The following is a 114,333-nucleotide window of genomic DNA, read 5'->3' on the forward strand; positions in this document are numbered from 1 at the left end:
CTAAGCCATATCCGAGCCTTTGGTAACGGATCGTCCATGCTCATGGTGCCATGTCGACGTGGCGGTATCCCCTTATACCCCGATCAATCGGGCCAGCGGGCCGTCGGCATCGTCTTGAGATACAGATAGTGCGGATCGAAATGGCCCCGCCGTGCAAGCGCCGCTGGGTTGATCAGCGTGACGCTGCCCGATCTGAACTGGCATAGCCCGCCCTCTCGCAACTGGCGCAGCACGCGGTTGACGTGCACTGCGGTCAATCCGCAGATTTCGGCGATGTCCGCCTGGGTCAGCGGCAGTTCGAATGTGTTGCCGTCGCTCAACCCGGCGCTTTCCAGCCGGGCGTTCATCTCGCAGAACAGATGGGCGACCCGGCCAAGGGCGTCGAGCCGGCCAACCCGGAACAGCCATGCCCGATGCAGCGCAGCATCGAGCAGCGTGGAAAACCATAATTTGCGCGACAGGGATTCGTGCCCGTCCAGCACCCGTTTCAGCGCATCATGCGGGATGATCGCGACCTCGCACTGGGTCAGCGTGCCGACGCTGTGGTCCAGTTCCCGCATCGGATAGGCATGAAGGTCGACAAACTCGCCGGAGACATGAACCGCAACCAGTTGCCGCAGCCCGGCCGGATCGTCGATGTAACGGGACATGAACCCGCGGACCAGCATGGTGCTGGTCGTCACGCGCTCCCCGGCCTTGATCAGGGTCGTGCGGGCATCGACGATGCGCCGCGTGCTGACCGCCCCGTCAAGCAGACGCATTTCTTCGGCCGTCAGCTCGAACTCGCGTCGATTGGTCAGAAATCGCTCGAATACCATGCATCGCTCCGGTCAGTGCATCGAACCGGATAACGACCGACGGGCGACGATGGGCCATAATCGGATTGATAATAATCAAGTTCCGGTTCGGTAGCGCAACTTTCGCGTCTGCGCGGGATTGAATCACTCCGGTCGTCCCTGCGCCGTGCAGCGCCCGACCCTTCTGCAGAAAGGACGCGGATGTTCGTCCCCTACCACCTATCCGGGGCCAGCTTGCCGTCCGCTGCGCCGATGAAGATCGCCGTCATCGCCCATCTGAAATATCCGATCGCCGAACCGTTCGCCGGCGGGCTGGAAATGCATACCAATCTGCTGGTGCGCCAGCTTCGGGCAAATGGTCATGCGGTGACCCTGTTCGCGGCCGACGGCTCCGATCATCGGCTGAATGTCGAGCCCATCTGCCGCCGCACCGCGATTGACGGCGTCGGCACGGCAGAGGCCAATGACATCGCCTTTTTCCGGGAACATCACGCCTATCTTCAGCTGATGACGATGTTGCGCGGACGCGATTTCGACGTCGTCCACAACAATGCGCTCCACTATCTGCCGGTCGCGATGGCGGACACGCTGCCGATGCCGATGGTCAGCGTCCTGCACACGCCTCCTTTTTGCTGGCTGGAAAGCGGAATCCGATCGTCGCGCACCGAAAACCTCAGTTTTGTTGGCGTATCCAACGCTGTTGCACAGATGTGGGGCGATGTCGTCGCGGTCGACCGCGTCATCCACAATGGCATCGATTTGAACAGTTTCCGCTTTGCCCCTGACGCAGACCCGGACCCCTATCTGATCTGGTACGGCCGGATCGTTCCCGAAAAGGGGGCCCATCTGGCGATCCAGGCGGCACGCGCCACACCGTATCCGCTTCGCATCTGTGGCCCGATCTCGGATCTGGCCTATTTCGATGCAGAGGTTGCCCCGCTGCTTGGGGATCGTGCGGTGTATGAAGGGCATTTGAGCCATGATCGGCTGGCGGGGTTGATCGGCGGGGCGCGCGCGGCGTTGGTGACGCCGCGATGGGACGAGCCCTATGGCCTTGTCGTTGCCGAGGCACTGGCCTGCGGTGTACCCATCGCTGCATTCGACCGGGGTGCGATTTCGGAAATTATCACGGGCCAGACGGGGGTGCTGGCACCGCCGGACGACCCGGATGCCCTTGCCGGGGCGGCGATGCAGGCGGTGACGCTGGATCGCGCGGCCTGCCGGATGCGCGCCGAACGCTTTTGCGACGCCGCCGTGATGACGGCGGCTTACGAGGCGCTGTATCGCGACCGGATCCACGCGGCGGCGCAATCCGCGCAACTGGCGAACCATGCCCCCGCGCATCAGCGGGAACCGGCCAGTAGGGCATGGGCATGATCCGCCCGGTCTGTGTCTGCGTCCCCGCCCGGAACGAGGCGCAGCGGCTGCCGACCCTGATCGAGGCGCTGGCCGATCAGACGGGGCAGGAGCCGTTTTTCGTCAGCATCGCGCTCAACAATTGCGATGACGGATCGGCGGCGCTGCTGGAGTGGCTGGCCCGCCGCCATGCCGACCGGTTGACGATCCGGGCAATCGATGTCCGCATCGACGACCCGAAGCCGAATGCTGGCGCCGCGCGGGCGCTGGCCATGGATGCCGGTGCAATGCTGTTGAACGATCATCCCAATGCGATCCTGATTTCCACCGATGCCGATTCCAGGCCGCCGCCCGGCTGGGTTGCCGCCAATTGCGCGGCTATCCATGGCGGGCTTGATCTGGTCGGCGGCCGGTTGGTGATTGACGATCGCGAACCCATGCTGCCGCTTCTGATTGAGCGTCGGCGGCACTGGGATGCCTATTGGGCCGATGTGCGCGCGATCGAGGATGCAATCGATCCCGTCGCCTGGGATATGCCGCCGCGTCATGGCGATCACAGCGGTGCCAGCCTGGCGATGACGATCGACTGGTATCGACGTTGCGGCGGCGTGCCGCAGGTCCGCACGGGCGAAGATCGCGCACTGGTTGCACGCGCGCTCAGCCTTGGCGCGCGCCTTGGCCATCCGCCGACGGTATGGACACGGGTGTCGCCGCGATCCGTGGGCCGTGCAGAGGCGGGGATGGCAGCGGCGATGCAGATGCTTGGCACCGAAGCGGGCCTTGCCGCACCGGCGCTCGACCATTGGCGCGATCGCGTACGGTGGCGGCGCGCACAGCGCGACAATGGCCAGGCGTCGGCCATTCCCGCACTGGAAGCCGCTCTGCCGCCTATGCCGCAGGACCTGCTTTTGGCACCGGTTGCGGCATGACGCGACCCATCGGTTATTATGTCCATCATCACGGGGCCGGACATTCCAGTCGTGCCCGGGCAATCGCGGCGGCAATGCAGCGTCCGGTGACGCTGATCGGGACGGGGCTGGCGTCCATTGGTGGGTTCGACACGATCGACCTGCCCGACGACCGCTTGCCTGGTGGTTCAGCCTTTGACGGACAGGATGCTGCCGACACCCGGCCCGACGCGCTGCATTACGCGCCCACCGATCATTGCGGCATCCGCGGGCGCGTTGCCGCAATCGCCGAATGGATCCGCGATGCCCGCCCCGCGATGATCGTGGTTGATGTTTCGGTCGAAGTCGCGATGCTTGCCCGGCTCTGTTCGGTCCCGACACTCTATGTCCGGTTGAACGGCGATCGCAGCGATCCAGCGCATCTGGACGCGTTTCGCGGAGCCGCCGCGCTGCTGGCTCCATTTGATCGCCGTCTTGATCATCCGGGCGTGCCGGACTGGGTGGTGGCCAAGACGCATTATTTTTCCGGGCTGGGTCAGGACGCTCCTGTCACCCCGCCGGATCGAAAGGGGCTGTTGTTCGTCCTGGGTCGCGGGGGTGGTGTCGTGGACGGCAGCCGTTTTGTCGCCATCGCCCGCGCCAACCCCGATCTGGAGATTAGTGTCGCAGGGGACCTGACCGATCGGCCGGCCTGTCCCCCAAACCTGAGGCTGCTTGGCTGGACCGATCAGGTGGCGGACGTGATCGCCAGCGCGCGCTGTATCGTCGGCGCGGCGGGCGACGGACTGGTCGGACAGGTGTTCGCCGCCGCATCGCCGTTCATCTGCATTCCCGAACCACGGCCCTATGGCGAACAGGACGCCAAGGCATCGGCGCTCCGCAGCCTGGATGCCGCGCTGGTCCTGAACGCCTGGCCGCCGCCGGAGCGGTGGAGCGCCCTTGTCGAGGAGGCGGTGGTGCAAGCTGCCCGCCGCCCCGCCGATCTCCACGATCCCAGGGGGGCGGCCAAGGCAGCGGCATGGATCGAAACCCTGGCCGATCGCTGCGCGGCATGACCTTGCCCATGCCCCACCAGTTAAAGCCATGCGATCCGTTGGCCGGGCTGATCGCCCGCACCGATGCGATGCTGCCTGCGCTGGCCGATCTGGGCATGCGATATGATGCCGCGCCGGCCTATCCGGCCGACAGCATGGCGATGCTTCACCGGTCGGGTCTGCTGACCGCCTTTGCTCCTGCTGAATCGGGTGGACACCCATGGGCGGGAGAGGGGCCGCGTCACCGCGCGATGTTCGAGATCCTGCGCCGGATCGGCCGGGCCGACCTCAGCATCGGCCGCCTGTATGAAGGGCATGTCAACGCCGTGCTGCTGTACGACTGGTTCGGCGATGCAGAGCAGCGCACATGGCTGGGGCAACGATTGTCGGAAGGCTGTGTGTTCGGCGTCTGGGCAAGCGAGCAAAGCCCCGGTGTCCGCCTGATCGGCGATCCGCAGGCGCCGACACTTGCCGGTTCAAAGCATTTCGCCAGCGGCGCAGGGGGCAATACCTATGCCATCGTCACCGCGCAGTGTGCGGAGGCATCCCGCCGTCTGGTCACGGTGCGCGCCGATGACGCCGCCCGCACGGACAACAGCCGGTGGCGCGTCCGGGGGATGCGCGCGACGATGAGCGGCAGCTATGCCCTTGACGATATCGTGCCCGGGGCTGGGGCGATACTTGGACAACCGGGCGATTATGACCTGGAACCGCGATTTACCGCTGGTGCCTGGCGGTTCTGCGCCGTTCAGCTGGGCGGCATCGAGGCGCTGGTCCAGACACTGAAGGCCGAGCTTTCCGAAGCCGCAATCGACAGTGCAGTCGCGCGCGCGACATTCGCCAATGCCGTCGTTGCCGCGCGCACCGCGTATCTGTGGGTCCGCGAAGCGATGCTGCGTGCTGCCCAGGAAGATGACGACGCCGTCCCCTTTGCCCTGATGACGCGCGGCGTGGTTGAGCGGGCGGCGCTCGACGGGATGGAGATTGCCAGCCGCCTGCTGGGCACGCGCAGCGCCATGGACGGCAACCGCGCCGACAAGATCATCCGCGACTTGAGCCTGTACCTCCGGCAGGCCGGGCCGGATTATGCGCGGGATCGTGCCGCAGCCGCCTGGCTCGATCACGACGCATGGGGCGAGGATCCGTGGTGGTGATGCGCGCAGCACGCCTGCTGACGCCGCCCGCCGGACGGTGCAGGCGGTTGCTCGTCCTTGCGCCGCATCCCGATGACGAGACGCTGGGGGCAGGCGCGCTGATCCGTCAGGCGGTGACCGAGCGATGGTATGGCGGGACCGTCTATCTGACCGATGGCGGGGCGTCGCATCCCGCGGCTGACCCGGCGGCGCGTGCGCGGCTGGTCCGGGCGCGGCAGCGCGAGGCGCGGGTTGCGCTGCGCCGGCTTGGCGATCCGGCGGCGCGATTGCCGGCAACGCTCAACTGGCCGGATGCAGCGCCCCTCGCTCCTGATTCAAAGGGGTACCGGTGCGCGGTCCGCCGCCTTTCCGCCTATTGCCGGCGGCTGGGGATCGGCATGATCGCAGTCACATCGCCGCGTGACCCACATTGCGACCATGTCGCCGCCGCCGCTTTGGCCCATGCCGTTGGCACGGCAACGCGATCGGCGATCCGTATCGTCGAATATGGCGTCTGGTCCGATGGCGGCGGCGTCGCTGGTCGCCTCTGGCGCACCCGGCCGCTTGCCCCCGGTATCCGCCGATCCGCGCTTGCGGCGCATCGCAGCCAGCGTTCCGCCGCCTATGGCCCCGGCTTTCGCGTGCCGTTGCAGGCGGGCTGGTCGCCATCCCGCGACATTCTGTACGAGCGCGGCCGATGACCCGCCACAGCCTTGGTCCCGATTATTTCGAAGGCATCTTTCAAGGCGACCCCGATCCCTGGGGCCTCGATTCCAGCGATTATGAACGCGCGAAGTTCGACGCGACGATCTCCGCGCTGAACGGGCGACGGTATCGGTCGGCGCTTGAGATCGGGTGTGCCAACGGCGCGTTGACCGAACGGCTGGCGCCGTGGTGCGACCGTCTGCTGGCGATCGATATCAGCGGCGCCGCAGTGGCGAACGCACGTCGCCGACTGGCGCTCGTCCCGACGGTCAGCATTGGCCGGATGCAGTTTCCGGAGGATCAGCCGGACGCGCGCTTTGACCTGATCCTGTTGTCGGAGGTCGCCTATTACTGGAGCGATGCGGACCTTGAGGCCGCAGGCGGCTTCATCGCTCGCGCGCTGGATCGGGGCGGGGATATCCTGCTGGTCCATTACACCGGCCAGACCGATTATCCGCAGACCGCCGATAACGCCGTTCAAAAGCTATGGTCCGCAATCGCGCGCGAATTGACGGTCGGCGTTCACCATCGCGCCGATCGATACCGGATCGACCTGTGGCGCGCCGGATGAGCACCGTCAGCGTCCTGACCTTGGTCAAGAACCGGGCGGCGCATCTGAAGCGGCTGGTCGAGGGGCTGGCGCGCAGCACGTGCCTGCCGGCCGAACTGATCGTCGTGGACATGGCCAGCGATCCGCCAGTCGTGATCCCGCCGCAGTCCTTTCCGGTCACGACCGTGCTGCTGGATCGGCCGGGCCTGCCGCTTGCCGAGGCGCGAAACCTTGCCGCCAGCACGGCAAGGTCGCCGATCCTCCTGTTTCTTGACGTGGATTGCATCCCGGCTGCCGGACTTGTCGCAGCGATTGCAGCGGCGCAGGGGACCAACGATGCTCTGTTGAGTGCAGAGGTCCGCTATCTTCCGCCCGGTGCGGTCGCCGATGACTGGTCGGAACGTCAGTTGCTCGCCCACGCCATTCGACATCCTGCACGGCTCTTTCCCGGTGCGGGCCAATCCGTTGCCGCGGACCATGCGCTGTTCTGGTCACTTGCCTTCGGGGTTTCTGCCAAACGCTTTGCCGCGGTTGGCGGTTTTGATCCCGCCTTTACCGGCTATGGCGCCGAAGACACCGATTTCGCCTTTCGCCTGCGCGATGCAGGTGTCCCGCATCAGTTGATCGGAGGGGCAGGGGCGTTTCATCAGCATCACGCGGCCCATGATCCCCCGCTGCAGCATTTCACCGATATCGTCGCCAATGCCCGCAGGTTCCACGATCGCTGGCAGCGATGGCCCATGGAAGGGTGGCTCGACGCCTTTCAGGCGCTGGGTCTGATCACCCGCAATGGGGACGCGATCAGGGTGTTGCGCCATCCCACCGCCGAAGAAGTGAGCGCCAGCAAGGTGGACCGGGCATTTGCCTGACCGGACAACATCATCATCGCCGGATATCGGTCGCATCAATCAACCGGAATAATGGATACACCGATTTAATGCGAGGAATGGTGTGCGGATCGCAGAAATATGATGAACAGAATACTGATGGTCAAAATCTTATCTAAAAGATTAGCGCTTGCTTACATGGGGATGGGTGCGATCAATCGACGGCTAGTACGGCAAGGCGGTATGTATCCGCGATCAACGGATCATGGGTATTGATTTGCATCAATTGTTTGCCAGTTGATCCAGGTCTAAATTTGTTTCGAAGACGCAATCGGGCGCCCGGAGACGATCATATGCGGTCCGATGACAAGAACTATTTCCTCAAACGGGCGAAGGAGGAGCGCGAACGCGCTGCTGCCTGCGAGGATAATTGCGTTGCCCTGGCGCATCGGAAAATGGCCGACGCCTATGAAAAGCGGCTGTCGGGCGCCCCTGTGGCCAAGCCTGCCGGCACGGCCGCGCAGCTTGTCAAACCGGCCTGAACCGCGCCCCGATGATCCGCAGCGGACCCGTTCCGGGACGTGCTGATCGCTGAAGATTGCAATCGGGATCCACGCCGTTGCCCTTGACCGGAGCGTCCCACTTTGGGACAAATGGTCATGGGCGTAATGATCTCGGCTGCCTTTGCGATCAGCGTTGCAGCGCCGCTTGGTTCTGCCGCCGCCGTCGACGCCAATCCCGCCTCACATGGCACGGACAGCGATGGCCGCACCCTCGAAGCTGCGCCGCCACCCGCCTATCTGATCGTGGACATTCCGGCGTTCAATCGGGAGCTGCCGCAGCGCCCATTGGCTGATCGTTCGATCGATGCATTTCATCTCGAGGATACCCTGCCTGCGCCGCGTCCCGCGGTGGCTGGGCTGGACGATGCGGCTGCCATCGCGCCCGCTGATAAGGGCGTGGCGGTCAACGATCACGACATGTTCAACGCGGCGGTAGTGCAGGCGCATGACGAGCGGATTGCGCTGATCGAACGCCGGATTGACCAGCTGAGCGACGAGCAGACTGCGCCGTCCGATGCGACGCTGGCTGATCTGGCAAAACGGCTGCAGCGGGCCAGGGACGCGCGCACGGTCGCGGTCAGCCGGGCCGGATCACCGGTCATGGCGGAACCGGTGCTCGCCTCCCCTACAACAGACGAGCATGACGACCCACGACGCGGCAACACGCTGCCAGCGTCGCGGCACGTCGCGGCTGTCGCCGTTGAGCCGCTGGTCCCGGATGCGGTTCGCAGGAAAAAGCAATTCGCCAAAGGCATCGCCCCGCAAGGGCCGGGGCCCTCGGTACGGAGCGATGCCGAGCCATCGACCGCGACGCCGATCCCTGTTCTGGCGAGTTTTATTCCATCCGAACAGCCAGCCGGTCGCGATTATCCGGCCGCCAAATTGCGCCGTGCCCGCGAAAAGCTGACCGAAGCGCGCCAGATGCTGGACGATCGCGCGTCGGTCCAGGCTGGGGATGCCTATCCGCTGGACATAAGCTGGTCTTCGCCGGCCGGACAGCTTGCATTGGCCCTCAGTGCGCTCCTGTTGGTATGCGCGGTTGCCCAGACCAGACGGAACGCGCTGCCCGTCGCTGCCTGATGCGAATATGCGCGGTTCGCCGCCGCGCGCTGACCAAATGCTTGATCGATTGTCGCGGGTTCCGGCGCTGGCCCGGCCCGACATGGCGGCTGTTGCGATCGGATCGGCGGACGATTGCGCGAAACGATCATGACGGATGCGTTTCTATCAATTGACATTGGTGTGACGGGGCCGCCTCCTCACCCCGGGAGGGAAAAATGGCTCCGGCATTCCGCCGGACAAAGGGGGCATTGCATGGTCAATAGAAATCGGTCGAAGACATTCGCACTATGTTCGCTGGCGGCACTCGCCGCCGCATTGGCCGCAGCACCCGCCGCTGCCGAGCATCGGGACCCCAAACCCGCTGATCCTGCGGCCGTTTCCGACGGGCAGGCCGCCGTCGACGCGGACGCGCAGGAACAGGCCGTTAGCAAGGCCGAACAGGAAAAAGCGGCCGCTGAGGAAATCGTCGTGACGGGATCGCGCATCGTGCGCAACGGCAATGACGCCCCCGTGCCAACGACGGTGGTGACATCGGAGGAAATTGCGCAGCGCAATCCCATCAATATCGCCGATTACGTCAATCAGTTGCCGGCGATCGGACAGGGTCAGTCGCCGCGTGCCACCACCCTGTTCGTCAACGCCAATGGCGGTGCCAATCAGATCAACGCACGCGGCCTTGGCATCAATCGCACCCTCGTGCTGCTCGACGGCCGCCGCGTCGTCGGTTCCGGCCTGCAGCCGGCGGTCGATATCAATCTGTTGCCCCAGAATCTGGTCAAGCGGGTGGATGTGGTCACCGGCGGCGCATCGGCCGCCTATGGTTCCGATGCAGTGGCGGGTGTCGTCAATTTCATCCTCGACACCCAGTTCACCGGCTTGAAAGGCCAGATCAACTATGGCCAGACCGATCGCAACGATGGCCGCGTGATCAGCGGCGATCTGGCCTATGGAACATCGTTCAACCAGGGGCGGGGCAGCCTTTTGCTGAGCGGCAATTATGCCAAGAGCGATAGCATCCAGATGTCCGATTCCCCGCGGGACTGGTTTCAGCCGGGCCTGGGCATCCTGCAAAACCCGAACTGGACGGCCACCAATGGTGAACCGGGCCGGATCGTGCGCACGGATATCGGTTTTACCAGCACCCCCGGCGGCGTGATTGTCGGCGGCCCGCTGGCCGGCATCAACTTCCAGCCCGGCGGCGGCATCGGCCAGTTCGTTTTTGGCCCGCCGTCGCTGACCCAGGGTTCGATCCAGGGCGGCGGCACCGTTCAGGGGCAGAATATCCGGGGCGCGCTGTTGCCCGACCTTGAATATTGGAGCGTCTATGGCCGGTTGAGCTACGAGATCACCGACAATGTTTCCGCGATTGTTGAGGCCACCTATGCCGGCAATGACACGGTCAACTGGTCGGCGATCTACAACCGCCAGGGGACGGGTGCGACGGGCGCGCTGCTGATCCAGCGCGACAATCCGTTCATTCCGGTGACCGTGCGTCAGGCGATGGATACTGCCGGGATCACCAGTTTCCGCATGAACCGGCTGTTCTACGACATGGTCAACCGGCCGGATGAGGAAATCGGCCTCGCCGGATACAGCCGTCGCCAGAGCCGCATCCTGCTGGCCCTGGAGGGCAGTTTTGCCGACAGCGGCAAATGGCGTGCCTATTATCAGCGCGGCCGCAGCCAGGTGACCTATACCCGCGACAACAATGTCATCATCGACCGGTTCAACCAGGCGGTCGATGTGACGGGCAATCCGGCGGTGGGCGGGATTGCGGGGATCGCCGTCGGCGCGCCTGTCTGCCGTTCGACGCTGGCCAATCCGACCAATGGCTGCATCCCGATGAACGTGTTCGGCGAAGGATCGCTGGGGGCCGCGTCGATCGCGTGGGTCACTGGGGAAAGCGACGGGCTGCGCACGCGACAGGATCTGGACATTGCGCTCGACGTCTATGCGATCGATGCTCAGTACAGCCCGTTTTCCACCTGGGCCGGTCCGGTGTCGTTTGCGGCCGGGTTCGAATATCGCGAGGAAAGCTTTGTCGCGGTGTCCGACCCCACATCGATCGCGCGTCGATGGAATGTCGGCAATTTCCAGCCGGGCGGCGCAGGGTACAATGTGTCGGAATTTTTCGGCGAGGCGCTGGTCCCACTGCTGAAGGATTCGGCGGTCGGCGATTTCGAGCTGAACGGCGCGGTCCGGCGCACCGATTATTCGACCAGCGGCACCGTTACGACGTGGAAGGTCGGGGGCACGTACAGCCTTGGCGACCTGCGGTTGCGGGCCACCCGTTCGCGCGACATTCGCGCGCCCAACCTGAACGATCTGTTCGCCCCGCAAAGCCAGTTCGTTAATCAGTTCCTGGACCGCAGCCTGCCCAACAGCCCGCAGGTGCAGTTCATCACGCTGCAGGGTGGCAACCCGCTGCTGACCCCGGAAATCGCCGATACCTGGACGGCCGGCGGCGTCTATCAACCCGGCTGGGCGCAGGGCCTCAGCGTGACGGTCGACTGGTACAAGATCGGGATCAAGGACGCGATCTTTGGCGTTGGCGGGCAGTTGCTGCTGGATCTGTGCTATGGCTTCAACCGTCCGGCCAGCCCGTCGGCGTGCCAGTCCATCATCCCGGTGTCCGGCAGCACCGGCCTTACCGGTGCAACGCTGCTGACCGGCGGGATCAATGCCCAGAATGTCGAGGTGGAGGGGATTGATTACGAACTGGGCTATCGCACCAGCCTCAGCGCGATTTCGGACAGCCTGCCGGGCACATTCAGCCTGCGGCTGCTCGCCTCTCAGCGGTTGAAGGACCAGACCCGGCTGCCGGGGGACACCACACCGCCTGATCTTGGCACGCCGGGCAGCCTGAAATGGCGCGGTCTTGGCTCGGCGACCTATGCCGTCGGCCCCAGCCGGACCACGGTGATCGCGCGCTACCTGGGCCCCGGCGTCGTCAGCAATCTGGGGGCAACTCAGCGCAATGGGCTGTCAGAGGCGGACAATCGCATCCCGGCCATATGGTATTGGGAATTGTCGCAAAGTGTCGATGTGAAGGTCGCGGGTCAGACGACCACGCTGTTTGCCGTGGTCGAAAATCTGTTCGACCGTGATCCGCCGCCCGTGCCGGGGGTGGGGTTCGGCAGCTCGCCGGTCTATGACCTCCTTGGGCGCAGCTATCGCCTGGGTCTGCGCTTCAAGCTGTAAGGGCGGGCTGGCCGGACCGCGCTGTTGGTCCGGCCAGCGTGCCTTTTGCTCCTGTTCTGCCGGACACCGGAACCCCTGTGCCGGTCGCCCATCCAAGGAACGACGGCCCGTGCATCGCAGCGGATGCACGGGCCTCGTTCAACACCGGAAGCGGCGCCGGTTTCCTTTGATCAAGCCAAAGTGCGCACCGATGGTTCGCGGGCATAGAACCGCTTGGCTGCCGCCTTAACGAAGTCCGAACCCAGGCCGGTGACGCCGTCGTCCGGGGCAACGCCGGCCTTGTCCAGCAGCGGCTTGGCCGCATCACTGGCGCCGATCGCCTTCAGATGGCCATAGGCGTTCATCACATATTCGGTCGCCGCGCTTTCGGTCATCAGCGCCGCACAGCCTTCTTCGGACAGGATCACCGCAACCGCGTCGAACAACTGGCTGGGTGTTCCGGCCAGCTGACCGTCTGCCTTTGCCTGCGATCCGTCGGACAGCCTGGCCCCCTGAATCTTTGGCGCGACGAGGACGGGCTTGCCCTTCGCCTTCTTGATCGCCTCGACCAGCGCGCCGAGTGCGTCGGCATCGGTTCCGTCCGCGATCAGGATGCCGACCGCGCGCCCTTCCAGCGTGTCCTTCATGTTCTTCTGAATGGAAAGCGCGTCCGATGGCGGCATGTCGAACGGCGGTCTGGCTGGCTCTGCCTTGTCCGGCAGTGCGATGCCAAGACCATCGGCGACCCGCTGCGCCAGCGTCTCGTCGACATTGCGCAGATTGGCGACCATGCGGCCGGGCACTTCGTCCAGCAGCCCGACCTTGGACAGTTCGAACACGAACGACGATGCGATGTGCGCCTGTTCGTTTTCGGTCTGCGACCGATAGAACAGCCTTGCCTGACTGTAGTGATCGGCAAAGCTGTCCGACCGCACGCGCTGCTTTTCGCCGCTTTCGTCCGGGCCGGTCGCCGCGTCGACGGTCACGAAGCCGCGATCCATGCTCTCGCGCGGGCCGCCATCCTCGCCATGGGCGGCGAGGCTGTTCGGTTCGTAATTGGCGCGGCCCTTGGGCACGGCGGTCTGCATCTTGCCGTCCCGCTGGAAATTGCCGAACGGACAGCGAGGCGCGTTGACCGGGATCTGATGAAAATTCGTCGTGCCGAGCCGGGAATTTTGCGTGTCGAGATAGGAGAACAGCCGCCCTTGCAGCAGCGGGTCGTTCGAAAAATCGATGCCGGGCGGGATGTTCGACGGCAGGAACGCCACCTGTTCCGTCTCCGCAAAGAAATTGTCGACGTTTCGATTGAGCGTCAGCGTGCCGATGATCCGGACGGGCACATCCTCTTCCGGGATCAGCTTGGTTGAATCCAGCACATCATAGGGCTGTGCATCGGCAAACGCCTGATCGAATACCTGGATGCCCAGATCCCATTGCGGGAAATCGCCGGCGTCGATCGCTTCAAACAGGTCGCGGCGCTGATAATCATTGTCCGCGGCCTGCAGCTTCAGCGCCTCGTCCCACACGGTCGATTGCAGGCCCAGCCGCGGCTTCCAGTGAAACTTGACGAAACTTGCCTTGCCCTCGGCATTGACCAATTTGAAGGTATGGACGCCGAACCCTTCCATCATGCGGAACGATCGCGGCAGCGTCCGATCGGACATCGCCCATAACAGCATGTGCGTGGTTTCCGGCATCAGCGATGCCCAGTCCCAGAAGGTGTCATGCGCACTGCCCGCCTGCGGGTAACCGCGATCCGCCTCCATTTTTACGGCGTGGGCCAGGTCGGGAAACTTGAGTGCGTCCTGGATGAAGAACACCGGGATGTTGTTGCCTACCAGATCCCAGTTCCCCTCGCGGGTATAAAATTTCACCGCAAATCCGCGCACGTCGCGCGGCGTGTCGACAGAGCCGGCACCACCCGCGACGGTCGAGAAGCGGACAAACACTTCGGTCTGTTCGCCCTTGGTGAAGACTGCGGCTCTGGACAGGTCGGAGATATCGGCCGTCGCCTCGAACACCCCATGGGCGCCCGATCCGCGGGCATGGACGATCCGTTCGGGAATCCGTTCGTGATCGAAGTGGAAGATTTTTTCGCGCAGTACGAAATCTTCCAGCAGGGTGGGGCCGCGCGAGCCGCTTTTGAGCGAATTCTGATTGTCGGATACCGGAACGCCGTGATTGGTGGTCAATACGGGCGTGTCCAGTGCCTCTGCGCTCTGATGGGTTTCGCCGCCGGATTGCGGGTTGCCGGATTTCGATTTGCTGGCCACGTGCCCTCTCCCTGTATCTGTTCGTTCGCAGGAGCCCAGGGCGCGAGAATGGCCGTACCCGGAATGGCGCATCGGCCACGGGTATCCTGTTTCCCGGCAATGGTTCGCGGACGTGGGCCAGCCTGTCCGGCCCGTAGTACTTGAACGACGCAGATGCGATTTGGTTACCGGCCGATGCGCCCTTATTCCCGTAATTCTTCAACTTTTCCGGCGTGCTGCACGGATGGCCCTAATCCCTGGCGCGGCGGACAGGCATCCTTGCGCACATGCCCATGCGGTGACATCGAATGGACATGACCAACCGGGTTGCAATCATTGGGGGCGGGTTTTCCGGCACCCTGGCTGCCATCAACCTCGCCCGGCACGATGGGCCGCGGGCGCTGTTGATCGAACGGGCCGACAGCATCGGGCAGGGGCTAGCCTATGGCGCGGCGGCGCCCGGTCACGTGCTGAACGTGCGTGCGTCGAACATGAGCGCGCTGCCGGACGAGCCGGATCATTTCATCCGCTGGCTGGCGGATCAGGGGATTGCCGATCCTGCCGCACAGTTCGCGCCCCGTCGCCTGTACGGACGATACCTGGCCGACCTGCTGCACGGGACCGCAGCCAGTGCCGGCGACCGTATCGAGCGCCGCATGGGCGAGGTTGTGGCGGTGGAGCGCGAACGGGATGGCGCGCTGGTGCGGCTGGCGGACGGCAGCGTGGAACGGGTGTGCAAGGTGATCCTGGCGGTCGGCAACCTACCGCCGCATGATCCGCCGGGGTTCGATGCCCGCGTCCTGCCCGCCGATCTGTATGCCGCCAATCCCTGGGCCGACGGGGTGGCAGACGGCCTGTCGGACAGCGACGATGTGCTGTTGCTGGGCACCGGGCTGACCATGATCGACATGGCGCTGCTACTCGATGCGAGCGGCTTTCGCGGGCGGATCGTTGCCCTGTCGCGGCGCGGGCTGTTGCCGCACGCTCATGCGCCCGCCACGCCGTTCGATCGCATCCGTGACAAGCCGGTGCCGCTTGGATCCCCGCTGGTCCGGGCAGTGCGGACCCGTTCGGCGGCGATCGGCTGGCGCAACGCCGTGGACGAGTTGCGACCCTTTACCCAGGCGATCTGGGCCGGGGCGGATATTGCCACGCGCCGCCGCTTCATCCGCCATCTGCGGCCATGGTGGGATGTGCATCGCCACCGCCTGGCCCCGCAGGTGGCGGAACGGATCGCCGCGATGCAGGCCGAAGGGCGATTGATCGTCAGGTCCGGCTATAGCCGCAGCGCCCGGGCGGAGGCGGGGCGGCTGGTCGTGTGCTGGCGACCGCGCGGCGATGCGCAGGTGCATGAGGCGCGTTTCAGGCGGGCGGTCAATTGCACGGGCCCCGCGGGCGACCTTTCCCGCTGCACCGAACCGCTGCTGCGCCAGTTGTTGCAGGCCGGATGGATCCGGCCCGATCCGCTGCACCTGGGCGTCGATGTCGATCAGGGGGCGCGGACGCTGGACGCTCAGGGTCGGGCCAATGACTGGCTGCTCGCCATCGGCCCGATGACGCGCGGCGCGCATTGGGAAATTGTCGCCGTGCCCGATATCCGGGTTCAGGCATGGACCATCGCCCGCCGCCTCGCCAATGGGCATTGGGTGGGCGGGGAGGGGCTGTGACAACCGCAGCCGGACGGCTCGGAGGTCTGCCTGCTCCGGCTAGAGCACCTGACGCAGATAGGGCTTTTTGGTCAGCCATCCCTCCGGGAACAGCGCCTTGGCCGCATCATTGCCGATGGACGGCAGGATGATCACGTCATTCCCCTGTCGCCAGTCGGCCGGGGTGGCCACCTTGTGCCGATCCGTCAGTTGCAGGCTGTCGACCGGATCGACCGACAGGCCGATCACCTTGACCCCGCCTTCAGCGAATTCCGGTTTCAGCCGCGCGACGGAACCCAGTTCGGTCGTGCAGACCGGCGTGAAATTCTTGGGACGCGAAAACAGGACCATCCAGCTATCGCCCGCCCAGCCATAACAATCGATCAATCCAAACGTCGAATCCTGCTGAAAATTGGGCACGGTATCAAAGACTTTGAGGGTGGACGTGCTTCCCTGAAACGTGACCGCTTTTTGGTAGCGTCTGACCCCGGGAGCCGGACGATATGAAGCGAAGGAGGTTCACCGAAGAGCAGATCATTGCGATCTAAAAGGAACAGGAAGCCAGGATGGCGACGGCGGAACTCTGCCGCTGTCACGGGATCAGCTGGGCGACGTTCTATCAGTCTGGACAATGCCGTGCTGAAGGATCCGGGATCAAAAAATGGTAACGCTCGGCGCCAAGCAGGACGCCGTCGCCCATGCCCGGTCCGTGCTGGCCGCTTGGCGCCGCGACTACAAAACGGTCAGGCCGCACTCGAAACTGGGCGGGAAGACCCCCGCAGAGATCGCCAGCCGATGTGTCTGGGGGCATGCCCCCCGACATGTTGGCATCCCACCAAACAACCATCATCAAGGAGCGAGACCCTACCTCTGACTGGTAACAATCAGGGGAGCACGTCACGCGCCTCAACCCAGCCTGTGTCGTCGCCAGAGACGGGGTAATCGGTATGCCTGATCAGTCTAGGCGAGCCTCTTGAAGGGCAGCTTGAAGGGCTCGGCTGTTGCATCGATTAGCGCAACAATGAGATGTTGGTCAGGTGCCGTGCGTCAAGTGACGGTAACGATGAAACAGCAAGGGCGTGAAACGAGCTCGCATCAGAAAGGTGATCACGATGGCCAGCAGATTCCTGTCGATGAATAGAGCGATCACGCAATTCTGCGCGGCCCTTTGTTCGGCATTGTTTGTCGTCTTTGGCGGTTCGGCTTCAGTCGCGCAGTCGATGCCTTGGATCAGTCCGCAGGTTCTCTCGACGACAACGGGAACGGACGTCATGAGCACTGTGTTGCAAGACAAGGCAGCATCGGCAGACAAGTCCGACGAAGAAGCAGCTTCACGCTCCACCAATGGGCTGACAGCCAAGGGCAGGCGCAACGTTGCACAAGCTGCGGCCGTCGATTTCCGTTATCGCTACAACCCGGCCCGCACCGCGCAGAATATGCGCAGCTTTCTGGCGCGCGCACCGAGCAGAGCCGCCCGCGCCGAACTTGAGCAGATGCTCGCTGCGCAGCCGACACTGATGGGTGATATCGCCGCAGGCGTGCGTGCTTATGGCTTCGATCCGCACAATGTCGCCGATGCTTATGCGGTGTGGTGGGTCAATGTCTGGGGCGCCTCGGAAAAGCGCAATGTCGAACCCGATGCCGAGACTGTCTCGGCAGTCAAGAAGCAGGTCTATGCCGCGTTCGCAGCAATGCCGGGGTTCGCTGCAACCAGCGATGCCGAGCGGCAAGAATATGCCGAGGCGCTTTTGCTGCAAGCCACCATGCTGGGTTCGGCCTTTGAGCAATGGAAGAATGATCCCAAGATGCTCGACCAGCTTGCCGCGGCCGCCCGCGAAGGGGCAAAGGCTAGTGGCATTGACCTGTCGCTGATGACCCTCACGCAAAACGGCTTTGTGCCGCGCAGCTGAACGCGGTCGAATGACGGAAGTGTCGGGTATGGAGCGGATCTGCCGTGCCAGCCACGACGGATATCGCATCGGCGCCCAGATCGTGCAGCATCTCAGGGGAGCAATCTGGCGCCGTTGCAGGGCGACGGGGCGGCCGGGCATGGCCTGATCGATCTTGCTGCCATCGAGCAGGCGGGGCGCTGTGGGTTGTGGCTCGAGCACGCCTGCCCGCTCGCGCAGGTCACGTCGGAAGCATGGCTTGAGCATTCGTAAGGCCGGATGAAGGCGGCCCAGTCCATGCTGGTGACGGGAGAGGGCACGGTCGCTGCGATCGAACTGCAAGTTGTCGTTCTGGGAGCACCATCCATGCCAGCCATGCGGTCCGTTGAATGCCGCACATAATGACGCTATATTGCGTCATAATTCATGGAGCTTTGCAGTGGCGATCCAGAACTATGCTGACAACGGCGCGTTTGCTCCGCGCAAGATTGTCGATGCCCTTCGCACCACCAGCGACGAACTCGCACGCTCGCTGGGCCTCGGCAAGGATGCGATCCAGCGCAAGGACCGCATTGCGTCGACACGCACCCAGCGCCGCCTTCGCCAGATGATCGAGGTGCTCAACAAGGTCGAACCGCGCTTCGGGTCAGCGTTGCTGGCCTATGCCTGGTACCGCTCAGAACCGCTGCCGGGCTTTTCGGGACAGACCGCCATGGAGCTCGTGCAGAACAACCGGGTCGATGACGTGCTGACCTATATCGACGCTGTCGACGCCGGCATTCACGCCTAAGCTGATGCACTTCACCGGGCTGCTCTACCGCGCCCACAATCCGGTCTGGTCCCGCGAACCGCTGTCGGGCGAGGGCGCAGCCCGGTTTGGCGGACGCTTCAATCGCATCGGGCGCCCCGCGCTTTACACGTCACTTGCGCCAGAGACTGCGCTGCGCGAGGCCAATCAGGTCGGCACGCTGCAGCCGACCACCCTGGTGGCCTATCGGGCGGACATCGGGCCCTTGCTAGATGGCCGCGACACAGCCGCGCTCCAACCGTTCGACATGGCACCAGCCGCGCTTGCCGATCCATCCTGGCGAGACCGGATGCTCTCCGGAAAGCCTGTTCCGACGCAGGATTTGGCCGAGGCCGCGATTGCGCAAGGCTATGTCGGCATTGTCGTGCCAAGCTATGCCCGCGGCGCACCCGCAGATGCGCTCAATCTCGTCCTGTGGGACTGGGAAGGAGGCATCACGCTCGTTGATGACGACGACCGGCTTGGTCTTCGCAATCCCTGAGGTCTGCCAACGAGTTCGGCAGGCCCGAGCTTGCCCGGCGTGCTGCCATCGGTCGAGGCGATCGGAGATAGCTGCGTCTGCCACCTGATGTCGCTATCACGCATGCCGGCCAGCCGGATTTGGGTACAGACAGGCTGAGGTTCATACTGTCTCATCGAGATCGTGAGGCCATGATCGGGCTGCATTGCTGATCGATCGAATGCCACGCGGCCTAGAAGCTCAATCCGGTCCTCACGAAAAGGGATGTTCCGTTGAAGCCGAAGGGAGCGATCGCGTTATAGGGTTGCGTCCCGGCATTGTCCGCGCCGTTCGTCCCTGCCGCAACGCTTGCGACCGTCGATGCGATGTTCTCGTCAGGATAGACGTCGAACAGGTTTTGAGCGCCGGCACTTACCCGAAGGTTCCGGGTGACCTGCCAGCTGACTTCAACATCCGTTTGGGCGTCAACTCTGCTAACTGCACTACACGCATTCTTGCTTGCTCGAAGCAGTCAGGAACCCCGGCCGGTACGGGGGAACAGTCCTGAGCGGGAATCAAGTGCGGGACAGCCCAGATCGCTGGTCATGGTGCTGGTATCCAGCAAGACGCTGTTCGACGGGTTCGCAATCAAGCGCCTGTGGTAACGTTCAGCCGCACGACGCCGAAGGTCCCCTGTTCTCCACAATCCGCATCACGCATGAAGACCTTCACATTGTTGGTTTGCTAGGCGATTCGATCTGACGGCTAATCATGGCTTGGATGCCCGCGTCGGGCTATTGCGGCGCACCCGGTGTAAGGTGGATGAAGCTCACCGGACAGGCGGGGCAGGCCTTGCCCGAGGAGCGCGGCTTCGAGGTCCTCGATGGCGGCCTCTCAAATCTGATAGGAAGGCCGTGCGTTGCAGTCCGTTGCGATCTCGATCGCAAGCGGCTTTGACCGGGCATTTGGCATTTCATCCCGTACGGCAATGGCAAGCCGCATTGCTTCACGGCCCAATGCCAATGCAGGCTGAACCAGACAAACACATGGTTGCGGCATCAACCGCAATTGTTCGTGCAGGCCAAAAAACAAGATGAGGATACGCCCCAAAGTTTCTGGAGCATGCAGCCGCATCGCATCGATGACACCAAGCGCAATAGGATAGGATGCGCAAAGAATCGCATCCGGCTTGTTGCTGCCGGACCACAAGGACAGGAACCCGTCATAGCCGGATCGCTCGTCAAACCGTCGTTCGACGATCCATCCGTCCGCAATCTCCAGCTGGTGTTGCGCCATCCCTTCACAATATCCGCGCAATCGCTCAGTACCGATATTCGTGGCGAGCGGACCGCCGATCAGTGCAATCCGCCGGTAGCCGCGCGCAACTGCCGCGTCGATCGCAGTACGAGCCCCGCCCGCATCGTTCATGGTCACCGTCGGCCATCCTGGTTCCAGGGTAGTGGGCAGGCGGTCGAAAAAGATCAGCGGCGTTCCGCGCGTGCGTGCATCCTGATAAAATTGCTGTTGCTCGGGCGGATTATGTTCGGTCGTGGAAACCAGTAACGCGTCAGCTCGCATCGACAGAAACGTCTCGATATGGCGCCTCTCCACAACCGGGTCCTCATTCGACACGCCGAGGAGCAACTCAATCCGCTGTTCTGAGGCAGCCTCTTCGACGCCCGCAACCAGTTCGGCGAAAAAGGCGTGCCGGATTTTCGGGACCACAAGACCGACGAGGTTTGACCGGCTCGATCGCAAGGATCGCGCCAGTCTGTTGGGCAAATAGCCCATCTCCATTGCCGTTCTTTTGATCAAAGCGCTGGTTGCAGGCGCCATGTCAGGATGATCGCGCAGACCTTTCGATACGCTGACCTTGGTCAGGTTCAGCCGGTTCGCAATATCGATCAGCCGTGGTGACTTGGCGGATTTGCGAGCTTCTTCGGTCATCTGAGAAAACTTCGCGCAAAAGCCATGCGCGGTCAATTGCTGATCGCACGGGCAGGTGACTGTCCAATAGGCTCAAGCCATTGATCTCGTGCCGCTTTTGCGAATCTGTAGGCAGCCGTGCGGATCAGAGCGCGCGCGCATGTTCAACCCATCTGAATGCCCGATCACCCGCGACGATCGCAGGTTTGCAGCCACTACCGTGTCGTGCCTCGCTCTATATCGACGAGCACGATCGTTCCCGGTGAGTTGCCCAAGAACGCCGACTTCTTGTGGTTCATGCTTGCGATCGCCGTTCATCAGAATGACCGGGGCGGGCTGTTCCACGCCTGTGATTTTTGCGCGGCGAACCGACAAAGAAAACGCATATCCACGTCCCACTGGAGAGCAGGCTTGACATCAAAAAGCTCTCAAGTTAACGGTAACTTCCACATGTTGGGAATACCGACCAATAATGGTCAGAGCCCGCATTCGGCCCGGGATGCCATCATCCCAACATGACAGGGGAGGACCTTTCGATGATCCGTTTAGCAGCTGTTCGTCCTGGCCAGTTGTCGGCTGGCACCGCCGTTCTCGCAATCATGATGGCATGCGGGGGCACTGCTAGCGCGCAAGATGCGCCTCCTGCTGCAACCGGCATCGAAGAAGAGGGGGCTGACCAGGCGCCCGATATTGTCGTTACAGGCTCGCGCATCGCAAGGACGGGGTTCGAGGCATCCACGCCGGTCAGCATCGTCGGCCAGGAAGACATCAAGCTGACGGGCAATGTGAACATTGAAAAGACACTGGCCCAGCTGCCTCAGGCGGTTGGCTCCCAGTTCGGCAGCGCTACGTCAAACACTGTACCGGGCGGTTTTGCCGACGTGAACTTGCGAGGGTTCGGTTCCACCCGAAATCTCGTGCTGGTCAATGGACGTCGCTTTGCGATCTTCGGTCCCGAACAGGTAACCGATCTGAATACGATTCCGTCATCCCTGGTCGAAAGGGTGGAAATTGTGACGGGCGGGTCGTCGGCGGTTTACGGGTCGGACGCCATTACCGGCGTCGTGAATTTCATCATGCGCGAGGACTTTGAAGGCGTCGAGGCCCGCGCGCAGCTCAATCTCGATCGTCCGACAGGAACGCCAGTCTACAATGTCGATCTGACGATGGGGACCAATTTCGCTGATGGGCGCGGCAACCTTGTCGTCGCTGCAAACTATCTCAATCGCGGCGCGATCACCCGGGGCGAGCGCGGCAGCTTTGCCTTTCTCTCCCTGAACGACGGGTGTGTCCGACCCGGTACGGGCGGTCCCGATAAGGCTGGCGAGCCGTTCCCTGCCGGCGGCGGCCAGGCCTGTTTGAACGCGGGCGGCGAGCTTGGCTTTGTCGCTGGCGGATCAGGCGATATCCCCAATGGCCGCTTCTCCGGCATCCCGGCCTTTGGCGGCGCCAACGCTGCACTTAACGCTGCCTATACCGCAGCTGGCCTCGGGGCGCTTGGATCCCGCGGGTTCACGTTTGATGATGCCGGCCGTGCCGCACGGCCCCAGATCACGCCTCAGGACGATTTCAACCTTGGTCCCGACAATTACCTGATCCAGCCGCAAGAGCGCTGGATGATCAACACCTTTGGACATTATGATTTCACGGACAGCATCACTGGTTACATGGAGCTGCACTTTTCCAACAACCAGGTGAATGCGCGGCTGGCCCCGACCAATGTCGGTGCACCGACCCTGTTCAACGTCAACAATCCCTACCTGACGCCCCAGCTGCAGGAGGTATTCCGTCAGCTTGACCTTGCTGAAACCGGCACGACGACCGTGGTCAGCGGCACTGCTTCGCGCACCAACACGCCGGGTGACGGCCTGGCTCTGGTCACGGCCGGCAAGCGCTACTCCCAGGTCGGCCCTCGCCTCGCCAGCGAGCGGCGCAACACCTTCCGCGGGACCTGGGGACTTCGCGGCGATATCGGAAGCCTGTCGGACACGGCATTTACCAACCTGAAATTCGACGCATATTATACCTATGCGCGCAGCGAGAATACGCTGCTGCTTCAGAACGCCATCTCGCGCAGCCGCTTGCAGGCGGCGGTGCTGTCCAACGGCACCGCAGCGCCGGTCTGCAACATCTTCGGACAGAACATCACGGACGCATGTGCCAGCGCAATCCGGATCAGCGCGACCAACTCCACGGTTGCCGAGCTTCAGGTGGCGCAGGCGAGTGTCACCGGCACGGCATTCGAACTGTCAGCCGGGCCGCTCGGCTTTTCCACCGGCTATGAATGGCGGTCGACCAATGCGCGGTTCCAGCCCGACAGCTTCCTCGCCTCCGGCGATGTCGCGGGCTTCAACCCCGGCCTGCCTACATCCGGCTCAGTCTCGGTCAACGAGGTGTTCGGTGAAGTGCGCGTGCCGCTGATCCACAACACGCCGTTTATCGATAACCTGACTGCGAATGCTGCCTTCCGCTATTCGGATTACAGCCTCGAAGGCATCGGCGGCGTCTGGACCTATCTTGGTGGTCTTGATTGGCGCGTGGACCGCAACATCACGTTCCGCGCGCAATATCAGCGGGCAATCCGCGCGCCGAATGTCGGCGAATTGTTCGGCGGCCTGACGCGTTCCGTTCAGGTTGCGACCGATCCGTGTTCAAGCCGTGCACCAACAGCCCAGCAAACCGATGCCGTGCGCCAGCTCTGCATTGCAACCGGTGTGCCCGCCGGGCAGGTCTTTGGCGCAGGCGTTCAGCCAAACAACATCTTTGGCGCCGATTTCGGCGGCAATCCCAACCTCGGCGCTGAAAAATCGGATACCTATACGGTCGGCGTGGTGCTGACCCCGCAATTTGCGCCGGGCCTGCTGGTCAGCGTCGATTATTTCGACATTGCTCTGGAAGGCGCGGTTGCCGCGCTGGGCGGCGGTCTGCAGAACACGCTGAACCTGTGCTATAATGTGATTCAGGACGTGAATTCCGAATTTTGCCAGGCAGTAAACCGCAACCCGGCAACGGGCGAAATCAACGATCCGTTCGTGGTCCAGGTGCTGAACGCCAATACCGGTCTGCTGCGTACTTCGGGCATTGATTTTGCACTGCGTTACCGGTTCGATCTGGGCTTTGGCCTGCCCGGTATTGGCGAGACGAGCCGGGTGGACATCGCCACCAACTGGACGTGGCTGAACGACTTCACCTCGACGCCGGTCGCTGCTTTTCCGGACATCCAGAATTTCTGCGCCGGTTCATTCGGACCGACTTGTGGTCAGCCGCTTCCCGTATGGCGGGGGCAGACCCGCGTGACCTGGACGATAGAGGACCTCGGCCTGTCGTTGCGTCATCGGTATCTGGGGCCGGTCACCACGGATCGGTATATCGTTCCGCTGCGCCGGGAAGGTACTACGCCGCCGGCACTGAACACCATTCCCTATCCGCGGCTTGGCGCGGAGAATTATATCGACCTCTCGTTCACCTATGACATCACGAATGGCGTGCAGGTGTTTGGCGGTGCCAACAATGTGTTCAACAACAATCCGCCGATCACCACCCAGGGGCCGAACGCCAACACCTGGTCTGCGACCTATGACGTGCTTGGAACGGAGTTCTTTATGGGCGCCAGCTTCCGCTTTTGATCTAACCCCCCTCCGGGGGTCGCGCCTATGGTCGCGACCCCCGTCTTTTTTGCAGGGTCGGGCACGAAACAAAAAGGATGAACGCGATGCTGATCGATCGGCGTACCATGGTTCTGGGCAGCCTTGGGCTGCTAGGCGCTGGAATGGTCGGTTTTCACCCCGCCCGGGCGATGGCGCGGCCGGGGCCAACGGGACCGGTAGCCAATATCCGCGATTTCGGGGCCAAGGGCGACGGCAAGACGATCGATACCCCTGCAGTTCAACGGGCGATCGATCACGCGGCGGCGCGCGGCGGTGGCACGGTCTATTTTCCCGCAGGCCTCTATCCCTGCTACACGATCCGTCTGCGCAGCCGGATTACCCTCTGGCTCGATCAGGGTGCAACAATCCTGGCAGCCGATCCGGTCGGTGAAACCGGCTATGATCTGGCGGAGCCCAATCCGTGGGACAAATACCAGGATTTCGGCCACAGCCACTGGAAGAACAGCCTGATCTGGGGCGAGAATCTGAATGACATCTCGATCGAAGGGCAGGGCCTTATTTGGGGCAAGGGACTTGGCCGGGGGGATGGCAAGGACGACTGGCTAAAGGATCCGAACGGGCCGGGGACCGGCAACAAGGCGATTGCCCTTAAAAATTGCCGCGGCGTGCTGCTGCGCGACTTCAAGATGCTGGAGGGTGGCTGGTTTGCCTTGCTGGCAACGGGTGTCGACAATCTCACGATCGACAATGTGCTGTGCGACACCAACCGCGACGGGTTCGACATTGATTGTTGCCGCAATGTCCGGGTGACCAACTGTACGGTCAATTCGCCCTATGACGATGCCATCTGCCCAAAGAGCAGCTATGCACTTGGAGAGCCGCGGATCACTGAAAACGTGACGATTTCAAACTGTCTCGTCGCCGGCAATTACAAGATCGGCACGGTGTTGGGGGGGACGTGGGAGAGGATGCCCCCCGATTTCGCGCCACTGATCCATGGCCGGATCAAATTCGGAACCGAAACCAATGGCGGGTTCCGCAACATCACCATCACGAACTGCCTGTTCGATGACAGCCGGGGTCTGGCATTCCAGACGGTCGATGGCGGCGTGGTGGAAGATATCACGGTCACCAATGTCACCATGCGGGGCACCGTCAACGCGCCGATCTTCATGCGATTGGGGCGTCGCATGCGTGGACCGGAAGGCCGGCCCATCGGCACAATGAAGCGCATTCTGATCCAGAACGTGACGAGCTCGAACGCCAATCCGTTGCCGTCGGTCATTGCCGGGCTTGCCGGACATCCGATTGAAGACCTGAAGATCAGCGACTGCTACCTGCATCATGTCGGGGGCGCTCCTGCTGCATGGACGAATTTGAACCCGCCAGAGAATGAACTCGGCTATCCCGAAGCGCCAATGTTCGGAGACCTGCCTGCGACAGGCTTTTACGTGCGTCACGCGCGCAATGTGGAGATCAGCAATGTCGAGGTTGCAGTCGCCAAGCCGGATCCCCGTGCTGCAATCTGGCTCGACGATGTAGCTGGGGCTGATCTGTTCCGCTTGCGCGTGCCCGCCGGATCATCCGGGCTGGTCACCCGCAAGGTGACTGACCTGTCCAGCCTTGCCAATCGGTTCATGCCGGATGGCCGGATGCAGGGTCCGCTGAATCGCAGCTTTTAACAAAGCCTGCAGGCGCGCTGATCCCATCTGCCCTGCCGCAGCTGCTTGAAGGAAGCATATCGCCGCGGTCCATCGGGCAGGCATTTGGCTTGCCGAACCCGCCACTGCGTCACGGGCGGATTGAGGGAGCCGGCCTCGCTGGGGGGCAGGACAGGCGCCTTTGACGCCGCGGCTGCCTGTGTCGTCGCTTCGAAGAACAGGATCAGGGCAGGGGGGTGATCCCCTCGGCCCGAACGGTCCAGCCCTTGCTCGGAAACCCGGGCGCAGGGCCGTTGCTGCCTTCCCACCCAGCGGCCATCATGCCCACCGCCAGTAACAGCGTGCCGTTCGACGGGAAATAGGTTTCAGCTGCCCGGCGATAACCGGGTCCGTCCGGGCCAGTCGCTGCCTGCGCAGCAGCCGGTCCGATCAGCTGCGTCTCGCCCTCCAGATGAACCCGCGGTGTCATGCCATTGGCTTGCCACTGGTTGTTCTTCTGGTCGAGAAACAGCCAGTCAACCGCCGCATCTGGCTGACCGAGCCGGGCGGCGGTCATTGCGATGATCGGAAAGTCCCATCCCCAGAGCTGACGAAGATCCCAGTGGTGTTCGACTGCATCGAGGGTCCGGGCCATGGTATCAGGGTCGACGCGGCCCGGGATCGGTCCCAAGGACATCAAAAAGCTTGCGTGATCGCGGTTGAGGCATTTCGGCGGATGGGCGTTGCGGCTGCACGCAGCTGACCGCGTGATGTCCCAGAAGTCGTCAGCACCCGGTGCGACCGGGACGTAAAGACCATCCCCTGTTGGCGGCGACGGAAGATCGGCGATCACCCTGTCCCAGTCCGCGCTGCGGGGCTGCCCCAGCCGTTCCCGCCAGCGCTGCGCAAGGATCAGCCCGAACCGGAACTGTTCGAGTTCGAAGCCCGGATTGGTCGTCGTCAGCGGCGGATGGTTTTCCTGTGCCGGCACGACAGGCGGACCAAGCACGAGGGCGCCGCTGGCGTCGCGGTGGGGCAGGGTCGCAAGCAGTTTGGCTGTTTCCTCGACAAGGCCGGCATAGCGCAGGAGAATGGCGCGGTCCGGCCGTGCCCGATAGGCAAGCTCAGCCATCCAGATGGGGTGCGGTTGCTGCCACAAGATGAACGGGTTGATCGTCGACGGGCTATTCCAGCCATTCGGCCCCGACATCTTGGTCCACCATGCACCCTCCACCCCGCGCAGCCGGGCGATTGCCTTCGCCTCGTCAAGCGTATCGAGATACCAGCGAAGCGTTCGCTCGAGCCGATCCGGCCGACCCCATGTTGCCCAATGCGCCGTGTGAAGCGGTGTGACCTCTAGGTGAAACTTGCCGTTCCAGCTGTTCGAGAACAATCCTTCCTCCTGCGGAGGATAGGCGCCGCTGGCATTAATGCGCGCCAGATACTGGGAGAGCACGATCCGACGTTCCAGTTCACTGGCCCGGGGATCGGTACTGCCCGAAAAGTCGATGGCCCCGCCTGATTGCCAGAAGGAGCGCCAGCCTCGGTCGGCCATATCCGCCGCCTGGTCAAACTTCGCAATGTCGATGGCCGCTCGTTCCGGGGCAAAACCCATCTGCACCTTGACGGTATCGCCGCTGCCGCTGACGACAAAGCGGTGCGGGCCGCCATCATTGATTCGGCCGCCCTCCGCAGAAATGCCGGCCCAGATCGAGGTGCCATCCAGTCGCCGTTCCGCGATGATGTGGCCGGCGCTGCGTTCGACCGCCATCGTGCGATGGGCATCATTGTTGTCCCAGTCCTGAGGGTCCGGGTTGATGCGGGGGTGAACGCCGGGATACCGGACCGAGATCCTGACGCGCCCGGTGGCCAACAACGGCGAGCTGACTTTGAGAAGAACCGTGTCCGCATCGGCGCGGACCCGCGTTTCCACCCTGACAAGAACACCCTCAAGGCGGAAGCTGGAGTGAAGCACGCCGGTCCAGAGGTCGAGCTTCTGCCGTGTCTCGGTCAGATCGTTCAGCGTTGCATCGGTGCCGTCGCTGCGCTTCAGGATCAGCGATAACCGGCCCATTCCAAACCGGTGGGGATTTTCGCGCAGCCATTTGAGCGCCGGGCGGCTATCCAGCTCCTTCCAGTCGCGGATCCACGGAAACGGCGCTGTCCGCCCCCCGGGCATGGGGACATCGACCCAGCCGTCGCGCTCTGCATATCCAGCAGGATTTGGAAAGCTATGCCAGCTCCATTGGGCCATGGTCAGCATCGGGACCAAGGGCGAATACGCGTCGGCAAACGTCTGTGTGCCGGTAATGTCTGCGGTGAAGCCCAGATTGTCATTGCCGACCATCATTGGCGCATGAGGATCGATGCGGGTCAGTTCGACGGTGTGACGGCTGACCAGTGCCTTGCGATCAATCCGGCTAGTCTTGTTTGTCGTCCGGGCGACTGCTGCCTCGGCAATGACGAGCTGAACCATGATGGCCAGCACCAGCGCGATCAACCGGATCACAGCGTGACGCCCCGCTTCCAGATGGCTATTTCGCGTTCATCGTTGCGTTCTGCCGCTGTCTGTTCGCCGCTTGCGATGGCAACGATCTTGTCCAGGAAATCGTTGGCTACCGCCTCCATCCCGCAGTCAAGCACACGCCCGGCATCGAAGTCGATCCAGCCAGGTTTGCGCTCGGCCAGCGCGGTGTTGGATGCCACCTTGACCGTCGGCGCCGGAAAGCCGAGCGGCGTGCCGCGACCCGTGGTGAACAAAATGATCGTTGCGCCCGACGCTGTCAGCGCAGTGGACGAGACCGCATCGTTGCCGGGTGCCTCCAGCAAGGTCAGCCCCGGCCGCGAGACCCTGGCACCATAGGGGATGACGTCGGTCACGATGGCCCGGCCGGCCTTTTGCACTGCGCCAAGCGACTTTTCCTCCAAGGTGGTAATGCCGCCCGCCACATTGCCGGGTGACGGATTTTCAGAAACTGGCTCGCCATGCGCGGTGAAATAGGCTTTGAACCTGTTCACGACGTCGACAATCGCATCGAAAACAGCGTCATTGTCCGCGCGTTGCATCAACAGATGCTCGGCGCCAAAAATTTCCGGGATCTCGGTCAGGATGACGCTGCCTCCCGCGCCAGCGACCTGGTCGCTCATCCGCCCGACAAGCGGATTGGCGGTCAGTCCTGACAACCCATCCGATCCCCCGCATTTGACGCCCAAGGACAAGGCAGAGAGCGGCTGAGGGCTTCGCCTTGCATGTGCAGCGATTGCCACAAGTTCGTCGACCAGCGCCTCACCCTCGGCAAGTTCGTTGCATGCACTTTGTGCGCGCAAGGTCCGGATGCGCGGATAGGTGGCAGGATCGATGCGGCCCATCAGGCCATCAAGCTGATTGTTTTCGCAGCCAAGCCCGATCAGCAGCACGCCGCCGGCGTTCGGATGCTGCGCAAGCGCGGCGAGGATGGCAGCTGTACCGTCAAGATCATCGCCAAGTTGGGAACAGCCGAAGGGGTGGGTGAGGGCATGAACGCCGTCTACGCCCTTGCCGCAATGCCGTGCATTGGCGCGCTCGGCAATCTTGCTTGCCGTGCGTGCTACACAGCCGACGGTTGGTATCACCCAGATTTCGTTCCGTGTCCCGACCCCGCCACCCGGCCAGCCATCGCCTCGCGCATAGCCCAGAAAGCTGCGATTTTCGCGGATCGCCGACGCTGCCTCGGCCTGCCGACTATAGGCATAACTGCCGGTCCCTGTCAGCGCCGTCGACAGATTGTGGGTGTGGACATGATCGCCCGCCGCAATGTCGCTGGTCGCCGTGCCGATCGGGAATCCGTATTTCAGCACCGCAGACCCGGCCAGGACAGGGCGAACCGCCACCTTGTGCCCGCTGGCCACTGGCTGCCCGATTAGAATATCATCGATCCGGTCGCCCGGCGCCAGATCGCGCAGGGCAGTTCCGACATGGTCGCGCGGATCGACATGGAACAGGGCGGGCATCTGGGTCATGATCTCACCAATGGATGCGGTCTGATCGGTTCATATTCTGAAACGCTGGCCATCTGGATTGCGATCGGCTCTGGCGCGGCACTCCATGGCAGTCTCTTCCAGTGTAGCAAAGCCGCCCGCATCAGCCACACCAGCGCCACCCTGCGATAAGTGCATTGCCGGGCACCCAAAATCAGCAACCAGCATGCGCAATCGCGGAATGATGGTTTGACGCCGCACTTTCCATTTAATAACATTCTGTCTCATCATGTGAAAAGTCAACAGCGGAACCGGCCCCGGCCGCGAACATCCGGACGCGCGTGATCAGATGGTCGATGGGGAGGGCAGCGCCAGCATGCATCAAGATCAACGATGAGCTGTCCGCTTGCCTGGCGCAGCCGACCTGATGAGGCCCTGATCCCCTCGACGGGGACCATTGCCGACTTGGTTCACCGCTCGACCAGCGTTGCACCCTTTGCCGATTTTGAAATGTCGGGGCGGGCCATGTCGACAGGCACCGCCAATGGCACCCACCCCAAGCAGATGGAGATTGAGTAAATGGGCAATCCGGTGATGGGTGTCCTGTTCCACTGGCTTGGTGGACTCGCCTCTGCCAGCTTCTATGTGCCCTATCGGGGCGTCAAGCGCTGGTCATGGGAGATATACTGGCTGACCGGCGGGATCTTTTCCTGGGCAATTGCGCCGTGGCTGTTCGCTTCGGTTCAGACCGAAGATTTGCTTGCCGTTCTCAGCGAGGCGCCGTTGCCTGTGCTGCTCTGGCCGATTTTTTTCGGCATTTTATGGGGGTTTGGCGGACTGACTTACGGCCTGACCATGCGCTACCTTGGCCTGTCGCTGGGCATGGCCGTGGTGCTGGGCTTGTGCACCGTGTTCGGTACCCTGATCCCGCCGATCTTCAACGGAGAATTTGCGCCGCGCCTTCTTGGTACGCCGGCCGGGCAGTTTACCCTGCTTGGTCTTGCGGTGACGGCAATCGGGATTGCCGTGGTCGCGCGTGCTGGCTCGGCAAAGGACAGTACCCTGTCCGAAGCGGAGCGGGTCGCATCGGTCGCTGAATTCGACTTTCGAAAAGGGCTGATGGTCGCGGTGTTTTCCGGGATCATGTCGGCCTGTTTTGCTTTTGGCCTCGCCGCTGGCGAGCCGATCAAGGCGATCAGCGCCGCGCACGGTACAGGGCCGCTGTGGACTGGTTTGCCGGTCCTGTGCCTTGTCATGTTGGGCGGTCTCGTGACCAATGGCGTGTGGTGTGCCATCCTCATCGTTCGAAACCGGTCAGCCGGGCAATGGGTCGGCAAGCCCGCACCGCTGCCGGCCAATGCAGTGGCGGCCGGCCCAGACCGCCCGCCACTCTTCCTGAACTTCGTGCTTTGCGCGATCGCCGGAACCGCCTGGTATTTTCAGTTCTTTTTCTACACCATGGGCGAAAGCCAGATGGGCGAATATGGCTTTTCGTCCTGGACGCTGCACATGGCATCGATCATCATTTTTGGCACATTATGGGGCTTTGCGCTGAAGGAATGGCGCGGCGCGGCATCCAAGGTTCGAGCAACCGTCTGGGCTGGCGTCGGGCTGCTGGTCTTTGCCACCGTCATCATCGGATATGGCAATAGCTTGGGCAGCGCTGCATGAACCGGATGATCCATGCCGCAGCGCTGATCGTGCTTGCCGCAGCCTGGCATCCGGCTGCGGGTCAGTCGACCGACTATACCAATCCGATCATTCACGCCGATTATTCCGATCCGGACGTGATCCGGGTCGGGCGGGACTATTACATGGTCTCGTCGAGTTTCCACCTGTCGCCCGGCATTCCCGTGCTGCATTCTCAAGACCTGGTAACATGGCGCATCATCGGCCATGTTCTCCCGCGCCTGCCGTTCGGTCCCCTGTACGACATGCCGGGACCGCATCTGATCGACGACACCCGGTCAAAGCCCATTGGCGGCACCAAATATGCCAGTGGCGTATGGGCACCTTCGATCCGGCATCATGACGGCAAGTTTTTCGTTTACTGGGCCACGCCCGACGAAGGCGTCTTCATGGCGACGGCGACGGATCCCGCAGGCCCTTGGACCCCGCCTGTCCATGTGATCGTTGCCGCAGGGCTGGAGGACCCGTGTCCGTTCTGGGACGAGGATGGTTCTGCCTGGCTGGTGCATGGCAAGGTCGGGGCAGGGCCGCTCGTGCTGCGCCGAATGACTGCAGATGGCACCGCTGTCCTCGATGACGGGATCGTCATTGCCGAGGACCGGCAGGCCCTGCCGATCCTGGAGGGCCCCAAGCTCTACAAGCGAAATGGCTGGTACTATATATGGGCGCCCATCGGCGGTGTGGGTACAGGTCCGCAGGCGGTGCTTCGATCGCGGAACATTCGCGGGCCATATGAACACCGCGAAGTGTTGAAGCCCGGCGGCCCGCTGGATTTGGCGGGCCCGCATCAGGGCGGCTGGGTGGAAACGCCAGCCGGCCAAGGCTGGTTTGCACACTTCAATTCGACCGGGGCCTTTGGACGAATCGTTCATCTGCAACCCGTCACATGGGGCGCGGATGATTGGCCGGTCGTGGGACAGGCCGAGCCTGGAGCGACTGCCGGTGTACCGGTGGCTCGCCATGCCCGGCCCAATGTTGGCGGCCGCCCGCAGCCAATGACGATGCAGACATCGGATGAATTCAACGGACCACTGGGTCTGCAATGGCAATGGAACCATAATCCGGATGCGGAGCGCTGGAGCCTTAACGCACGTCCCGGTTATCTGCGGCTTTCGGCCGGCGCGGCCCAGCATCTGACGACTGCACGCAATACACTGACGCAGATGCTGCAAGGTCCGCGCATGATGATGACCACGCGGATCGATGTCAGCGGAATGGTCGATGGTCAGCGTGCCGGACTTTCCCTGTTCGGTGTTCGGCCGAGCTGGATCGGCATCCGGCAGGAAGGGGGCAAGCGGCGCATCATCCTGTCGGATGCGGGGGTGGAAACGCCTGGTCCGGTGTTGACGGAAACGGCAATCATCTTGCGGGCGGAGGTCGGACCCGATCAGAAGGTGGCATACAGCTTTCGGCGCGACGGCGCCGACACTTATGTCGGCATTGGTCAACCGATTGCCTTGTCGCGCTTCAGCTGGTGGCGCGGTTCACGCCCTGCATTGTTCACCTATTCCGATCGCAGGGGCGGCGGTGGCGCGATCGACATTGACTGGTTCCGGGTCGACGCCACGCAGCCATGACGAAACCCTGCTCCAGTTATCGCCAGCAACGGCCCCTTCGGGCCATGCCGACGATTTTGATCGAGGCAATTTTCCTGGCAATTTTGTCAGCCGACGAAATACGCAGCAATGATCAAGCCGCACCGTGCCCGATGATCGGATGTCCGCAGATTTCGGATCAATCAAGCCTCAGCGGTACCGGGCGTTAAAGCCTGCTCCATCAGGAAGAGGGGAGGGGCCTTTGGCTGATTGAGGCCTGACCGCCGCAGGACCTCGTGCAGACCGTTCTGGCGACTGGCCGTGCCATGGAATTCCGGGGCCGCGAGCAGTTCACGGTTAAGCGCAGTCTGGTCAATGGCTCACAGCGAATTGAGCTGACCGGATGGAGCGTAGCCCGTCTTGACTGGTACAAGGCTCACGGCTGTTTCACCGAGATCATCCGGTACCAGACTCGACTGTTCATGCCGATCAAGGGCGCTTCGAGCGTGCTTGCCAGATTGGCGCCATCCGTCTGAATCTTGCCAAATGGCATTGTCCGGCGTATATGCTGCCATATGGAGAAATGTCATGCTGGTTCTGCAACCGGTTGATACGGCCGTTACTGCTTTCCGTCCCGATCCGATTACCCAAGACGAGGCAGCTGCCATGTTCCGGGCGGTCCTCAATCTGTTCGGCAAATGGGAGCTCACCGACGAGCAGGCGGCTACGCTGCTCGACATGCCGGTGCGTTCCTATCGCCGCTGGAAGGCTGATGGCGCCGGGCGCATGTCGCGCGATGGCCGCGCTCGGCTGTCCAACCTTATGGGCATTCACAAGGCGCTCCGGATCATCTTCTCGGAGGCAGCCCGCGGCTATGCTTGGATCAGGTCGGCCAACGATGCCTTTGGCGGATCCAGCGCGCTTGATGTGATGCTCGGGGGCGAACTTACCGACATCATGCGGGTGCGCCGCTACCTCGACGCGACACGTGGTGGTTGGTGAGCGGAACGGCGGATATTCCCGTTTCCAGAGTTGAGTGGAAGGGCGCTGTCAGGATCATCCGGAGTGCCTTTCCGCCGATCGACCTGTTCGAAGATATCGCTGATCCAGCCGACTGGCCGCTGCTGATCTCGGCAGAGCAGAAGACCAATCCCCGCATCATGGCGACGATCGGCAATCTCGATCTCGTGCCCGCCGATCGCCGCGTCGGCGGCAGCGGCGCATCCTACCTCATGGCGCCATTCACCCATGTCAGCACGGACCGGGCGAGCCGATTTACCGATGGCAGCTACGGCGTGCTCTATGTCGGCGACCGGTTTGAAACCGCCTTGTTCGAGACGATCTATCACCATAGCGGCTTCATGGCGCGAACCAAGGAAGCGCTTGGCTGGACCTCGCAGTTCCGGGAGATCGTCATGTCAGTCGATGCCGACCTCCATGATCTCAGAGCTGCAGATGCAGAACTGGCCGCGACGCTGGCCCCTGACAGCTATGCGGCATCTCAAGCTGTTGCTGCCAACCTCAGGGGTTCGGGATCCGACGGCATCGTCTATCCGAGCATCCGTCATGCCGGTGCGCAATGCGTCGCGCTCTTCTACCCGGACTGCGCGTCAAACCTCTTGCAGGGGCGGCACCTCGATTATCACTGGGATGGCGCGCGCGTTGATCTTGTTCGCGATGCCGGGTCAGGAGCTGTTTTCCGTATCGTCCATTTGCCAACCAGTCCTGTCTGACCGCGTGAGCCGGGCTTTCGGCCGGGTGCTATAGGATCTTTGCGCAGATTCTCCGGCCATCGGACACAAGTCTACGCACCAGCTGTCATCTGCAATTGCCATGGGCGACATCGTCGTCCAATTCACGGGCATGACCAAAGATGATGAACGCTGGATGGGCGAGGCGATCGCGCTTGCAAAAACGAAGGGCACCGATCCGTCAAATACGCCGATCGCCGCCATCATCGTGCGCGACGGCAAGGTGCTCGCGGCCCAGACCAACCGGACGGCCGAAGACAATGATGCGACAGCGCATGCCGAAATCTGCGCTTTTCGTGCAGCAGGGGCCCGTATCGGCGACATGGAACTGCGGGGCGCAACGCTGTATTCGACGCTGCAGCCATGTGGCATGTGCACGATGGCTAGCATCTGGGCAAAGGTCGGCCGGATCGTCTATGGCGCCGGGCGGGACGATGTCCATCGCATGTATTTCGAGGATCGCAATCTCGACACCATGGATTTCATCGCCGATGCTTATCGTGAGGACCTCCGGATCGAGGGGGGCTGTTTACGCCAGGAATGCGCCAGGCTTTATTACGGTCCGGACGACAATGTACCGGTGGAGGAGCAGGGCAATATCTGATCTACCCTAACATTTTCTTCGATATTTACTCGCTACACTGTATTTTATTGCGCCCGATTGCGCGTCAAATCCGGATCTATCAGCTCCGCTGCTGAGTGATGCCAAAAGCAGAGCAGCTGCTTTTAGCGCAAGCACGCGTGCAAATTTTTGGTCGAGAAACGCTGCTGCTTTGCGCAAGCGACGAATGGCAATTATTTCAGCGGCGCTTCCGAACACTGGATATTCACCAGCCGACCCCGAAGCGGCAAGGCCGCTTTGCTGGTAGCTGTCATTCGTCTAGCGCCCTAGTGGTGGCCATTCCACCGGGCCACGCTAGATCCCTAAAGCCGTCGTTCGTTCAGCTAGCGCTGCAAAGGCTGGAATTGGGTAGTTTGCGGAATGGCGGGAGATTGTCGAGCGTGGCGAAAAAGGGGCTCCTCTCGCCTACGGCGACTTCAGCACAGACGCGTTGATGGCGCGCAAGCGCCACGAGCAAGACCAGACACTGCAAGGTCAGCTAGGAAACTCAAGCCGTAGGTCAGAACGTCCGTTCAAACCCTCGATCTGCATTTCCAAGCGCCAGACATTCCCTAGCTTCAGTTTGAGGTGAGGCTGGCATTCAGCGGCAATAGTCCTGAGGGCTTCGCTGCGTGGTGCCCAGTCTGGCATGGTCAAAATGATCTCTTTGACTGCTCCCAAGGAAGAGCCGTGCTGAAGCTCCCCACGCCTCTCTGGTGGCCACTCGGTTGGCGGCAATGAGCCTGGTGAACGGAACATCATTGGTAGCCGTGGATCATCGCCATCCTCGGCGACTGCAATCGTCATGTCCTTCGGAAGATAGGGGGGTGAGAACGCCCAAGTTGCTATCGTGGGCTCAGCCCCAGACCGCGATGCTCGCCATGCGATCCCGAACGGGCAGACATCATGATTTCGCCAGACTGACCGATCGTAAAGGCCGGTCCTCTTGATCATTGGGCTCAGTGCCGCATCCGGATCATCTATCCACAACAGTTCGAGGAACATGTTGTCAAAGCAGTAGCAAACATTACGCGTTCCTTGACCTTGATGCACCCGTCGATAGCTTTCGACTAAGCCTATCTTCGCCAAGTGCTCGATCTCCGGTCCTTCGGGATCGATCAACATGAAGATGTGGTCAATCATATTCGTGTTCCCAGTGACGCTGAAAAGCTCGACGAAGATTTGCTCGACGACCATTCTGTGCGCAGTCTGTCTACCATCGACCCCGAATGTCCAAAATGGGATCGGAAGCCGACGTCAGGCCCAAGCCATGCTCCGCAGTCGGCAATGCGCCCCAATAGTGGCCATTCCAACTTGCCCCGCCCGATGCCAAAAGCGGCCGTTCGATCAGCTCGTGCTGCAACGGCCGGATTGGCCGAAAAGGCGAATGGCGGCTTTTAAGTCAGAGGATCACTTGCCGGTTAGACGGCCCCATAGCCAGCGCCAGAACTTCGCTTCGGCTATCATCAGTTTCGCTATGATGGGTGGAATGCCTTGTTCTTGAAGGACCCGTGGATCAGGCGTGGCACCGAAAACCACCCGTAACATCGCCACAAGTGCGGCGATTTCAAACAACAGCAAAACCGACAATCCCACCCACCGCATGCCGCCAATATCTTGCAACAAGTTCTGTGCATTTACTGGAACTAGCTTTCCAGCTAGCCAGATACCGCCGCACATCAATGCCACTAGACGCAGGGTCAGCGCACGGCGTGACATGCTGCGATAACAGATAGCGAAGGTTATCGGGATGAAGACGCACCAATCAAAGAGGGTGACAGCCTCGCCCAGCTGAGGCTGTGCGTCCCATGGATGGGTTACCCTAAATCCCATGGATGCAAGCAACCAGACCGGGAGTAACGCATAGAACCAATTGCGACTGATAACCGAAGCGATCTTCACGTTACGCCCTCCTGCGATGCTTGGTAGAATGACTGCCATCGGCGATCAGGGCAAGATGCGGGAGCGGCAACAAAGGCGTCGGTAGCTGCCATTCGAGCAGCCCTGCCCTACGCTGGCAGCTAGACGCCCTAATATCGGCTATTCAGCTTAATCGCACTCGGTTCCAGAACCAGCCGTTAGTCGACCCGACGCAGCACGGCAGCCGGAATGACTGCCAATGGGACAAACCAGCCATTCGTGATCGCGCGATGACGCGGCAGATTCCCGGCATTGCTGCCGATGTCGATTTTCGTTCGGACTGGCGGCTTTCGACCGAGCAACAAAACAAGCGGTCGATAGGCTGTCGAGCAGACCGAGAAGGTGACAGGGGTTTGCGGCCGCCAAATCAAACCGCGCCTCATTCAACGTGCAGTTCAACCGATCAGAGCTTACCTGTCAGGGTCGAATGGTCTCGACATGTCGGCGCAGCCGATGGCTAGGCCCACCTTGGCTATGCCGCTGTGAACACCCTTGGCTGATGTGCCAACTGACGCACGACTGCCGCGCTGCCTCTATCTAATCGGATGCGCGCTCCCATATAGGATGTATCGCAGCACCGCCCACGAGCGCCGCTGCGGCTGAGAGATGCTACGTGCTCCCCGCTCGATCGAGGAGACACGCTATGGGTGTCCACCAAATGATTGCGCCGGCCGCTGACAGGCAATCCGTGCCGGTTACGGCGCCAGGGTCTGACGGATCTGAGGCGAACGCACTGGAAGTCGCAATTGCGGACATGACGGCCGCCTTTTCAAGCGATTTCATAAACGGGCAGGTTGGCACTCGGCACAACACTTACCAGCACCGCTCGCGCCTATTACGGCAGATGACTGGAAGGCTTGCAGCAATGCGAGCGCAAGACGCCAAGGCCGTGTCTTGAGCCCCGCGTGACGACGCCGACGAGGAGCGTATACCCTCGCCAGACGTGGATGCGGAGATGCCGAGATATGGGATGACTCGCGTGCCCCCAATTCCAGTACGGGGAATACCGCTAGTCCGGCTCAGCGACGCGGTTGCGCAGCCGCAACATGGCGCGACTGCCCTGACAGAACCGAAATAGCCGCCTGCTGGCATGGCCTGTGCGAGGTCATGGCTGCAGAGACCGGCTTGCGTCGCAAGCGCCGCTCGTCGCGCAAGCGGTCGTGATAGGCGCGTTCGCGCGAGTGATTAATCCGCTATACGACAAAAGCACGTCACTAGCGGCGCTTTAATGAGCGCCAGGCGGTAAGCGATGATCAATCGGGATTCCAGGTTCCGTCTTTCGAGCTGAGATCGGCGGGGTCCACTGAAACCATGACCTGAACTGTCATGCTAAGCACGGCATCGGGTGCGCCGACATATCGGCCCTCCACCGGGCTGAGCCGGCGAATGCCGCGGCCGACCGCGACGGGCACCAGATGCGCCTCGCCCATGCGGCCATTGGTCGGATCGAACGCCACCCAGCCTGCGCAGGGGAGATAGACTTCGGCCCAGGCGTGGGTCGAACCGTGCTGGCCTCTGGGATTGGCGGCCTCCCCAAGGGTCGGAGGATCAAAAAGATAGCCGGATACGGCGCGCGCACCAAAACCGAGGTGCCGGACCGCGTCGATGAACAACGTCGCCAGATCGCGGCATGACCCCGAACCAAGATCAAGCGTCAGATGCGGAGATTGTGTCCCGACCTCTTCCCGCGTGACATAGGTCATGCCGATACGGGCCGCTGCATTGATGTCCTTCAGCAGCGACAACGTGTCGGTCCGGTCTCCCAGCATCTGGGCACGGGCCCAGCGGGCGAGCCGGGCACCGGGATCGGGATATTCCGGCACCAGCAACGCGCCGAGGTCGGTTCGTTCATCGCTCGAATAATCGAACGGAAAACTGTGCGCGTGCGGCGCTATGGCCAGGATCGGCCATGGGTCCGCAGCTTGTTCAACGATCACCCGATTGGTGATCGTCAATCGATCGGCAGGCTCACGAAACGAAGCGGTGGCGATCAGGTTGCCGAAAACATCCTGTGTCCACGACAGCTCCGCCTTGGGATCGCAACTGAGGTCTGATGCGATCGGGTGAAGCGCGCTGGAGCTTCGCGGACTGAGCATCATGCGATGCGCAAGCAGTTCGACTGGCGTTCGATAGGCGTAGGTGGTGACATGGTCGATCCGTAACCGCATTCCTTCACCTCCCGGATGTATTGCGCAAACCGCGCAGGGTGTCAGTGGCCGTCGAAATGTCCGCGGTCTGGGTTTTCGCTGAGCGCGCGGACGTCGGCGGGCGGTGGTTCAACACCGATGGCCAATGCATTTGCCAGCGCGAGCGTGCGAAGCTTTCTGGCTTCGCGAATACCGGCGGCGACTCCTTCCTTGTCCCAGGCAAGGGCGGCCACATTGGCGATCACCCTGACATTTTCCAGGGTGGCAGTATTGGCATGCGCATGATGGCGGGCTGCCTGATCCCGACAAAGGGCGGATGATGGCTGCATGAAACAGGCCTTTCGAAACAGAGGAAGGATCAGCCCTTTTCGGGCCTGTTCGGCTGAGGCGTGCCCTTTAGCGAGGGATTTGACGCATTCTGCTTTGGCGGTTCCGGTTTTTTAGGTTTTCGCGCTTCGCGATTTCCGCGTTGTTGGCCTTTTGCCATGATGGGATTCCCTTGGTTGCGTGCGGGGAAATGCTGAGCACCGGAGCGGCTGGATCAGCATTGATGGAATGGTTCACGCCCTTGGGCGAGTGACGAGGGAACGGGCCCGTCAACCGATCGGCTGGATGGAAACGGGGGCCGATGGGCCAGGCGTTTGGTTCGAAACGGGGCGGAGGAGGTGAAGAGCATCGGCCAGCTCCGCTTCAGAGCGGGAGCATAAATGACTCTCAGTCGCGACCAGGCTCGAAGAGAAACGCCGCGATCAGCTCTAAGTAGGAACGAAGGTGTCGCGGCGCTACCCCTGCGCTGTCAGGATAGCGATTAAATCAACCGGGTGGTTGTGGTCCCGCGTTTCACCCACGACATCCTAATTACGATCCTGAAGCTGATGCCTCGGCTTATGTGCCGCGCGGAAGTGCGAAAGGATGAACGCCGATGTTAATGGACGATCGCGACGCACTGCTTGTCAAAGGCTTGGCGTTTCCGTGGAATACCCCGCCTTCCAACCTGGGGTCCCGCGAATGCCGATGGTGCTGGCGTTTCATCTATGCGCCTGCGCTTCCTCGTTCGACGAATGCGATACCGGGGCTTGCCGACATGGCAACAGCTTCCGGTTCTGGTGATCGGTGTAAATGGGAACTGAGAACGCGTCACCTCGCCGAGAACCGCTCCGCCGATGCGGTGAAGAAAGCACGGCTGCATCATCGTCGAGGGAGGGAGGTGGATTGATGACCCGCGCATCATCAATCCTTTCGTGCCCTGGCGATGTTGGCTCTTCATGCTCGTGATCGAGCATAGGTCGAGCAGTCTTGTTGGCTGTGCAGCGCAGCAATCGTTGCGGATTGAATCTGGTGTCACGGCGCTGGGCGTGGCTGGGAGAGAACCACATGCCACGCCTTAATGATACCGTCCGCCGGCTGTCGGCACTCCGGCAAGAATTGGGCCATGGCGTCATCGACCCTGCTTGCAAAGACCGGCTGTCCGATCTCGGCCGCTTCGGCACGAATCCCGGTGCTTTGCGAGGCCGCGTCTATGTTCCCCAATCCATCGGGAAAGCTTCGGCGCTGGTTGTTGTTCTCCACGGGTGCACGCAAAGCGCCGCCGGGTATGACCATGGTGCGGGCTGGTCACGACTGGCCGATGAACATGGTTTCGCCCTACTCTATCCAGAGCAACAACCTGCGAACAACGCCAATCGCTGCTTCAACTGGTTTCAGGCGGGCGACACGCGGCGGGGCGCTGGCGAGGCACTGTCCATCCGCCAGATGGTTGCTGCGATGGTGGCCCGGCATCCGATCGATCCGGCCCGCATCTTCGTGACTGGCCTTTCCGCGGGCGGCGCAATGGCTTCGGTGATGCTGGCTGCCTATCCTGAAATATTTGCAGGGGGCGCGATCATTGCGGGACTTCCGTATGGAACGGCCACATCAATTCCGCAGGCATTTGACCGGATGCGTGCACACGGCGGTCCCCCGGCGACAGTACTTGGGCAACTTGTAAGGGACGCCTCCGAGCACACCGGTCCTTGGCCGACAATATCCATATGGCATGGCGATAGCGACGCAGTCGTGAATCATGCGAATGCCGCGATGATCGTCGAACAGTGGCGCCAGATCCACGGCGTCGAGCGCGAACCCGTTAGCCAAGTCGTTAATGGTCATGTTCGCCGGGCATGGCTTGACGTGCATGGTCGAGAGGTGATCGAGGAATATCAGATTCAAGGCTTGGGCCATGGCACGCCGTTAAGTACTGCCGGGGTCGAAGCATGCGGTAAGGCTGGACCATTCATGCTTGAGGCCGGGATCTCCTCAACCCATCGCATCGCTGCGTTCTGGGGCCTTCTGTCGTCGCCGGCCCCAGAAAAGACCGGCGCGACACCAGCCAGCCCAGCGAGCCCAAGGCACCATGTTGGCCCGCGCCGATCCACCGCACTACAGGAAGCCCCCCGTGCATCGAGGCCAGTGTCGAATGGTGTCGGGCAAGCGATCGAAGATGCCTTGCGTGCGGCCGGTTTGATCCGCTGATCGCATCAACCAAAGGAATGACTGTGGCCATTTCGCATAATGTCTACGTGCTTGTGCTGGCCGGAGCAGGTGCGCTGATCTTACTGACGGCCTGGTTGCCGATGCTGCTGCGCAAGGCACCATTATCGCTGCCGATCCTGTGCGTGGCTGCGGGCGCCGCGTTGTTCGCACTGCCCCTGCTTCGGCCCTTCGCGGTTCACCCGCTGGAATATTCGGTGCTGGTCGAGCGGGTCAGCGAATTGGTCGTCATCGTCTCGCTGATGGGTGCAGGACTTAAGATCGACCGGATTATCGGGCTACGCAATTGGGTGCTAACCTGGCGACTGCTGGGGATCGCAATGCCGGTCACCATGCTGATCGTTGCCGGATTGGCATGGGGGTTGATGGGGTTCGGCCTGGCAACGGCGCTGCTGATCGCGGCCATACTGGCCCCGACCGACCCAGTGCTTGCCAGCGACGTGCAGGTGAACGGGCCCGGCGAAGGGAACGAGGATGAAGCACGCTTTGCCCTGACGTCGGAGGCTGGCCTCAACGATGGCCTTGCCTTTCCCTTTGTCCACCTCGCCATTGCCCTCAGTGCAGCCTCGTTCGGCACCAGCGACCTGTTGCAATGGGTTGTCCGCGACCTGGTATGGAAAACCGTCCTGGGTGCAGGCGCGGGCTATGCGATCGGCCGCGGTCTGGGGTATCTCACCTTCCATCTGCCGATGCGTGCCAGTCTATCGCGCACGGGGGACGGTTTCGTCGCACTCGCTGTAACATTCCTTGCTTATGGTCTGGTCGAGACACTCGGCGGGTATGGCTTTTTGGCCGTGTTCGTCTCGGCGCTTGCCATCCGCAATGCGAGCCGGGATCACCATTATCATCATCGGCTGCACGATTTCGCTGAATCGGCTGAGCGGTTGCTCATGATGGCATTGTTGATCCTGTTCGGTGGTGTCGCAGCCTTTGGCGGCCTTCTTGCCTCGCTTGACTGGATGATGCTGCTGTTCATCGCAGGCGTCCTGCTCGTCGCGCGGCCCGCAGCTGGCCTTCTTAGCATGGCAGGGTCGAATGTGCCGTGGCGCGAACAGATTGTGATCGCGTTTTTCGGCATCCGCGGCATCGGTTCGATTTACTATCTCGGTTTTGCGCTCAATCATGCGGAGTTCGCCAACCCTGAACGCTTGTGGGGCATTGCCGGCGGTGTTGTGCTGGCTTCGATCCTCCTCCATGGCATGACGGTCACGCCTGCGCTCAGCGTTCTCGATCGCTGGAAAGGTGGCAAGGGCGGGCCAAGGCGCGATGCTTTGCCGTCTCACCACGCCACCCCGATCCGCGCTGACGGTCCGGATGCGATGCACAGAAAGGTATAGGGAACAAAGGCAGCGCATGTCATGGCTTTGCGGCTAACCGACAGCGGCAGTTTCGTTGCGCCAATCAAATGACGGGCAGCAGCGGTTCGATGGGGTGGTCGGGCCGATAGCAAAGGCAGGGCCGCTTGCGGCGGATCAATGATGCAAACTGCGCCGCCTGGGGAATGAAGATGAGCAAGATTGTTCATCGAACCCAGCAGTCTGGCCCAGTTTCCGCGGATCGAGGGTCGGGACGCTACCGCGCTGGAGAGCCATGGCTCCTTGGAGAGGAAGGTCCATCAACACCCGGTTGATATGGATGGCCGTCATGCCAATCGCGCCTGCGAGCACCAGTTCCAAGAGCGGCAGGCCCGGTTCGTCGCCATCGGCGAAAACCGCGGTTCAACCCGCGCAGCGGGGGTTCACACATCAGACAAGCCACCCGCTTTATCGAGCCGCCTCGGGCCATGCTGACGATGCCCGCCCGTATGGTGCCTTCATCGACAGGCTGGCACGCATCTCGACCCCGGGTAACACGTGCCACTGCCGCGCTTGCCAGTACCTGGATGTTGCGATCCATTTCGGCGGGCAGCTTGAGGTTCAAATCGCAGGCTTCGCCAAATATCATGCAAACCATGATCTGGCGTTTGCCGCTTGCGAGGACCTTGTAGCTAAACGTCCAGCCTTCAAGGACCACGCACATCGTCGCTCGACCAAGGCGAAACAAGTCGCCCGAGATATTGATGGCGAGCCAGTGCCCGCAACCGGCGATCCGCACGGCCGAACTGGTCCGTATAACCGATCGCTTGCTGCCTAGCGTGCGCTAACGCAGCCTTGTCCTACGGACCAGTTCGGCCATGCGGAGGCTTGAACCGGTCGCAGATCGGCGGGCGTGATCGGCACCCACTGACGCAGCCGTAGCGTATGCCTCGGCAAATATTCGTCCCCCGACCGAGATAACGGTTGGATGACCCGTCGCTACTTGGCGGGCGTGTTCAATGGCCGTTCGAAGCCGATCCATTCCGTGCCCCCTTGCGAGCGCCTCTGACAAGCCAATATCCATTGCATCGGGTTGCTGGTCGCCGAGTTGATTGATCAGAGCCTCCTCGCTGTCTGGAAATGCAAGATCGACTTGCCATCCCGCATCGAGAAACTGATCGACGAGAAGGGAAGACCCAAGCCCGTGCGGTTCACCTGGAGCTGAAGCGATCAAAATGGTGTAATGGTTTGGACCAGAGGGTTTGCCGCTCGCATGATAATGCGCCGCATGCCCCGCCAGTTGCAGCATGCTTAGCCCAATAGTCAGATCAAGTTCGGTGCATTCGTCCGCCAGCCAGGCATCACCAAGCGCGCGCGCGGCAGGCTCGATGATCAAGGAAATGATGGTTTCATGGCCCCAGTCTTTTTCTGCAAGCGACAGAACCAGCCCATCAAGGCGAAGATCGTCGCCATCCAGCGCGAGTTGCACCATCCTGCGGATGTAGCGATCGACAATGGTGGGCGTTTCCCGTTGTTTCGGGTGGCGCCTAGGCGCGCTGCCCGGCCGATTGTAGAGGAGCAGATCCCAGTCAGAAAACAGACGCTTGCGGGTCAGGTGCTCGCTCAATACTTCAATCTGATTGTGACGCCGATCTTGCTTTACTGAGGCCCAGATCGTCTGGAGACCCTCTGGCGGTCCTTCGAGCGTCTGGAAAAATCGGCCGTTGTCGAACAAGAGCATCCCAGTGACACCGACGCTACGGTTGCGGGCGCGGGCCCTGCTGACCAGCCGGTCGAGCTCGGTGGTGCTTGGTCGAGTGGCGGCAACACTGCGATACGTGATGCACCCAATCCAACCAGCCTGGTCAGTTCGATCAAGTTCAACGGTTTGCATCGCGGTCATCCGGCCAGCACAATATCACTTGCCAGCAGCGACCTGGCACTAGGGTCTCAGTATCGCGATTCCGTTCGAACAACCCAAACACGTGCCTCTCTCCCGACGGGGCTTGTTAACCCCTCGTCGAAGCTGCTGGAGCAAGCCAACGAAATGGATGGCAGTGATGCCGCTCAGCGCCCAACGCAATAGCAGGGAACGTCCCTGATCAAGAGGCATGAGTCAATCGCCTGGCAATTGACTGCGTCGCCTTGCCCCTCTTTGCTCAGCTTGTCGACAAGGTTCGCCTTGTTCCGATCGACGCACCGATATCGAACGGTGGGGCGGCGCATCACTATCACATAGGCCCTCTACCACGCTCAGGATCCTGCTGGTCATCTCTGACGATCCGATCGCCGATGGCAGCGGATATCGCATCGGGGTATCCCGTCTCACGGCCGCTTGAAATCTTGCTAACCCGACGTGTTGCCCTGATTGCTTCCAGTCAGAGGTAGAGTCCGGCTCCGCAGACGGCCTCTTTTCCTGGATCGCTTCACGAAACCTGCCAGTCCGCAATCGGCCCACTAGCGGCCGGGCTGGTTCCGGCATAAGCTGCCTGTCAACAAAGCGCCCCGGTTGCGGCCTTTGAGAACGCTCGTACATCAGGCCAAAACCGGCCGCTCGATCGGCGACCCAATGCTATCAGCTCTTCATAAAAAGCTATCGTTCAGCTTGAGCGCGTAGCAGTGGATTTGCGTACCTACGAGCGGAGATACGGCCTTATCCTTAGGGCCAGACCGGACAATACATCCGGATTATTGTAGCGTGGAATATTCTTTCGACGCCGACCAATTTGCCGTGATATCGTGACAAGAAAGGTGGCTTTCACGCGCCGCTTATGGGGGGGCTATGCTCTGGAACCTGGTTTGCGCGGCTGGTCATTTGCGCACAAGGAAGAAGCGCTTCACTTCTAATCTTCAAACAATCGCGCTGCTAGGCGCCGGGGCCATGACAGGCGCCGTTGCATGCGCGCCCGTCGAGCAAGGGCGGCCGTTCTTCGCATCCGCAATGGGTGCAGCGGGTGTCGGATCGGCGCGTGATGCGGTGATGCCAGCGCGCGCACTGCCGGCATCGTCGGGTGAACCCGCCACTGATCAGCGCCGGCAGCGCAATCTTTATGTGTATGTGCCCGGGGCGGGCGGGCAGGGCGGCTATACGATGGTCGTCCCGGAGGACTCGCCGCTCCATGGCGCGCGTCAGCGTCAGGCGGGTGCTGCTCCGGACAAGGTTGCTCAGGGCCCCTCGACCGCTGCAGCGGCAAAGGCTTCACCGGATCCTGAACCGGGCCCAGTTGCGCAGGCGAGCGAGCTGCCGATCATCATCGCTGATTATCACGATCGCGGGCTGATGCGGGCACCCGATTTTGGAAGCGAAGATCCGGTTGCGGTGCCGCCGGAGGAGCAGATGATGGCATTCCTCATCGGCTATCTGCACAGTTCCGATCCCGCCCGTTATTCCGACGATGATGTGCGGGTGATCCGCGATAAAATTCTGGATGCCGTCGTGGCGGACGACGCCCGTACGCGATCCTGCAACATCATGATCGATGGCGCGCGGCGCAACGGGAAGCGATTGAGAGATGCCGCCAGTGACTGCCTTGATCGCCGCCGTTTGTACAAGGCGATCAAGTGCAGCACGCTGAAGGCGCGGCAAGGCGCCATCCAGAAGATGTTCGCTTCACTGAGCGTGCTCTACAAGGACCCGCGGCTGCAACTGCAGCCCAGCGATATCGAATCCTGGATCGCCTATTCCCGCTGTGTCAGCAGCCTCGACGCATCGTGGTCAATCGTCGAGCCGCCTGAATACTGGTCCTATTTCAGCGGCCTGGTCACCGACATGGTGACATCGGATGCCACCCGATCGGCGATCGCGACCAGGTTCAGGGATGGCCCTACGCCATCGCCAGGCGATCAATGGCGAAGCCCGGTGCCGCATTCCGATTGGGACGATTATCTCGCCGCGCGTCACTATTCCTGCGTGCAAACGCGCCAGCAACACACGCAATTGCTGATCGCCATCCATTGTGCCGCTGCTGATCTCAGAAAGGATTAGCCAGTCCGATCCGCCTGTCAGCGGCGGTGGTGGCGTTTAACCACTGCGCTTCGACCGGCTCGTAACGGCAGCGGGAACCGCTCGGACCTTATTCGACCAAACCAGATGCAGGTGCGCCCATGAGCGAACGGCCACTTTCAGCCACGGTTGCGATGCGGCTGAGGTCCACTTGCGCATGCTTTGAGCCGTTATTGAGCACCCAAGGAAATGACGGCTTTTAATGGAACCATCTAAAACCAGTCTGTCCGCTGCCGGCCCAAAGAAGCGGCAAGGCTGCTTTGGCGGGAGCTGCCGCTCGGCTATGCGCCCCATTCTCGGTCGTCCAGAGCTGCTACGCGCGATCCCAAAAGCTGCCGTTCGCTGAGGTAAGCAATCGCCAGAGAATTGGGTGGAAACCCGAAGGGCGGATTTTGACGTTGGAGACAGCAAACTTCCGTTTTTCGTTGGTCAGGGTACGCTTGCCGCTTGTGGCAAAAACGCCAAGCTATTCATCTTGCGCAGGGCAGCCAGCGCCTCCGCATCGCGCCACACCCGCCCATCATAAAGGCCTGTCGGTCGCATGTAAGCATCGCGATCGGTCAGTGGATTAGTGGCAAGCAGCAGAATGTCTGCAGGCCCATCGACCCTGATCCGGCCCGGTGCCACCGCCCCACCAAACAGCCGCCCAGGCAGCAATGTCGCCGACTGCAGCACCGCAAGTGGGGACAATCCAGCTTGGCCGAGCAGACCAAGTTCAGTAATGAGCGCTGATCCGGCTTGCGCACAAAAGGCCGGGGAATCACTTCCGGCGAGTACCGGCACTCCTGCCGCGACAACCATGCGCAACATCCGCCGCCCCGCATCGGGCAGCGCTTGCGCAACCTCGGGCGATAGTCCGGCATATTGCTGCCGATACAAGGCACAACCGTCGGCCATCCATACAGGTAGCGTTATGGCGTTTGGATCATCGGCGGGCAGATATCCAGCAACCATGGTAGGGGTCAGCACGAGCCCGGCTACTGCTGCATCTTGCAGCGCGGTCATGCAGGCAGGCGTATCAACCTTCTGTGCAAAGGCTGCATAGATGGCCGGGATCGCTTCACCCGAATTGCGGAACCGGGCGGCAATCACCCGGTCGAAATAGCTTTCGGAGTCGGGCGCACATTCGCCCAAAGTGGAGAAATCCAGGTGTTCGATAACGCGAAGACCGATTTGAGCCTGCTCCGCCAATGTCATCCCGGTTTGGGCATGCCCGGTCAGCATCAGGCCTCGTGCCTTCGCTACGGATGCAAGGCGGGCGAGGCGCTTGGCATCGAAACCTGCATAGACTTTCAGGAAATCGACGCTGGCCGCATGCAATTGGCTGACGCCGGCATCAATGCCCCGATCGTCGGTCATCAGCAGCTGACCTGATGCATCGCCATAGGGCAGCGCGAATGTCCACAAGGTCGGCCCACTGCTGATGATGTGCGGCGCGGCGTCATCAGGCGCGCGGAGCAGCGGCAGGAGTTCGTCGCGCGCGGCAAGGCTTTCACCCATGTCACGGGCATGGAGGATGCCGTGGCCCACCATCGCTGCCGCCTGCATCCGAGCATTGTCGGAACCGTTCTGCATCAAGTGCACATGCGCGTCCCACAGCCCGGGGATGGCATAGGCGCCGCCGCCATCAATGACCCGCATCGTAGCCCTGTCCGCGCCGGTGATGGCACCGTCGCTGACGATAGCGAGGATAACATTGCCCCGGATGACAATTGCCCGGCGCAGTGCGACGGCGCCCGTTTCAGTATCGACGATATTGACGTTGCGCACCACGAGGTCGGCATTGCTTCGCCGATCAGGTACATCGGAGAGCTGCGCCGCCGCTGGCCCTGCCGCCAGAATCGCAAGGACCAGCAAACTGAGGGTGCAGATCCGGCACACCGACGCGCGAAACGACAGGCCATGCATTTGGTGTCACCCTCAACAGCGACGCCCTTCGCGGACGCCAATGAAACGTGAGTTTTGCACGCAACCGTGTCAACGATGTCGTCGATCGCCCAAAAGCAGGATTAAGCTCCATGGGAAGGGGAAGCGGGCCAGCGACCGCGCTTGGGGCGCTTCCCGTACGGTAGCTTTCGGCGCGGCACGATCAGGCAGGAACGACAGCGATTGGAGGCTTCCCGACGCAGTTTGCCGTACACGACGGGACCTAGCTCTTCAGATCACTCCGAAAACAACAAGACATCCCAATGCGATTGCCGCCAGCGCCAGAATGATTCCGATTTGTTTACGTCGCACAGGCTGTCCCCCGCTTCAAAGGCGTTCCTACACTGCAACGGCCTCTCAGCTTTCAAGCTTGGAAGCAATGTCGGCAATTGTGCCAGAACTCAAAGGACAGACTTTTCGCGCTGGTCGCAATTCCGGCCATTCAGGTGCCGACCCATTCGCGCGGGCCAAGGGCACCGATGGGCTTGTCCCAACCAAGGGCATCGGCTTATTCGCTAGACCGCGACTGGCAGCAAACACGTCGCTATCGATGGTCTTTGTATGGGTGCTGGCGATGATCTACCGAACCCTTGGGCGGGTAATAGCAGCCGGTTGTTTCATGGCCGCACTGACCTCTTCTGCACACTCACAGGCAACCGCAAATAATCCGGGCGAAACGTTTCGAGACGCGCTCAGCGACCAGTCATCGGGGCCGGAGATGGTCGTGGTTCCGGCGGGGCGATTTGTGATGGGCTCACCGGACAAGGAAGAGGGCCGCGACTTTAGCGAGGCACCGCAAGTCGAGATCACGATCGCCAAGCCGTTTGCCGTGGGCAGATACGAACTCACTTGGGACGAATGGGAACGATGCGTTGCGAAGCGGGGGTGCAAGGACAATTCCCGCATCGGGTTCAACGCGCAGTCGGGCGCCGGCCGGTCGGGCGATGCCGGTTACGGGCGTGGCCGCCGCCCCGTCATCAATGTCAGTTGGGACGATGCCCAAGCTTATGTGGCCTGGCTGAGCAAGGAAACGGGCAAGCCGTACCGCCTGCTAAGCGAAGCTGAGTGGGAATATGCCGCGCGCGCTGGATCGACCGGTCGCTACGCATGGGGGGACGAGGAGCCGACATGCGAGCCGGGGCGGTCCAACACGGCCAATTTCAACGGCCCACAGTCTCCCCGCCTTCTGTCGGGATGCAATGGCCGTCGAACCGAACCGGTCGGCTATTCAGCACCGAACGCCTTCGGCCTGTATGACATGCACGGCAATGTCCGCGAATGGACGCAGGATTGCTTCCACGTCTATCTGGACGGCATCCCGACAGATGGCTCGCCATGGATGATCAACTGCGACCGGGGCGGCGAGGGCAATGTGTTTCGCGGCGGCTCGTTTACCGGTGGCGCATCCCAACTGCGCTCGGCTGCGCGGCAGGCGACCGAAGCCGGTGATATCAACATGGGCTTCCGCATCGCACGGAACCTGGATTGAGAAACAGGGGCTGTAAGGCACAATGACGAGAAGATCCAACGCCAGAGCGATCGTTGCGATTTGTCGCTACGCCGGGACCGACCAAATTGCAGAAGCAACATCGGACTTAAGAGATGAATTTTGCCCAGCGCTTCTCCAGCCCGCTTGGATCGATCTTCGCTTTCGGACCCGCTTTATCTAACGACGAAATCCATTTATCCATCGCTGCACGAGTGAACCGTTGGCCAACTTCGGTTAATTGCGAGAAGCGAATCTCGAGATCTGGTTGACGTGAAACGTCTACGCCTTCGCAAAGCAGTCCCTTGTCTCTCAAAAATTCAGCAAAGACGTATAACTTCTCGGCACCGCGTCGCTGATACGCGCAATCATCGAACATCTCTTGGCCTTTATCGTCGTACGTCGAGACCTTCTGGTTCAGCAGCCACGACACATTCAAGACGATAATATCTTGCATATTGGTTGCTCCAAACTTGCTCTAGAATAAGCGACGTTTTGTCTGCTTTGCCCCAATAGCAGCCATGGAATGCCCTGCGGCTTGGCATCCGTCGGCTCGGCTGGCAGGCCGCAGTTCTCGATCCGTCCGCAAAGCCCGGATCCTTATTGGCTGGATCCTAGATTTGCTTTTAGAAAATCAATGAAGATTGGCCAGTCGGACGGCAACATGCCGTGGCCGCCCTCATGCATATAGTAGCGGAGCGTCCCGCCGACCTGCTTGCCCGGCGCCGGCCAGACGTCAGTGCCCAGTCCCGTTTTACCGAGCAGCGTGTAGACGCGGCTTGCATCGACTGCGGCAAGAAATTCGCCCTTGGGATCCGACCAGTTATCGGTACTGCCGGTCTGCAGCAGGAGCGGACGCGGCGCAAGGAGCGCGATCAGCAGGTTGCCGTCCATCGGCGCGCTGGCGGGTTCGGCGGCGTAGCGGGCATAATTGGCTGCGAACTGATATGGATATCGGGAAGGCGCGACATAATGCGCGATCGTTTCACCATAGATCCGCCGACTGATCGCGGCGCCGCCCTCGCCAGAAACGCTGGCAATAACAGCGGCGATACGAGTGTCGCGGGCACCGGCCCACAACACGGTCTTGCCAAGCCGCGATACGCCCGTGATGGCGATGCGCTTCGCATCGACCGTCTTGTCCGTTTCCAGATAATCCACCACGCGACTGATACCCCAGGCCCAGGCACCGAGCGTTCCCCATTCGTCGGGTGCGCGGTGAGCCTGGCCTGGTTTCAGATAGAGCTGTCGCACACCGTCAGCCATCGCGCCGAAGTCGTCGGGATCAATGTCGCCATAGTAGAACGTTGCGAAGCCGAAGCCGGCATCGAGGAGCGGCTCGATGTCGATCCGACCGAACCCGCGCCCATTGGTCGAGGCCGGGACACGCTTGTGCTGCTGCACGTTCCAGACAAGTCCGGGTGCCACGCCGGGGTCGGCAACAACCGAGGCGTTGGCCACGAAACTAATGTTTAGCAGTAACGGCACCGGCCGGATCGCGCTTGCAGGCGTGTAGGTCAGCAGATTGAGAACGGGCCCGGTCCTGTCCCTTTTGAAATAGATGCGGATCTGCTTGCGGATGGCCTTGCCGTCGAAGGCAGGCGTGCCCGTGTCGTGGATGTCAAACACCATGCCGGCCGGACGGCCCGGTGCCTTGCCATGCTGGTTCTCCTCAAACAGGCGGAGAATCTCGGCGCGGCGCTGGGTAGTCCAGGTCGTGGCGTCGCTCACGGGCTGGCCGTTGGCGAGTACCAATGGATCGGGCAGAACATAGCTGCCGACCCTGGCCTCGTCATAGTTGACGGGAATGCCAGCAATGTCGGTCGGGGCATTTGGTGTGGTCCGGGCCGGTGCCTGCGGCGCGGCCGTCACGAGCGGTTGCTGGGCCAGAAGGGGGCTGCCTACGATCCAAGCCAACAGGCATGCGATCACGGCGCAACCTTTTACCGATAGGGCGCTGGTTTGCATGTCCATCCTTCCCTGATCTGCCCCTGCTGGCATTGCTCGACCGCTGCTGTCGAGGATGTGTTGCGGCGTGACATCCCCACCGTCAATATGCCATGCTGAACGAAAGCAACGCGACACCATGATAGCGAGATCGCTGTGTCGCGAGCGGCAGGGAGAGAAGGGATGCTGCAGCAATTTACGACCGGTGCATGCTCGCGCCTCGGGGAAGTGGCATCCCACGCGAACTCAGCCGCGACTGCATCACCGCACGGCCATGCGGGGGGATGGCCGACCGATAGACCGGTCGCAGCTCTGACCGCCGATCTGTCATGATGCCCTTTCGCCTGACCCGCAGAACGGCGCTGCTTGGCGCTTCGGCCATGGTGTTAGCCGGGCCCGCCGCGCTGGCCCAAACGCCTGGCGTGACGGTCACGGAGGATGCTACCACATTCACCTTGTCGAACGGCATCGTTACCGCCAAGGTTTCCAAAGCAAGCGGTGACTTAATCTCGCTCGTCTATAAGGGCATCGAGACCCTGTATGGCGAAGAAGGCGGGCACCCGTACGGTTACTGGTCACATGACGTGAAGAATGCCACGCGCATAGAGACCAAGCTGACGATCGATCCGCGCATGAATGGCGGGACCCACGGCGAAGTGTCCGTAAAGGGCATTTCGGGTGGCAAGAAAATGGGCAGTGGCCCGGGTACCGCTGCGGGGGGCGATGTCGAGGTCGATATCGAGCTGCGCTATCATCTGGGCCGGGGCGAACAGGGGGTGCACACCTACTGCATCTTCGATCATCCGCCGGAATATCCTGGCTGGACAATGGCGGAGGCGCGTTTCGCTGCCAAGCTGCAGCCTTGGCTCGACCATATCCATGTCGATGCACTTCGCAGTGGGCCGTTTCCGCTGCTGAAAGGCGACAAATATGTCTACAGCCATGTGCAGTCGGAAAACCGCGCTTATGGTTTTTCCAGCGCTGCAAAGAACATTGGCGTGTTCCTGATTGTCACGTCGCCCGAATATCTTAGCGGCGGGCCGACGAAGCCCGAATTGGGCGCGCATGGCGAGAAGCCGACCGTGCTGATGTACTGGCGCAGCAGCCATTACACAGGCGCCAACGTCAGTGTTAAGGCAGGCGAGCAATGGACCCGCGTCGTCGGGCCGCTAATGCTATATGTCAACGAAGGCCAGACAGCCGATGCAATGTGGCGCGATGCAAGGGCCAAGCTCCTTCAGGAGGAGCGGCAGTGGCCCTATGCCTGGGTCAACGCGCCCGGCTTCGTCAACAAGGCGCAACGCGGGACATTGACTGGGCGGCTGGCCGTGGTCGATCCACTTGCTCCGTCAGGGGCAGGAATCAGCGGGCGACTGTCGGTGGGGCTAGCCAAACCGGATTATGAAGTCGCAGGGCCGAACGGCAACACGCGGACGATCGGCTGGCAGAATGAAGGTAGCTGGTACCAGTTCTGGGCGCACAGTGACGATCGAAGCGGTCGGTTTACGATACCCGATATCGTGCCGGGTACGTACACCCTGCATGCCTTTGCTGACGGCATTCTGGGCGAGTTCACGCGCGCTGACGTCACTGTGCGCGCGGGCGAGAAACTGGATCTTGGTAGGCTCGAATGGCGGCCGGTGCGGCGTGGACGGCAGCTTTGGGAGATCGGTACGCCCACGCGCAGCGCGCGTGAGTTCAATTATGGGGACAAATTCTTCCTGACGGCGCTGGCGCTTCAATATCCGGGTCTTTTTCCCGATGACGTGACTTTCCGTATCGGCCAGTCCGATCCTGCCAAGGACTGGTTCTTTCAGCATACGCCGCATAATGAGGATCCGGCATCGCGCTATCGCGATTTCTTTGGCTATACCGGCAATGGCCGGGCAACCCCTTATCGCATCGTTTTTATGATGCCGACGCAGGGCAGGGGCCGAGCAACACTGCGGTTGGGCATCTGCGGTACCGGTGCTGCCACGACGCTCGGCTTCACCGTCAACGGCAAGGAGACCGGCACCCTGCAGCTTCCAGGTGACGGCGTTATGACCCGCCATCAAATCCAGGCGCGCTGGTACGAATTCGAGCATAGCTTTTCCGGCGACCTGTTGCGAGCGGGCGAGAACATGCTCGTCATTACCTGCCCCAGCGGATCGCTTAATTCGGGCGTGATCTATGATTATCTGCGCCTCGAGATGGATGAAGACGCGACATTTGCATAGTTAAGATGCCTATCGTATTTGAAAATTCAGCGCGCATCAGCACTTGAACGGATGCACTGTAGCTTTCCGCAATCAGTCAATAAGCGGCCCGGCTGGTTCGAGGATTGGCTGCATGCCGGTAAAGCTCCATGATGACGGCTGTAGAAAGACGTTGAGCCGATGCCTTAACGTCGGCTCTTTGCAGGACACACCAGAGAGTACATCGAGTCAAACAGGTCGGAACCTGTACCGTGACATGGTTCCGACCAGACGTTTGAATAAATCGCGCCGACGGGTGCTAACGTGGAACGATGCGGGCAAAATGGTCGGCGACGGCGTCTATGGCTGATGCGACAACGGACGGCCGATCATAGAAATCGAACTGGCTGATGCCGTCGAGCCAAAGCTCGCGCTTGTTGCCCGGCACCTTGGCATAGAATTGCCGCGCCCCAGCCGGCAGCGCCGCAGCGTCGCTCTCAACAATCAGGAACGGCTGCGCCAGCTTTGGCGCATAGCGCATGGCATCAAAAGTCAGCCAGCTTTCCCAGAAGGCTGGGTCGACCTTGTTGCGCCAGGCCGGGATCAGCCCGCGAGTCGTCTCGGTGTAATAGGGTACGTCGAACATGATCGCCGTGCGGTCGGTGCGGCTCGCGCCCGGAAAGAAGGTCTGGCGGCCGGTCGCCTTGAAGCTCGCCTCGGCCTTGCGTCCGGCTTCTATGAGGCGGGCGACCGCGTCCTTGCCGCCGTAGATCGTCTCGACAAGCGCGGCGTCGTGGAGCCAAGGCGCGACCAGCGCGATCGACTTCAGGTCGTTACTCTCCGTCGCAGCAGCCACCATGTAGCCGGCGCTGGCGCAGATGCCGAGCCCGCCGACGCGCGCGCCGTCGACCTCGGGCTGCGCTTTCAGGAAGGCGGCCGCCGCGACGATGTCGGCGATCTTGTCGGCCGGAATTTCGCGCTGGCGGATCGCGCCGCCGCTCTCGCCGAAGCCGCGGAAGTCGAAGGCGAGCGCAGCATAGCCGCGGCGCGCCAGCGCGCGGGCGTAGATGGTCGACATCTGTTCCTTGACCGTGAACCAGGCGCCGGTGACGACGACCGCAGGGACCGGCGCCAGCGCGGACGCACCCTCGGGCAAGTAAATCTGGCCGACGATCGTGTCGGCTCCGCTTTTGAAGGTGATGCGACGCATGGTAGCGGCTCCTTTAGTGAAGGGGTTGGCGAGGACGGGGCTGGCGACGGCGAGGCTGGCCATGGCGGAGAGAAAAGCGCGGCGGTCCATGGTCAGCGCCCCTTCGCCCGTTCGGTGGCGAGCGCCACAAGGCCGCGATCACCGATCTCCTGGGTCATGGCGAAGGTCATGGTCGTCACCTTCCAGACGCCGCCCTGGCGCTCGAGCGTCCAGCGATAGCGGCCGATCGGGCGCCAAAGCCGACCGTCAATCCAGTGGCGACCATCGACGAAGGCGGTGGCGGTCGCGCGATCGCCCTCGACCTCAGCGCGCACGTCCTTGAGTTCGTGGCGTGTCGCATCGAAGCCCGGCACGAGCGCGCGCCAGGCGGCCATAAGCTCGACCGGCGTCATGCGCTGGGGCTGGCCGCCCCATAGGCTCGTATAATCAATGACGATCGACGGGGCGAAGGCAGCCTCGGCGAGATCGTAGCGCGCGAGGTCGACTGCGAGCGGAATCGACGAAACGGTCGAGATGATGCGGGCGCTGTCGGGGTCGCCGGCAGGGGTGACGGTGGCAGTCATGGCGGTCTCCTTGGCTGGGTTTTGGGCATGGGCGGGGAAAACTGCGGTCGTCGCGAGCAGCGCCACGGCGGTCGCAGCGGTGCGAGTGACAGTCTTGGAAGCGGCCATCGGCGGGTCTCCTGTTCGGCTCTGACGACCTCACGTCGTCCGATGCCCTCCAAATGCGGCCAAGAACGTACTTTGATAATTCTGCTATTCTCGCGTGGAGTATGCGATATGGTTCAGCAATGGACCGTGATCTGCTTAGCCATCTGCCGGTCATGCTCGCCGTGGCCCGCCGACGCGGGTTCGCGGCTGCGGCGTCCGAGCTCGGCATCAGCGCGTCGAACGTTAGTCACTCGGTGCGCACGGTTGAGGAGCGGCTCGGCACGCCGCTGTTCGCTCGAACGACGCGCAGCGTCGCGCTGACGGCGGAGGGCGAGGCCTTCGTCGCCACGCTCACACCGGCGCTGCAAGAGATCGAAGCGGTCTGGGAGCAGCTGCGCGCGAAGAAAACCGGCGCCTCTGGCCTGCTCCGCATCAACCTCTCCCGCGTGGCGCTGCCGCTCGCGATCAAGCCGGTGATCGCGGCGATGGTCGAGCGCTATCCGGACGTGACGGTCGAGGCCTATATCGACGACGCCCTCACCGACATCGTCGCGGCGGGCTTCGATGCGGGCGTGCGCCTGGGCGAGATGATCGCCGAGGACATGGTGGCAGTGAGGCTGACGCCGCCGTTCCAGGCAATCATCGTCGCGGCACGCTCATATCTGAAGCGGCGCGGGAGCCCCAGCGCCATTGCCGATCTGGCAGCGCATAACTGTATCGGCTTTCGCCAGATCGCGGGCGGTGGCCTCTATCGCTGGGACCTAAACGAGAATGGGCGGGACGTGCAGGCCGATGTGCGGCATGCCGCGATCGTCAACGACCCGCTTGCGGCAATTGAGCTCGGCCTGTCCGGCGTGGGGCTGATCTACGTATTCGAACCGCTGGTGCGCGAGCATCTGGCGGCAGGCCGTCTCGTGCAGGTTCTGCCAGAGGCCGCCATCGAGGAGCCCGGCCTTTTCCTCTACTTCCCGCGCCGCGCGTCGATGGCGCCCAAACTGCGCGTCTTCATCGACTGCGCGAAGGATGTCCTTCGCCCTGGGCGAAATCAGCTAAGTTGATCGAGCTTGTATGTGCTGGCAATCCGAGCCGTGCGAAAGAGGGATATGGTCCTACGACACTGTGAGCGTTAGCTTGCAAATTAAGGTATCAGAACGCGTTCCGGTTCACATTACCACGCGCAAGGTCAGCAATGCGCCCCAGTTTCCGCCTTTCGAATTGCCTGTTACTCGGCCGGAGATCTGCCTCTCCTGATGCCCGTGAGTATCGACAACGATGCACCTTTGATCGTCTGCCATAGGGTCCTCCGCTACCTGCTCACCGTTCCAACGGCTGTGCCGACGGTGCTGCGACTGATCCGCGCCAGTTGATCGTCATCGGTATGACCACAGGCGCCTCCGGCAATGGCTCTCCCCGCTGTTGTGCGATGATCAGTTCGACGGCGCGGGCGGTCAGCGCCGGGACCGACTGATCGACGGTGGTCATGTCGGGATAGAGTGCGCGGATGATCGGCGTGCCGCCGAAACAGACCATCGACAGGTCCTGCGGCACGTGCAGGCCCTGTTCGGCGGCATGGGCCATGGCGCCTCGGGTCATCTGGTCGTTGCTGACGATCAGGGCGGTCGCCCCCGCCTGACCGATCAGCTGCCGCGCGGCCTCGCGGCCCGACGCCTCGCTGAAATCGCCCCAGGCGAGCAGGTCGCTCGGGTCGAGCCCCGCAGCCGCCATCCCGGCCCGCCATCCGTCGATCCGCCAGCGGATCAGCTCATAATCGGCCAGCCCGGCTATGAAGCCAATCCGCCGGTGGCCAAGCGCTGCTAGGCTCGTGGTGGCCTCGCTCGCGGCCCGTTCATCCTCCATCGTCAGGGGGATGCCCGGCCCAGGCACGGCCGATCCGATCCGCGCGATGCTGATCCGATGCTTGTCCAGCAGGGCGAGGATGGTCTGGTTCTGAGAGTGGGGGGGGGTTAGAATGACGCCATCAGGTCTGACCGCGACGATTGCGGAACGAAGCTCATGTTCGACATGGTCACTATGCGTGTCGATCAATTCGACAATGAGACGATAACCATACTCCGCGCATTTCAGCATCCCGCCCAGCAGCATCTGATCCACCCAGTCGGTGCCGTCGCGCGCGCGCCAGCCGGCGATTGTCCGCTCGCGATCATTGAGCGCCATGATCAGATAGGAGCGCGACCCCGCCATGCGCCGCGCAGCAATCGAGGGCACATAGCCCAGCCGGTCGATCGCCGCGCGCACCCGCTCGCCCACTTCCGGGCGGACATGGGCATCGCCGTTGATGAACCGGCTGACCGTTTGCAGCGAGACGCCCGCATCCGCCGCGACATGACGGATGGTCACGGATTGCTTGCGCCGTGCCATGAGCTAGCGTGTCCCTAACATCCCCAAGGCCATCGTACCCCGACGACGGCGCGCCTTATACGCCCTTTACGCGTCACTTTACCTATGTGGGTGGATGGGGAGCAGCAAGCATGTTCTGCTCCCCGCCCGGATCAGAAGCTGATTCTTACCCGTCCGCCGACCAGCCGGGGATTGGTGAACCAGCGGGTATTGCTGAACTGGCTGACCAACAGGCCGGCAGCAACCGTCTTGTTGGTGAGGTTGTTGACATAGCCCTCGACGCGAAACTTGCCGCGCGTCACGCCCGCCGCCAGGTTGACGATGGCATAGGACGGGATGCGATCCTCCAGAAAGGCGCGCGGCGTATCCGGGAAGCGGTAATCCTCCGAATTGAAGATCGTGCCGAAGCTGGACGAGCGCCACGACACGCTAACCAGCCAGTCAAAGGTCGCATCCTCTGTGCCGCCGCCGATCGGAATAACCTGGGCAAGCGCGGCATTGAACTGCCACCGCGGCGTATAGGGCAGCCGCTTGCCGTTGATCGGCCGGGCGATGGCATCAACCGAGTTGACGTCCGACTGGAACCGGAAATCCTGCACCGGCTCGGCATTCTTGACGCGCGCCTCCAGCCACAGGAAATCGGCGCCGAACTTGAAATTGCCGGGCAGGATGATCGACCCGCTGCCCTGCAGGCCATAGGTCTCGCTGTCCGCCGCGTTATAGGTGAAGGACACGACCTGGTTCTGGGTGAACCCGTCCGGCACCTGGGTCGGCCCGGTCACGTCGATCAGCTCGCCATTGGGGCCAGTGATCTGTTCGATGATCGATTGCACGCCGAGCAGGGCGGTCAGCTGCTGGTCGTTATAATTGTTGTAGAATGCGGCGAGGTTGAACACCGCCGTCCGGCCGAACACCTTGAACTCGTTCTTGGTGCCGACCTCGAACAGGGTCACATTTTCCGGACGGAAGAACGGCGCGGGGCCGAGCGGGCCGAGATTGTCGTTGAAGCTTGCCGCCTTGTGCCCCCGCGAGACCAGCGCATAGACCAGATTTTCGGGCGTGATGTCATATTCCGCGCGCAGCCGCCAGTCGACGAAATCGCTGGTGATCGCTGCCGCCTGGTTGTTGATGGTGTGCGCGACGAAATTATAGGTGAAGCCGTCGCCGTTCACGCACTGGAACCCAGGGGCGACCGCTGGGGTATAGCAGCCCCGGCCCGCCGGGATGGTATAGGCGGGATCGGAGAGGAGGACCGGATTGGCGTTGATTGCGTCAATTGCCGGGCCGAATGCGTCTAAGATGGTGTCGCGCGTGCCGAAGCGCTTTACCCCGTCGAGGAAGAAGAACAGCTGCTCTCCCGAAGAGATAATGCCGTCGCCATTCTGGTCGGGATCGAAGATCGTCCTGTCAGTGTTGAACTCAAACCCTGGCGTGCCGAGCCTGAAAAATCCGCAGCAGCCAAAATCCGACGCACCGCCGCCGAAAAAATAGCGCGAAATGACACCGGTGCGCGATTTGCGGTCCTTGGTATAACGCACGCCGCCGGTGACGCGGAATGCATCAGTCACCGAATAGGTGGCATCGCCGTAAAAGGCGAAGGCTTCGCTGGTGGTGCGGGTGTTGAACTCTTGTCCTTGAAAGAAGGAGTTGTTGTCGGACACGCTGCTGCTGAAGGTGCGCTGCCGTTCCCAGAAATAATTGCCACCCAAAGAATATTTGAATGGCTCGTCGTCGCTGAACAGGCGCAGTTCGTGGAAGGACGAGCGCGATCCGTTGCGGCTGATCCCCTGGCCGTAATTGTCCAGCCGCTCCTCGCCGATCGCGCCGCCGTAAAAGGCCTCCTCGAAATCGGGAAAGGCGACGCCGATCGGCCCGGCGCCCTTGGAGTTGAAACGCAGGTCACGATAGCTGCCGATATATTCGACGTTGAACAGCCCGCCGGGTTCATAGGCCAGCCGGGTGCGGAAGCCGGAATGTTCGGTGGTGTAGCGCTCACCCAGCGGCCCGGTGAGCACCGCGCGGGGATCCTCCACCTCGTCGGCCAGTCGGGTCAGCCCGTCTTCGAGCCCCAGAAAGGCGGAATAGTTGGAGCCGTTGAAGCCAGTCGTCGTCTGGTAATTATAGTCGCCCGCCAGCAGGATGCTGATTTCGTCGGTCGGCTTGTACAGCCACTGGCCGCGCACGCCGCGGTTGTCCGCCTGATAGGGCGCCTCGACATCGGGAAAGCGGCCGACATTGCGGTAATAGGGACCGTGGCTGTCGAAACTGGCGGAAATGCGGGTCGCCATCTTCTCGCCGATCGGCAGGTTCAGCACGGTGCGCACGCTGACCTGATCGTAATTGCCGACCCCGCCCTCAATCATGCCACCGAAATTGCCAAGCTCGGGCTTGAAGGCGATGAAGTTGAGCGATCCCGACGATGCGTTGCGTCCGCGCAGCGTCCCCTGCGGCCCGAAATTCACCTCGACCGCTTGCAGGTCGAAAAATGCGTTGCTGAGGCCCTGAACGCGCGGGACATAGACATCGTCGAAATGCGTGGCGACATTCGGGTCGCCCAGTTCGGTATTCTGGTTGGTGCCGATGCCCCGCAGCGCGACATTGATCGCGCCGTTCAGGTTCTGCACGCGAAGCCCCGGCAGCACGTCGTTCAAATTTTCGAGCGTGTTGATCCCGATGCGGTTCAGCTCGTCGCCCGTCAGCACCGCCGCCGTGCCGGCATAGTCCTGAAGCGGCTCAGCCCTGCGATCGGCGGAAACGATAATGACGTCGTCCCCCTCGATGACCGGTGCGGTGCGGGGCGCGTCCTGCTCGTCAGGCTCCGGCTCGCCCGGTTGCGGCGCGCTTCCGGTCGGCGCCTCCTGCGCCAGCGCGGCGTGCGGCAAGGCAAGCGCGCCGATCGCGGCGCCCAGCATCAGGCGGAGGATTTGAGTTTTCATCACAGCTCTCCCCGTTTCAGGCCGAGCTGATTGCCCGTGCCGATCTGTCGTTCGGGCCAGCACGGGTGCGCGGGGAGGGGACGTGATGAGGAGGCGCGGCAGGGCCACGGCTCGGTTCCTCTCCTGATCGCGGCCGTCCGGCTCGCTTTATAATTGTGAACGTTCACTTGCCTCAGACAACCGACCCTTGTCAAGCAATTGGCGAGGCGGCAACCGGCGGTTTCCCGGGTGCATTTCCCGGTGCTGCAATCCGCCTTTTGCAAGTCGGTGCAAGCTTTGGCACGCTGATCGAGGCGACCCGAAAACCGGGCGATCGGAAGGGAGGAGAGGAACGCGATGGCATCAAGGCCAGCGGCACGCGCGCGGATGATGCCGCCCATCGTCCTGGCCTGCGCGCTGGCCCATGCCGGGGCGGTGGTGGCGTTCCTGCCGCTGCTCACGCTGCTGCTGCCGCTCAAGGTCGCCCTGCTCGCCGCCGATCAGCGCATCGCCATGCTCAGCCTGGCGATCATCGCCGGTGCGATCACCGCCAGCATGGCCAATCTGCTGTTCGGCTGGCTCAGTGACCTCAGCGTTCAGCGCGGCGGCGGGCGGCGGCCCTGGATGCTGGCCGGGCTGGCGTTCACTGGCGCGGCGCTGATGCTGTTCGCGCTTGCCGACACGGTGGTCCTTTTGGTCGGGACGGTCATCCTGTTCCAGCTGTCGGTCAACGCCGTCATCGCGCCGATGATGGCGATCATGGCGGACGAGATTCCCGACACCGAAAAGGGGCTGGCGGGCGGCACGTTGGCGCTTGGCGCGCCACTGGCGGCTGGGGTGTCCGCGCTGCTCGTCACGTTGCCGGTGACGGATGAACCCGTGCGCCTAGCGATCGTCGCGGGGATCAGCATTGCGTTTGTCGCGCCGCTGCTCGGCGTGCGCGGCAAGGTTCAGCCTGCACGCTCGCCCCGGCATGAACAGCGATTGGCGAGGGCGCGCCGTGACCTGATGCTAGCCTGGGCAGCACGGCTGCTGGTGCAGGTCGCCTTCGGCATCCTCTCGCTCTACACGCTCTATTATCTCGCCAGCCTATCGCCGGACCAGTCGTCGGCCATGCTGTCGCGCCGCGCCGCCCTGCTGCATGTGCTGGCCTATGCCATGGCCGTCCCGACGGCGATCCTGCTTGGCCGCTGGTCCGACAAGCGGGGGCGGCGCAAACCGTTCCTGATCCTGCTGGTCTCGACGGGCGCGCTGGCGCTGGTCGGTATGGCGCTTGCACCTAGCCCGGCAGCGGCAATGATCGCCTATTGCGTGCATGCCGTTTGTGCGCTGGCCTTTCTGGCGCTGCACGAAGGCTTGATCCTGCAATTGCTGCCCGACCCTCTCTGGCGGGGCCGCGACCTGGGCCTGATGAATCTCACCAACACGATCCCGTCGCTGGTCGGCGCGATCCTGACGGCGCTGTTAGCGACGCCCCGGGATTTCGGCGCCCTGCTCCTGGTCCTGGCGGCAGCGATGGTGGTGGGCGCGATCAGCGTCCTGCACATCCGTGAATGAACCCCTGACGCCCGGCGCATCCATGGCGGTCCCGTACCGCCGTGCCGAGAGTCCTGCAGCCGATTGCGATCGCGCGGTCCTGGTCCTTGCGGCGCTTTCGATTGTCGCGCAGCGCCTGGGCGGGGCAGGCCTGGCATTCGGCACCCCTGGGGCTTACGCTGCCGCTTGTGCCGCCGCTGGCTGGCGCCAATCAATCGCCCCGCGCTCGCGCGCCGGCAGAAAGGCGTCGGCCTGGCTGAAATTGCTGCAGCCGAGAAAGCCGGCAGGCGCCGTCAGCGCCAGATGGCCACTGCGGTCCACCACGGCCGCTTTCTTCTGCGCGTGACTGCCGCACAGCAGGAACACCACCGGATCCAGGCTAGTCGGCGCCAGCAAGGTCTCTCAGCCGGGAAGCAATCTGGCCGCGACCGAACTTGTCCTGAGCAACGAACACTTGAAGCAAAAGAACGAAGCCAGCGCCCCGACGCCGGGCCTCAGCGCCATGCCCACTTCACGCAATACCCGCAAGATGGTCCGTGGCAGGCACACGGTTAGTGGGTGGCACGAGCGGCGGTGGCGGCGGGATCATTGCCTCAGCGGATGGCCGCAATGCACGTCTAGCCAGTCGAAACCGGACGGTCCGCTACCGGCCCAGAAGCGGCTCGGCCGCTTTTGCAGTAGCTAGCGGTCGGCAAAGCGCCCCATGTCGGTTGTTCAGACTAGAAAGGGCGTATCCCAAGCGGACACACCTCACTTCGATAGGCTCACAACCAGAAGGTAGTTCGAATCCTGTCGGGTACACCATTTCCAAAGTCGCAACGGCGGCGGACAGCGATGGCGTAGTGCGGGTTTGGCGTAGTATTGCGGGCAGATTCGCTTGTGCCCGCGGTTCACGACCATGGCCGAGCGTCTACCAACTCAGAGGCTCGGAAGTCGAACGTGGAGGACGTCCTTCTCCGCGTTCTGAGTTTGAGATAGTTGTCACCCCGCTAAAGCTGATCGCTCTTGGCGACCCAAGCAGCCATTTCACCATCGGCTATTGAAAGAGACACCCGCCATCGATCGGTGCGTCGCAGAATGTAGACATGGGTCCATTCGGCTATCAGCGCGTCGCGCTGGCCGTACATGCGGTAGGCGATGCGTGCCTGAGCGACGTCCGGGAACAGTTCGGTTGCGGATAACAGCTCGCCTTCGGGCCGGATCACGCCTTGCTGTCGGTAGAATTCCATCAAGGTAACGCAATGATCACGAAACGCTGGCCGCTCCACTGCGAAATTTCCTGTGGGCGAGGGGGAAAGCGCGACCCTATCCAACATCTCGATAAGGGCATCGGCGTCGCTGCCCGCGAACGCAACGACATAGGCGTTAAAGAACCCAGCCATTTCCTCATCAAACGTCACGATCGGTCTTCTGGTGAACGGGTATGCGGCATCGGGGTTGGCGTGTTTGCAGGAGCGGATGCTTGCATCAGCGCTTTGTCACCAAAAATGCCGACAACCCGACCATGCAAGACGCCGTTCGGGCACGGCCTATCGCATGTGCGATCCGGCCGTACCCGACCATTTCAGGCGTTCAGCGCTCGCTTGAAGAAATAGTGTACCACAAAGTGTCCTGGCGACACGACAGCCACCAGCTCCCACCCCTGCTGACCCAACTCGTTCAGCTTCAACGCATCGAGCTTTTCCTCGACCGTCAGATATTCCCAATTCATCTGTTTTCTCCTGAACTGTCAGCGCTTGCATTCACGGCGGCTGGGGTCACGGTCGCAGCGTTGCTTGCGAGCGCGGTCGGCCATGATCTGGGCGTCGCGCGCAATCTCGCTGGTCAGCCTGGTCTTTTCGAGGTCCTCGATCTTCTTGAAGTCGCGCCGACGCTGCTGCGCGAGCATGCAGTCACTATAGGCGGGCGAGCCGTAGCGGGCACCGAAATTGGCGCAGGTGTCCGCGTCATTCTGGAGATTAACCTGCCGCCGCTCAGCGCCCGACATACAACCGACGAGGCTGACGCTCAGCAAAGCGGCGATGCCGAGAGATTTCGCGGATCGGGGAACGGGGGGAAGGGTGTGGTACGCCATTACAATAACTCCGTTTGTGTTCTTGGCCTCAGGAATCGGCATCGTCCTTTGCCCGCGCTGTTCGCGCCATGAGGGTCATTCTGTCGCCGGGATGCGCGCGACGACCTTGATCTCGAAATCGAACCCGGCGAGCCAGTTGACGCCGATCGCGGTCCAGGTCGGATAGGGTGCATTCGGAAAGTTTTCGTCCTTGATCGCTAGGACGCGATCAAACTGGTTCACCGGATCGGTGTGGAACGTGGTGACGTCCACGACATCGTCCAGCGTGCCGCCCACTGCGGCAAGCACTGCGCGAAGATTGCTGAAGGCGAGCCGCACCTGATCCTCAAAGTCGGGCTCCGGCGTGCCGTCGTCGCGGCTGCCGACCTGCCCCGATACGAATAGCAGGTCGCCGGATCGAACCGCGGCGGAATAGCGATGGATGTCGTACAGCGCCTGCCGCCCGGCAGGAAAAATGGCGTCGCGTTTTGTCATTGCTTCGTTCCCCTGCGATAGAGGCCATTAGTTGGCCGCAACGCTAAACATACCGCTCGTATGCCAATTGCTCACATACGTAGCGTATGTCAACTGAGCGGTGGTATGTTTGCGATGATCGGAGATACATGACCGGCAAAACCCGTGCGGCAATGATGGCTGAAACCCGTGGCAAGCTCCTCGCCGCCGGACGCAAGGCGTTCGCCGAAAAGGGGTTTGCTGCAGCGTCGATGGACGATCTCACCGCCGCGGTCGGGCTGACGCGGGGCGCGCTCTACCACCATTTCGGTGACAAACAGGGTCTGCTCGCCGCAGTGGTCGCTGAGATCGACGGCGAAATGGCGGCCACGGCCAAGGCCAGCGCCGCCCGTGCGCCGGACCCCTGGGCGGCGCTTGAGGCGGAAGGCATTGCCTATATCGAGCTGGCGCTCGACCCCGAGGTGCAGCGCATCGTGCTGCGCGATGGTCCGGCTTTTCTGGGCGATCCGTCGCAATGGCCGAGCCAAAGCGTCTGTCTTGTCGAAACCCGCCTTGTACTGGCACAGCTGGCCCGCGATGGTCGACTGAAGCCGGTCGATATCGAGGCTGCAGCGCGATTGCTCAACGGTGCCGCACTCGACGCGGCGCTCTGGGTTGCGGCGAGCACCGAACCCCGATCCGTCCTGCCCCGTGCGATCGAGGCCTTCCGGGCGATGGCGAGGGGCCTGCTCGCGTCGTAGCCGCGGCGGCACGCGAGGCCGCGCGACATTGAACGAGCCGGGCGCATTATCGTGGTCGCGGGGCATCGGTTTCGACAACTCTCTGATAGGCGACCAGGTCGAGGAACGCTTCGCCCTCGACGACGCGATTGTTTCTCATGCGGAAAATCCAAACGAATTCGTTGCGATACGGCTCGCCCGATCGGGTCGTGGCGGCACCGCTGAATCGGACGATGACGGTGCCACCATCGGCGACGATGCGGTGAACCTTGGGAACGATGGGTGTCGCCAGCCGGGTGACAAGCGGCGTGGACGCGCGGTCGATCAACTCATCACGCCCACTATAGGTGCCGGCGACCGGCCCGGACCCGTGGATCGTCCAGACGACATCGGGCGCGAGCAGCTCGGCGAAGACATCACCGCCCGCCTTCCATTGGTCGAACGCCGCACGCACAGTTGCAGCGTTCCGCTGCTCGATCATGTCAGCTGCGATCTCAGCATTGGCTAGCGGAGTCGAAGTCTTCGAACCCGCCGGGTCGGTTGCAGTGCCGACGGCAAAGACGAGCAGAACGATGCTGCTCGCCGCTCTTGGCAGTTGCAGGTGAAGTGCGGGCATGGTCGCGGTTCCTTTGGACACCAAGGGCGATCAGCCGCGGTGCGGCGTGACCGAGCGGGTCCCGAAGATCAGTTGCTGGACCATCGGCCGTGCAACGAAGCGCTGTGGAAAGATTGGGTCGGGTGCACTTGCCGTGTTGAGCCGCGCCAGATGGTCGTCGCTGAGCCGAAGATCGAGTGCGCCGAAATTGTCCTCGGCCTGAGCGAGCGTGCGAGCGCCGATCACGGGAGACACCACGGCCGGATGGCGAAGCGTCCATGCCAGCGCCACCTGCGCGCGCGAGGCACCGACTTCGACGGCGACTTTGCCCACGACATCGGCAATCGCCAGCGACCGTTCGTTCAAATGCCCGGACGACGCGATCACCCCCTTGCGTGTCGGCGACACATCGGCGCTATTGTCGTCAGTCAGGTCGGTGCTGGCATATTTGCCCGACAGGATGCCGCCGCCGAGCGGCGACCAAGGCAGGACGCCCAAGCCCATGGCCTGTGCCATCGGCATGAGTTCATGTTCGACGGTGCGCTCGACGAGGCTGTACTCGATCTGCAGAGCGACCAGCGGCGACCAGCCGTGCAGGTCGGCGATCGTCTGCATTTGCGCAATCCGCCATGCAGGCGTGTTGCAGATGCCCAGATAGAGCAGCTTGCCGTCGCGCACGAGGTCGTCGAGCGCGCGCATTACTTCCTCCGGCGACGTCGTGAAATCCCAGGCGTGGAGGTAGAGCAGGTCGATCCGGTCGGTATCGAGCTGGCGTAGGCTGGTCTCGACCGAGCGAATCAGGTTGAGCCGATGGTTGCCGCCCGAATTGATATTGGCGGGATCGCGCGACATGGTTGCCTTGGTCGCGAGCACGATACGCTCGCGCTTCCCCCGGATCAGCGTGCCGAGAATGCGTTCGGATGTGCCGTCGGTGTAGTTGACGGCGGTGTCGATGAAATTGCCGCCGCGATCGACATAGGCATCGAAGATGCGCCCCGCTTCATCGGCATCGGCACCCCAGCCCCAATCAGAGCCGAAGGTCATGGTGCCGAGCGCCAGCGGCGAGATCCGCAGGCCGGAACGGCCAAGCAGGCGGTATTGGTCGAGCGCCGTTGCGTCATTCATACAGTGTTCCTTGCCGAAAGGGTGATGGTGCAGATGGACAAAAGCTCGCTTCTGCCGATCGAACCGGTTCCCGTGAGCTGCAATTACGCATGACGGCGCATGACGAATAATGCATAATTATCAGAATATGCATGACAGAAAGTATGGATAATGCGCTTTGACGGGCGATTGCTGAGCGGCATCGGTGTTCTGGGCGCGGTAATCGAAGCGGGCAGCTTCGCGCGGGCCGGTGAGGCGATGGGGCTTACCCAGCCTGCCGTCAGCCGAGCGGTTGCACGGCTGGAGGCTCGCATCGGCATCCGCATCTTCAATCGATCCGCCCGGGCCATTTCACTCACTGAGGAGGGACGGCGCTTTTATGAAGCTGTCGGCCCGCTGATTGCTGGCATCGAAGAGGCCGCGGACTTGGCTAGCGGATCGCGAGCGGCGGTCAGGGGAACCTTGCGGGTCAATGTCGATGGCACGTTCGGCCATCTCGTGCTCGCACCGCGCATCAAAACGTTTCTCGATCTCTATCCTGAACTGCGTGTCGAGATATTCGTTCGCGACTCGATCGGCGATTTCGTCGCCGACGCGTTGGACGTCGCGGTGCGCTTCGGTGATCTGGGCAGCCGCTCGCTGCACACCGAACGGCTCCTCGACACCCGTGTCGTCACCTGTGCGTCAAAAGCCTATCTCAATGCGCATGGAACGCCGACGATACCCGCCGATCTGTTGGTGGGCCACCAGTGCGTGACGATACGCGATCCCGTAACCGGACGTCCGTTTGAATGGGAGTTTCGCCGCGGCCGTGAGGTCATCCCGTTTGAGCCCGTGGGCCGGGTGATGGTCAATGATACAGGTTCGCTGATCGGTGCCTGCCGGTCAGGCGCGGGCATCGTTCAGCTGCTCGAGCTCTATGTCGATGCACGGCTGCAGGACGATATCGTCCAGATCCTTCCCGACTGGTCCGACGAAACCTTCCCGCTCAATGCCTATTATCGCAAGTCAGAATGGATGCCGGCAAAGACGCGCGCATTTCTGGCGTTTGTCCGCAGTCTCGCGACCGAGGCAAACGAAGCTGCGGTTCATGATTTGCCGGCAGCCGTGCCGTGACTGTTCATCAAGGTCGCGATTGCGGCGGACACCGCGGCGCTGGCGGGTTGATAAACCACCATCGACAGATCGGGCCGCCCGTCGACCGCGAACGCGGCATATTCGATTGAAATCTGACCGAGGATGGGATGGCGGAGGCGTTTCAGCCCTTCGCCGTGCGCGCGAACGTCATGGTCGTGCCACATCGCGGCGAACTCGGGACTGAGCCGGCTGAGCTCGGCCACCAGCGGCGCGGCCTGGTCCGCCGCGCCTGCGCGCGCCACTTCGGCACGAAATACCGCCACCACAAAACGCGCCACCGCTTCCCAGTCGTGCTGCGCCGCGCGCGCATGGGGATCACAGAACATCAGTCGCAGGATGTTGCGTTCCTCGGGCGCGAGCGCCGCATAGTCGGTCAGCACGATGGCAGCCGCCCGATTCCACGCGACGACGTCCCAGGTCATGGTCCTGAGGATCGCAGGCGTCGTGCCCATCGAATCGAGCACGCGCTGCAGCAGCGGCGTGACGCCCTCAACCCCTCGATAGCGGATGTCGGGCAGGCGTCCGAGCGCCATCAGGAACACATGTTCGCGCTCTGCCTCGGTCAACATCAACGCCTGCGCGATTCGATCGAGAACCATCGCCGATGGCGCGCCGCCGCGCCCCTGCTCCAGCCAGGTGTACCAGGTTGTACTGATATTGGCGCGCTGTGCCACCTCTTCGCGCCGAAGTCCGGGTGTGCGCCGCCGCGCTGCCAGAAAGCCCAGCGCAGCGGGGTTCAGTCGGGCCCGCCGATCCTTGAGGTACGCGCCCAGCCCGCTTTGGTCGATCCTTGCCACCGTCAAGCCGGTAATCCTTATACCCGTATAAGGACACTACTTTACCCGGTTCGGGTATTGATATCGAGACCGTGCTTCGCATCAGATGGAGGAGCACTCATGCAAATATTCGTCACCGGGGCGACAGGTTTTGTCGGGTCGGCAATTGTGTCGGAACTGCTTGGGGCGGGTCACCAGGTGGTTGGGCTGGCCCGTTCGGACAGCGCCGCCAGCGCGCTTCGCAACGCCGGAGCTGCGGTCCACCGGGGATCGCTGGAGCAGCCGCACAGCCTAGCCGAAGCGGCGATGGCAGCGGACGCGGTTATTCATGCGGCCTTCGATCACGACTTCACGCGCTTCGCAGCCAGCAGCGTGGCGGACCGTCGCGCAATCGAAGTACTGGGTGAGGCCTTTGCGGGAAGCAATCGCCCGTTGCTGGTAACCGCCGGTGCGGCTTTCCTCGCGCCGGGGCGGGTCGCATTCGAGACCGACACTCCGCCGGCCGATCCCGATTATCCGCGGCAATCAGAGGCTGCCGCCGCCGAACTTGCTGACCGCGGCGTGCGCGCCGCTGTCGTCCGCCTGCCTCCGTCTGTGCATGGCCCTGGGGATCGCGGCTTCGTTCCGATGCTGGCCGCGATCGCTCGCGAGAGAGGCGTTTCGGCGTTCATCGGTGCCGGCGAGAACCGCTGGACGGCAGTGCACCAGCTCGATGCGGCGCGTGTCTATCGGCTGGCGCTGGAGCACGGTACGACATCGCGCGCCTACCACGCGGTCGCCGAGGAACAGGTCGCGTTCCGCACGATCGCGGAGGCGATTGGCCTCCAACTCGGGCTGCCGGTTCGGTCGATCTCCGCAGACGAAGCAGCGGGGCATTTCGGCTGGTTCGCAGCGTTCGCAGCCATGGACACACCTGTATCCAGTGCGCAGACCCGCGCGATGCTGGGCTGGCAGCCGGAGCAGGTCGATCTGCTGACCGATCTGCTTTCCGGGGATTATTTCGCTCAGCCGTCTGTATGAAAGATGGCGGGGCTGACGAGTGTCGGCCCCGCCATTCATAGGTGTAAAGCTCACGCGTCGAAGCCTGCATCAACCGCGAAGGTAGAGCCATTCCTGAAACGAGCAGCGCGACCGTTAATCCACTCGACGCACGATACAATAGCGGTGGATGCCCAGCGGTAGCGTTTAAGTCTACTTTGCGCCTAAAGAGCTGCCATTCCAGCCAAGGTCTGCCACGCAAAAAAGCAGTCGTTGGCAACCAAGGGCTAACTACTTTGCGAGCGCGGGGGGATTAACTACATGCGGGACGGCTCCAGCGTAGCGCTCGTAGACCATTTCTTTTAGCTTGGCTTAATCTGCGTCACTGTCAAAACCGCTTGATTTCCCCTTAAGCTTGCATAGTCGCACTGATCTGCGCCGCAGAAAACAAGCGTTGCGGGCCACAGTAAACCATGTGCCGAACATCACTCTCTCGCGCGAAGTGCTGCCCCGAGGGTCGCCTCGGCGATTTCCGTATCCTGGTCGGCGGTGGCACCGGATATGCCCAGCGCGCCGATGATCCGATTGTCGATGACGATAAGCACACCGCCGCCTATTGCTATGACCTCATCGGAAGACAGCAGCACCGTGCGGCCATTCTTCACCCGCTCTTCCAGCGCCGCGGACGATACCCGCAAGCGTGCAGCGGTGCGGGCCTTTTGCTGGGCCAGGCGGATCGATGCATAAGGAACGCCATCCATCCGTGTGAACGCCACGAGTTCGCCGGAAGGCTCGACAACAGCGAAGGCCATCTTGAACCCTCGAGTGGCAGCCAGCTCCATGCCACGTTGAATGAGCGCCTGCGCTTGCTCGGCTGCGATCGGAGTTCCGTATTCACTGACTGGAGTGCTTTGAGCGTGCGCGGATGCGTGTGTCAGCGTGAGGGCGCAAGCGATGGCGACGATCTGTTTCATTAACCTCTCCTAAGTTCGCTTCAGCGAGGCCCTCGCGAATATTCACTAATCGACACTGGCTCCAGCCACTCCACATCCGCATTGTCCGACAGGGCCACGTGCGTCATCGAAGAGCTCGCCGTAGCACCATGCCAATGCTTCACACCTGGACCGATCACCGCTACGTCGCCAGCGCAAATCCGCTCAACTGAGCCACCCTCTTGCTGTGTCCAGCCACATCCTTCGGTTACGATCAGCGTTTGTCCGGCACTGTGCTTGTGCCATGCCGTCCGTGCACCGACCTCGAAATGCACCGTCGAACCGCGAAGACGCCCAGTCCCAGCGCCGTCGAATGGAGCCGACACGCTGACATTGCCGGTAAAGTGTGTAGCACTACCTCCCACGATCGGTCCGGCGCCCTTTCGCATAATGTTCGACATACGTGCGATGCCTAAACCCGCATCCGGCATTCTCATCTCGGCGGCATTGATCCCACGTGCCTCGAGTGCTGCTCGCGCAACCCCCAGCGCAGCCACAGCCCGAGGCCAACCGGCATAAAATGCGACGTGGGTGACCAGCCCCCCGATCTCGACAGGCTTCACACCGTTATCCAGCGCACGATTGACATGCCCCGTCAGCTGCCCGTCATGCCCACCAGCAACCAGCACCGCCAAGGTCACCAGGCTGCGGTCGCGGGGCGTCAGGTCGCTGCGCTTCCACACCTCGCCGAACAGAACCTCGTCGGTGAAGCCCGCAAGCGCTGGCGCTACCCAGTGCATATCCTCTGGCGCGACAGTCGGGGGAATCTGCTGCGCCGTGGCGAGTTCAGCGGACAGGGCCGTGGCAATCACCGCTATGGCAATCGACCTCACCGCTGCACCATGGGCGGTGCCTCTTGATTGGAATAGGCTAGCACCGCATCGGGAAGTCGCTGCCCGCGCACCTCGATCGCGCGAACCGAAGCATTCAGCTCGGCGAGTTCGTCGGTCGTGAACCGAACCGCAGCGGCGGCAGTGTTTTGCCGCATATGCGCGGCACTGGTCGTTCCCGGTATTGGCACGATCCATGGCTTTTGCGCCAGCAGCCAGGCCAGCGCGATCTGGCCCGGTGCGGCCCTCTTGCGCACTGCCCACGCCTTTACGAGCGCGACCAGCTGAAGATTATGGCCAATATTCTCCGGTGCAAAACGGCTTTCCAAGCTGCGGATATCACCCGGCGCAAAGCGCGTTGCGGCGTCGATCCAGCCGGTCAGGAACTGGACGCCAAGCGGGCTCCATGGAACGAAGCCGATACCGAGCTCCTCGCACAGCGGCAGCACTTCGGCCTCGGGGCCACGCCACAGCATTGAATATTCGTTCTGTACAGCGGTGACCGGCAAGGTCGCATGCGCGCGGCGCAGCGTTTTGAGGCCCATCTCGGAGAGACCCCAGTGCCGGACTTTGCCTTGCCGCATCAGATCCTGAACCGCACCGGCCACTTCCTCAATGGGCACTTCGGGATCAACGCGGTGCTGATAAAGCAGATCGATGCGATCGGTCCGCAAACGCTTCAGCATGCCGTCGACAACGATCTTGATATGGGCCGGCCGGCTGTTCAGCCCGGGGCGACGGGTTCCGGTTTCCTGATCGATGTTCCAGCCGAATTTTGAAGTAATGATGACCTTGTCACGGAACGGCTGGATCGCCTCGCCCAGAATGCGCTCGCACTCATGCGGGCCATAAGCCTCCGCGCAATCGAAAAAGGTCACACCGTGATCGAACGCGGTGCGAATGAGGTCGATCATTTCGGCTCGATAAGGCGTCTCGGTCGTGTATTTGCGGCTCTGGTTCTGGACGCCAAGCCCGATGCTGGAGACCTCGAGCGATCCCAGGCGGCGGCGATCGTTCGAGATCGCCGGCGACGTCGAGCCTTTTGCCGCAGCCATCAACAGGGGCGAGGCGGCCAAGCCAGCGAGAAGATTGCGCCGAGGCAAGCCGGGCTTGTGTTCATCAACCATCGGTTCTGACCTTATTTTGAGCATGAGCATCGTTATGCCGCCAATGCATCATTGCGAATAGTCAGGGCAAATCGCTAAAGCTTATGACATCTATTCATTAATTGGAGTGGCGACATGCGGCGCGAGGAACTGGGCAACCTGGCGATGTTCGCGGTTGTCGCCGAGGAGCGGAGCTTTACCCGCGCGGCTGCCAAGCTGGGCATATCGCAATCAGCGCTCAGCCACTCGATGAAGCGTCTGGAGGCGAAGCTGGGCTTGCGGCTGCTCACCCGAACGACGCGAAGCGTCGCACCAACTGCAGCGGGCGAGCGACTGCTCGACAGCCTTCGACCCGCGCTGGAGGACATCAACGCCAGTATTGCCGCGTTGACCGAACTCCATGATCGGCCAGTGGGGAACTTTCGCATCACCACGTCTGAGCACGCCGCTCAAACCGTGCTGTGGCCAGCGATCGATCGACTGACCGCCAAATACCCGGAGATCAGGATCGAACTGAACATCGAATCCCGTTTAACCGATATTGTTGCGGAACGATTTGACGCTGGCGTGCGACTGGGCGAGCGCCTCGAACAGGACATGATCGCGCTGCGCATCGGCCCGCGCCTGCGGATGGCGACCGTAGCATCGCCGGCCTATATCGCGCGGCACGGCAGCCCGCAAAGCCCTCAGGACCTGGCTAGGCACCACTGCATCAACCTGCGAATGATGAGTGGCAGCGTCTATGCCTGGGAATACGAGAAAGGGGGCCGCGAGCTGAACGTGCAAGTGGATGGCCAGCTGGTGCTGAACAATGTCGATCTGATCATTGCAGCTGCGGTTGCGGGTCACGGGCTGGCTCATCTGATCGAGGACCGCGTCGCGCCAATGATTGCACAGGGCAAACTGGTTCGAGTGCTGGAAAACTGGTGCGATCCCTTCGATAGCTATTTTTTATATTACACCAGCAGACGACAGCCATCTCTCGCGTTCGGCTTATTGATCGACGCGCTGCGCTATCGAGATTGAAGCAGGGCAGGTCCGTGTTCCGGGCTATCCGCATATCAGGTGGCAGCCGCAAACAACCTACATGACCAATACGAAGGGCAGCTTAAGCTCTCTCGCAGATGAAAGCTGCCTTACCTCTTTCGACCCCATTCCGGCCATCCACTACCGCTTCCAGCTGCTGCGCGAAACTGCTGCAAGGCATGTCGTAATAGACCGTCCCAGACGTTAGAATTACCGAAAGCCTTGCATTGCAAGGAATGGCCGATCTAATAACCTTGCATGACAAGGCAATCGAGCGAGTCGGGAGAACATCTTGCGCGCTGGGAAATCCAGTTGCGCAAGGGCATACTCGAATTCGTCATCCTGCTCAGCCTCAGTCGACGAGAGCAATACGGCTTTGAACTTGTAACTGGGCTGACTGAACGCGCCACGATCGATGTGCCCGAAGGCACGATTTATCCGTTGCTGCTGCGTCTCTCTAAGGATGGCTTGATTCAGTCCGAGCTGCGCGACGGTGATGGCGGTGCTCCGCGCAAATACTACACGCTGACCCACAAGGGCAGCGCCTTGCTCGCCGCTATGATCCCGAGCTGGCAGAAGCTGGCTGCCTCCGTTGACGGCCTGCTGGGAGGACACCGCAATTGACCCATCGTTTCGATGATCCTGCCACGTGCCAGATGTGGAATTCCTACTTTGCCGAGCTGGACCAGCTGATTGCACCATTGGGCGAGGATGGCCGCGAGCTTCGCGATGATCTGGAGCAGCATCTACTCGAAGGCCTTGACCTCGCCGCTGGCCGCGCCAGCACTCCGGCGCATCTCCGAGACGCATTGGCGAAGCTGGGCCGACCAATGGATATCCTTCGCCCCGTCTTGGCTGAAAGCTACCTGTCGCAAGGCGCGCAGAATTTCAATCCGATCACCATCAGCAAAGGGTTGTTCCACAACTTGCTCGCTGGGGGCAGCCGGGTGCTGGCCGGCTTTGCCTTCGCCATCGGCTACCTGTTCATCGCGGTCTTCGTCGCTCTCGCCCTCGCAAAGCCGTTCTGGGATGAGCATGTTGGGCTCTTCCGCTACCCCGACGGACGGATAGCGGCAGGCTTTGTATCGCAGAGAGCAGCCGGCGAGGAGCTGTTGGGATGGTGGTCCATACCCGTCGCGCTGGCGCTTGCTGCCCTCACCTACATTCTGCTGACCAAAGGCCTGAAAAGGCTGCTGTGAGATGATCAGCTCATTTAATCGAAAGCCTTGCTATACAAGGATACATCAATGCCTGAATTTGAGACTGATCGTCCCGCGTCATTCCCGTGGACCTTTGTCGGCTTGACCTATGCGATCAGCTGGACGGTCTGGATCGCTGGATGGTTCGCGCTGGCCAAGCCCGGGCAGCTCACCGAAGGAGGGGCAATTTTCGCTGTCATTCTGGCCGGTTCGTTCGGCCCGGGCCTTGCCGCAGCCATCCTGACCTTGCGCGGCGGCCGTGATGAGTTCCTGGCGTGGGCGCGTGCCTTCGTGAAATTTCGCTGTGGCTGGCGAGCCTATGCTGCGGCTTTTCTTCCGTTCCCCCTTGCGGTTTTGCTGCTCACGGTTCTGCTGGGGTATGCCCCCCTCATCGACTCACTCGGCGGAGAACCTGCATCGGCATTCTATGCAACGATCTTCCCGGCTGCGATCCTCAACGGTATCGTTGCAGCGGTTATGGGCGCGGGACCATTCGGAGAGGAAGGCGGCTGGCGCGGATACCTGCTGCCCCGCCTGCTTGAAAGCGGCGGCGAGTTGCGCGCTTCCCTGATAATCGGGGTGATCTGGGCCCTTTGGCATCTGCCACCCATGGCGATGTTTTCCGACTGGCGGGATGGAATCCCCTTCTGGACCTATCTTCCGCTGTATGTGGTCAGCGTGATCGCCCTCTCGTTCCTTTTTACGCGAGTATGGTTGATCGGCCGGGGTAGCTTGGTGCCGGTCATCTGGCTGCACGGCATCGTCAATGCAATTGGCCCCATGGCATTCAACACCCGCATGTGGGCAAGTCCGTGGCCGCATGAGGCTGCCGTGCTCTTTTTTGCTGCTGCGGGCCTGATTGCGGCGGCATCACTGGCGGAGCGATCCAGATAAGGTCATTTCTTCTGAGGCATTACACGCTTAAATACATTCAATGAAATTATAATGGGCACCGGCATATGAATCGACGTCGCGCATTTCTTCTTGCAGCGCTCATGGTGATCGGCGCGGTCTATTTCGCAAATGCATCCTGGCTTGCGCCTGATCCAGAGGGTGAAGTGCAATTGATGGCCCACCGGGGCATCCATCAGCTTTACGACCGGGCCGGGATCGACAAGGATACTTGCACCGCCAACCGCATGCTGCCCCCGACGAACCCTTACATCGAGAACACCTTGCCATCGATTGCAGCCAGCTTTCAGGCAGGCGCCGACATCCTTGAAATCGATATTCATCCCACGGCCGACAACGAGTTCGTGGTGTTTCACGACTGGACGATCGATTGCCGGACCGAAGGGAAAGGCGTCACGCGTGAGCAGTCGCTGGAATATCTCAAGTCGCTCGACGTAGGCTATGGATACACAGCCGATGGCGGAAAGACGTTCCCGTTCCGCGGTAAGGGCAAGGGCATGATGCCGTCGCTGGCCGAAGTCCTGAAGGCTTTTCCCGAGCAACGCTTCCTGATCAACTTCAAAAGCCGATGGCTTCGGGAAGCGGATCTTTTGCAAGCGTATCTCGAGCGGCATGGGATCATTATCGATGAAAGAATCATGGTTTATGGCCACGACAAGCCTGTCGGGCGCTGGAAAACCATCAATCCGGACGGTTTTGCCTTCTCCAAGGCAGAGATGAAAAGCTGCACCTTTGATTACATGAAGGTTGGATGGAGCACGAAAATGCCCGACTCTTGCGTCGGCAGCGTTATCGGGGTGCCGATCAACTACAGGCATCTGGTGTGGGGATGGCCCAACCGGTTCTTAGACCGGATGCGCCAATCGGGCACGACCGTGATCTTCCTCGGAAACATCGAAAACGAAAATGGTGCACCCGGCATCACGGACCCTGACGATCTCGATGCTGTGCCAGCAGGCTTCAACGGGTTGATCTGGACTGACGCGATAGAGCAAGTCGGGCCAGCGTGGACAAGGAAGACAGGCGCACAAGTAGGTGGCAATTAGACCCATTGGCGACCGGAGGGCGTCGATTTGACAGGAACTACTTTTGTGATCGGCGTCGTGGCACCTGCGGCACCAGTCGACCCCAAGATTGTGGACCCGATCCAACAGATCGCTGCTGGCCTCTACGGCGATCGGGTGGAAGTGAGGTTCCATCCCAACTGCTTCCTCTCGGCCGGACACTTCGCAGGAGAGGACGCCGAGCGCGCCGCTGCGACCATCGAATTCGCCAATTCACCCGACATCGACGCGATCTGGTTCGGTCGCGGCGGATACGGAACCATGCGCGTTGCCCCCGCCGTTCTTGCCGCTCTGAAGCCGGAGGCGCTTGCCAAGCCCTATCTCGGCTATAGTGACCTTGGTGTGTTGATGGCCGGGCTATACAACCGGGGCGCGCCGCTGCTTGCGCATGGGCCCGTGGTGCATGATCTCTACCGCCCGAACGGCGTAGCTGCGGTCACCCGCGCCCTGCACTGGCTGGTGGAGCGATCACCGGAAGCCCTTGAGCCAGGCCTCATCCCTGGACGCAAGGTCGCAGCGTTCAACCTGACCGTGCTCTGCCATCTGATCGGCACCTCAGTGGAGCCTGCCATTGCAGGGCACGAGCTGTTGGTCGAAGAAGTGGCGGAACAGATGTATCGGATTGATCGATGTTTCGCCCACCTGTCCGATACCCGGTTGGCGAGGGAAATCTCAGGACTGCGCCTCGGTCGATGCATGCAGATCATTCCCAATGAGCCCGAATTTGCCCTGACCGAGGAAGAGATCGCCGCGCAATGGTGTGCCCGCGCTGGCATCCCCTATCTCGGCCGTGCCGATATTGCCCATGACGCGGACAACAAGATCGTGCCCTTCGGCGGTATCACTACCTGAAGACCGAGCGTGAGGACGCCCAATGCAGCTCTCAGGGCTGCTTCCCGATGATCCCGCGCTCGGTCAGCCAACCCTTCACCAGTTCGGGCCAGATCGCATGACGCGCCTCTGGCGTCCGCCGCGCAAAGGCATGGCCGCCCTTGGCGAAGAAGTGCACCTCTGCGGGAACGCCCGCCGCATCGAGCGCCCGAGCATAGAGGGTGCTGTTGCAGATCGGGTTCACATCGTCGTCCCATGCCGCGATCAGGAAGGTGGGACTTGTGTTCGACGTCACGTTGAGATTGGCCGGGAGCTTGTCTCCGGGACGGCACAAGTGTCCCGGATAGAATGACATCGCAAAGTCCGGGCGGCTGCTGACGGTATCGATCGCGTCGACCGGGGTGTAGGCCGGCTCTAACATATTGCTCGTCTGAACCGCCAGATATCCACCGGCGGAAAAGCCCATGACACCGATCCGGCCGGGATCGATGCCTAGTTCCTCTGAGCGCGATCTGACCAATCGGATGGCCCGCTGGGCATCCTGCAACGCGCGGGGCCTGTCGGGCTCGACCCCGCAGTCGCATGACGCATCGTAGTGGTGGGCTGTCCGGGGCACCCGATACTTTACGAGAATGCAGGCCATGCCCTGCGCGGTGACCCAGTCGCAGATCTCGGTTCCCTGCAGGGTTAGGACGACCGCCTTGAAACCACCGCCGGGGAAGACGAGGATGGCCGCGCCGTTTGGTTTGCCGCGGGCCGGAATCACCGTCATCGTCGGCACGCTCACATCCAGCGCTGCCTCGGAGATGGCGCCGAACAGGGCCTGAGGGGTCGGGTTCACCAGCACGCTTTCGGGCGGAAGGTTCACGTCCTCCATGTCGGGCGCCGCGCCCGGCCAGAGCGGGGTCTGGACCAGCCCCGCGGGCGGCGTCCAAGGGCCAGGGCGCACGGTCTTCCCCACGGTTGGTACAAGCGCGCTTTCCGGTTGCGCGGAAGTGGCTGGCTGCGCGGCGCAAGCCCCACCGATCCCGGCACAGCCGACCGCAAGCAGCATGCTCATGACAAGGGATCGAGTGTTGGCCATTCGGCATCTCCATAGCTCTGTTGCGCTTTTCGCTAACGGGGCGGGAACAAGCTTCAGCAGGATCATTGATCCGATCATGAAATTATCCGAAGGCTCAACAAGCCCATGGAATTTTCAGGATTTCATTCAATGAGGCAAGTAAAAGCCGCCATTCAGCTCTCCACCCAACAGCGGTCATAAGCGGGGCTGGTGCGCGGCATCGGAATCTGCCTGGCAGCTTCAATGGGCTTGTCGCCATGAGCTGAAATTCACCGAGCGACCCCGCAACGGAACTTTGCGTCTTTCCAAGATTCCGGCTCGTATCTGCCTCGCTATATGGGGGAAAGGGCAGCGGATACATGATCAGAATGGGCCGGATTGTGACATCAACCTTGCTGCTGGCTTCGTCCGCAGCAGCACAAACACCGATCGCGCTTAGGCCTGACAGCCCTGATCTGGCGCCCGCCATTGAAAACGTCAGAATCGGCACGCAAGTTTGGATGCGGGAAAATTATGCGGGCACGACCTTTCGCAATGGCGATCCGATTGCACTAGCGACCGAAGATGCCGCGTGGGTGGCGGCAGGACAAAGCGGCGTGCCAGCATATACAACCTATGCCAACCAAGTACCGCCACCGGCCAAATGGGGGCTGCTCTACAACTTCGCAGCTATCACTGATGAGCGTGGGATATGCCCGGAAGGTTGGCGTGTGCCGGACAATCGCGATTGGCGAACACTGGAAGATTTCCTTGGCGGCGGCGCTCAAGCTGCCAAGGCTCTCAAAGCCGCCGAAGGCTGGCCTGGCAGATACGCCGGGTCGGATAGCACGGGCTTTGGCGCTCTTCCGGCAGGCTGGCGAACGCAGAAAGGCACATTCTTTCTAGCCGGACGTATCGGTTATTTCTGGACCCGTGACAGGTCTGCGGACGGGACGGTCCTGTCCCACATGGTGTTCGATGTCGAACGGCCAATTTTCAGGATTGGCTATGATCCTGGCATGGGCCAATCCCTTAGGTGTATCGCCGAATGAAGTAACCGCCAAAAAACTGACGTTCCGTTAGTCACCCAATTTCCGCCGCCAGACGCTGTCGCGGGCCACCGGATAGCCGACATACCGCAATAATGAGTTTATAGCCAGGACCCGCCATTCAGTAACTGGCCTAGTTGCGCGCATAATTCCTGCCAGTGTCGTGTTTGCTATATATCGAAGCTTGGCAATAAACCTGTCGCGCGGGAACGGCTGGTAAGTCCCAACCATCGCCAATCGTCATTGTCCGTGCCTGCGGAGCAATTCACAGAGAACACCTGAGAGTGGAGTGGGCTTTGCCCTGATTGAGCCATTTGGGTGTCGATAGTCGATGCACCGGGCTCACAATCAGGAGTGTGCCCCATGATCAAGTCGATCCCGCTGAACAAACTTGTTCAGTCGCCCCGTAATGTTCGTCGTCACGACGATCCGACTGCAGATGGTGAGCTTAAGGCCAGCATCGCAGCCCATGGACTATTGCAGAATCTCATTGTCAGGCCCGCTGTGAAGGGCAAGTTCGAGGTCGAAGCCGGCGAACGCCGCCGCCGCGCAATGCTAATGCTCGCTGACGAAAAGATTATCGCCCGGGATCACGAAGTTATGTGCCTCGTGATCGAAGACAGCGCCGAAGCTGCGGTCGAGACCAGCCTCGCGGAAAATTTCCACCGCCTTTCCATGAATCCTGCCGATGAAGCCCAGGCCTTTGCCGCGCTTGTTACAGGCGGTGCGACTGTGGAGGAGGTTGCGCGCCGCTTCGGCCTGACCGTCCGCTTCGTCGAGGGGCGCCTGCGTCTCGCGACGCTTGCGCCCGTCGTGTTCGAAGCCTTGGCGTCGGGCCGGATCACTCTCGACATCGCCAAGGCCTTCGGGGCGACCTCGGACCAGCAAATCCAGGTCCGTGTCTTCGAACAGGTTTCCTCGGCCTGTTATGCGCCAAACCCGGACAGCATCCGCCGCATGGTTCTCTCAGGAACCGTCCGGGGCAGCGATCCGCGCGCCCGCCTTGTCGGCCGCGACGCTTACATCGCTGCTGGGGGTCGGATTGAGCGCGAACTGTTCGATGACGATGACAGCGAATCCTGGTCGGATGTCGCGCTGCTCGAGAGCCTTGCTACAGCCAAGATGGAAGAAGTGGCTCGAGCTCATGCCGCGGCGCAGGGTCTCGCCTGGGTCAAGCCAACGCTGGATCCCTATGCCAGTCACGATCTCGTCGAAGGGCTGGTCCGGCTTCCCGCCGAACCGTCGCCGCTCGCCGAAGCGGAGCAGGCGAGGCTCGACGAGCTCGATGCCTTGTATGACGGGCATGCTGCGATCCTCGAAGCTGAGGATAGCAGCGACGAAGACGTGGCGGCGGCAGAAGCGGCAATCGAGGCGATCGACCGCGAATGCAGGGAAATCCAGGCACGCCCGCCCGTCATTGCGCTTGAGCTGAAGGCCGAGGCGGGCATGATCCTGGTGCTCGCGCGCGATGGCACTCCGGTACTCCAGCCGGCTTTCTATGGTGAAAGGCAGGCTGAACCCGCTGAAGGCGACAGCGGAATCGAAGTCGTTGCTGGCGAGGAAGGTTCGGACAAGCGCCGGACCACCTTGTCCAAGCGCCTGGTTGATGAGCTCGCCATGCAGCGCCGCGACGTCCTTGCGCTGCACGTTGCCTCTGACCCAGGGCTTGCGCTCGACATCATGGTCTTCACGCTGGCGGATGCCGATACGCACGACTGGCGGTCCCGGGCTGCAACCACGCTGCGCGCGCCTGTCCCGACAGGCCCGATCCTTGGGTTCGAAGCCAAGGATGCACCGGCCAGCAGCGCGCTCGCTGAGCTCAGGTCCAATCTTGACGAAAGCTGGCGTGCAGGCACCGATGCGACTTCCCGCTTCGACCTGTTTCGCGCGCTGTCCGATGAAGCCCGTGCCACATGGCTCGGCTATGTCGTTGCCCGGTCGCTCGAGGCGAGCCTCAACTTGAACGGCGAGCGTCAGCTGCCGTTCCAGGATCATCTCGGCAGCCTGATCGGCATCGATATGGCGCAGTGGTGGCGACCGACTGCTGCGAACTATTTTGACCGAGTGTCGAAGCAGGTGATCCTCGACGCGCTGACCGATGTTGGCGGTTTCGAGCTTTCCTCGCGCTTTGCCTCGGTCAAGAAGGGTGATCTTGCGATGAGCGCCGAGCGCGTCTTCGCTGGCACCACCATCACCGAAGTCGAGGTGCGCGAGAAGGCCCTGGCCTGGGTGCCTGAGGTCATGCGGTTCGCTCCTGCATCGGATGCTGGCGAGCCTGAGATTGACGCCACTGACGCTGAGCCAGGCGTCGACACCGAACATCAGTCCCCCCGCGGACTGGCCGCCTGACCGCCTCCTGACAGGTAAGGCCACTCGTACCTCGAGAAGCGGTCCTTCGGCTCACGCCGGAGGGCCGCTTCCTTTCTGGAAGGAGAGAAGAGGGGGCGCGCGAACCTGCGGCACTGACCGGCGAACCCGTCGCTGACTGTCCAGATGCCTCAATCAGGAGACCCATCATGGCCTATCGCAAGGGGCAAAGCGGCGACTTGTCGCCCGCCACCCGCATCACCCAGGAAATTATCGCACGTCTCGAGGCTGGCACGAAGCCCTGGATCAAGCCGTGGCGCGGCGTGCCCGTATCGCGGCCCCTGCGCGCATGCGGAATTCCGTACCGGGGGATGAACGTTTTCTGGCTCTGGATGGTCGCCGATATGTGCGGCTACGCATCGCCGTTCTGGATGACCTACAATCAGGCCAAGTCGCTCGGCGCCCAGGTTCGCAAGGGCGAGAAGTCGACCATCGCTTGTCTTTACAAGAGCTACACCAAAGAGGTGAAAGCCGCCGAGACCGGCGAAAAGACCGACGAGGCCCGCCGGGTGCTGAAGGCCTATCCGGTCTTCAATGCCGATCAGGTCGAAGGTCTGCCCGCTCGCTTCCATCCGGCTGCAACGCTGGAACTGGTCGAACCTGAAGGGCGCGAGGCCGAACTCGATGCCTTCTTCGCCGCCATCCCCGTCAACCTGCGTCATCAGGGCTGCGAGGCCTATTACGAACCGACTGCGGATCGCGTCACGATGCCGCCTGCCAGCCTGTTTTCCGGCTTCGACCATTATTATTCGACGCTCGCCCATGAACTCTCGCACTGGACCGGCCATGCCAGCCGCCTGGGCCGCGATCTCAAGAACCGCTTCGGCACGGCGGCCTATGCCGCCGAGGAACTGGTCGCCGAACTCTCCAGCGCCATGCTAGGCGCAGAGCTGGGGCTGCCCGTCACGCACCTCGACAGCCACGCGAGCTATATCGAGCATTGGCTCAAGCTGCTGAAGGACGACGACCGCGCAATCCTGACCGCTGCCGCCAAGGCCGAGGAAGCCTCGACCCTGCTGCTCAAGCTTGGCGGGCGGATCACGGCCGAGCAGTCTGACGATGCGTCAGACGACGCTGCGCTTGCTGCCTGAGGGAGGATGCTATGGGCCGATCAGTCAGCTATCCCAGCGGCGCAATTGTCGTATTCACGGTGCTCGAGGTTGAAGCCGAGGACGATTGGGAATTCGAATATAAACGGCTGCACGATGACCTGCGCGAGCGGGCCGGCCGAGCCTTCCCGTCGCTGATCCCGCATGACGGCTGGCGAGGCCGGGAAGACCGAATCCTCATGCGCAATGCCTATGCGGATTTCGGCCTATCGGTCTATGGCGAGCTGGTGGCCGTCTGGATCGTCGAACGCGATGACGGCGCGTATCGGGACGCCGATTGGCGCACGGCCCGGTCGCCGCGGGCACTGCATTGGCTGTCCCAGATCGCATCCCGTTTCGATGCCGTGTTCGGCGACTATGACTGTCTCGGGCACATGTCGAACGGGGAGGGCGTGTACACTAGGCGAGTAGCCTGAGCCGCGCTGGGACAGTGCAAGCATGAGGCATAGGACGTGCCCCTGCCTGTGGATCTGTTCCGTCCGCCCATGGCCGCTGCCCGAGCGAGAGAGGCCCTGGGCCAGCCGCCTGTCTTGCGCAACCCGGCTTGGTCGGGCCCGTGTTGGCCTTCGCCCTTCGGGCTCAAGGCCTGCCCGCGCCAGCCCGCCAAGCCGGGTTACCCCTGACGGGTGCGCAACCCTGCCTGAATGCTGGCCCTGAAGGGCTCTCGCTGGCGCAGCCATGAACGGGTGCGTCGGCCTCAAGTCAGTCAGGAGGACATCCCATGCACCCGTCATTCGCCGACCAACTCGCCGGTCTCGATCTTGCCGGCTTCTCGATTGGACCCGCTCCCCTATCGACGAGCGATTTCCCGGACCGCGACGCTGTCGTCCAAACCCTCGAAGCGGTCTGGTCCGATCTGTTCGCGATGGTATCAGGCACCGCGCTTGAGGCCGATGCCGAGGATCCTCGGGCATCAAGCTGCTCGTCCTTGCCATGATCACCGGCATTGGGACGAGCCTGTTTGCCGAACTGGCCGGGGCTCCGGTGACAGGCGAGCCGACCCTCGAGGAGGCAATGACGCTTGCGCTTGCCGCGCTGTCGCTGCTTGGCCTTGGCATTTTCGGTCCGTCCATCGCCAATGGGATCGTTTCCGGCGGACCGCAGCTTGGTGCAGGCGCGGCTGCAGGAACCGCGCTGGTCGCAGGCGGCGGCATGATCGCAGGCGCTGCCGGGGCAAGACTGGCAGCCGGCTCTGCCGCCACCCTCGCCGCTGGCGGCGGCAGGGCCGCCGAGACCGGTGCTCGCACCGCAGGCAGCGTTGCTGCGGCCTATCGCTCGGGTACTGAGGGACGAACCGGGCTGGCGGCGATTGGTGGCGGTCTGGCTGCCGCTGGCGCAGCGGCATTGTCGGGAGCGGGTAGGGCGGCAGCCTCGCCGCTCAGGCGGGCCGCCGAAGCGCTGGGCACCGCCTATCGCGAAGGTGCCGCAGGGAACCCGGCAACGCCGCCAGCGCAAGCCGGAGCCGCGCCGCCCGACTGGGCCCGCCGCGTCGATGCCTCGCGCTCGCTCACCCATGGCGCCGGCCTTGCCGCGCACGGTCTTCGTGCTGGCGACAGCCATGGCTCGGCAAACGGCCCCGATCTCAAGGAGTAACCCCTCATGTTCCGACGTGCCTCGATCCGCTATGCCCGAACGCCCGAGCCGCTCACGCCCTATCACCGCGCGCGTCAGGTCTGGGACGACCGCATCGGCGCTGCCCGGGTGCAGGCCCATCACTGGCGTCTTGCCTGTTTCGGCCAACTCTGCCTGTCGGCGGGCCTTGCCGCAGCGCTCGCCTGGCACAGCGCGCAAGGATCGGTCGTGCCCTGGATCGTCGAGATCGACCGGCTGGGCGAAGCGCGCGCGATGGGGCCCGCCGAGGCCCGGCCGACCCCATCCGACCCGCAGATCGCCTTCCACCTTGCCCGGTTCATCGAGCAGGTCCGCTCGCTGCCGGCCGATCCGGTCATCCTGCGCCAGAACTGGCTGCGCGCCTATGATCTGACCAGCGAACGCGGAGCTGCGGTCCTCAGTGACCATGCCCGGCGGAGCGATCCCTTTGTCAATCTCGGCCGCGCGCAGGTTGCGGTCGATGTCTCGAGCGTCATCCGCGCCTCGCCGACCAGCTTCCGGATCGCCTGGACCGAACGCCGCTATGTCGATGGCGGTCTTGCCGAGACCAGCCGGTGGTCGGCCATCGTCACCTTGAGCATCGTCCCGCCGCGCACGGCCGACATGCTCCAGCGCAACCCCCTCGGCATTCGCATCGATGCCCTCAACTGGTCGAAGGAGCTTGGCCAATGATCCTGCTTGTCGCAGCCTTCTCCCTTGCCGTCGCAACGAAGGGCGCGACAGGGCAGGGGCAGCCTTCAGCGCAGCTGGCCGATCAGGCGGTCGTCCGCGCAGCAAGCCGCGAGGCGCTGGTCGGTCCTGCGAGCGAAGACTGGCAGAATGCCGTCCAGGTCTATGGCTGGCACGAAGGCGCCGTCTATCGCCTCTATGCGACGCCGGGTCGGATCACGGACATCATGCTCGAGCCCGGCGAAAAGCTGGTCGGAACAGGGCCTGTCGCGGCAGGCGATACGCTTCGCTGGATGATCGGCGATACGGTGAGCGGCACCGGGCCAAGCATGCGCGTTCACATCCTCGTCAAGCCGACCCGCGCCGACATTGCAACGAACCTCATCATCCATACCGACCGGCGAAGCTATCATCTGGAACTGACCGCGACGAAGGCGACACACATGCCGGCAATCGCATGGCGCTATCCCGCGCCTCTCCCCTCCGCACCGGTCATGGACGAGGCAAGCGATGGGGGCCAGCGCGCGGTCGATACCGAGCGGCTGTCGTTCGCCTACCGCATTTCGGGCGACCGGCCCGACTGGCGACCGGTCCTGGTCTTCGATGATGGCCGGCGGACCTTCATTGCGTTCGATGCCGATATCGAGGCGCATAGCCTGCCACCGCTGTTTGTCCGTGGGCCCAGGAACACGAGCGAACTCGTCAATTACCGCGTCGATGGCCGGTTCATCATCGTCGATCGCCTACTCGACAAGGCCGAGCTTCGCCTTGGCGACAAACGATCAGAGGCACGTGTCCGGATCGACCGACATGACGCCAAGGCCCGGCCATGATCGGCAACGAACCCATATCGCCCGGGGTCGAAAAAGGAGCGGCGCAAGAGGGACTGGCGGAGCAGCCGCCGGCGACCCCCGCGGCGGAGCATCCTGTGTCGGTCAGGGCGGATGCAAGCGAGCCCTTCATGACGCTCGCGCCCCCCGATCCGTTCCGCCTTCGCCCGGCGCTGCCCAGGGTCGTGCGGCTTTCGCGCAAGGCCGTCATAGTGGCCAGCACTGCAGGCGCTGTTCTGATCGCTGCGACCCTGGGGTTCGCGTTCCGGGTCCCGGAAAAGCCCGTGCCCGAACTCGCCCCGCCACCCGAGCAGCGGGCGACCCCGCCCATCGTCGCTGAAGCGCCTGCCGACTATGCCGCGATCCCGAAACTGGGCCCACCGCTGCCCGGCGATCTCGGCGGGCCGATCCTCGCCGCTCGCCGCGCCGCCGAAGCGCGGCCGCCAGCCCCGCCGGTCCAGCGCCCGGCACCTGATCCCAGCTTGCGCGAACGCTCGGAGGCCCATCGAAGCGGCCTGTTTTTCGCATCGCGGGCAAGCGGTCCGCCGGCAGATGAACAGGCAGGATCGATGCGCTCAGAGCCTGTTGTCGCAAGGCAAGCAGCCCAGCCAGGGATGAACGGGCAGGACGACACGGCGGTGCTTGCAGCCGGCAATATCATTCCCGCCGCGCTCCTGACCGGGCTCCAGTCCGATCTGCCCGGCGCTGTCGTGGCGCAAGTAACCGAGTCCGTCATGGACAGCCGATCAGGCAGGGTTCCCTTGATTGCGCAGGGCTCGCGGCTCATCGGCCGCTATGAAAGCGCCATTGCCAGCGGCCAGACCCGGCTCATGTTGACCTGGGAGCGGGTCGTCCTTCCCGATGGGCGGACGATCGAGCTTGGCGACATGCCGGCAACCGATGTCGCTGGAATGACTGGGCTGTCCGACCGGACCGACCGGCACTGGGGCGCTGTCCTGCGCTCGGCCCTGGTGTCCACGCTTCTCGGCGTCGGGACTGCGGTGGTTGCCGAAAGCGATGACGCGCTGGTCCGCGCGGTCCGCTACGGGACGCAGGACAGCATCAATCAGACCGGTCGGCAGCTTGTCCAGCGCAGCGCCGCCATCGCTCCAACACTGACCATCCGGCCCGGCCATCCCGTGCGCGTGCTGGTCACCCGTGACCTTGTCATCCCCCGCAGCTGAAAAGGAAGCCCTGCCAATGCCCACGCTTCGTCTTGGTCCGATCCCCGACGACAAGCCTGTCAAGCTGACGATCGATCTGCCCGCCCAGCTTCACCGGGACCTTCTTGCCTATGCAAGGCTTCATGCCAGCGAAACAGGCCTTGGCGAACCGTTGCCCCCGGAACGGCTGATCGCCCCGATGCTGAGCCGGTTCATGGCCGCCGATCGCGGGTTCAGCTCGGCGAGATCTCGCACATGATAAGATCGGGTCGCTTGGCGCGCTCGCCACTCAAAAGCAGCCTCATGACGATATGCTGCCGTCCGTCTCTTCCTGTTGCGAGTGCTGGAATGCCGCACCGATCAGCAGGGCATCGCCTGGAAGATGGTCAGACACGGAGGCGCTGGACGGTGCGGGTCAACAAATCAGCTTCGCTCGCTGAAGGAAGCAGCCTCCAGCGCGCTGACCGGAGCATTGTCGACAAAGGGCTCGTCTTTTTTTGTCGGGCCCGGTTTCCAGGAACGTCATCGACGCGCTGCGAATATTGTTGGACCCGTCATCCCACGCCTGGCCAGCCCTGGCTGTCCCAGTTGAGCCGCTGAATCTGCAGGGTGGGAAACCCGTTACGCATGACGTCATAAGCGTGATAGACGATGTAATCGCCCGTCGCGCCGCCGACCGGCGCATTCTGAAGGATGGCCACATGGCCCCGCCCGACATACCGGTCGCCGCTACCCTGTCCGGACGACAGGATCCGCGTTCCGCCGCCCAGCATCATGTCGCGCCCATCCCGATCCAGATAAGGTCCAGTGGGTGAAGACGACCGGCCCACCACGGTGTTGTAGGTGCTGGCCGCGCCCTGGCAGCAACTGTCGAACGACACGAAGAGATAATAGAAATCACCGCGCCGGACGACGAACGGAGCCTCGATCGCGCCCGGGAATGGCCGGGAGGCAATGGCGCGAACCGGTTCACCGGCCTTGCGAAGGCCCGTGGCAGGATCGAGCTCGATCAGCTTGATGCCTGTCCAGAAACTGCCCAGTGCCATCCACATTCTGCCGCTGGCATCGCTGAACACCGCAGGATCGATGGCATTGAAATTGTCTGTCGTTGCCGACTCGAATACGACCCCGCGATCCGTCCAGTTCGCAGCGGCGCTGGCGCCGTTCAGACTGGTCGCGCTCGCCATTCCGATCGCCGAGTCATTCCGCCCGAACGTCGAAATCGAGTAATAGAGCCGGTATTCATTGCCATGTTTGACAATATCGGGTGCCCACATGCCGGATGTCCCCGGTACGGCGGTCTGCGCCCATGCGGGAATGCTTGAGAAACTGCCGCCGCGTAATTGCCAGGCAAGCCCGTCTGTTGATGTTCGCATGGCGATCAGGCCTTCGGCATCGCCAAGATTGCCGGTGGTGAACAGGTAGAAGGTGCCGCCGTCATACAGGATCGCGGGATCGTGAGCCGGTGCCGTAGCACCCGTCAGCGGCAGTGGCAGGCCTGCCGTCGGGCTAGGGCTGGGAGACGGAGCAGGCGTCGGTGCCGGAGCCGGCACCGGTGTCGGCGCGGGTGTCACGCTGACGCTGCCACCGCCGCCACCCCCGCCGCCGCAACCGGCCAGCAACAGCATGGCCAGGGTAATGCGTTTACGGACCATCATGACCTCCCAGTTAAGCACACACGGGTGAGGGGCGGGCGCCGACGACGCCCGCCCGCGATCGAGATCAGTCGAAGACGAACCGGGCGCCGAGCGCGAAGGTGCGCGGAATAATCGTGGAGCCCAGATTGTAGCGGTCCGGGCCGCCGGCATCGTCGAACCGGTAATAGCCCTGCTGCAACTGATTGGTCAGATTGACCGCGTCGAAGGTGATGCCGATCTTGTCGTTGATCGAATAGGTGATCTGCGCATCGAGGCTCTGTTCCGGCCGGCGCCATACGCCGATCGGATTGGCAAACAGCCGCGCCTCGTTGTTGGCCAGAAAATTCTCGCGCCAGACATAGGAGGTACGGATGCCGATCGGGCCGCGCTCATAGGCAAGCGTCACGTTGTAGGACATGTCCGACACGCCGAAGAAGGATGATTCATCCTGGCCGACGATATTGCCCGCGCCGTCGGAAATCGGAATGTTCTGGTTTGACCGCAACAGGGTCAGGCTGCTCTGAACGCCCAGACCGTCAAGGATGCCCGGCAGGAATTTCGGGAAATAGACGAGGCCCAGTTCTGCACCCTCCAGGACGCCATTGGACGCATTGGTCGGCTGGGTGACAGCGAAATTGTTGGACGGATTGAACAGTCCCGTACCCGGGATGTTCAGCAGGTTAGTCACCGGCACGACCAGTCCCTCGATCTCCCGGCGGAACAGGGTGCCGTAGATCGCGCTGTCGCGTTCAAAATACCATTCAAGGCCAAGATCATAGTTGCGCGACGTTGTGGAGACGAGGTTCGGATTGCCGCCGGAACCCGAACCGCGTCCGATCCCGGTCAGGTCGCCGACCAGATTGAAGAACGGGTTGAGGTCGCCAAAGCCGGGCCGCCGCAGCGTTTCCCCATAGTTGAAACGGGCGCGCAGCTTGTCGGTGATGTCGAACCGGACTGTGACGCTCGGCAGGAATGCCGAAGTCGCTTGGGAATCGGATCGCGTTTCGCCCGAAAACCGGTCCGTGAAGGTCAGGTCGGTGTCGACATCGACATAGCGGGCACCCAGCTGGACCTGCAACGGGCGGCCAGCGATCTCGACTTCGAGGTCGGCCTGCGCATAGACCGACAGGGTAATCTCGTTGATGTCGAACACCTTGGTCAGCGACAATTCGTCGCTGAGGAGCAGGTTTGTGCCGATGGTGCTGTTGTAGAGCGACCGGATCTGGTCGGCATTTTCATTGATATAATAACCGTTGGCGTTCACCCAGGCCGGCGGCACATTTGCCCGGCCGTTGAAGAAGCCCTTGTTCACGTACTGAAGGCCCGGATCGAGCGTGTTGAGCCGGCGGCCAAGCACGCCTGCTTCCTGCGTGCGTACGGAATCGGCAGCGCCGCGGTCATCGATCCGGATGCCTGCCTTCACCCGGCGCACGAGGCCGGTGTCGAAATCCTTCCAGCCATCGAGATGCAAGGTAAGGGCATCGCCAGTTGATCCGTTTGCATTGTCGAAGAACTGGGCGACGGTCCATTGGGACGGATCGAGCAACAGGGCATTGTCATTGAAATTATAGGCTGGCAGGCCGTTACGCTCGTTAAAATCGACGGTGATTTCGCTGGCGACGCGTTCAAGCCGCATTGCCTGAAAGGTCGATGCGAATTCGCTCGTCTGGTAGGACAGGTCTGCAACGATCTTGCCATTGTCGCCCCAGTCCCAGTCGGCGTTCAGGGCATAGACGAAACTGTCGGTTCGGGTTTTCGACAGGTCACCTGAATTGAACCCGAACGGATTGCCGATCGTCCTGGTCTTGATGATGTTGCTGTCGGGATAGAGGGTGAAGGTGGATGCAGGGTTGGGACCCAGCGATCCCCACCAGTCAACAAAACTGAAAAGCAGGCTGTTGAACGTCGTGTTGCGAAAGCCGGCGTAGAAGAATTCGGCGGTATAGGTCTGGCCCGGCGTCGGCTGCCATTGCAGGGCGGCATTGACTGCGGGGCGTTCCCGGTCGCCGGTCACGTCGGGGCTGAACACGGCATCGCGCGCCAGATAATAAGGGGTGGTGACGCCGTTGACGGGAAAGGTCGATCCCGCCTCATCCGGCAGGCCGCGATCAAGGCCCGGCTGCCAGGCGCCGGTTTCGGGAAAGACGCGCTGGAGGGGCGTCAGGCCGGTTCCAGCGGGCGGATTTTCCGTCGCGAACGGCACCATTGCGCCCGCCGTCACGCTCATCTCGCGGTATTTGCTGCGCGCATAGCTGCCGTTGATCAGGATGCCGATCTCACCAATGCCAGTGGTCCAGCGATTGCTGATCAGCGCGCTGACATTGGGATTGAAGGTGTCGGCTGTCTCGTCATAGATGCCGCGCGCGACGCCTGAAATCGCAAAGCCGTCGAAATCCAGCGGACGGCGCGTCCGAACATCGATCTGGCCGGCAAGGCCGGTTTCGATCTGATCCGCCGACCGTGTTTTGAACACATCAATCCGGCTGACAAGGTTCGCCGGAATATCCTGGAGCGCAAAGGCCTGACCCGAAGCGGTGAAGATACGGCGGCCATTCATCGTGGTCAGCGAATCCGGAAGGCCGCGGATCGAAATGCCCGACGCTTCGGCCGAGGCGCGGTTCGTAACCTGAATGCCGGTCACGCGCTGCAGCGCCTCGATGACGTTGTTATCGGGCAGCTTGCCGACGTCTTCGGCGACGACCGATTCGATGACCTGCACCGATTCCCGCTTGTTTTGTAGCCCCTTCACGATGCTCGCTCTGACACCCGTTACCACAATCTCTTCTTCGGATTGCGGATCGGTAATCGAGGCTGCGTCCTGAACAGTATCGGCCGTTGGTATCGCTGCCGATCCTGCCAGGCTGATCTGCTGGGCGAATGCCGGGCTTGTTGCCATCAGCGCCAAGCAGGAGGCCGAACGAAAAAATGCTGAAGTGGATACCATTTCAACCTCCCCTTATGGCTCTCGTCATGTTTGACGTAGATTATTTGTCTGACTTTTAATTTGTCAGACAAAAGGGTCAATAGGAAATTTGCAGGCGGCAGGAAATTTCTTTGCTGCCCATGAAACGGGGCGATCCGGCATTTTGCCCGATCGCCCCCACATGGTTTTCCAATGACCCAGGCGGCTAGAGGATGAGCGTGCCATTGGCGACAGGCACGCCGAAATCCGGGGTGCCATCCGCCCGATAAGTGATTGGTTGAACACGAGTATGCCGGTTGGGATCGAACAACGGGTCGCCTTCGATTGCCTCGTAATCGCGGCCATGAAAGACAAGCATGTCGCGGCCGCGTTCGTCGGTCGTGAAACTGTTATGGCCCGGCCCGAACACCATGGTCGTGCGCGATGTCTGAAAGACGGGCACCGGCGATTTGGACCAGGATGCCGGATTCATGATGTCGGCATCGTCACGGGCGGTCAGCATCCCCATACAGTATCGCGAGTCGGTCGCGCTTGCCGAATAGGTCATGAACAACCGGCCGTTGCGGGCCAGGATCGCCGGAGCTTCGGCAACTTTGAACCCCCGGATTTCCCAGTCGAGTGTCGGGACAGTCAGCCGGGCGGGCGCAGCGCCAAAGGTGAGGGCGGTCTTGAGCGGTGCGATATAAAGGTTGGAGTTGGTCTCGATGCCCGGTTCGCGCTGGGCCCATGCCATGTACCGGACGCCGCGGTGGTCAAAGACGGTGGAATCGAGATTGAAGCTGTCCCATGGCGTCTGCAACTGGCCGATCGGCGACCAGTTTCCCGTCATCGGGTCGTTGCCGTCGCATTGCACGGCATAGGTGCGGATCCGGAACACATCCTCGCCGCCGCCTGATGGCCCGGCGGCGAAATACATGGTCCATTTTCCGTCGATCAGATGCAGTTCGGGAGCCCAGAGAAACCCGGACATCGGCCCTCTGGCCTCGTGCCGCCACAAGATGCGCTCTTCCGCCGTGGACAGGCCGGCCAGGGTGCGTGACCGGCGCAGCACCAGCCGGTCATATTCGGGCACCGACCCGGTCAGGTAATACCAGCCATCGGTATGGCGGAACACCTGTGCGTCGGCACGTTGCCGCACCAGCGGATTGATGATCGTGCCGCCAGCCGGTGCTGTCGTGGCGGTTGCCATGCATCCGGACAGGGTCGACGCGGCCATAGCGGCTGCGGTTCCGGCGACAAAGGTACGGCGGCTGACATAGGTCATGGTTTGCTCTCCTGTTGCGCCACCGCGATTGGCCAGCCGTCATCACCCCATTCGAGATGGGCGATGCGCAAGGTGGGGGCGCCTTTGTTTTCGCGGTCATAGGCGTGATAGACAATCAGGTCCCGGCCATCGGCGTCGCGCATGTGCCCGGCATGGCCGGGGCCCCGGAACCGTTCCTTTTCAGGCAGGTCTGCGCGCAACAGCAGAGTGCCGCCACCCGACAGCATCGCGCTGCCATCCTTGCCGAGATAGGGTCCCTCGACGCTGCGCGATCTGCCGATGACCGTGTAATAGGTGCTGTTCACGCCCTTGCAGCAATAATCATAGGACGCGATCAGCCAGTACCAGCCGTCGCGGACGAAGATGTAGGGCGCCTCAATGATTGATGGCGCTCCGGCAGGCACGGGGCGTGACGCGATCGCGATCGGCTTGGCATCCGGCGATTGCGGCTTGCCGGTGACGGGGTCGAGCCGGAACAGCTTGAGCCCGGTCCAGAAACTGCCCAGCGAGAGCCAATGCCTGCCGGTCGCATCGACGACAAAGGCAGGATCGATCGCGTTGAAATCGCTGTCCAGCGTCGACCGGACCACCAGTCCCTCGTCCCGCCAGCCATAACCCGGTGCTGACGGATCCAGCGTGGAGGCCGTGGCGAGGCCAATCGCCGACCGGTTCGACCCGAAGGTGGAGACAGAATAATAGAGGCGATACCGTCCGCCGACCCGGCTGATGTCGGGTGCCCACAAATTGCGTGCGCCGGGTATCGCCGCCACAGCCCAGTCGGGCAGTGCCTCGAACGGTGCGGCAATCCGTTCCCAATGCCTGAGGTCGCGCGAGCGCCGGGCACTGATCAGCCCCTGTCCTGCGCTGCCAATGCCGGTCGAATAGACGTAGTACCAGGCGCCTTCGCGGATGATGACCGGGTCGTGCACAGGCGAGACGTCACCGGTCACGCCGGGAACCGCCGGCGCGGGGGGCGGGGCCTGCTGCCCACAAGCAGGTCCCGACAGGCCGGTGATCACCAGCGCTGCGCCAAGGATCAAATGGGTATGCATCGTCGCTGCTCAGCGCAACGTCAGCATGACGACCGATTTGGCCGGCAGGGTCACCGTCAACATGTCCCCGGTTACGGAAGCCGCGTCAAACGCCTTTGGCGCGACCGCATCGGCGGCGTCGAACGTGTTGCGGGCGTTCATCGTAGCAGCGGTCAGAACGCGCCCCTCGACGGTCGTGGCGGCAACACCCTTCAGCAACATCCGCAGACCGTGCGGCGCATCGGGGTCGGCATTGGCAAGGGCAACGTGCACTTTGCCGTCCTTTGCGCGAACGGCGGACGCGCTGATCGCGGGAACGTCCCAGGTCCCGTGCTGATAGCGTGGCGACCGGATTTCCATCGGCAGGACGGTCGCGTCCATATAGGGCTTGTACATTTCGAACACGTGGTAGGTCGGCGTCAGAACCATCTTGGGGCCGTCAGTCAGGATCATCGCCTGCAGGACGTTTACCATCTGGGCGATGGCACTCATCTTGACTCGGTCGGCATGCTTGGCAAAGACGTTCAGGTGGATCGCCGCAACCATCGCGTCACGCAGCGTGTTCTGCTGGCGCAGAAATCCCGGTTTGGTGCCCGGGTCGCCCGCATACCAGGTGCCCCATTCGTCGACCGCCAACCAGGTCCGTTTTTCCGGATCATATTTATCCATGATCGCGGTGTGCCGGGTGACCAGTTCGTCCATCCGCCACGCACCAGCCATGACCTCCGCCCAGCCATTCTCGTCGAATTCGGTGGATGACTGGCGGGGCGGCCAGCCCCCGGGGATGGTGTAGTAATGGAGGGAAAGGGCATCGATCTGGCCACGCGCCTCGCGCATGAATATTTCGGTCCAGTTGTAATCGTCGACATTCGCACCGGCTGCAATCTTAAGCACCCGCGTGCCTGCCGGTGACTTGATGAAGGTCGCATAGCGCCGGGTCAGATCGGCGGCATATTCGGGCCGCATGTTGCCGCCACAGCCCCACAATTCGTTGCCTACGCCGAAATAGGGCACCTTCCACGGTTCCTTGCGGCCGTTCCGCGCGCGTTCCTCGGCAAGGCTGCCGGCGGGCGACGTCATATATTCCACCCATTCCGCCATTTCCTGGGGCGTGCCGTTGCCGACATTGCCAGCCACATAGGGTTCGGCACCGATCTGTTCGACCAGGTCCATAAACTCGTGCGTGCCGACGGTGTTGGGTTCAGTCACACCGCCCCAATGGGTGTTGATCTTGACCGGCCGCTTGTCGCGCGGACCGATCCCCTCCCGCCAGTGATATTCGTCAGCAAAGCAGCCACCCGGCCAGCGGATCACCGGCACCGCCAGCCGGCGCAGAGCAGCGACGACATCGTTGCGAAAACCGCGGGTGTTGGGAATGTCGGACTGAGGCCCAACCCACAGACCGCCATAAATCCCGTTGCCGAGATGCTCCGCAAACTGCGTGAACATGCGTTTGTCATAGACCGGGCCAGGCGTGTCGGCATGCAACGTCGCAGTTTGTGCGCCAGCCGGTGCGGTCAGCGGCAGCGTGACCATCATCGCAATTGCCAGACAGCGCATGATTTTCCTCATCACCCTGCTCCCTGATTCGGGGGGTTGGTCCCCTGTTTATTTGTCAGACAATATACGCGAGTGAGTTGAGGTGCAATCGGCAATGGCGATTGTTTGGCCACCAATCAGGACAGCAACCAACCGGTCTGCCTCGATGAGGTCGGGAATGAGCATGGTCGCGCGACCAGCAGCCAGCGAGGTTCACGCATGTTCCCGTATAGCACTGCCGATCGCGGTGAGGGCAGACCTGCGCTTCTCAAACACTGCTCGGATAAGGGTCAGCAAAGACTGCCCCCGGGCGTTTCAACCAACACTGTCAAAGCGATGACAATGTCTGGGGCATAAAGGGCGAGCCACGTTCACTGGATTGCCGGGAATGGCATTATTTCACCAGTTGCATTGAGGCGAGGGTGCAGGCGAAACTGACTCCATAATGGATCAAATTGCATATCCAAAAGTAACTGGACGGTCCCAATGTCTTCCTGCTGCTATATGCAGACTGACCGGGTAGCCGATATGCATGTCCAAGGCTTGCCCAAAGATATCGGTGCCGGGGGCCCAGGCCCCGTTCTCATCGCCCGGTCAGATTTATAATCAACTGGCCGTGTTTATAAAGATGATTAACGGACCGGATGCTGCCTAGTCTTGAGATGCAGGGCAACGCTCTGCTTATCGAGGAAAGGAAGCAACAATGACTACCGAACCGAACCATCAGCATGACGGGCGTATCGACCTTGGCGATGCCGTCACCGAAACCCGGGGCAGTGCCATGATCGGCCTGCCCGACAGCGATACCCGCCAGTATTTCGCGGTCGGGCTCGATCGCGAAGACTGAACGGCTGCCGGCTCATGCGCCGCTTCGGTCGGCGCATGAGCCTTTTGGCCGATATCGTCATGCCGCTTGATGTCCGTTCCATTACAGGTGTCTTTCTTGAGGGCAGCTTTGTCGGCCTCGACCTTGGTGCCGGCCGCTATTTCCTGCTCGATGACAAGGACAGCCTGGCGCTATGGCAAGGGCTGCGCGGCACCGCCGATCCTTCGATGCATGTCCGGCTCGAGGCACTTGGCCTTGCTCACAACCATTCGCTTCATGTGGCTGTCGCCTCGGCGGAGCCGCCTCAGGCCGACTGGAACTCCCTTGCGGTCCCTCGCGTCTCGCTCATCGATATGCTCCGCGTGCTTTTGGCATGGCGGCGTGCCGCGCGTGACCTCAGGCGGGTCCATATCGGTACCATGCTTGGCTCGCTGCCGCCGCCGGGCGGCAGGATCGCCGATCCGCGGCGAGCGGGAGCGCTTGCGGCAGCGCTCGACCGGGCGGGGCTGTTGCGTACCGCCGAGGGGGCCTGTCTGCCCCGCGCCATCGCCATGCGGCGCTTGTTGGCTCGCTCCGGGATCGATGCCCGGCTAGTAATCGGCGTCCGGCTTCCCTTCCTGGCCCATGCCTGGGTCGAGGTCGCCGGGACGGTCATGACCGACAGGCTCGATGCGGTCCTGCCCTTCACGCCCATCCTGTCGCGATGAAAACCGGCCGCTTTGTCGCAGGTCCTGCCGCGTTCCTGTCCAGATTGAGCGATCCGCTGATCTGGCAGGGCGGCGACTGGATGGTCCGCGGGAACATGCCTGCGATCAGCCTCGGGCAGGACGGGGTCATTCTCGGAACGCTGTTTCGTCGCGGCGATGATCTGCCGCTGCTTCGGCTGAGCGAAGCCGAACGGCACGCCATCCGCGATGGTGGTCCCGCCTGGCTGATCCGCCATGTCTGGGGGGCCTATGATGCAGTCCTCAAGGATGGCGCGGGCCGATGGGGCGTGCTGCGCGATCCATCGGGCATGCTGCCCTGCTATACCGTCCCGGCATATGGGGGCGCCCTCTTCGGCAATGATGCCCGCTCCCTGTTCGAGGCAGCCGGTTACCCCGGATCGATCGCGCCTGACCGTCTGGCGAGGTTCCTCGCCGGGGTCGAGCTGCCCTTCGAGACCTGTCTCGCCGATCTCGACGAGATCCTGCCCGGCACCTTCTGTTCCTCCCTTGCATCGGCCGCGCAGTCCTGTTGGCATCCCGCACAATTTGCGCGGGGGAATTCCCGCGCATCCGGCACGAGCGCCGCCGTGCTCGCCCGCATCGTGGACCGGTGCGTGACTGCGTGGGCACGCGAGGCAGGGCAGGGGATCATCGGCCTGTCCGGGGGGCTCGATTCATCGATCGTTGCTGCGCTGGCCGCGCCGCACATGGCCCTTGAGGCATTCACCATGGTGGGCCCGGATCAGGCAGGCGATGAACGAGCCTTTGCTCGGCTGATTGCCGATGCATTGGCCCTGCCGCTGGAGCCCTTCTTCTACAAGGATTGTCCGATCGACCCGGGTCAGCCCATGCTCGCGCATCTGCCACGGCCAGTCGCAGGTCTGTTTTTCCAGGCGATCTCGTCGGCGCATGCTGCGCTTGGCGCCGAGGCACCGGTCCTCATGGCCGGCAATGGTGGTGATCATGTGTTCTGCACGGTGAGGAGCGCAGCGCCGCTTGTCGATCGGTGGCGTCTGGAAGGACCGGTGCCGGGTCTTGCCGCCACCGCCACCGACCTTGCACGGCTTACTGGCGTCTCAGTACCGGCGATTGTCGCAGAGGCCTTGCGGATAGCGCAGCTGCCTGCCGAACGACCGTCTGGACGGGCCGACCGGACCGGGCTCGCCGAACTGCCCGACGCCTGGTTCGAACCCTCTTTGCATCCCTGGCTTCAGGGCCTGCCCGATCTGCCGGGCAAGCGCCGCCATGTCGTCCAGCTGATCCAGGCCGGCTTTGCAAAGGAGCTTTACCGGCAGGGATCGTCGCTCCTCCAGCTGACGCCCTTATTGTCTCAGCCCATTGTCGAATATTGTCTGCAAGTGCCGAGCTGGATGTGGATTGCAGGGGGTGTCGACCGGTCGCTTGCCCGGCGCGCTTTTGAAGCCCGTCTCCCTCCGGCAATCATCGACCGGCGATCAAAGGGCGGACCGGACGGGTTCATGCAAGCCTATGGCAAGGCGCATTGGCAATCGCTTGGCGACCGCCTCATTGGCGGCTGCCTTGACGGGCTGGGCCTTGTCGAACGCGCCTGGTGCCGAGCGCCGCTTGAGGCTGGGCCCGGTATGCGCGCCCAGGTCGACCGGCGGCTGCGACTGGTCGCAGCCGAGGCATGGGCAGCTGCATGGTCCGCTCCGTCCATCGGGGCGGACCATGCCAGCAGATCGGCGCGGATCAGGCCGCCGGAATAGGCTCGGCCGTAAAGGCGTTGACGATCTGACCCGAGGTCATCACCGCCGACTTGCCGCTGATGAACATCGAACCCAGCAGCGCGCCCACCGTATTGCCGCGACCTTCCTGGCGATGCGTCCCCTTGAGCGCATAGTCCTTTCCATTGACCGAGACGCTGTTGAAGGTGAGCTCGAACTTCGCCGACTTGCCGCCAATCCCCTTGCCGGTCCGCCAGGTCACCGTTGCCTTTACCTTCGACCCGCGCGGGATCATCACCGTTCCCCCCTCGACGACATCTGCTGCCACCTGCAGCGTTTTGATATCGCCCTCTTTCATCTTGATGCTGGTAATCTCTTCTACCGGCGTCACGGTGATGATCGTATCGACCGGCAGGACCTTCCCAGACTGTGCCGCAGGCGCGGCCATTGGCTGTGCGACCACGGCCGCCCCGATCGGCGCCGCCAGCAGTGCGGACGCAAGCATGACTTTGGTCAGATTGGTACTCATCGATAATCCCCCCCTTGGAAATAGCTGCGTCAGAAACCACGCTTCGCAAGCGGCTGCAACAGGAAGTTGCAAGCAAGCATTGGAGCCAGTGAACCTTTTCAATTCATTGGGAATCAGCATTCCGTCCCGAGGTTCTGGTCATGCCCATTTTGCCGGAGGCCGGGCTGATCGAGGGGCAATCCTTCCGATCTGGAGCGGCCTTCCGTTGAATGCCGGGGGCAGATCCGGTTAGCATCGGGGCATGAACCCACGGCTTGAAAAAGCGGCCGCTTTACGCAAGCGGATGAAAGCACTTCTCGCAGAATGCGACCAGGCAGGGTTTTCGATGACCGCCATTCATCTCGACTGGGCGATCCAGCTTCTGCCTGCACCGCCGCTACGGTCGTTAAGCACCGGTTTGCCAGACCAGGATCCCGAGCCATGATGCCGCATGGCGGAAACTCCACAACCCGATGATTCGCGCCTGGCGATCCCGAACCTAAGCGCGCGCGAGCGCGACTGCCTTGCGCTTGTTGCAGATGGCTTCACATCGAAAGAAATCGCCGCGAAGCTCGGCATGTCGCCGCATACCGTCGATCAGCGCCTCAAGGCCGTTGTTCGCAAAACAGGTGCTGCCAGTCGGCAGGAAGCCGCACGGCTGTTCAAGGCAAGCCAGCTTCCCCAGCCTTTGGGGAACCAACTGCCGGATATCGTCACGCTGCCACCCGAGGATGCAACCTGGTTGCCGCAATCGGAGGAGGAGCCGTCTTGCCGCCTGACTGTCGAGGAACCTGCCCCTGCACGGTTCCAGCCGACGCCAGGCATGGACCGGCCCTTTCCTCTGGCAACACAGGGAGCGCGCAATGACCTGAGGGCCAGTCATACCTTATTGCTGATCGCCGGCCTCACCGCAGCGTTGCTGATCGGGTTCGGCGTGCTGACAACCGGAATTGAGGCACTCATTGCAATGAGAGCCCGGTTCTGAATTCGGGGCCCCGCATATGCGGAACCCGGCTTATGACAGGACATTTCCTATGCTGAAAGAACGACGGGCAGCTGCGGAAGCCGTTGCCGAACATCTCTTCCCCATGGAAGCCACAATCGATCAGGCGATCGCCCTCAATGCCGGGCTGATCCGTTCCATCGTCGAGGGACGGCTTGCAACAGGCGTTGCCGTCCATTTCGGTCAGGACGCGATCGACAAGGCGGCGCATACCATCCTGCAGCTGTCGACGGCGCGCCGGGCTGCAATCGCGACCCATGACGAACTTGCGAGCGTCAAGACCATGATGGGGCTTTCCGCGTTGTCATTTGGCGATGTCGGACCCAAGCCCGCGCCGCCTCGCGGCGAGGAGGGCACCTCGCTTCGGGCAGTGGCCTAGACCATGCGGCGTTGACCGGCCGGGCAAATGCTGGTCCGGTCAACGCCGTGCTGAATGTCTATGCCTTCTTTGTCATTCTTCTCCTTTGCTCCGGCTATGCGCTGGCAAAAGGGGGTGCGCCTGAGCGGATCGCAGCGGCGATCATGATCTGCGGTGCCATTGGCAGTTTCATCGCCATCAATCTGGGTATCGCGGCAGGTGCGGAGCGTTATTTTGGAGTTCAGCGATGGACCTTGACCATCGATCTGGCGATGCTGGTTGCCTGGGTCATTCTTGCGGTCTGGTCGACACGATTCTGGCCAATCTGGGTGGCGGCCTGTCAGGGGCTGCTGGTGGCAACCCATCTGGCAGCAGTCGCAACCCTCATCCATCCATGGGCCTATTGGGCTCTTCAAATGCTATGGAGCTATCCCGTCCCGATCATTCTCGCGATCGGGACGTATCGGCACCGGAAACGGCTGCTGCGCGACGGGACCGATTTGAGCTGGAAGCCCTCCTTGCGCTGGTAAATGCCAAGGAGGCGGGCCCGCTCAGCAAGGCCATGATCGACATGCATGGGACTCTGGGTGCGGTTTTTGTTGATGCAAAAGCGGGGCTCTGGCCGGCCTGGGCGATCCACACGCTGGAGACGGTCCGGAGCATCGTCCTCAGCTGCCTTCAGGCCCGGGTATTCGACGGGAAACCGCTGGTCGACCACGCCGCACTTCATGCTTATCTGACCGCTGAGCTCGCTTATCGGCCGCAGGAGGAAGTATGGGGTATTTTTCTCGACACGGATCTACGGGCGGTTAGCCAGCATTGCTTTTCGATCGGCGGCTATACCATGGCGCGCATCGAGCCCCGGCAGGTGATCCGATGCGCGCTGCTCGCAAACGCTGCCGGGGTGATTCTCGTCCACAATCACCCGGGCGGCCGCAGGCAGTTTTCGATGGCCGACGTTGCAACTACCCGTCTCATGATCGATGTGCTTGGCCCCCTCTGTGTGACCGTGCATGAGCATATCCTGATTACCCGATCCGGCTGCCTGTCGATGCGGCAGTCAAATCCCGAACTCTGGCCATGATGGCGTTGGACGAAACACCATCCGCCGGCTGAAAAGCCGACGCCACCTGAAACAGTTATTCGGTCAAGGCTAAGGCCAGCACCAGACCGGCAAGGCTGCACCTTCCGATCCGAAACCTGAACCACGGCACATTGGCCGACGGACCCCTGGCATCACAGGACACCGATGCTGCTCGGATGGTTGCGCGACATATCGACCCCGAACCAGTGTTTGACATCGCAAAAGGAAAGTCGCAGGCCAGTTGAAATAGATCCGAAATGGAGCAAAGCGTGACCGAAGACCGCAGCGCAACCTTTGTCGAGCTGGCAACCGAATTGACGATCGCCTGGCTTGGCAATCCCAATAATCGCGTAACCGCCGAGGAAGTGCCTGCATTCTTGAAAAAGATGCATGAAACGGTCAGTGAATTGTCGGGAATCGTGCCAGCAAAGCCAGCCGACCAACCGATTGGCGAGGAACATCTCCCGGCCGTATCGGTTCGCAAGTCCCTCGCCTCGAACGATCACATCCTCTCGATGATCGACGGCAAGCCATACAAGACATTGCGTCGTCATCTTTCGGGGCATGGCCTTACCCCCGACGAGTATCGCGCGCGCTACAATCTCAAGCCTGATTATCCGATGGTGGCGCCAGCCTATTCGGAAACGCGGCGGGCAATGGCAAAGCAGATCGGCCTCGGTACGAACCGCAGCGGCGACAGGGCCGGACGATCCGCTGCCCAGACACCGGACAAACCGAAGCGCCCGGCGCGCTCAAAAAAGGCCGAAAAGGCCTGAGGCAAGGCTGCGGATGCCATGGTTTGACCCTTTGCCCCAGCGCGTCGAGACCCAGTTTGGCTCCCAACAGACCAAGCCGATGCCGCCCGCGTCGACCGTCGTCTGCGTCAGGTCGATCAAAGCGTCGCGTTGTCTCTCTGGTGTCGCCGGATAGCCGGCACCGGTCAAACAGGACAAGTCCCGCTACCGGTGCAGCCGCCGCTCGGTCTCATCCGTCCGTCAGCCGAAAACCGCCTCGCACTGCCATCGTCTCGCCCGAAGTCGACACTCAGCAACCGCCCTGTGCAGGCTGGTTCATCTCTTTCATAACCGATATTGAAGGCGCGAACGCAGCGTCAAACCATGCCAGGTTTTCGGTCATGGCGCAGAGACGATTGCGGGGCAGATGGAACAGGTGCGTCTCGTCGGAACGCCAGTCGCTGCCGCGATAGAGGCTGATCCGACTGGTCTTGTTCGCGGCCTTCAGGGCCTGGTACAGCGCAACACTGCTCATCGAAGGTTTTGCAACCTGTTGCAGCAGTACGCCGCGAAAAAGGTCGGCCCGAAGCGAGGGCGCAAGGCTGCGATAGGCGTCCATGGCTTGCCCGAAGGGCGCTCCGCCATAAATGCTGTCATAGCTTTTCTGCTGCCATGGATAGGCAATGGGCTCGAGATAGCCGCCGTCCCCGGCCGATCCGGCCTTGAACCGTCCGGTTTGCGACAAGGCAACCGTGACGATTTGAGCACCGCGACTGAAGCCAGCGATGCCAACCCGGTCCGGATCGATCAGACCGTCCCTGGCAAGGCTGTCGATCGCATTGCCGATAGCGGATACCGGATCGATCCAGAGATGCTGCCGCAAGCTTGCCGGATCCGCTGATCGGTCGCCTGTCCCCCAAGCGGCATAGGCCTTGGCCAGCGCGGTATGTTCGAAAGGGGAGGGGTCGTTGATCAGCAGCACAAAGTGCCCCCGTTCCGCCCAGACCTGCACCGGATAGTTCCATTGCAGCTCGTCCCTTGCAAATCGCTCGTCGGCATCGCTGCCATGCGTGACGACGATCAGCGGTGCCCGCCGGCGAGCAGGATGGTGACGCGGCCATACCAGATAGCCGGTTGCGCGAAAGCCAAGGTCACTGGTCCATGATCCGGCGGTGACGCGAAGCGGTACGATTGCGCGGTGACGGTCCGAGAGCTCCACCAGGGGTTCGATGGCAGCTGAAGCCAGGTCAACGCGGACGAGCCGCGGGGCAAGCGCCAAGCCCTCCTCGATGCAATAGCCCTTCAGAAGATCGGGCGACAGATCGCATCGCGTAAGGCTGTAGGGCGATGTTATCGTCCGGACCCCGGCCGGGTCCAGCAGGCCCAATCCATAGCGGGGTCGATCCAGCATCCTGATGCCGAACACGACACGGCCAGCCTCGCTCTGCCATTGCCCCGCGCCGCGATGATCGGCGATCCTGAAACCGACCTCGCCATGATCGATGGTGCCAGCGCTGGCAGCTTCGATGAGCCGCTGGAGCGTTCCTTCTCCCGAGACCGAGAGCCGCCCGCCTGACGGCCCGTTCGGAACCGTTGCAAATGGCGGGCTGGCGACCGGGATGGCGTCGAGCACTGCGCCATCGGCAAGACTGACACGCGTTTCCTGAAACAAGGCCTGATCGGCCGACCCTGTTTCACTGGAAAAACGCAGCTCGCCTTTTGCCCATCGGACCGATCCGCCAAAATAAAGGGCGACACGGTCGTTCGTGGGACGGATAGCGACCTGCCTCGCCGGGCCGCCTAGCTCGCCCAGATAAAAAGCAATTCTCGCTGGCCGGGTGGACCGCCGGTCGAGCAGCAAGTCGACCAGGGCGTCATTTCGAACGCTGGAAGGCGGATCATGTGCAGGCTGTAGCTGGCTGGTCCATAGCCACCGACCGTCAGGAGAGATTGCATAGGAAAGGACACCGACCCGCCGCGGCGCGCCCGATTGTGAGGATCGGACAGCCCCATCCGCTTCGCCCATCCAGACTGGTCGATCATTCCGGGCCAGGAGCTCGGTGTGCCCCGTTGGCCTGATCCGGTAAAGCTGGACGCCATCGCCCCTGTCGATGAGCGCGCTCCAGCCACTGCCGCGGATCATCGGGCGCACCTGTTCAATGACAGGGGCACTAAAGAGCGGAACCAGCCGGTTGTCAGCGGGATCGTAGCGGACCAGCCGGTCTTCGACCCGGTTCGCCTCCATATTTGCCTGACGAATGACCAAGAGCAGCGCTCCGTCTGGCGAAAGCGCCATGTCGGTGACGACGGGGGCTGTGACGATATCCGCGATCGTCCATCGCACCGGCGATGCTGCCACCGCAATGGGCGCCGGTAGCAGCATCGCCACCATCGACACGATCAGCATGGCCCGTGCTACCATGAGCGGCGAACCCCGAGCGCCAGAAACCGGCCGACAGCAGAGTAGTTGGTCGTATCGAAAGGGGTGTCGGCACCCGATGCGATGAAGATCGGGTCCGGCCTGGCATTGAGGAGGTTCAGCGCATTGAATGACAGTTCGGTCTTGGGATCGAGCTGTATCCTTGCCGTGAAATCGAGCGTGGTGAGCGCATCGACCCGGTCGGCAATAGCCCGCCGCGCATCCGTCACAGCGCCAGTGCGGCTGAGGAAGAGCGATGTTGAAACGAGGCGATTGGCAAAGGTCGCACCGCCACGGGCCTTGAAGATTGGCGGATTGAACAATTGGCCCGAAAGCGGTGTGACTGGTAGCCCTTCACGCACCTGCTGGGCGCTGTCGAGCCAGGTCGCTGCAGCGGTCAGCGAAATCCGGCCGTTACCCAGCGATGCTGCATATTGGGCCGACAGATCGACCCCCTTGTACCATTGCGTCGCGATGTTGCGATCGCGGATATCGACAATGGCGATGACATTGGCAGGATCGTAAGGCCGTCCGGTTCCGTTCTGCAGACCAAGCAGGGCATCGGCCGTCAACGCCGATTGTACCGCCGTGCCGGGGTTGAAGGTGACAAACTGTTCGAACACCGGATTGGTCAGCGCACCGGCGCTTGAAATGAACGGTGCTGCGACCCGGTCGCGATAGACAATGTCGAAATAGCTCGCCGAGATCGACAGGCCGTTCATCGGCCGAACTTCAGCCGTCAATGTGAGATTGCGCGACCGTTCAGCTTCGGTATCCGGGTTCGCACCCGCCGCCACGAGATAGGTCGAGTTTGCGGGAAAGGCCGTTCCATAGCCCGTCACGGGCAGCAGCACAGCCACATAGCCTGAATATTGCTGGTAAAGCGTCGGGACCTTGTAGGACTCGCCAAAGGAGACCTTGAGGATCAAGGGTTCGACAGGGGCATAGATGAGACCCAGCTTCGGCGTCGCGATGGTGCTCGAATCCGAATAGCCTTCCACGCGGACCGCACCTGATAGCGACAGGCGATGCACAAGCGGGATCGCCTGACCCGGTTCTGCCAGCGGCATGAACAGCTCGGCATAGCCAAACCCGTTGTCGCGGCGGCGATCAATCGTCTGGTTGCTGAACTGTCCCAGCAGGCTGTTGCGGCGCCAGCCGGCCCCAACGGCAAGCTTGACCGGACCGGCCGGCAACGAAAACAAGCTGCCCTGTGCATCGAGCTCAACGGCATAGGTCTGGTTGTCGTAAATGCCGCTGTTGGTGTTGGTCAGCCGGTCATTGGCAAAAACGCGCGTGACAGAGTTCGAATAATCATACCCGTAGGAAGCCGTGAGCGTGGCCGTCCAGGTGCCGGGTAGCGCGAACTCGAGGGTGGGGATGAATCCGAAGGTTTCAAACCGGCGGTCGCCATTGACCCCCTCGAACGTGACCGGCCGGTCTGGCTGGTAGCCGTTGGCGATCTGCATCTCGCCTGTTTTGAACAAAAGGTCTGCACGAACGCCGACGCCGGGAAGCAGCCGCTGATTGGCGCTCACGATCACGCTGTGCCGTGCCAGATCAGGGTAGATGAAGCTGTCCGGGTTGATGGCGGCGGTAAAGCTTCGGTCGCGTGCGCGGATGGGAGAGTTCTGGAAATAGTCATAGGCCGCCACAAGGCCGCCAGTCGACCAGCGTGTGCCGCCCACCATGTTGGCCTGGGCCTGCACATTGCCGCCATCTGTTGATGCGCCGATCCGCGCAGCGCCTTCCAGACCTTCATAATCGCGCTTGAGGATGATGTTCACGACGCCGGCCACGGCATCGGCGCCGTAAATCGCCGAAGCGCCATCGGCGATGATCTCGACCCTCGCAACGGCAGCGGTGGGAATTGCACTGACATCAATTGCAGCGCTGGGACCGCTATAGCTCAGCCGGTTGCCATTCAGGAGGGTCAGCGTGGCATTCGGTCCGATACCGCGCAGGTTGAAAGTCGACGCCCCGTTGACGTTGACATTGACATTGGGTCCGCCTTGGCCGGACCCGATCCCGGGGTTCTGACCTCCGCCGAAATTCTGCGGCAGGCTGCGCGCAACTTCGCCAAGATCCGCCTGACCGGCATTTCGAATGTCGGTTTCGCTCACAACCGTCACGGGCGCTGCGGGCGGCGTTCCGCGCAGCCTCGTCCCCGTCACCGTGATTGTCTCGTCTTCGCGCGCCGCAGCGGCTTGCCGGACAATGATGGCATCGTCGTCGAAGCTTGCGATCAGCGGTGTCCCCGCGAGCAGACGGCGGACAGCCTCTCTGGGCGTGAGCGTTGCCTTGAGCGAAGGCGCTGTTCGGCCCTCAACAAGGTCTGACGATACATAGACTTCGACACCGGCCTGGGCCGCAACCGCCCGCAGGGAAGTGCTGAGCGGCTGGGCTGGCAGATCAATCGCTATGGTCCGGTCAAGAGCCCCTCGCTGCGCATCTTGCGCAACCGCATCGGCCGCTGGCACGGCAATCACTGCCGCGCCAACGAGCATGGCTTGCAGGCTTCGCATCATCATGGTGGTCATCCCCCTTGCTTCGTCCTCGAAGGCCGCCCCTGTGGCGGGCCTTTCCATCGTTCGACGCAGGAAGGCGGAGGTCCCTTAGGGCATGAGGAAATTTATTTTTGTGCCGTCAGCACAAGCGCATCAGAACGCTCGTTAATCGACAGGCCAAGCGACAGGGCGAGGCGCCTCGCAAAAGGCCTGCTGCGAGCAATCCGGAATCGCCCGGTGACCTGTTGACCGGCCGCTACACCGGGTGCCAGCTCGATCGGCTTGTCGCCCAGTCTGTTCGCATCCGCGATTAGGGCCGATAGCGAAACGCTGCGATATTCAGCCCAACCCGTTGGCCAGTCGATCCGATCGACAGTCGGCTTCATCGTACGGACGAGGCGGTTCGATCCCCCCTCGAGCCGATGTTCTGCCCCGACAATCAGCGACTGGCTGGCCGCGTTGTCGATCCGGACGGCTGCCTGACCGGCACGCAGCGTCCAGTTCATCGACCTTGGCCGGGCATCGATATCGATCGTCGATCCGGGCATCAGCTCCACTGTCGTCGGTCCATTCGCAATCGACATTGGTGCGCCGGGCCGGGGAACCGTAATCCGGGCAAGGCCCGAAGTGACAGTGACATGGCGCCTGCCGGATCGGTTCGATGAAGAGAGCTTCGCATCCGGCGCCAGAATGAGGATGGTTCCGTCATCAAGGGTGACATATCGAATACCCTGACGGTTGCCCGCAAAGGCCGCCGTAACCGGCTCTGCCGGCCCATTGCCCTGTGGCCACAGCCAGAAGCCGCTGACCAGCAGCAGGAGCATGGCCGGTGCTGCCAGCAGCGCTGCCCGGCCCCGACGATGGTGTGCCGGTCGCGCCGCGACGGGCGCTTTGCGTTTCAAAAGTGCCGAATGATTGTAATGCTGGGCGGCCCACGCATAGGCGCGCCGATGTTCGGGTGATCGGGCAAACCAGGCATCGAACGTCGCCTGACGCTCGGCGCTGAGGTCGCCGCGACAGGCGACGAACCAGGCAATGGCCTCATCCTCGATCGCCTCGCGATCGGCGGTACCGTCGGCAACGCTCACCGGGCGGCGTCCACGGACCGGGCGATGTGCGCAAGGGCTTTCATCATGTGATATTCGACGGTCGCAACACTGATGCCGAGACGAGCGTGAATGTCGCGATAGCTCAGCTCTTCCACGCGGTGGAGGAGAAACACCTCGCGTGACCTGGGGGACAGGCTGTTGATCGCCGATTCGTACAGCCGGAGCAGATCTTGTGCTTCCAGCTGATGTTCCTGATCGGCATTGACAGCGATCTCGATTTCCGGGCCATCGTTCCATTCAGGATGCCTGGCACGTCGACGATGCCGGTCGATCAACAGGTTGCGGGCGATACGGCGCAAAAACGCTGCCGGGTTCGCCAGCGCTCCGGTCTGGCGACTGCCTGCGGCACGAACGAACGTCTCCTGCATCAAATCCTCGGCTTCATCAGCGCTGGCTTTGTACCGGAAGTGGCGAAGCAGGGCCGGACGTTCCCGCCGATAGGCTGCTTCGAGCGTGCCTTGTGCCGATTGACCCTGATCCGTTGCGGATGATCGAGAGGCATGGGCACCGTCGGCAACGGCAAGTCCCTTGAGGCGGGACGATCGGGGCATGAGGAAGGCTCCGCGCACAGCATGCAAGGCCGCAGAAGCGACCGCGCAAGGAGGTTCGTGCTGTGCCGCCGTTGGAACTGCCCGGTTGGCAGGTCCTTGCCCGGTCCGGCCGCCGGGCCGCCATGGACCGGCGTGTTTGATGCTGGCTTGTCCCAGGGGACCCGGCTGCCAGAACGCCGGTCGACAAAGAATGAAATGATCGGGCCGTCCTGACAAGCGCCGTCTGGCAGGCATCGCTCGCACCGCGTCCGCGGCAACCCTCCAGCTGGCCGGGGACGATCAGCGTTCATCAGGTGGAGGGGCGCAGACAGTCAGCGCACCACTTTATTTTTCGCAACGCAGAGGCCGTTCGAGTTTCATGGCGAACATTGGCGATGAACTGACAAGAAATGGCGGATTATCAACATATTGACGCCAATGCTGCTCATCCTGAATCATGCTGGCTGGTACTTATTCAGTGCATCTGAGGAGCGAAGATTATGACGCAAAGCCCTGCAACACCGGACCGTATCCTGCGATTGCCTGCAGTGCTTGAAAGAACCGGCCTGTCGCGCGCGACGCTCTACCGAAAGATCAATGACGGCAGCTTCCCGCGTCAGATCAAGATTGCTGAACGCTGCTGCGGCTGGCGGGAATCGGCAGTGATGCAATGGGTTGATGCTGTGTCGGATGCAGCCGCCTGAAGGGGGTGACCCTCAAAGCGTTGCCAGGCTGACGGCCCGAAGCCGGAGGATCAGGGCTTGCGCTCCTGCTGCCGCGGCATGTTGCCAATCTCTGCGATAGACGAGACTGCGCTGATCCGACGGTCGTGATAGTCTGCAACGGCCTGTTTGAGGGCGGATAGGCTCCCATGCCGCCAGGCTGATTTCAATCGCTCGAGTTCTGAGCCGGTGTTGCTCAGCGCCTGGGTTTCGGCCCAGCGGAACCGGGCAAGCCGAGCCGACGCACTCTGCACTGCGCCAGCCAGCTCGCGATTGCCGGTTTGCATGGCAATAGCATCAAAGATCAGGGGCCCCAGTTCGCTGGTCTCGGCCACAAAATCCGGCACCGCGCTGGCATTGTCCTTGGTGGTGACCCGTTGCTCGATGGCTATCGCGAGCAATGTCGCGCGCCAGAAATAGAGTTCAGTGAGCGCCTGCTCGTCGAGCATCGGCACCTTGAAGCCTTGCCCTGAAAGCCCATCGACCAGTTGTTCGCCGACCAGGCGATGAAGGCTGTCGCGAACGGGGGTCATGCTCACCCCCAGCTCCTCGGCCAGCTTCTGCGCCTCGAGGCGATGGCCGCCCATCCATTCGCCGTTGATCAACCGCCGACGCAGCGCATTATAGGTCGGCTCCAGCACAAACGCCGGGCTCATGGTCTATGCGCTCGCAAACTGGGCGGCGTAACTGGAAGAGAAGAAAGGACGCTCACGGTCACCTTCGCCGCCGAAACTGTGCAGCAGGCGAAGGACGTTCGGGTCGACAGGGCCCAGCGGGCCCATGGTCGAGGGCGTCGAACCATTGATCCTGATGATCAGCCCGACCAGGGTTCGCCCGTGATGCGCCTGAGGCGATCCCAGCGCCCGGCAGGTCCAGCCGAACTGTTCAATCTGGCGGAACCAGCCAATTTCAGCGACTCCCGTATAGGCCGTGATGCCATGGGCAAGCGCATGATGAACAAGGCCCATCACAAGGGCGTTGCGCGCCTTTCGCCGATCGACCGCATTGAGGGTTGGATCAATGCAGAAGCGCGTGATCTCCCGGACGGTCGGCCCGCAAGGAACGCTTGCTGTGCAAAGCAGCGGAAAGAGCGACCCCAGGATATGCGGGCGGCGTGTATCAAGAAGGCGCGCTGATGCCCAATGCGCATGCCCATCGTCGAGCGACAGATAGTGCGCCGAGCCGTCATCAAACTGATCGCGCTCATAACGATCCTCGAAAACGGGAACGTCCCAGCGCAGAAGATCAACAAAGACCCGTTTTCTCGCTGCGAACATGCGAAGGGCAGGGGTGGGCTCACTGATTCTTGAATGCTGGGCGGCGCCATTCGCCATGGCCTTGCTCCTGAACAGGTGACGTGCAGGAGCATTGAAGGCTTGCGGCCAAGCTTAATGATATCCCCAGAAAAAGGGAGCGTGCGGCGCATAATCACACTCGGGGGCGATACCAGGCGACCACGTCGGCATAATCGATCGCCCCATCGAACAGGGCGTGCATGACGAGGCTTGATCGTCGCTGCACACCATAACGACGCCGGGCATCTTTAAGATGCTGGATGACGGTCTGTTTGCTGATGCCAAGGATGACGGCGATTTCCCAATCCGTTTTGCCGCGGGCAGCCCAGAGGATGCATTCACACTGACGCGGGGTCAAAAGCGTGCCACCGGTCGGCAGCGATGCTTCCAGCAATCTTCGTCCAGCATCGATTGCGCGTCCGCCAAGATACTCGGCCGCAGCTGCGGTCGCGGCATGAAGCGCCGTCTCGCTGCCGACAACGAAGCTACAGGAGCCACTGAGACGGCCCGGCAGATGTCTGGGGACTGTCAATCCATCGGCAATGCCGTAGCGACTGCTCTGTTCCATAATCGCCCGTTCGGATCGTGCTGGGGGTTCCTTTCGAAATAGGTCACTCCAACGAAACGCGCTGATGCGCCGGAGGACGGCGCGGCGAACGGGATCGTGGCGACCAAGGTCGAGGCTGAGATACAGATCTGCCCATCCAGCCGGGTAGTCATGAACCAACAGGCCTCGCATGCTGTCCTTGGATTGCCCGGTGCTCAGCGAAAGCGCGAAATGGCGAAACCCCAAGATTTGCCTTGCTTCGGTGAGGACAACGCTCAGCTCATCAATGGACTTCACGACCCCAATGGCGTGAC

At 62.2% G+C, this 114,333-nt stretch carries 101 protein-coding genes and 4 pseudogenes (1 of these 105 only partly in view); 61 read left to right on the forward strand and 44 right to left on the reverse strand.

Going from position 1 to position 114,333, the window contains the following annotated elements:
• Positions 1-83: 83 nt before the first annotated feature.
• A complete protein-coding gene (locus ACNI3Q_RS00005) occupies positions 84-818 on the reverse strand; it encodes a Crp/Fnr family transcriptional regulator (protein ID WP_426273056.1) in 735 nt (244 codons plus the stop codon).
• Positions 819-998: 180 nt separating this feature from the next.
• Here ACNI3Q_RS00005 and ACNI3Q_RS00010 point away from each other — a divergent pair, with 180 nt between their 5' ends.
• From ACNI3Q_RS00010 to ACNI3Q_RS00055, 10 genes are all read left to right on the forward strand, one after another.
• Positions 999-2,174, forward strand: a complete 1,176-nt coding sequence (locus ACNI3Q_RS00010; RefSeq protein ID WP_426273058.1) for a glycosyltransferase family 4 protein — start codon at positions 999-1,001, stop codon at positions 2,172-2,174.
• Entirely contained in the window at positions 2,171-3,082 is a 912-nt protein-coding gene (locus tag ACNI3Q_RS00015; protein WP_426273061.1) for a glycosyltransferase family 2 protein, read from the forward strand. Before ACNI3Q_RS00010 ends, ACNI3Q_RS00015 begins: the two co-directional genes overlap by 4 nt.
• Positions 3,079-4,116 (forward strand): glycosyltransferase, encoded by a 1,038-nt coding sequence (locus ACNI3Q_RS00020; protein ID WP_426273063.1) that lies wholly within the window; start codon positions 3,079-3,081, stop codon positions 4,114-4,116. Before ACNI3Q_RS00015 ends, ACNI3Q_RS00020 begins: the two co-directional genes overlap by 4 nt.
• Positions 4,080-5,249 carry an acyl-CoA dehydrogenase gene (locus tag ACNI3Q_RS00025; RefSeq protein WP_426273064.1) on the forward strand — a complete coding sequence of 390 codons (1,170 nt, stop codon included), beginning with the start codon at positions 4,080-4,082 and terminating at the stop codon, positions 5,247-5,249. The genes ACNI3Q_RS00020 and ACNI3Q_RS00025 overlap by 37 nt, the downstream gene beginning before the upstream one ends.
• Positions 5,249-5,929: a PIG-L deacetylase family protein gene (locus tag ACNI3Q_RS00030; RefSeq protein WP_426273066.1), complete on the forward strand. Its 681-nt coding sequence runs from the start codon at positions 5,249-5,251 to the stop codon at positions 5,927-5,929. The genes ACNI3Q_RS00025 and ACNI3Q_RS00030 overlap by 1 nt, the downstream gene beginning before the upstream one ends.
• On the forward strand, positions 5,926-6,504 hold the full coding sequence (locus ACNI3Q_RS00035; RefSeq protein ID WP_426273068.1) for an SAM-dependent methyltransferase: 579 nt from the start codon (positions 5,926-5,928) through the stop codon (positions 6,502-6,504). The genes ACNI3Q_RS00030 and ACNI3Q_RS00035 overlap by 4 nt, the downstream gene beginning before the upstream one ends.
• Complete coding sequence (locus ACNI3Q_RS00040; RefSeq protein ID WP_426273070.1) at positions 6,501-7,352, forward strand: glycosyltransferase family 2 protein; 852 nt, start codon at positions 6,501-6,503, stop codon at positions 7,350-7,352. Before ACNI3Q_RS00035 ends, ACNI3Q_RS00040 begins: the two co-directional genes overlap by 4 nt.
• A 311-nt stretch (positions 7,353-7,663) precedes the next feature.
• Positions 7,664-7,852 (forward strand): hypothetical protein, encoded by a 189-nt coding sequence (locus ACNI3Q_RS00045; protein ID WP_426273072.1) that lies wholly within the window; start codon positions 7,664-7,666, stop codon positions 7,850-7,852.
• A gap of 117 nt (positions 7,853-7,969) precedes the next feature.
• Complete coding sequence (locus tag ACNI3Q_RS00050; protein ID WP_426273074.1) at positions 7,970-8,953, forward strand: hypothetical protein; 984 nt, start codon at positions 7,970-7,972, stop codon at positions 8,951-8,953.
• 234 nt (positions 8,954-9,187) lie between these two features.
• Positions 9,188-12,136, forward strand: coding sequence for a TonB-dependent receptor plug domain-containing protein (locus tag ACNI3Q_RS00055; protein ID WP_426273076.1), 2,949 nt, complete (start codon positions 9,188-9,190; stop codon positions 12,134-12,136).
• Positions 12,137-12,306: 170 nt separating this feature from the next.
• Here ACNI3Q_RS00055 and ACNI3Q_RS00060 read toward each other — a convergent pair whose 3' ends face one another.
• Positions 12,307-14,460 carry a catalase gene (locus ACNI3Q_RS00060; protein WP_426273078.1) on the reverse strand — a complete coding sequence of 718 codons (2,154 nt, stop codon included), beginning with the start codon at positions 14,458-14,460 and terminating at the stop codon, positions 12,307-12,309.
• Positions 14,461-14,681: 221 nt separating this feature from the next.
• On the opposite strand from ACNI3Q_RS00060, the gene ACNI3Q_RS00065 reads away from it, so the two are divergent.
• The gene (locus ACNI3Q_RS00065; RefSeq protein ID WP_426273080.1) at positions 14,682-16,034 is read left to right on the forward strand and encodes an FAD/NAD(P)-binding protein; all 1,353 of its coding nucleotides are present in this window, start codon (positions 14,682-14,684) and stop codon (positions 16,032-16,034) included.
• Positions 16,035-16,073: 39 nt separating this feature from the next.
• Here the strand turns inward: ACNI3Q_RS00065 and ACNI3Q_RS00070 are convergent, their stop codons facing one another.
• Complete coding sequence (locus ACNI3Q_RS00070; protein ID WP_426273083.1) at positions 16,074-16,433, reverse strand: redoxin domain-containing protein; 360 nt, start codon at positions 16,431-16,433, stop codon at positions 16,074-16,076.
• A gap of 83 nt (positions 16,434-16,516) precedes the next feature.
• Between ACNI3Q_RS00070 and ACNI3Q_RS00075 the strand changes: the two are divergent.
• The 5 genes and pseudogenes from ACNI3Q_RS00075 to ACNI3Q_RS00095 form a co-directional block, all read left to right on the forward strand.
• Positions 16,517-16,636: pseudogene (locus ACNI3Q_RS00075) on the forward strand (transposase); the annotation flags it as partial.
• A gap of 38 nt (positions 16,637-16,674) precedes the next feature.
• A complete protein-coding gene (locus tag ACNI3Q_RS00080; RefSeq protein WP_426273085.1) occupies positions 16,675-16,887 on the forward strand; it encodes an integrase core domain-containing protein in 213 nt (70 codons plus the stop codon).
• Between the two features lie 238 nt (positions 16,888-17,125).
• On the forward strand, positions 17,126-17,923 hold the full coding sequence (locus ACNI3Q_RS00085) for a DUF6683 family protein (protein WP_426273087.1): 798 nt from the start codon (positions 17,126-17,128) through the stop codon (positions 17,921-17,923).
• 418 nt (positions 17,924-18,341) lie between these two features.
• Positions 18,342-18,692 carry an antitoxin Xre/MbcA/ParS toxin-binding domain-containing protein gene (locus ACNI3Q_RS00090; RefSeq protein WP_426273089.1) on the forward strand — a complete coding sequence of 117 codons (351 nt, stop codon included), beginning with the start codon at positions 18,342-18,344 and terminating at the stop codon, positions 18,690-18,692.
• Positions 18,693-18,696: 4 nt separating this feature from the next.
• Entirely contained in the window at positions 18,697-19,191 is a 495-nt protein-coding gene (locus ACNI3Q_RS00095) for an RES family NAD+ phosphorylase (RefSeq protein WP_426273090.1), read from the forward strand.
• An 852-nt stretch (positions 19,192-20,043) separates the two neighbouring features.
• On the opposite strand, the gene ACNI3Q_RS00100 is transcribed toward ACNI3Q_RS00095, so the two are convergent.
• Positions 20,044-21,096, reverse strand: coding sequence for a LacI family DNA-binding transcriptional regulator (locus ACNI3Q_RS00100; RefSeq protein WP_426273092.1), 1,053 nt, complete (start codon positions 21,094-21,096; stop codon positions 20,044-20,046).
• Between the two features lie 578 nt (positions 21,097-21,674).
• Between ACNI3Q_RS00100 and ACNI3Q_RS00105 the strand changes: the two genes are divergently transcribed.
• Positions 21,675-24,701 carry a TonB-dependent receptor domain-containing protein gene (locus ACNI3Q_RS00105; RefSeq protein ID WP_426273094.1) on the forward strand — a complete coding sequence of 1,009 codons (3,027 nt, stop codon included), beginning with the start codon at positions 21,675-21,677 and terminating at the stop codon, positions 24,699-24,701.
• A gap of 86 nt (positions 24,702-24,787) precedes the next feature.
• Positions 24,788-26,365, forward strand: a complete 1,578-nt coding sequence (locus tag ACNI3Q_RS00110) for a rhamnogalacturonidase (protein ID WP_426273096.1) — start codon at positions 24,788-24,790, stop codon at positions 26,363-26,365.
• Positions 26,366-26,567: 202 nt separating this feature from the next.
• Here ACNI3Q_RS00110 and ACNI3Q_RS00115 read toward each other — a convergent pair whose 3' ends face one another.
• Together ACNI3Q_RS00115 and ACNI3Q_RS00120 are read right to left on the reverse strand one after the other, a co-directional pair.
• Complete coding sequence (locus ACNI3Q_RS00115) at positions 26,568-28,832, reverse strand: hypothetical protein (protein WP_426273098.1); 2,265 nt, start codon at positions 28,830-28,832, stop codon at positions 26,568-26,570.
• Positions 28,829-30,313, reverse strand: a complete 1,485-nt coding sequence (locus ACNI3Q_RS00120) for a UxaA family hydrolase (RefSeq protein WP_426274153.1) — start codon at positions 30,311-30,313, stop codon at positions 28,829-28,831. The genes ACNI3Q_RS00115 and ACNI3Q_RS00120 overlap by 4 nt, the downstream gene beginning before the upstream one ends.
• A gap of 360 nt (positions 30,314-30,673) precedes the next feature.
• Here ACNI3Q_RS00120 and ACNI3Q_RS00125 point away from each other — a divergent pair, with 360 nt between their 5' ends.
• The 7 genes and pseudogenes from ACNI3Q_RS00125 (at position 30,674) to ACNI3Q_RS00155 (ending at position 35,859) form a co-directional block, all read left to right on the forward strand.
• Positions 30,674-30,859, forward strand: a complete 186-nt coding sequence (locus ACNI3Q_RS00125; RefSeq protein WP_426273100.1) for a hypothetical protein — start codon at positions 30,674-30,676, stop codon at positions 30,857-30,859.
• On the forward strand, positions 30,860-31,951 hold the full coding sequence (gene rhaT / locus ACNI3Q_RS00130) for an L-rhamnose/proton symporter RhaT (RefSeq protein ID WP_426273102.1): 1,092 nt from the start codon (positions 30,860-30,862) through the stop codon (positions 31,949-31,951).
• Complete coding sequence (locus ACNI3Q_RS00135; protein ID WP_426273104.1) at positions 31,948-33,546, forward strand: glycoside hydrolase family 43 protein; 1,599 nt, start codon at positions 31,948-31,950, stop codon at positions 33,544-33,546. The genes rhaT and ACNI3Q_RS00135 overlap by 4 nt, the downstream gene beginning before the upstream one ends.
• A gap of 248 nt (positions 33,547-33,794) precedes the next feature.
• Positions 33,795-34,040, forward strand: a pseudogene (locus tag ACNI3Q_RS00140) (strawberry notch C-terminal domain-containing protein); the annotation flags it as partial.
• A 52-nt stretch (positions 34,041-34,092) separates the two neighbouring features.
• Complete coding sequence (locus ACNI3Q_RS00145; RefSeq protein WP_426273106.1) at positions 34,093-34,506, forward strand: MbcA/ParS/Xre antitoxin family protein; 414 nt, start codon at positions 34,093-34,095, stop codon at positions 34,504-34,506.
• Entirely contained in the window at positions 34,503-35,237 is a 735-nt protein-coding gene (locus ACNI3Q_RS00150) for an RES family NAD+ phosphorylase (RefSeq protein WP_426273108.1), read from the forward strand. Before ACNI3Q_RS00145 ends, ACNI3Q_RS00150 begins: the two co-directional genes overlap by 4 nt.
• A gap of 100 nt (positions 35,238-35,337) precedes the next feature.
• Positions 35,338-35,859, forward strand: coding sequence for a nucleoside deaminase (locus ACNI3Q_RS00155; protein WP_426273110.1), 522 nt, complete (start codon positions 35,338-35,340; stop codon positions 35,857-35,859).
• A 492-nt stretch (positions 35,860-36,351) separates the two neighbouring features.
• On the opposite strand, the gene ACNI3Q_RS00160 is transcribed toward ACNI3Q_RS00155, so the two are convergent.
• The 4 genes from ACNI3Q_RS00160 to ACNI3Q_RS00175 form a co-directional block, all read right to left on the reverse strand.
• Positions 36,352-37,053 (reverse strand): VOC family protein, encoded by a 702-nt coding sequence (locus ACNI3Q_RS00160; protein WP_426273112.1) that lies wholly within the window; start codon positions 37,051-37,053, stop codon positions 36,352-36,354.
• Between the two features lie 213 nt (positions 37,054-37,266).
• Positions 37,267-37,758 carry a hypothetical protein gene (locus ACNI3Q_RS00165; protein ID WP_426273114.1) on the reverse strand — a complete coding sequence of 164 codons (492 nt, stop codon included), beginning with the start codon at positions 37,756-37,758 and terminating at the stop codon, positions 37,267-37,269.
• Positions 37,759-39,029: 1,271 nt separating this feature from the next.
• Positions 39,030-39,944: a transglutaminase family protein gene (locus ACNI3Q_RS00170; RefSeq protein ID WP_426273116.1), complete on the reverse strand. Its 915-nt coding sequence runs from the start codon at positions 39,942-39,944 to the stop codon at positions 39,030-39,032.
• Between the two features lie 41 nt (positions 39,945-39,985).
• Positions 39,986-40,252 (reverse strand): hypothetical protein, encoded by a 267-nt coding sequence (locus tag ACNI3Q_RS00175; RefSeq protein WP_426273118.1) that lies wholly within the window; start codon positions 40,250-40,252, stop codon positions 39,986-39,988.
• Between the two features lie 1,045 nt (positions 40,253-41,297).
• Between ACNI3Q_RS00175 and ACNI3Q_RS00180 the strand changes: the two genes are divergently transcribed.
• Positions 41,298-42,434 carry an extracellular catalytic domain type 1 short-chain-length polyhydroxyalkanoate depolymerase gene (locus ACNI3Q_RS00180; RefSeq protein ID WP_426273120.1) on the forward strand — a complete coding sequence of 379 codons (1,137 nt, stop codon included), beginning with the start codon at positions 41,298-41,300 and terminating at the stop codon, positions 42,432-42,434.
• A gap of 17 nt (positions 42,435-42,451) precedes the next feature.
• Positions 42,452-43,789, forward strand: coding sequence for a cation:proton antiporter (locus tag ACNI3Q_RS00185; RefSeq protein WP_426273122.1), 1,338 nt, complete (start codon positions 42,452-42,454; stop codon positions 43,787-43,789).
• An 802-nt stretch (positions 43,790-44,591) separates the two neighbouring features.
• On the opposite strand, the gene ACNI3Q_RS00190 is transcribed toward ACNI3Q_RS00185, so the two are convergent.
• Positions 44,592-45,650 (reverse strand): BLUF domain-containing protein, encoded by a 1,059-nt coding sequence (locus tag ACNI3Q_RS00190; protein ID WP_426273124.1) that lies wholly within the window; start codon positions 45,648-45,650, stop codon positions 44,592-44,594.
• A gap of 879 nt (positions 45,651-46,529) precedes the next feature.
• On the opposite strand from ACNI3Q_RS00190, the gene ACNI3Q_RS00195 reads away from it, so the two are divergent.
• Positions 46,530-47,732, forward strand: coding sequence for a TrbL/VirB6 family protein (locus ACNI3Q_RS00195; RefSeq protein ID WP_426273126.1), 1,203 nt, complete (start codon positions 46,530-46,532; stop codon positions 47,730-47,732).
• Between the two features lie 447 nt (positions 47,733-48,179).
• On the opposite strand, the gene ACNI3Q_RS00200 is transcribed toward ACNI3Q_RS00195, so the two are convergent.
• A complete protein-coding gene (locus ACNI3Q_RS00200) occupies positions 48,180-49,658 on the reverse strand; it encodes an amidohydrolase family protein (protein ID WP_426273128.1) in 1,479 nt (492 codons plus the stop codon).
• A gap of 397 nt (positions 49,659-50,055) precedes the next feature.
• Between ACNI3Q_RS00200 and ACNI3Q_RS00205 the strand changes: the two genes are divergently transcribed.
• On the forward strand, positions 50,056-51,165 hold the full coding sequence (locus tag ACNI3Q_RS00205) for a formylglycine-generating enzyme family protein (protein WP_426273130.1): 1,110 nt from the start codon (positions 50,056-50,058) through the stop codon (positions 51,163-51,165).
• A gap of 106 nt (positions 51,166-51,271) precedes the next feature.
• On the opposite strand, the gene ACNI3Q_RS00210 is transcribed toward ACNI3Q_RS00205, so the two are convergent.
• Positions 51,272-51,619 (reverse strand): hypothetical protein, encoded by a 348-nt coding sequence (locus ACNI3Q_RS00210; protein WP_426273132.1) that lies wholly within the window; start codon positions 51,617-51,619, stop codon positions 51,272-51,274.
• A 143-nt stretch (positions 51,620-51,762) separates the two neighbouring features.
• Positions 51,763-53,130, reverse strand: coding sequence for an alpha/beta hydrolase family protein (locus tag ACNI3Q_RS00215; RefSeq protein ID WP_426273134.1), 1,368 nt, complete (start codon positions 53,128-53,130; stop codon positions 51,763-51,765).
• Between the two features lie 308 nt (positions 53,131-53,438).
• On the opposite strand from ACNI3Q_RS00215, the gene ACNI3Q_RS00220 reads away from it, so the two are divergent.
• Positions 53,439-55,328: a polysaccharide lyase family protein gene (locus ACNI3Q_RS00220; protein ID WP_426273136.1), complete on the forward strand. Its 1,890-nt coding sequence runs from the start codon at positions 53,439-53,441 to the stop codon at positions 55,326-55,328.
• Positions 55,329-55,605: 277 nt separating this feature from the next.
• Here ACNI3Q_RS00220 and ACNI3Q_RS00225 read toward each other — a convergent pair whose 3' ends face one another.
• Both ACNI3Q_RS00225 and ACNI3Q_RS00230 read right to left on the reverse strand, forming a co-directional pair.
• Entirely contained in the window at positions 55,606-56,586 is a 981-nt protein-coding gene (locus ACNI3Q_RS00225) for an alpha/beta hydrolase (RefSeq protein WP_426273139.1), read from the reverse strand.
• 2 nt (positions 56,587-56,588) lie between these two features.
• The gene (locus tag ACNI3Q_RS00230; RefSeq protein WP_426273141.1) at positions 56,589-57,167 is read right to left on the reverse strand and encodes a nuclear transport factor 2 family protein; all 579 of its coding nucleotides are present in this window, start codon (positions 57,165-57,167) and stop codon (positions 56,589-56,591) included.
• 119 nt (positions 57,168-57,286) lie between these two features.
• Here ACNI3Q_RS00230 and ACNI3Q_RS00235 point away from each other — a divergent pair, with 119 nt between their 5' ends.
• Complete coding sequence (locus ACNI3Q_RS00235; protein ID WP_426273143.1) at positions 57,287-58,204, forward strand: LysR family transcriptional regulator; 918 nt, start codon at positions 57,287-57,289, stop codon at positions 58,202-58,204.
• A 256-nt stretch (positions 58,205-58,460) separates the two neighbouring features.
• Here the strand turns inward: ACNI3Q_RS00235 and ACNI3Q_RS00240 are convergent, their stop codons facing one another.
• Positions 58,461-59,525 (reverse strand): LacI family DNA-binding transcriptional regulator, encoded by a 1,065-nt coding sequence (locus ACNI3Q_RS00240; RefSeq protein ID WP_426273145.1) that lies wholly within the window; start codon positions 59,523-59,525, stop codon positions 58,461-58,463.
• Between the two features lie 131 nt (positions 59,526-59,656).
• Complete coding sequence (locus ACNI3Q_RS00245; RefSeq protein ID WP_426273147.1) at positions 59,657-62,440, reverse strand: TonB-dependent receptor; 2,784 nt, start codon at positions 62,438-62,440, stop codon at positions 59,657-59,659.
• Positions 62,441-62,776: 336 nt separating this feature from the next.
• Between ACNI3Q_RS00245 and ACNI3Q_RS00250 the strand changes: the two genes are divergently transcribed.
• Positions 62,777-63,976, forward strand: a complete 1,200-nt coding sequence (locus ACNI3Q_RS00250; protein ID WP_426273149.1) for an MFS transporter — start codon at positions 62,777-62,779, stop codon at positions 63,974-63,976.
• Between the two features lie 153 nt (positions 63,977-64,129).
• On the opposite strand, the gene ACNI3Q_RS00255 is transcribed toward ACNI3Q_RS00250, so the two are convergent.
• The 5 genes from ACNI3Q_RS00255 to ACNI3Q_RS00275 form a co-directional block, all read right to left on the reverse strand.
• On the reverse strand, positions 64,130-64,321 hold the full coding sequence (locus ACNI3Q_RS00255) for a uracil-DNA glycosylase (RefSeq protein ID WP_426273151.1): 192 nt from the start codon (positions 64,319-64,321) through the stop codon (positions 64,130-64,132).
• 623 nt (positions 64,322-64,944) lie between these two features.
• Complete coding sequence (locus tag ACNI3Q_RS00260; protein WP_426273152.1) at positions 64,945-65,355, reverse strand: hypothetical protein; 411 nt, start codon at positions 65,353-65,355, stop codon at positions 64,945-64,947.
• A gap of 164 nt (positions 65,356-65,519) precedes the next feature.
• On the reverse strand, positions 65,520-65,666 hold the full coding sequence (locus ACNI3Q_RS00265; RefSeq protein ID WP_426273154.1) for a hypothetical protein: 147 nt from the start codon (positions 65,664-65,666) through the stop codon (positions 65,520-65,522).
• Positions 65,667-65,684: 18 nt separating this feature from the next.
• Entirely contained in the window at positions 65,685-66,029 is a 345-nt protein-coding gene (locus ACNI3Q_RS00270) for a hypothetical protein (protein ID WP_426273156.1), read from the reverse strand.
• Positions 66,030-66,104: 75 nt separating this feature from the next.
• Positions 66,105-66,503: a RidA family protein gene (locus tag ACNI3Q_RS00275; protein WP_426273158.1), complete on the reverse strand. Its 399-nt coding sequence runs from the start codon at positions 66,501-66,503 to the stop codon at positions 66,105-66,107.
• 128 nt (positions 66,504-66,631) lie between these two features.
• Between ACNI3Q_RS00275 and ACNI3Q_RS00280 the strand changes: the two genes are divergently transcribed.
• Positions 66,632-67,222, forward strand: a complete 591-nt coding sequence (locus ACNI3Q_RS00280) for a TetR/AcrR family transcriptional regulator (protein ID WP_426273160.1) — start codon at positions 66,632-66,634, stop codon at positions 67,220-67,222.
• Between the two features lie 46 nt (positions 67,223-67,268).
• Here ACNI3Q_RS00280 and ACNI3Q_RS00285 read toward each other — a convergent pair whose 3' ends face one another.
• Positions 67,269-67,817, reverse strand: coding sequence for a nuclear transport factor 2 family protein (locus tag ACNI3Q_RS00285; protein ID WP_426273162.1), 549 nt, complete (start codon positions 67,815-67,817; stop codon positions 67,269-67,271).
• A gap of 30 nt (positions 67,818-67,847) precedes the next feature.
• Positions 67,848-68,921 (reverse strand): aldo/keto reductase, encoded by a 1,074-nt coding sequence (locus tag ACNI3Q_RS00290; protein ID WP_426273164.1) that lies wholly within the window; start codon positions 68,919-68,921, stop codon positions 67,848-67,850.
• A gap of 150 nt (positions 68,922-69,071) precedes the next feature.
• Between ACNI3Q_RS00290 and ACNI3Q_RS00295 the strand changes: the two genes are divergently transcribed.
• Positions 69,072-70,016 carry a LysR family transcriptional regulator gene (locus ACNI3Q_RS00295; protein ID WP_426273166.1) on the forward strand — a complete coding sequence of 315 codons (945 nt, stop codon included), beginning with the start codon at positions 69,072-69,074 and terminating at the stop codon, positions 70,014-70,016.
• Here the strand turns inward: ACNI3Q_RS00295 and ACNI3Q_RS00300 are convergent.
• Positions 69,989-70,834 carry a helix-turn-helix transcriptional regulator gene (locus ACNI3Q_RS00300; RefSeq protein WP_483263595.1) on the reverse strand — a complete coding sequence of 282 codons (846 nt, stop codon included), beginning with the start codon at positions 70,832-70,834 and terminating at the stop codon, positions 69,989-69,991. The two genes, ACNI3Q_RS00295 and ACNI3Q_RS00300, sit on opposite strands and share 28 nt — an antisense overlap.
• A gap of 99 nt (positions 70,835-70,933) precedes the next feature.
• Between ACNI3Q_RS00300 and ACNI3Q_RS00305 the strand changes: the two genes are divergently transcribed.
• A complete protein-coding gene (locus ACNI3Q_RS00305) occupies positions 70,934-71,833 on the forward strand; it encodes an SDR family oxidoreductase (protein WP_426273170.1) in 900 nt (299 codons plus the stop codon).
• 443 nt (positions 71,834-72,276) lie between these two features.
• Here ACNI3Q_RS00305 and ACNI3Q_RS00310 read toward each other — a convergent pair whose 3' ends face one another.
• From ACNI3Q_RS00310 to ACNI3Q_RS00320, 3 genes are read right to left on the reverse strand one after another with little or no spacing between them, the layout of a single operon-like run.
• On the reverse strand, positions 72,277-72,765 hold the full coding sequence (locus ACNI3Q_RS00310; RefSeq protein WP_426273172.1) for a GlcG/HbpS family heme-binding protein: 489 nt from the start codon (positions 72,763-72,765) through the stop codon (positions 72,277-72,279).
• 20 nt (positions 72,766-72,785) lie between these two features.
• Positions 72,786-73,616 carry a (R)-mandelonitrile lyase gene (locus ACNI3Q_RS00315; RefSeq protein WP_426273174.1) on the reverse strand — a complete coding sequence of 277 codons (831 nt, stop codon included), beginning with the start codon at positions 73,614-73,616 and terminating at the stop codon, positions 72,786-72,788.
• Positions 73,613-74,668, reverse strand: a complete 1,056-nt coding sequence (locus tag ACNI3Q_RS00320; protein WP_426274155.1) for an aldo/keto reductase — start codon at positions 74,666-74,668, stop codon at positions 73,613-73,615. Before ACNI3Q_RS00320 ends, ACNI3Q_RS00315 begins: the two co-directional genes overlap by 4 nt.
• Positions 74,669-74,854: 186 nt before the next feature.
• On the opposite strand from ACNI3Q_RS00320, the gene ACNI3Q_RS00325 reads away from it, so the two are divergent.
• From ACNI3Q_RS00325 to ACNI3Q_RS00350, 6 genes are all read left to right on the forward strand, one after another.
• Positions 74,855-75,745 (forward strand): LysR family transcriptional regulator, encoded by an 891-nt coding sequence (locus ACNI3Q_RS00325; RefSeq protein WP_426273176.1) that lies wholly within the window; start codon positions 74,855-74,857, stop codon positions 75,743-75,745.
• Between the two features lie 258 nt (positions 75,746-76,003).
• A complete protein-coding gene (locus ACNI3Q_RS00330; protein ID WP_426273178.1) occupies positions 76,004-76,369 on the forward strand; it encodes a PadR family transcriptional regulator in 366 nt (121 codons plus the stop codon).
• On the forward strand, positions 76,366-76,944 hold the full coding sequence (locus ACNI3Q_RS00335; RefSeq protein ID WP_426273180.1) for a hypothetical protein: 579 nt from the start codon (positions 76,366-76,368) through the stop codon (positions 76,942-76,944). Before ACNI3Q_RS00330 ends, ACNI3Q_RS00335 begins: the two co-directional genes overlap by 4 nt.
• 48 nt (positions 76,945-76,992) lie before the next feature.
• Positions 76,993-77,838, forward strand: coding sequence for a CPBP family intramembrane glutamic endopeptidase (locus tag ACNI3Q_RS00340; protein WP_426273181.1), 846 nt, complete (start codon positions 76,993-76,995; stop codon positions 77,836-77,838).
• A 65-nt stretch (positions 77,839-77,903) separates the two neighbouring features.
• Entirely contained in the window at positions 77,904-78,902 is a 999-nt protein-coding gene (locus ACNI3Q_RS00345) for a glycerophosphodiester phosphodiesterase family protein (RefSeq protein WP_426273183.1), read from the forward strand.
• A gap of 45 nt (positions 78,903-78,947) precedes the next feature.
• A complete protein-coding gene (locus ACNI3Q_RS00350; protein WP_426273185.1) occupies positions 78,948-79,772 on the forward strand; it encodes an LD-carboxypeptidase in 825 nt (274 codons plus the stop codon).
• Between the two features lie 31 nt (positions 79,773-79,803).
• On the opposite strand, the gene ACNI3Q_RS00355 is transcribed toward ACNI3Q_RS00350, so the two are convergent.
• Positions 79,804-80,835 (reverse strand): alpha/beta hydrolase, encoded by a 1,032-nt coding sequence (locus ACNI3Q_RS00355; RefSeq protein ID WP_426273186.1) that lies wholly within the window; start codon positions 80,833-80,835, stop codon positions 79,804-79,806.
• 338 nt (positions 80,836-81,173) lie between these two features.
• Here ACNI3Q_RS00355 and ACNI3Q_RS00360 point away from each other — a divergent pair, with 338 nt between their 5' ends.
• The 10 genes and pseudogenes from ACNI3Q_RS00360 to ACNI3Q_RS00405 all read left to right on the forward strand — a co-directional run bounded on the left by ACNI3Q_RS00360 (position 81,174) and on the right by ACNI3Q_RS00405 (position 89,850).
• Positions 81,174-81,845 (forward strand): fibrobacter succinogenes major paralogous domain-containing protein, encoded by a 672-nt coding sequence (locus ACNI3Q_RS00360; protein ID WP_426273188.1) that lies wholly within the window; start codon positions 81,174-81,176, stop codon positions 81,843-81,845.
• A gap of 360 nt (positions 81,846-82,205) precedes the next feature.
• Positions 82,206-84,191, forward strand: a complete 1,986-nt coding sequence (locus tag ACNI3Q_RS00365) for a ParB/RepB/Spo0J family partition protein (protein WP_426273190.1) — start codon at positions 82,206-82,208, stop codon at positions 84,189-84,191.
• 167 nt (positions 84,192-84,358) lie between these two features.
• Positions 84,359-85,300 carry an ArdC family protein gene (locus ACNI3Q_RS00370; protein ID WP_426273192.1) on the forward strand — a complete coding sequence of 314 codons (942 nt, stop codon included), beginning with the start codon at positions 84,359-84,361 and terminating at the stop codon, positions 85,298-85,300.
• 11 nt (positions 85,301-85,311) lie between these two features.
• Complete coding sequence (locus tag ACNI3Q_RS00375; protein WP_426273193.1) at positions 85,312-85,734, forward strand: hypothetical protein; 423 nt, start codon at positions 85,312-85,314, stop codon at positions 85,732-85,734.
• A gap of 305 nt (positions 85,735-86,039) precedes the next feature.
• A pseudogene (locus ACNI3Q_RS00380) lies at positions 86,040-86,222 on the forward strand (chromosome segregation ATPase); the annotation flags it as partial.
• Positions 86,223-86,251: 29 nt separating this feature from the next.
• A complete protein-coding gene (locus ACNI3Q_RS00385; RefSeq protein WP_426273195.1) occupies positions 86,252-86,911 on the forward strand; it encodes a TrbL/VirB6 family protein in 660 nt (219 codons plus the stop codon).
• A 6-nt stretch (positions 86,912-86,917) separates the two neighbouring features.
• On the forward strand, positions 86,918-87,601 hold the full coding sequence (gene trbF, locus ACNI3Q_RS00390; RefSeq protein ID WP_426273196.1) for a conjugal transfer protein TrbF: 684 nt from the start codon (positions 86,918-86,920) through the stop codon (positions 87,599-87,601).
• Complete coding sequence (trbG, locus tag ACNI3Q_RS00395) at positions 87,598-88,431, forward strand: P-type conjugative transfer protein TrbG (RefSeq protein ID WP_426273198.1); 834 nt, start codon at positions 87,598-87,600, stop codon at positions 88,429-88,431. Before trbF ends, trbG begins: the two co-directional genes overlap by 4 nt.
• A 128-nt stretch (positions 88,432-88,559) precedes the next feature.
• Positions 88,560-89,612, forward strand: a complete 1,053-nt coding sequence (locus tag ACNI3Q_RS00400) for a TraB/TrbI/VirB10 family type IV secretion system protein (RefSeq protein WP_426273200.1) — start codon at positions 88,560-88,562, stop codon at positions 89,610-89,612.
• A gap of 16 nt (positions 89,613-89,628) precedes the next feature.
• Positions 89,629-89,850: a DUF2274 domain-containing protein gene (locus tag ACNI3Q_RS00405; protein WP_426273202.1), complete on the forward strand. Its 222-nt coding sequence runs from the start codon at positions 89,629-89,631 to the stop codon at positions 89,848-89,850.
• A 295-nt stretch (positions 89,851-90,145) separates the two neighbouring features.
• Here the strand turns inward: ACNI3Q_RS00405 and ACNI3Q_RS00410 are convergent, their stop codons facing one another.
• From ACNI3Q_RS00410 to ACNI3Q_RS00430, 5 genes and pseudogenes are all read right to left on the reverse strand, one after another.
• A complete protein-coding gene (locus ACNI3Q_RS00410; protein WP_426273204.1) occupies positions 90,146-91,249 on the reverse strand; it encodes an arabinan endo-1,5-alpha-L-arabinosidase in 1,104 nt (367 codons plus the stop codon).
• A 64-nt stretch (positions 91,250-91,313) separates the two neighbouring features.
• Positions 91,314-94,124, reverse strand: a complete 2,811-nt coding sequence (locus ACNI3Q_RS00415) for a TonB-dependent receptor (RefSeq protein ID WP_426273206.1) — start codon at positions 94,122-94,124, stop codon at positions 91,314-91,316.
• Between the two features lie 241 nt (positions 94,125-94,365).
• Positions 94,366-95,415, reverse strand: a pseudogene (locus tag ACNI3Q_RS00420) (glycoside hydrolase family 43 protein); the annotation flags it as partial.
• A complete protein-coding gene (locus ACNI3Q_RS00425) occupies positions 95,412-96,467 on the reverse strand; it encodes an arabinan endo-1,5-alpha-L-arabinosidase (RefSeq protein WP_426273208.1) in 1,056 nt (351 codons plus the stop codon). The gene ACNI3Q_RS00425 and the pseudogene ACNI3Q_RS00420, both read right to left, overlap by 4 nt.
• A 9-nt stretch (positions 96,468-96,476) precedes the next feature.
• On the reverse strand, positions 96,477-98,018 hold the full coding sequence (locus tag ACNI3Q_RS00430) for an alpha-N-arabinofuranosidase (protein ID WP_426273210.1): 1,542 nt from the start codon (positions 98,016-98,018) through the stop codon (positions 96,477-96,479).
• A gap of 670 nt (positions 98,019-98,688) precedes the next feature.
• Between ACNI3Q_RS00430 and ACNI3Q_RS00435 the strand changes: the two genes are divergently transcribed.
• Genes ACNI3Q_RS00435 through ACNI3Q_RS00445 form a run of 3 tightly spaced genes read left to right on the forward strand, consistent with a single transcriptional unit; the run spans position 98,689 to position 101,245 of the window.
• Positions 98,689-98,832 carry a hypothetical protein gene (locus ACNI3Q_RS00435; RefSeq protein WP_426273212.1) on the forward strand — a complete coding sequence of 48 codons (144 nt, stop codon included), beginning with the start codon at positions 98,689-98,691 and terminating at the stop codon, positions 98,830-98,832.
• Positions 98,833-98,867: 35 nt separating this feature from the next.
• On the forward strand, positions 98,868-99,518 hold the full coding sequence (locus ACNI3Q_RS00440; RefSeq protein WP_426273214.1) for a lasso peptide biosynthesis B2 protein: 651 nt from the start codon (positions 98,868-98,870) through the stop codon (positions 99,516-99,518).
• A complete protein-coding gene (locus tag ACNI3Q_RS00445) occupies positions 99,515-101,245 on the forward strand; it encodes an asparagine synthase-related protein (protein WP_426273216.1) in 1,731 nt (576 codons plus the stop codon). Before ACNI3Q_RS00440 ends, ACNI3Q_RS00445 begins: the two co-directional genes overlap by 4 nt.
• Here the strand turns inward: ACNI3Q_RS00445 and ACNI3Q_RS00450 are convergent.
• Positions 101,229-101,732 (reverse strand): hypothetical protein, encoded by a 504-nt coding sequence (locus tag ACNI3Q_RS00450; protein WP_426273218.1) that lies wholly within the window; start codon positions 101,730-101,732, stop codon positions 101,229-101,231. The two genes, ACNI3Q_RS00445 and ACNI3Q_RS00450, sit on opposite strands and share 17 nt — an antisense overlap.
• A gap of 241 nt (positions 101,733-101,973) precedes the next feature.
• Between ACNI3Q_RS00450 and ACNI3Q_RS00455 the strand changes: the two genes are divergently transcribed.
• The 6 genes from ACNI3Q_RS00455 (at position 101,974) to ACNI3Q_RS00480 (ending at position 104,932) form a co-directional block, all read left to right on the forward strand.
• Positions 101,974-102,156 (forward strand): hypothetical protein, encoded by a 183-nt coding sequence (locus ACNI3Q_RS00455; protein ID WP_426273220.1) that lies wholly within the window; start codon positions 101,974-101,976, stop codon positions 102,154-102,156.
• 6 nt (positions 102,157-102,162) lie between these two features.
• On the forward strand, positions 102,163-102,696 hold the full coding sequence (locus ACNI3Q_RS00460) for a helix-turn-helix domain-containing protein (protein ID WP_426273222.1): 534 nt from the start codon (positions 102,163-102,165) through the stop codon (positions 102,694-102,696).
• 103 nt (positions 102,697-102,799) lie between these two features.
• Complete coding sequence (locus tag ACNI3Q_RS00465; protein WP_426273224.1) at positions 102,800-103,093, forward strand: hypothetical protein; 294 nt, start codon at positions 102,800-102,802, stop codon at positions 103,091-103,093.
• Between the two features lie 11 nt (positions 103,094-103,104).
• Positions 103,105-103,602, forward strand: a complete 498-nt coding sequence (locus ACNI3Q_RS00470; protein ID WP_426273226.1) for a hypothetical protein — start codon at positions 103,105-103,107, stop codon at positions 103,600-103,602.
• 32 nt (positions 103,603-103,634) lie between these two features.
• Positions 103,635-104,156 carry a JAB domain-containing protein gene (locus ACNI3Q_RS00475; RefSeq protein WP_426273227.1) on the forward strand — a complete coding sequence of 174 codons (522 nt, stop codon included), beginning with the start codon at positions 103,635-103,637 and terminating at the stop codon, positions 104,154-104,156.
• Between the two features lie 269 nt (positions 104,157-104,425).
• Positions 104,426-104,932 (forward strand): Ros/MucR family transcriptional regulator, encoded by a 507-nt coding sequence (locus ACNI3Q_RS00480; protein WP_426273229.1) that lies wholly within the window; start codon positions 104,426-104,428, stop codon positions 104,930-104,932.
• Here ACNI3Q_RS00480 and ACNI3Q_RS00485 read toward each other — a convergent pair.
• From ACNI3Q_RS00485 to ACNI3Q_RS00505, 5 genes are all read right to left on the reverse strand, one after another.
• On the reverse strand, positions 104,909-105,109 hold the full coding sequence (locus ACNI3Q_RS00485) for a glycosyl hydrolase 53 family protein (protein ID WP_426273231.1): 201 nt from the start codon (positions 105,107-105,109) through the stop codon (positions 104,909-104,911). The two genes, ACNI3Q_RS00480 and ACNI3Q_RS00485, sit on opposite strands and share 24 nt — an antisense overlap.
• A gap of 91 nt (positions 105,110-105,200) precedes the next feature.
• Positions 105,201-107,297 (reverse strand): prolyl oligopeptidase family serine peptidase, encoded by a 2,097-nt coding sequence (locus ACNI3Q_RS00490; protein ID WP_426273233.1) that lies wholly within the window; start codon positions 107,295-107,297, stop codon positions 105,201-105,203.
• Positions 107,298-107,305: 8 nt separating this feature from the next.
• On the reverse strand, positions 107,306-109,849 hold the full coding sequence (locus ACNI3Q_RS00495) for a TonB-dependent receptor domain-containing protein (protein WP_426273235.1): 2,544 nt from the start codon (positions 109,847-109,849) through the stop codon (positions 107,306-107,308).
• Positions 109,850-109,941: 92 nt separating this feature from the next.
• Positions 109,942-110,904 carry a FecR family protein gene (locus tag ACNI3Q_RS00500; RefSeq protein ID WP_426273237.1) on the reverse strand — a complete coding sequence of 321 codons (963 nt, stop codon included), beginning with the start codon at positions 110,902-110,904 and terminating at the stop codon, positions 109,942-109,944.
• Positions 110,901-111,710: an RNA polymerase sigma factor gene (locus ACNI3Q_RS00505; RefSeq protein WP_426273239.1), complete on the reverse strand. Its 810-nt coding sequence runs from the start codon at positions 111,708-111,710 to the stop codon at positions 110,901-110,903. The genes ACNI3Q_RS00500 and ACNI3Q_RS00505 overlap by 4 nt, the downstream gene beginning before the upstream one ends.
• 245 nt (positions 111,711-111,955) lie before the next feature.
• On the opposite strand from ACNI3Q_RS00505, the gene ACNI3Q_RS00510 reads away from it, so the two are divergent.
• Entirely contained in the window at positions 111,956-112,159 is a 204-nt protein-coding gene (locus ACNI3Q_RS00510; RefSeq protein ID WP_426273241.1) for a helix-turn-helix transcriptional regulator, read from the forward strand.
• A 50-nt stretch (positions 112,160-112,209) separates the two neighbouring features.
• Here the strand turns inward: ACNI3Q_RS00510 and ACNI3Q_RS00515 are convergent, their stop codons facing one another.
• The 3 genes from ACNI3Q_RS00515 to ACNI3Q_RS00525 form a co-directional block, all read right to left on the reverse strand.
• On the reverse strand, positions 112,210-112,833 hold the full coding sequence (locus tag ACNI3Q_RS00515) for a GntR family transcriptional regulator (RefSeq protein WP_426273243.1): 624 nt from the start codon (positions 112,831-112,833) through the stop codon (positions 112,210-112,212).
• 3 nt (positions 112,834-112,836) lie between these two features.
• Positions 112,837-113,511: an acyl-homoserine-lactone synthase gene (locus tag ACNI3Q_RS00520; RefSeq protein ID WP_426273245.1), complete on the reverse strand. Its 675-nt coding sequence runs from the start codon at positions 113,509-113,511 to the stop codon at positions 112,837-112,839.
• Between the two features lie 94 nt (positions 113,512-113,605).
• Positions 113,606-114,333 carry the 3' portion of a helix-turn-helix transcriptional regulator gene (locus ACNI3Q_RS00525; RefSeq protein WP_426273247.1) on the reverse strand. The gene runs 28 nt beyond the window's last position, so the window shows 728 of its 756 coding nt (coding positions 29-756); the start codon falls outside the window, past its right edge; its stop codon occupies positions 113,606-113,608.

It is taken from the genome of Sphingomonas eleionomae (genome assembly GCF_049889035.1).
Lineage (GTDB): Bacteria > Pseudomonadota > Alphaproteobacteria > Sphingomonadales > Sphingomonadaceae > Sphingomonas.

Excerpts from the sequence above, each read along its gene's own strand:
- ACNI3Q_RS00005 (WP_426273056.1), bottom strand. The coding sequence starts at position 818 with ATGGTATTCGAGCGATTTCTGACCAATCGACGCGAGTTCGAGCTGACG.
- ACNI3Q_RS00010 (WP_426273058.1), top strand. The coding sequence starts at position 999 with ATGTTCGTCCCCTACCACCTATCCGGGGCCAGCTTGCCGTCCGCTGCG.
- ACNI3Q_RS00015 (WP_426273061.1), top strand. The coding sequence starts at position 2,171 with ATGATCCGCCCGGTCTGTGTCTGCGTCCCCGCCCGGAACGAGGCGCAG.
- ACNI3Q_RS00020 (WP_426273063.1), top strand. The coding sequence starts at position 3,079 with ATGACGCGACCCATCGGTTATTATGTCCATCATCACGGGGCCGGACAT.
- ACNI3Q_RS00025 (WP_426273064.1), top strand. The coding sequence starts at position 4,080 with ATGGATCGAAACCCTGGCCGATCGCTGCGCGGCATGACCTTGCCCATG.
- ACNI3Q_RS00030 (WP_426273066.1), top strand. The coding sequence starts at position 5,249 with ATGCGCGCAGCACGCCTGCTGACGCCGCCCGCCGGACGGTGCAGGCGG.
- ACNI3Q_RS00035 (WP_426273068.1), top strand. The coding sequence starts at position 5,926 with ATGACCCGCCACAGCCTTGGTCCCGATTATTTCGAAGGCATCTTTCAA.
- ACNI3Q_RS00040 (WP_426273070.1), top strand. The coding sequence starts at position 6,501 with ATGAGCACCGTCAGCGTCCTGACCTTGGTCAAGAACCGGGCGGCGCAT.
- ACNI3Q_RS00045 (WP_426273072.1), top strand. The coding sequence starts at position 7,664 with ATGCGGTCCGATGACAAGAACTATTTCCTCAAACGGGCGAAGGAGGAG.
- ACNI3Q_RS00050 (WP_426273074.1), top strand. The coding sequence starts at position 7,970 with ATGGGCGTAATGATCTCGGCTGCCTTTGCGATCAGCGTTGCAGCGCCG.
- ACNI3Q_RS00055 (WP_426273076.1), top strand. The coding sequence starts at position 9,188 with ATGGTCAATAGAAATCGGTCGAAGACATTCGCACTATGTTCGCTGGCG.
- ACNI3Q_RS00060 (WP_426273078.1), bottom strand. The coding sequence starts at position 14,460 with ATGCGCCATTCCGGGTACGGCCATTCTCGCGCCCTGGGCTCCTGCGAA.
- ACNI3Q_RS00065 (WP_426273080.1), top strand. The coding sequence starts at position 14,682 with ATGACCAACCGGGTTGCAATCATTGGGGGCGGGTTTTCCGGCACCCTG.
- ACNI3Q_RS00080 (WP_426273085.1), top strand. The coding sequence starts at position 16,675 with ATGGTAACGCTCGGCGCCAAGCAGGACGCCGTCGCCCATGCCCGGTCC.
- ACNI3Q_RS00085 (WP_426273087.1), top strand. The coding sequence starts at position 17,126 with ATGGCCAGCAGATTCCTGTCGATGAATAGAGCGATCACGCAATTCTGC.
- ACNI3Q_RS00095 (WP_426273090.1), top strand. The coding sequence starts at position 18,697 with ATGCACTTCACCGGGCTGCTCTACCGCGCCCACAATCCGGTCTGGTCC.
- ACNI3Q_RS00100 (WP_426273092.1), bottom strand. The coding sequence starts at position 21,096 with ATGACCGAAGAAGCTCGCAAATCCGCCAAGTCACCACGGCTGATCGAT.
- ACNI3Q_RS00105 (WP_426273094.1), top strand. The coding sequence starts at position 21,675 with ATGATGGCATGCGGGGGCACTGCTAGCGCGCAAGATGCGCCTCCTGCT.
- ACNI3Q_RS00110 (WP_426273096.1), top strand. The coding sequence starts at position 24,788 with ATGCTGATCGATCGGCGTACCATGGTTCTGGGCAGCCTTGGGCTGCTA.
- ACNI3Q_RS00120 (WP_426274153.1), bottom strand. The coding sequence starts at position 30,313 with ATGCCCGCCCTGTTCCATGTCGATCCGCGCGACCATGTCGGAACTGCC.
- ACNI3Q_RS00125 (WP_426273100.1), top strand. The coding sequence starts at position 30,674 with ATGAGCTGTCCGCTTGCCTGGCGCAGCCGACCTGATGAGGCCCTGATC.
- rhaT (WP_426273102.1), top strand. The coding sequence starts at position 30,860 with ATGGGCAATCCGGTGATGGGTGTCCTGTTCCACTGGCTTGGTGGACTC.
- ACNI3Q_RS00135 (WP_426273104.1), top strand. The coding sequence starts at position 31,948 with ATGAACCGGATGATCCATGCCGCAGCGCTGATCGTGCTTGCCGCAGCC.
- ACNI3Q_RS00145 (WP_426273106.1), top strand. The coding sequence starts at position 34,093 with ATGCTGGTTCTGCAACCGGTTGATACGGCCGTTACTGCTTTCCGTCCC.
- ACNI3Q_RS00155 (WP_426273110.1), top strand. The coding sequence starts at position 35,338 with ATGGGCGACATCGTCGTCCAATTCACGGGCATGACCAAAGATGATGAA.
- ACNI3Q_RS00160 (WP_426273112.1), bottom strand. The coding sequence starts at position 37,053 with ATGGTCGTCGAGCAAATCTTCGTCGAGCTTTTCAGCGTCACTGGGAAC.
- ACNI3Q_RS00170 (WP_426273116.1), bottom strand. The coding sequence starts at position 39,944 with ATGCGGTTACGGATCGACCATGTCACCACCTACGCCTATCGAACGCCA.
- ACNI3Q_RS00175 (WP_426273118.1), bottom strand. The coding sequence starts at position 40,252 with ATGCAGCCATCATCCGCCCTTTGTCGGGATCAGGCAGCCCGCCATCAT.
- ACNI3Q_RS00180 (WP_426273120.1), top strand. The coding sequence starts at position 41,298 with ATGCCACGCCTTAATGATACCGTCCGCCGGCTGTCGGCACTCCGGCAA.
- ACNI3Q_RS00185 (WP_426273122.1), top strand. The coding sequence starts at position 42,452 with ATGACTGTGGCCATTTCGCATAATGTCTACGTGCTTGTGCTGGCCGGA.
- ACNI3Q_RS00190 (WP_426273124.1), bottom strand. The coding sequence starts at position 45,650 with ATGACCGCGATGCAAACCGTTGAACTTGATCGAACTGACCAGGCTGGT.
- ACNI3Q_RS00195 (WP_426273126.1), top strand. The coding sequence starts at position 46,530 with ATGCTCTGGAACCTGGTTTGCGCGGCTGGTCATTTGCGCACAAGGAAG.
- ACNI3Q_RS00200 (WP_426273128.1), bottom strand. The coding sequence starts at position 49,658 with ATGCATGGCCTGTCGTTTCGCGCGTCGGTGTGCCGGATCTGCACCCTC.
- ACNI3Q_RS00205 (WP_426273130.1), top strand. The coding sequence starts at position 50,056 with ATGTCGGCAATTGTGCCAGAACTCAAAGGACAGACTTTTCGCGCTGGT.
- ACNI3Q_RS00210 (WP_426273132.1), bottom strand. The coding sequence starts at position 51,619 with ATGCAAGATATTATCGTCTTGAATGTGTCGTGGCTGCTGAACCAGAAG.
- ACNI3Q_RS00215 (WP_426273134.1), bottom strand. The coding sequence starts at position 53,130 with ATGCAAACCAGCGCCCTATCGGTAAAAGGTTGCGCCGTGATCGCATGC.
- ACNI3Q_RS00220 (WP_426273136.1), top strand. The coding sequence starts at position 53,439 with ATGATGCCCTTTCGCCTGACCCGCAGAACGGCGCTGCTTGGCGCTTCG.
- ACNI3Q_RS00225 (WP_426273139.1), bottom strand. The coding sequence starts at position 56,586 with ATGGACCGCCGCGCTTTTCTCTCCGCCATGGCCAGCCTCGCCGTCGCC.
- ACNI3Q_RS00230 (WP_426273141.1), bottom strand. The coding sequence starts at position 57,167 with ATGGCCGCTTCCAAGACTGTCACTCGCACCGCTGCGACCGCCGTGGCG.
- ACNI3Q_RS00235 (WP_426273143.1), top strand. The coding sequence starts at position 57,287 with ATGGACCGTGATCTGCTTAGCCATCTGCCGGTCATGCTCGCCGTGGCC.
- ACNI3Q_RS00240 (WP_426273145.1), bottom strand. The coding sequence starts at position 59,525 with ATGGCACGGCGCAAGCAATCCGTGACCATCCGTCATGTCGCGGCGGAT.
- ACNI3Q_RS00245 (WP_426273147.1), bottom strand. The coding sequence starts at position 62,440 with ATGAAAACTCAAATCCTCCGCCTGATGCTGGGCGCCGCGATCGGCGCG.
- ACNI3Q_RS00250 (WP_426273149.1), top strand. The coding sequence starts at position 62,777 with ATGGCATCAAGGCCAGCGGCACGCGCGCGGATGATGCCGCCCATCGTC.
- ACNI3Q_RS00265 (WP_426273154.1), bottom strand. The coding sequence starts at position 65,666 with ATGAATTGGGAATATCTGACGGTCGAGGAAAAGCTCGATGCGTTGAAG.
- ACNI3Q_RS00270 (WP_426273156.1), bottom strand. The coding sequence starts at position 66,029 with ATGGCGTACCACACCCTTCCCCCCGTTCCCCGATCCGCGAAATCTCTC.
- ACNI3Q_RS00275 (WP_426273158.1), bottom strand. The coding sequence starts at position 66,503 with ATGACAAAACGCGACGCCATTTTTCCTGCCGGGCGGCAGGCGCTGTAC.
- ACNI3Q_RS00280 (WP_426273160.1), top strand. The coding sequence starts at position 66,632 with ATGACCGGCAAAACCCGTGCGGCAATGATGGCTGAAACCCGTGGCAAG.
- ACNI3Q_RS00285 (WP_426273162.1), bottom strand. The coding sequence starts at position 67,817 with ATGCCCGCACTTCACCTGCAACTGCCAAGAGCGGCGAGCAGCATCGTT.
- ACNI3Q_RS00290 (WP_426273164.1), bottom strand. The coding sequence starts at position 68,921 with ATGAATGACGCAACGGCGCTCGACCAATACCGCCTGCTTGGCCGTTCC.
- ACNI3Q_RS00295 (WP_426273166.1), top strand. The coding sequence starts at position 69,072 with ATGCGCTTTGACGGGCGATTGCTGAGCGGCATCGGTGTTCTGGGCGCG.
- ACNI3Q_RS00305 (WP_426273170.1), top strand. The coding sequence starts at position 70,934 with ATGCAAATATTCGTCACCGGGGCGACAGGTTTTGTCGGGTCGGCAATT.
- ACNI3Q_RS00310 (WP_426273172.1), bottom strand. The coding sequence starts at position 72,765 with ATGAAACAGATCGTCGCCATCGCTTGCGCCCTCACGCTGACACACGCA.
- ACNI3Q_RS00320 (WP_426274155.1), bottom strand. The coding sequence starts at position 74,668 with ATGGCTGCGGCAAAAGGCTCGACGTCGCCGGCGATCTCGAACGATCGC.
- ACNI3Q_RS00325 (WP_426273176.1), top strand. The coding sequence starts at position 74,855 with ATGCGGCGCGAGGAACTGGGCAACCTGGCGATGTTCGCGGTTGTCGCC.
- ACNI3Q_RS00330 (WP_426273178.1), top strand. The coding sequence starts at position 76,004 with ATGACAAGGCAATCGAGCGAGTCGGGAGAACATCTTGCGCGCTGGGAA.
- ACNI3Q_RS00340 (WP_426273181.1), top strand. The coding sequence starts at position 76,993 with ATGCCTGAATTTGAGACTGATCGTCCCGCGTCATTCCCGTGGACCTTT.
- ACNI3Q_RS00345 (WP_426273183.1), top strand. The coding sequence starts at position 77,904 with ATGAATCGACGTCGCGCATTTCTTCTTGCAGCGCTCATGGTGATCGGC.
- ACNI3Q_RS00355 (WP_426273186.1), bottom strand. The coding sequence starts at position 80,835 with ATGGCCAACACTCGATCCCTTGTCATGAGCATGCTGCTTGCGGTCGGC.
- ACNI3Q_RS00360 (WP_426273188.1), top strand. The coding sequence starts at position 81,174 with ATGATCAGAATGGGCCGGATTGTGACATCAACCTTGCTGCTGGCTTCG.
- ACNI3Q_RS00365 (WP_426273190.1), top strand. The coding sequence starts at position 82,206 with ATGATCAAGTCGATCCCGCTGAACAAACTTGTTCAGTCGCCCCGTAAT.
- ACNI3Q_RS00370 (WP_426273192.1), top strand. The coding sequence starts at position 84,359 with ATGGCCTATCGCAAGGGGCAAAGCGGCGACTTGTCGCCCGCCACCCGC.
- ACNI3Q_RS00375 (WP_426273193.1), top strand. The coding sequence starts at position 85,312 with ATGGGCCGATCAGTCAGCTATCCCAGCGGCGCAATTGTCGTATTCACG.
- ACNI3Q_RS00385 (WP_426273195.1), top strand. The coding sequence starts at position 86,252 with ATGATCACCGGCATTGGGACGAGCCTGTTTGCCGAACTGGCCGGGGCT.
- trbF (WP_426273196.1), top strand. The coding sequence starts at position 86,918 with ATGTTCCGACGTGCCTCGATCCGCTATGCCCGAACGCCCGAGCCGCTC.
- trbG (WP_426273198.1), top strand. The coding sequence starts at position 87,598 with ATGATCCTGCTTGTCGCAGCCTTCTCCCTTGCCGTCGCAACGAAGGGC.
- ACNI3Q_RS00400 (WP_426273200.1), top strand. The coding sequence starts at position 88,560 with ATGACGCTCGCGCCCCCCGATCCGTTCCGCCTTCGCCCGGCGCTGCCC.
- ACNI3Q_RS00405 (WP_426273202.1), top strand. The coding sequence starts at position 89,629 with ATGCCCACGCTTCGTCTTGGTCCGATCCCCGACGACAAGCCTGTCAAG.
- ACNI3Q_RS00410 (WP_426273204.1), bottom strand. The coding sequence starts at position 91,249 with ATGATGGTCCGTAAACGCATTACCCTGGCCATGCTGTTGCTGGCCGGT.
- ACNI3Q_RS00415 (WP_426273206.1), bottom strand. The coding sequence starts at position 94,124 with ATGGCAACAAGCCCGGCATTCGCCCAGCAGATCAGCCTGGCAGGATCG.
- ACNI3Q_RS00425 (WP_426273208.1), bottom strand. The coding sequence starts at position 96,467 with ATGCATACCCATTTGATCCTTGGCGCAGCGCTGGTGATCACCGGCCTG.
- ACNI3Q_RS00430 (WP_426273210.1), bottom strand. The coding sequence starts at position 98,018 with ATGAGGAAAATCATGCGCTGTCTGGCAATTGCGATGATGGTCACGCTG.
- ACNI3Q_RS00435 (WP_426273212.1), top strand. The coding sequence starts at position 98,689 with ATGACTACCGAACCGAACCATCAGCATGACGGGCGTATCGACCTTGGC.
- ACNI3Q_RS00440 (WP_426273214.1), top strand. The coding sequence starts at position 98,868 with ATGAGCCTTTTGGCCGATATCGTCATGCCGCTTGATGTCCGTTCCATT.
- ACNI3Q_RS00445 (WP_426273216.1), top strand. The coding sequence starts at position 99,515 with ATGAAAACCGGCCGCTTTGTCGCAGGTCCTGCCGCGTTCCTGTCCAGA.
- ACNI3Q_RS00450 (WP_426273218.1), bottom strand. The coding sequence starts at position 101,732 with ATGAGTACCAATCTGACCAAAGTCATGCTTGCGTCCGCACTGCTGGCG.
- ACNI3Q_RS00455 (WP_426273220.1), top strand. The coding sequence starts at position 101,974 with ATGAACCCACGGCTTGAAAAAGCGGCCGCTTTACGCAAGCGGATGAAA.
- ACNI3Q_RS00460 (WP_426273222.1), top strand. The coding sequence starts at position 102,163 with ATGGCGGAAACTCCACAACCCGATGATTCGCGCCTGGCGATCCCGAAC.
- ACNI3Q_RS00465 (WP_426273224.1), top strand. The coding sequence starts at position 102,800 with ATGGAAGCCACAATCGATCAGGCGATCGCCCTCAATGCCGGGCTGATC.
- ACNI3Q_RS00475 (WP_426273227.1), top strand. The coding sequence starts at position 103,635 with ATGATCGACATGCATGGGACTCTGGGTGCGGTTTTTGTTGATGCAAAA.
- ACNI3Q_RS00490 (WP_426273233.1), bottom strand. The coding sequence starts at position 107,297 with ATGCTGATCGTGTCGATGGTGGCGATGCTGCTACCGGCGCCCATTGCG.
- ACNI3Q_RS00495 (WP_426273235.1), bottom strand. The coding sequence starts at position 109,849 with ATGACCACCATGATGATGCGAAGCCTGCAAGCCATGCTCGTTGGCGCG.
- ACNI3Q_RS00505 (WP_426273239.1), bottom strand. The coding sequence starts at position 111,710 with ATGCCTGCCAGACGGCGCTTGTCAGGACGGCCCGATCATTTCATTCTT.
- ACNI3Q_RS00510 (WP_426273241.1), top strand. The coding sequence starts at position 111,956 with ATGACGCAAAGCCCTGCAACACCGGACCGTATCCTGCGATTGCCTGCA.
- ACNI3Q_RS00515 (WP_426273243.1), bottom strand. The coding sequence starts at position 112,833 with ATGAGCCCGGCGTTTGTGCTGGAGCCGACCTATAATGCGCTGCGTCGG.
- ACNI3Q_RS00520 (WP_426273245.1), bottom strand. The coding sequence starts at position 113,511 with ATGGCGAATGGCGCCGCCCAGCATTCAAGAATCAGTGAGCCCACCCCT.